The organism is Bradyrhizobium sp. CCBAU 53351, from assembly GCF_015291745.1.
Taxonomy (GTDB): Bacteria; Pseudomonadota; Alphaproteobacteria; order Rhizobiales; family Xanthobacteraceae; genus Bradyrhizobium.
Genome location: NZ_CP030059.1, coordinates 3,575,278 through 3,687,643, shown reverse-complemented (window position 1 = coordinate 3,687,643; position 112,366 = coordinate 3,575,278). Strand labels below are relative to the sequence as shown.

Sequence of the window (112,366 nt, the reverse complement as noted above, 5' to 3'; positions counted from 1 at the left end):
GTTTGAGCGCTCGTCACGAGATGGCAGGCCACCTGCCTGTCACCGCCGACGGCAGACAGCGCCGGCACCTCGCTTGCGCAGCGTGCGATGGCGCGCGGGCAGCGCGGATGGAAAGCGCAGCCTTGCGGCCGCGCCGCCGGATTCGGCGGATCGCCTGAAAGCACGATGCGGCCGGCGCTGCGGCGGCCCGGCGCCGGCGATGCCGAGACGAGGGCCTGCGTGTAGGGATGCTCCGGACGGGCAAAGAGATCATCGGCGCTGCCGATCTCGACGATGCGGCCGAGATACATCACGGCGACGACATCGCTGATTTGCCTGACGACGCGCAGATCGTGGCTGATGAACAGCAGCGTCAGCGACAGCTCGGCCTGGAGATCGCAGAGCAGGTTCACCACCTGGGCCTGGATCGAGACGTCGAGCGCGCTGACCGGCTCGTCGCAGACCAAGAAATCGGGCTTCGTGGCGAGCGCCCGCGCCAGCACGATGCGCTGACGCTGGCCGCCGGAGAGCGCGCCGGGATAACGTGCGCCATGCGCGGGCGTCAGCTCGACCGCGCGCAGGAGCTCGCGGACACGCTCGTCGCGCATCGCCGGCGTGCCGACGCCGTGAATGTCGAGGGGCTCGCGGATCTGCGCCGCGACCGGCAGGCGCCGGTCGAGCGCGCCGAGCGGGTCCTGAAAGATCATCTGCATGCGTGCCCGCTGCGCACGCCACGCGGCCGTTCCCTGCACGGCCATCGGCTTGCCGTCGAAGTGCACCTCGCCGCGATCGGGCGGCTCGAGGCCGAGCACGATGCGGCCGGTGGTCGACTTGCCCGAGCCGGACTCGCCCACGAGACCGAGCGTCTCGCCCCTGGCAATCGTCAGCGATACGCCGTCGACGGCGTGCACGGCCGTAGCGCGGCCGAACATGCCGGAGCGCATCGCGTAGCTGCGCGAGATCGCAGACACCTCAACGAGCGGCGCGCTCATTCGGCAGCGATCCCGAGCAGCGCGTGGCGCGAGGCCTCGGCGCGGATGCAGGCAACGCTGCGGTCATTCGCGATCGGTGCAAGGGTTGGTGCCGCAAGCCCGCACGACTCTGCGGCCAACGTGCAACGCGGCGCAAAGGCGCAACCGGACGGCATCTTCGCGGGATCAGGCACCGTGCCTGGAATGGCGGTGAGGCGCCGGCGGGGTCCGTCGAGCGGCGGCAGCGCGCCGATCAGGCCCTGCGCATAGGGATGCACGGGATCGGCGAAGAGCTGGTTGCTGGGGGCCTGCTCGACGATGCGGCCGGCATACATCACCGCGACGCGGTCGCAGTTCTCCGCAACGACGCCGAGATCGTGGCTAATCAGGACCATTGCCATGCCGAACTCGCGGCGAACGGTGGAGAGCAGCTCCAGGATTTGCGCCTGGATGGTGGCATCGAGCGCGGTGGTCGGCTCGTCCGCTATCAGGAGATCCGGATTTCCGGCGAGCGCCATCGCGATCATGATGCGCTGGACCTGGCCGCCGGAGAATTCGTGCGGATAGGCTTCCAGCCGCCGGCCTGCATCGGGGATGCCGACAAGATCGAGCAACCGCCGCGCTTCCGCCTTCACGGCATTGCCTTGGAGATCGCGATGCAGCGCCAATGCTTCGCAGAGCTGCCTGCGGATGGTCAGCACCGGGTTGAGCGCGCTCGCCGGATCCTGGAAGATCATGGCAATGCGCCCGCCCCTGACCTGGTCAAGCGCAGCCGCGGGCGCGCCGAGGATCTCGCGCCCCTCGAGCCGCACCGAGCCGGAGACCTGCGCATGCCGTGGCAGAAGCCCGAGGGCGGCAAGCCAAGTGACCGACTTGCCGGAGCCGGACTCGCCGACGAGGCCGACGGCCTCGCCCTTGCCGAGCGCAAGATCGATCCCGCGCAGGACCGGCACGCTGGCAAAGGCGACGCGCAGATCCTGAATGCTGACCAGCGGTGTCACGGCCTAGGCCTCGAAATTGCCGGCGCGGAAATCCATCGCGAAGGCCGGCGATGCCTTCCACTTGATCGATTTCGGCTTGGCCGTGAAGGTCGCGTTCTGGTGCAGCACCGTGTAGGCGGGGTCCTCGCGCTCGGCGATCTCCAGCATGCGACGGAACGCCTTCTTGCGCGCCGCGCGGTCGGTCGAGGTCTCCAGGAACTCCGAGAGCTTGTTCAGCTCGGCATTGGTCCATTCGCCGATCTGCTGCTGCTGGCCGTTCGGGCCGTGCTGGGCGACCAGCGAGGAGACCGGATCGTTGAAGGCCGCCGAGTTCGACCAGTCGCGCACGGCGCGTGTCGGCGCACGCTCCATGATCTGCGACCAGTTCTCCTTGGTCTCGATCTGGACGTTGAGGCCGACCGATTTCCACATCTCGACCAGCACCTGCGCGGTCGCGACCTGATTGGTGTAGTAGTTGTTGAGCAGGCGATACGGAATCGGATCTCCCTTGTAATTGGCCTGCTTCAACAGATCCTGCGCGAGCTTCGGATCGTAAGCCGGCACGCTCCAGTCGGCGTTGAACATGTCGCCGTAGAACTCCCACTGCAGGCCTTTCGGCACGCGGGTGCGGCCGGCCCACAGGCTGTCCACGATGGCCTGGCGGTCGATCGCGTGGGTGAAGGCGCGCCTGACGAGCGGATTGGCGAGTACGGCGTGGTTCTTGTCGAACACGGTCAGGCGGTGATTGAGGATGGTGCCGCCCTGCACTTCGAACGCGGCATTCTTCTCAATGCCGGCGATCTGGTCCGGCGGGATGTCGCAGGCGAACTGGTATTCGCCCGACAAGAGCCCGTTGATGCGGCTCGCGACCTCAGGCACTTCGAGGAAGCGGATGCGCTTGAGCGGCGGACGGCCACCCCAATATTCGTCGTGCGCTTCCAGGGTCAGCGACACGTCGGGCTTGAGCTCGACGACCTTGTAGGGGCCGGTCGTGACCGGCTTGCGCGCCCAGTCGAGATAGCTCGCGGACTCGTCCCAGGCGCGGCGGTTCATGATGTCGGAGCCGTAGCGCGACAGCCGCCCTTCGATCGTGACGTCGGGCGTCGCGTTGTAGAAGCGCACGGTGTATTTATCGACGGCATCGACGCGCACGAGGTCCGGCCAGATGCGGCGCGCGACGGCGGGCACGTCAGGCGGCAGCTCCTTGCCGGGCCGCGGCGTCGGAATCTTCTCGAAGGCCTGGATGGTGGAGCGGCTCTTGGCCTCGGTCTCGCCGAACATGCGCTCGCGGCTGAAGGTGAAGACGACGTCTTCGGCCGTGAGCTCATCGCCATTGTGGAACTTGACGCCCTGGCGCAGCTTCACCTCGACGGTCTGGTCGTCGATGCGGCGCCATTCGGTGGCAAGGCCCGGCACGGCTTCGAGGTTGCCGCGCCAGTTCTTCGAGATCAGGCCTTCCCAGATCGAGGAAAAGAACACGCGCTCGCCGACATTGGACTGCTCGCGCAGCACGTCGAGCACATTCGCGTTGGTGACCTTCTGCACGGCGATCGTCACCGCCGGACGGTTGTCTCCTTGCGCGATGGCAAAGCGCGGCAGCAGCAATGTACTGGCGGCCGCGCCGCCGGATTTCAGGATGGTACGACGGGTAAATCTGCTCATTGCGGTGACCCCTGCCTGGATGGTGCGGTTATTCAGCGAGGCCGAGCGCGGCGAGATGGGCTGCGCCGGCGCGGACGTCGTCGTGATTGCGAAGCTCGAGGATCAGGCGCGGGTTCGACGTCAGCCGTCCCAGCGCGCGGAATACGGCGACCCAGGGGATGTTGCCTTCGCCCGGCGCCCAGTGCCGGTCAGCAAAGCCGTCAGTGTCCTGCAGATGCACGTGGGTCAGCATGTCGCCGGCTGTCTCCACGTAATAGTCGACAGGCGGAGCGCCGGTGGAAATGTGGGCGTAATTGGCGTGACCCGTATCGAGCGAGACGCGGACCTTGGCGCTTTCGAGCGCCTTGGCGAGACGCACGCGGTCGCTCGGATCCTTGTCCTCGATGTTCTCGATGACGATTTCGCAGCCGATGGTTTCGGCGCGTGCGATCACCTCCGCCAGCGTCGCCTTGACGCGTTCCACGATGTTGGCGCGGTTATCGGGATAGAGATCGAGATTGTTGTGATCCCAGGTCGTGAACGGCGAATGCATCACCATCTGGGTCGCGCCAAGGAATTCTGCGGCATCCAGGCCCTGAAGCAGGCGCTTGGTCACCGCCTGGCGGATCATGGGATCGTGGCTGTCGATCTTGAAGCCCCAGAACGGGCCGTGGATGCCGAGCCGTCCGGTATGGCCCGACAGCATCTGCTTGATCTCCCCGACCGTGCTGCGCCAGTCGCCGTCCAGAAGATCCGCACGGAAGAAGTCCTGGATTTCGAGATCGCGCTGCCGCTCCAGAAGCCAGTCACGATGCGCAGGGATCGATTTGATGGACAATGCGGCGCCCAGCACCGGCTTCGACATGGCTTGCTCCTTGGCCGTCAGCAATGACGGGAGCAGCGCTAGACCAGTTCAATGACAGGCCGGTGAAACCTGGGTTCCGGTAGCGCCAGGAGATGTGGACATCCTGCCGGTCGCGCGCTCCGGATTCAGACGACCGCGATCGCGATGCCGATGTCGAAAGACATGGCAATCGGTATTCGTGTCCGTAGTGATCCGGAATGGAATCCTAATCAGCCTTCGCGTACATCGCGGGACATCGATCGGCGGCCACTTCCACGGGCATCACCCTCTGATCGCGCTACATGGGGTTGGGGGACCACATGGGGCGGGGGATTGAAGGCTGGGGCAAGGTGACGAGGTCCGGACTCCTAGGCACTCCGGACCTCGAAACTTTCTAATCGAACGCAGCAACGCGCCGTCCGGTGGGGCATCCGGGCGGCGCGTTGTCGTTTCGGCGTGGTTGTTCGATCAGCGCGTCTGCGGCTCGAGCGTCACGGTGCAGTCGCCCTGCCCTTGCGTCGCGACGACGATGTTGCCTGCGGGGGCACCGAGGGCGATCGGGGCCGACGAGCCGCCGCCGGGCATCTGGACAATCACGCTCAGCGAATCCGTGCGCGCGGTCGAGCCGACGGTCGACGGTTCTGCCTGGGCGACATTGCCCGACGGGTCACGCCGCATGACCTGACAGTTCACGTTGTTGCCCGTCGCGCTGCCGGCGGCGGCCACACTCGACGAGGCAGCGCCGCCGCTCATCTGCGCCCGGGCCCGCGACGGATCGCGCGGCACCTGGCTGACGATGCGATGCGTGCGCGGCTCCACGATGACGACCTCATCCTCCGTGGCGAAATATTCATAGTCCCGATATTCCGGTTCGATCGAGACGATCTCGGGCGGAACCCGGTAGAGACGGACGCGTGGCGGGATCGTCTCGCCGATCCGGATCGAAATGTTCAGGTTGCGCTCCGGCTGCGCCAGGCGTGTACGACTCACCGTTTCGGAGATCCGCACCTGCTTCTCGGACGTCACCTGGGTCTGCTGATTGACCTGCGTGTTGGTCTGCGTGGTCTGATTGGCTTGATTGGTCTGCGTGCCCGAGGTGCCGGGGGCGGTCTGCGCATTGTTGGTCGGAGCCGTCCGGTTGGTGTCGGTCGCGGTCGCCGGCCGGTTGTTCTGCTGCGCCGGCTGTTGCTCGGCTGCATTGCGCGGCGGCTGGTTCTGCTCTTTCTGGTTGGCAGCAGCGCCAGTCCGCTCGTTCTGCTGAGCAGCAGGACCGGTCTTGGATTTCTCGGACTCGGCCGTCGATTTCTGCGGCGAAGACTTGTCCTGCTTGGTCTCGGCGCTGCTCTTGCCGCTGTCGCGTCCCGGCTTCGTGCTCTCCGCTTCACGGTTGCGATCGCGCGCGGGCTCGCGGGATTCTTGTGCCTGATCCTTCGTCTTGGGTTGGTTACGATCGGCGGAATTGGCCGGCTGGCGCTTGTCGTCGGCCGCTTCCTGCTTGGCAGCGCCGCCCTTCTCTTCGCGGCCCGCGCCCTGCAATCGCTCCTGGGCGCCTTGTGCGCGCTCCGGGACTCGTTCCTGAACGCGTTCTTGAACTCGTTCTTGGGCGCCGCCGCGCTGGGCAGCGCCCTTCGCCGGTTCTTCGGTTCGGCGCGGCTCATCTCGGCGCTCACCGGGGGCCTGGGCATAGGCCAAGCCGGACGCGAGCATAAGCCCGACGGCCGCAGTCGATAACATCAAGTGTTTACGCATGATCCCTCTCCTCGACAATGTCGCAGCAACAGACGCGAACGCTCCGTCGCGACGAAGGTTCCTCAGAAGGAATGAAGGAGGATGGGGATTACATCGCGTCCTTGAGTGTGAGGCGGGCCGTGAATGTCACGCTGGTCTTGCCGACCAGCGCCATGCCTTCGACCTCGGCGCCGCCGGCGGAATAGTCGCCCGAGAAACCGCAGGTGACCTCCCGGCCGCCGAATGCGAGTGTCCTGCCGACGGCTTCGGTATGCTGATTGACGATCATGTCGCCGCGCCACTTGCCGTTCCGGAACGTGTAGCTGCCGGTGTAGTAGAAGAAGCTGTCGCCGCCCATGATGCGCCCGTCGCAGAGCACGACGACGCCCCTCGCCTGCCCGCGTTTGCCGTCGCGCATCTCGATGTCGAAGATGTAGAGGCCGTTGACGACGCGGGCCTCTTCCTCCGCTTGTGCTCTGTCCCCCGCCGCCATCCGATTATCTCCCCCACCGCTCCGCCGCCTCGATCAGTTCGGCACGTTCCGCTCGAGATCTTCTAGCCATGCCGCCGCGCTCGAATCCGACGGCGCGCGCCAATCGCCGCGGGGCGACAGCGAACCGCCCGCCGAGACCTTGGGGCCGTTCGGCATCGCCGAGCGCTTGAACTGGCTGAAGGCGAAGAAGCGGCGCAGGAACACCTCGAGCCAGCGCCTGATATCCTTGAGGTCATAGGCCTTGCGCCGGTCGTTCGGGAACGCCGGCGGCCATTCGCCCTTGGCCACGTCCTTCCAGGCGTGCTGAGCCATGAAGGCGATCTTGGACGGCCGCATGCCGAAGCGTAGCGTGTAGAACAGGTTGAAATCCTGCAGCTCGTACGGCCCGACCGACGCTTCCGTGCTCTGCGGCTTCTGGCCGGGCTCCACCGGCACGAGCTCCGGCGAGATCTCGGCGACGAGGATCGCGCCGAGCGTGCGGTTGACGTCGTCGCTGAACTGCTTCGAGGAGATCACCCAGCGGATCAAATGCTGGATCAGCGTCTTCGGCACGCCGGCATTGACGTTGTAATGCGCCATCTGGTCGCCGACGCCATAGGTGCACCAGCCGAGCGCGAGCTCTGAGAGGTCACCCGTTCCGATCACGATGCCGCCGTGATGGTTGGCGAGCCGGAACAGATAGTCCGTGCGCAGGCCCGCCTGCACGTTCTCGAAGGTGACGTCGTAGACCTTCTCGCCCTTGCCGAAGGGATGGCCGATGTCCTTCAGCATCTGCGTCGCGGTGGTGCGGATGTCGAGCTCCTGCCAGCTCGTCTGCAACGCCTGCATCAGCGCCAGCGCATGGGTCTTGCTCTCGCTGCCGGTGGCAAAGCCCGGCATGGTGTAGGCCAGGATGTTCTCGCGCGGCAGGCCCAGCAGATCGACCGCCTTTGCGGCGACGATCAGGGCGTGGGTGGAATCGAGCCCGCCCGAGACGCCGATCACCACGCGCTTGGTGCCGGTGGCGCGCATGCGCTGCACGAGGCCGGCGACCTGGATGTTGTAGGCCTCGTAGCAATCCTGCTCGAGCAGGCTTTCGTCGCTCGGCACGAATGGAAAGCGCTCGATCTTGCGCAGGAAGCCGATGTCGGCGGCCGGCGGCTTCAGCGCGAACGTCACCTTGCGGTAGAACGACTCGCGCTGCCTGCGGTTGTCGTCGAACGTGCCCATCAGCACACGTTCCTGCCTGAGCAGATCGAGATCGACATCGGCAGTGGTGATCTGGCCGCCCTGGCGGAACCGCTCGCCCTCGGCCAGCAGCACGCCGTTCTCGTAGATCGAGGTCTGACCGTCCCACGACAGATCCGTGGTCGATTCCCCGGCGCCAGCGGCCGCGTAGACGTAAGCCGCGAGACAGCGCGCCGATGTCGACTGGCACAGCAGTGCGCGCGAGCGCGCCCGGCCGATCGTGATCGGGCTGCCCGAAAGATTGATCAGCACGCTCGCGCCCGCAAGCGCGAGCTCGGCGGACGGCGTCACCGGGATCCACATGTCCTCGCAGATCTCGACGCCGATGGTGAGGCCCGGGACGTCCTCGGCCGAAAACAGCAAGTCGACGCCGAACGGCGCATGCAGCCCGCCAAATGAGATCGTCTCTCCGACCATGCCGGCCCCGGAGGCGAAATGCCGGCCCTCGTAGAATTCGCGGTAGGTCGGCAGGTAAGACTTCGGCACCACGCCGAGAACGTTGCCGCGATGGACGACGACAGCGCAATTGTAGATGCGATGGCCAAAGCGCAGCGGCGCGCCGACGACCAGGACCGGCAGCAGACCCGCGGAGGCCTCGACGAGGCCCGCGAGGCCGCGCTCGACCGCATCGAGCAGCGGATCCTGTTTGACCAGATCCTCGATCGCATAACCGGACAGGCACAGCTCGGGAAACACGGCGACCGCCACCGACTGCTCGTGGCAGGCATTGGCCGCCGCCAGCACGGCCTTGGCGTTGGCCGAGGGGTCGGCGACGTGGGAGGTGGTGACACAGGCGGCCACGCGCGCAAATCCGTGGGCGTAGATCGAGTGGAAAGTCATCGAGCGCAGTACCTTTGATCTCTTCGCTGCCGAAGCCGTCAGCTCCGGATCATATGTAGCCCATTGGCCGGGTCCCGTGCAGGCCATCCGCCGTCATGCATAACGGACTTGCAGGGCCGCCGGTTCAGCGCCCGCCGAGCTCAGGCGCTGCGTGCCAGCACGCCCGACAGGTCGTCGCGCAGCCATTCGGCGATCCGCGGCCAGGCATGCGCGTGGGTGCGCGCGCCCATGAACAGGCCGAGGTGATTGCTCGGCTCGGAAGCCGCAGCAATGAAGGCCGGCGGTGTGCCGAGGAGACCGGCTGTGGCGAGCGCCTGCGCAGCCGGCACGACGTCGTCGTCGAGCCCGGCAAGCAGGAACACCGGCGCCTTGACATCCTTCAGATCGACCGTGCGGCCAAGAGCCTTGAAGCTGCCGCGGGCGATCTGGTTCTCCCGGAAGATCCGGTTGACGATCTCCAGATAATAGGTGCCCGGCAGATCGAGCGTCTCCGCGTTCCAGCGCTCGAAGCGCGCGAGCAGCGCCGCGCCCTCCTCGTCCAACAGGTCTCTCTGCAACGCTGCCACGATATCATCGCGGTTCGGCGGCTTGGACCACAAGCGAAGCATCTCCCCGCCGCTGACATTGCCGCCGCCGCGCGCGACGAGCTGGTCGTAGACCACGCCCGGCGCGTTACGGGTGAGCCGGGAGAGCGAGGACTCGATCGAGAGGTCGACGGGCGCGCCGACCAGCACCAGCCGCCGCACCTTGGCCGGGAAGCGCGCCGCATAGAGCAGCGACAGCCAGCCGCCCTGGCACAGGCCGACCAGATCGACCGGCGCGCCGATCTCGTCGACGGCGACGTTGAGATCGCCGAGATAGCTGTCGATCGAGAGATAGCGCATGTCACGTTTGGCTGACCGCCAATCGGTGAGGTAGATCCGGCCGATGCCGCCGTCCTGCAGGGACCCCACCACACTGTGGCCCGGCGCGAAATCGGCGATCAAGGCCCGATGCAGCGCATAGGGCGCACAGACCAGTACTGGCTGACCGGAGCGCTCTCGCGAGCAATCGCGCAGGTGCATCGTCGCGAGCTCCAGCGCAACGCGGTTGGGCGTCGTCCACGGCAGGTTGCTCTCATCCTGCTCGGCCCGGCCGCGCTCGACCCACCAGAAGCAAGCGTCCATGGCGAGCCGGGCTGCCGTGAACGGCCAGAGCAGCGGCTCATCAGGAGCATGATCCGGTCTGCCCGGCTGTTTGCCGATCTTGTCCACCATGACGTTCTCAAGATCCTTATAGAAACGCCTCGAGGCTGACGACGGAGATGCCGAGGTCGCGAAAGCTGCGATGGGCCGCGGCCACCGAGCCGTCGAGATCGATGCCGCGGCAGGCATCCTCGATCACCGCCACCTGTAACCCCGCCTTGCGCGCATCCTCCGCCGAGAAGCGGACGCAGAAATCCAGCGCGAGACCGGCGAGGAAGACGGTCTTCAGCTCACGTTCGCGCAAATAGCCGAGCAGGCCCGTCGGCGTCTGATGGTCGTTCTCGAACAATGCCGAATAGGAATCGATGCCGCGGCGAAATCCCTTGCGCACCACCAGGCTCGCCCTGACGACGTCGAGATCGCGATGGAATTCGGCGCCCGAAGTGCCCTGCACGCAATGCGCCGGCCAGAGCACCTGGGTGCCGTAGTCGAGCTCGATGGTCTGGAACGGCTGCTTGCCCGCATGGTTCGGCGCGAACGAAACGTGGTCGCGCGGATGCCAGTCCTGGGTCAGCACCACATTGGCGAATTTTTGGGCGATCCGGTTGATGGCGGGGACGACCTTCTCACCGCCGGGAACGGCGAGCGCTCCGCCGGAGCAGAAGTCGTTCTGCACGTCGATCGCCAGCAGCACGTCGCAGTCGGAAATCTTCATCGCCTGTCTCATTCGATGTGCCCGGCGCGCCGGCGCCAGGACAAGCTGCCTGAGTGTCGGTCTTCCCGCGCAGCTTCGCAACCGCCGGCACCGTGCAAAGCTTGCGCGAATTGGTCACCGGAGGACTGCCGGGATGCAACGCTTTGGCCTCGTCCGTGTTGACTAGGTGCACCCGAGGGCGGATTCTCGCACTGTTCGCGCAGGCGGATCGGGTCGAAAAGTGGAGGACAGGGGTGCCGCGGCCGCGAGGCGGCGGCAGCCACGAGGGCGGCATGAATATCGGCAAGACAGGACAGATTCTTCTCGCCGATATCGGCGGCACCAATGCACGCTTCGCGCTGAGCCGGAGCGAATTGGCTCAAGGCGATCAAGACGGACCGATCGAGTATGTGAAGGTCGCCGACTTCCCGACCGTCCGGGAGGCCATCGCGGACGTCCTGGCGCGCCGGGCCGGTGGCGAGCAGCCCCGCAGGGCCGTGCTGGCCGTGGCGGGTCCCGTCACCAACAACCGCTGCGTCATGACCAACAGTCCCTGGGTCATCGACGGCAACGAGCTGCAACCGGCCCTGGGCTTCGAGAGCGTCCACGTGCTCAACGATTTCGAGGTCGTCGCCTGGTCCCTGCCCGCCTTGCAGCCTGCCGATTTGATCTCGCTCGGCGGTCAGGAGGGCCTGCCCGGAGAGCCCTTGCTGGTGGTCGGACCTGGAACCGGCTTTGGCGTCTCCTGTCTGGTCGAACGCCATGGCGCGCGCCTTGCCGTTGTCACCGAAGCCGGACACGCGACCCTGCCGGCGGAGAACGAGCGCGAGGAACGCGTGATCGCGTGCTTGCGCCGACGTCTCGGCCATGTCTCGATCGAGCGTGGCGCGCTCTCGGGTTCCGGACTACAGAATCTCTACGAAGCCTTGGCGGAGGTCGACGGCGCTCAGGTGCCGCATCGCGACGCTGCGGCCATCACCAAAGCCGCCCTCGAAGGCAGTTGTCCCGTCAGCCGCGCCACGCTCGATATGTTTTGCGCCATCCTCGGCTCGGTCGCCGGCAATCTCGCGGTGACGTTCGGCGCCCGCGGTGGCGTCTATATCGCCGGGGGAATTGTCCCGCGCTTTCCCGAGTTTCTGATGGACTCCCCGTTCCGGGCACGTTTCGAAGCCAAGGGCCGGTTCCAGGACTATTTGCGCAACATCCCGACCAGGCTGGTGACCAAGCCCGATGCCAGCTTCGTCGGCCTGAAGATGTTTGCGGAGTCCAATCTGGATTAAGATCAGGTTATCAGTCCTGCTTCCGGTTCCAGCAATTCACAGCTGAATGCGGCGCACGCGTGGTTCCCCACAGGATCCTGCTTGTGTGCGTGTTCCAGATGAGAAACAATCCTGCCTTGTATGTGGGGTGGCTGCGGGGGCGTAACATGCGTAAGCAGGATCTCGGTTTTGACTATCACCGCTATCATCGCCTGCTGAGCGAGGCGGATGACGAAAACAAGCGGCTGGCCCTCATCGACCTCCTGATCGAGGAAAAGGCGCGAGACCGGCTGGCCGCCCAGCGCGCTTCGGACCGCGCGGCCATGACGGCCCACACCATTGCGACGGTGCTGAAGAACGGCCGCAACTGAGACTTGCAATCCGGCCGGGGCCGATGAGAACGCGGGATTGGATTGCGACTCCGTTAACGACGCCTCGCAATCTCATGTCAAACTTTTTGCTCTAGAAGTTCCCTCACCTGATGCAATTCAGGATCAACAAGGGGGCAATGAACATGAGCATGATTTCGATCGCCGCGATGCCGGCCGTCGTCGAAACGCGTTTCGCCAATTCGTCCTTCAAGACCATCTTGCTGTTCTGCTGCACGGGCCTGGTCGCCTCGTTCGGCCTGATGGCACATGGCATCGACCTCGGTGCCGGCCTGATGTGAGATTGCGACAAGATCCGTCGCCAAATGGCCGCCCCAAAAGGGCGGCCATTTTCGTTGGCGGCGTTCTCGCCGTCACGTGGCCGGCGCCCTTGCCGTAACTTAATGCGGCGCGTTGACCGGAGCTCCCGGAAACATCGAATCGATCATCGCCTTCAGCTGATCCATCGCGATCGGCTTGCGCAGGATCGGCCGGCGCCGGAGCAAGGACGGCAGCAATTCAGGTCCGTAGCCGGTGGCGAACAGAAACGGCTTTCCGCGACGTTCGATCAGATCGGCGACGGGATCGACGTAGACGCCCATGAGATTGATGTCGAGGATCGCCAGATCGTATTGCGCGGTCATGGCGAACGCGCTCGCGTCCCGTACATTGTCCGCTTCCGCGACGACGTGATGGCCGAGTTCCACCACCATGTCGGCCATCATCATCCGGATCAACGCCTCGTCTTCGACCAGGAAAACGGAGAGTCCGTCCGCCATATCAACCCCGCAGTCAGCCTTGCGAAGCTAACCATACATCAATTGCGGAAAGGATTCACGAAATCGTGGCGGGCGCCGTTAATTCAGACGCGCCCGATCCGATTCAACTTGATTAATCCAATCCGCGCTCGTGGCTCAGGCGCACCATCTCCTGAATGAAGACCTGCTTCTGCTTGTCGTCGAGGCTCGAAAACAGCGGCTCGGCGGCATCCGCGACATTGCGCTGATCGGCGGCCCGGTCGATCAAGAATTGCGACTCGTTGCGCATCTGCTCGATGATGTCGTCGGGCGGATCCCGCTTGGCGCGCGCAACCCGCAAGTTGAGCCGCTCCGCGCCATTATGCCCCAGGTAGTGCATAGCGCTCGAAAAGCCGTACCAGTGCTTCTCCTGATCGGGCGTGAGATTCAGCTCGGTCTTGATCCGCTCGATATAGGCATCGCTGTTGGCGACGATCTGTTCGGCGGTCTGCTGCGGCGCGCCAGGCTGGGTGAGGACTGTAACGTCCTTATTATTGTCTTTGCCTTGCGGTGCGTTCTTCGCCTCCTTGCTCGCCTTGGAGCCCTTGCCCGCTTTGGCCCCCTTGGCATCCTTGTCCTTGGCGGCGCCCTGCTGCTTGGCGTCCTTGCCCGCATCCTTGCCAGCGTCCTTGGCGGCCGGGGCCTGATTGCCATTGTTGTTGCCGACGCCGAGCACACCGGTGAAAACGCCAACCACGCCGCCAATTGCGCCGCCCAGCACGCCACCGACCGGACCTGCCGCCTTGTTGCCGGCCGCCGCACCATCCTGAACGCCCTTGACCAAACCTTGGGCATTGGACACCGCGGAGGCACCGAGCAGCAGCGCGAGCACGGCCCCCAGCGCGAAGCATCGCCGCATGTGAAGCCGCGCTGACGGCGCCGGGTTGATCATTCTCGTCTCCATCCTCGATCTGACTCGCCTGTTGGGCAGCCGGGGCGCCCGCCGCAACTCTATCGTTTCCGCCGCTTCGCGGTCCAGCCGCAGCCAATTGCTGTCCACGCGGGAAAAGTCTTTCGCGCGAAGCGTTTATGCAGGCTTATTCGAAACTGCGGCGTAATTGCGCACGGCGCGGTCCTGGCCGGTTCATGCCAAGTGTGCGTCGCAAAAACATGCGCGCGCAGCTCACGACCGGCACAATACGCCGACCTTCCGGGACACAACGTTAGTTCTATGTGCAGGCCGTTCGGCTTTCTCGACAGACGCAGTCAATCATGATCTGATCGCGCTACCAATTTGCCGCGGCTTCATGCATTGCCATGTGGCCGACGGCATCAATAAGAAAATCGAACAACAAGAACTTGAAAAAGAAGTCTTAGAGGAAACTCCAACAACAACACCCAGGCGAGGAAACGAGATGTCACGCAAGAAACTGACGCGACGTCAATTTGTGGCTGCCACTGCAATGTCCTCCGCGGCGCTGATCACGGCGCCCTATGTCCGGGGCGCCTACGCCGCCGGCAAACTCTCGATCGGCTTCTGGGATCATTGGGTGCCAGGCGCCAACAAGGCCTCGACCGATCTGGTCAATGAATGGGCCGCGAAGGAGAAGGTCGAGGTCTCCATCGACTACATCACCAGCAACAACAAGAAGATCGAGCTCACCGCCGCGGCGGAAGCCCAGGCCAAGTCCGGTCACGACATCCTTCAGATGCCGAGCTGGTGGCCGCAGGCCTATTCCGAAAATCTTGAACCGCTCAACGACGTCATGGAGCCGCTGCTCAAGCAGAATGGCGAGGTCAACGGCACCGTCAAATATCTCGGGCAATCGGGCGGCAAATGGCTCGCAGTGCCCGCGACACCCGGCAGCCAAATCAAGGGCCCCTGCTCGCGCATCGATCTGATGAAGAAGCATGCCGGCATCGACGTGCAGGAGATGTATCCGGCCGGCGGCCCCCCCAAGGTCGAGAACTGGACCATGGAGACCTTCCTGAAGGCCGCCGAGGCCTGCCACAAGGCCGGCGTTCCCTTCGGCATCGGTCTCGGCGAGACCACCGACAGCGTCGACACCGCCGGCGCGATCTTCCAGTCGTTCGGCGCCGAGCTCGTCAACGCCAAGGGCGATATCACGGTGAAGACCGATCAGGTTCGCCAGGCCATGGAGTTCTACAAGAAGCTGATCGCCTTCCTGCCGTCGGATGCGCCGTCCTGGGACGACGCCTCCAACAACAAATGGCTGATCTCCGGCCGCGGCGCGATGATCCTGAACCCGCCGAGCGCATGGGCCGTTGCCAAGCGCGACGCACCGCAGGTCGCCGAGCAATGCTGGACACACGGCTTCCCGTCCGGGCCGAAGGGACGGTTCGCGCCATACCTGCCCTACTTCTGGGGCGTCTGGAGTTTTGGCAAGAACAAGGAGGCGGCCAAGAGCCTGCTGGTTCACATGTCATCGCCCTCGTCGATCGCCAAGTTCGTCGCGGTGAGCGGCGGCTACGATCTGCCGGCCTATGCGAACATGACCAAGCTCAAGACCTGGGAGGAGGAAGGGCCGCCGAAGGGAACGCTCTTCCATTATCCGGACCCCTACAAGCACCAGACGCTGTCGATCGCAGCGTCGCCGGCGCCGCCCAAAATCGCGCAGCAGATCTACTTCCAGGCGACGCTGACCAAGATGGCGCTGCGTTTTGCGCGCGGCGAAACCATGGATCAGGCGCTCGCCTGGGCCGAGGGCGAGTGCGAAGGCTTCATGCGGAGCTAGGTGGGGCTTGACCGGGCGGGTTCACGCCATGTGCGTGCGCCCGCCCGCATCCCGTTCTCCGATCCGCATGACCGCGAAGCCGACCCTCTGCCGGCTTCGCGGCTGGAGAGTTGCAAGAATGCTGACTTAAGGAAGCTGAGATGGCTGATGTCGTCGTCGAGCAAGGTCGCGTTGTCCGTGCGACGGGCGCGCGAAAGGGATCGAGCCTGCGCAACGTGCTTGGGCGAAAATCGACGGTTGCGTTCTTCCTGACGCTGCCGCTGATCCTCCTGATCCTGCTGCTCGTGCTCTATCCCGCCCTCTACTCGATTCACCTCGCGACGCTGAACAAGGCGATGACGAAGTTCGTCGGCCTCAGCAACTTCACCTTCCTGTTCAAGCGCGAGACGTTCTGGATGGTGGTGCGGCAATCCTGCATCTTCGCGGTCACCGCCGTGATCTTCAAGGCGCTGATTGGCTTCATCGTCGCGCATTTCGTCCACAACATACCGGGCAAGAAACAACGCAAATGGCGTGGCATGTTGCTTGTGCCCTGGGTGATCCCGCCGGCGATGAGCACGTTGGCATGGCTGTGGCTGTTCGATCCCTCCTACAGCGCCTTCAACTACACGCTTTCCTTCTTCGGTGTCGGGCCCATCCCCTGGCTCGGCGACACCTTCTGGGCGCGTTTCTCCGTCATCCTCGTCAACGTCTGGTACGGCGCGCCGTTCTTCCTGATCATGTATCTGGCCGCGCTGAAATCCGTGCCCGACCAGCTGTACGAAGCCGCGGAAATCGACGGCGCCAACTGGTGGCAGAAGATCTGGCACATCACCTTGCCGATGATGCGTAATATCATCGCGATCACCACCTTGTTCTCGCTGATCGTCACCTTCGCCAATTTCGACATCGTGCGCATCCTGACATCGGGCGGCCCGCTGGATACGACGCATCTGTTCGCCACCTGGGCGTTCCAGGTCGGCATCCAGAGCAGCGACATTCCGCTCGGCGCCTGCGTCTCGCTGTTCATGGTGCCGATCCTGGCGGTCGCTGCGATCTTCATCCTGCGCGATGTCAACAAACGCGGAAACGAAGCCTGATGAGCACACTCGCAATCGACAAGGCCGGACCGTCCCGCAAGGTCAAATACGGCAGCATGAGCCGCGACCGCATCTGGGCGCTGCGCTGGTCCTATTTCTTCCTGGTGCTGTTCGCGATCTTCTTCCTGACGCCGCCGGTCTACATGCTGATCACCTCGCTCAAGAGCAGTGCGGAGATCTCGGCGGCAACCAACCCGTGGTGGGTATTTCACCCAACGCTCTCGAACTATGTCGAGCTGTTGAGCTCGAACCAGTTTCTGCGCTTCTTCTGGAATTCGTCGATCATCTCGATCATCGTGGTGATCGTGACCATGATGATCAGCATCCCCGCGGCCTTCGCATTGGCCCGGATGAAGTTCTGGGGCTCGGCGACACTCGCGACCGGTGTGTTCCTCACCTACCTGATTCCGGACAGCCTTCTGTTCATTCCCTTGTTCAAGGTGCTCGGGATGGTTCAGGACCTGACCGGCATCACGCTGCTCAACCGATGGTACGTGCTGGTGTTCATCTATCCGACGCTGACCGTGCCGTTCTGCACCTGGATCATGATCGGCTACTTCGCCTCGATCCCGAAGGAGCTGGATGAGGCCGCCCTCATCGACGGTGCCTCCTGGCTCCAGACCCTGACGCGCATCTTCATCCCCGTCGCGCTGCCCGGACTGATCGCCGCAACCATCTTCGCTTTTACGGTGTCCTGGGCCCAGTTCCTCTATCCCCTGGTGTTCACGACGTCGGTGGATCAGCTCGTGCTGCCGGTCGGCATCACCACCACGCTGATCAAGGGCGACGTCTTCAACTGGGGACAGATCATGACCGGCGCACTGCTTGGCGCCGCGCCGCCGTTGATCATCTACGCTTTCCTGATGGACTACTACATTGCCGGCCTGACCGCCGGTGCGACAAAGGGTTGATATCTCATGGCTGACGTTGCTTTGCGGAAGGTAGTTAAGCGTTACGACGACGTCGAAGCCGTGCGCGGCATCGATCTCGACATCGCAGACCATGAGTTCATCGTGCTGGTCGGTCCCTCCGGCTGCGGCAAGTCGACGACGCTGCGCATGATCGCGGGGCTCGAGGACATCAGCGACGGCGACATCATGATCGGCGGCGACGTCGTCAACGACGTGCCGCCGAAGGACCGCGACATCGCGATGGTGTTCCAGAACTACGCACTCTATCCGCACATGACGGTCGCGGAGAACATGTCCTTCGGGCTGCGCCTGAAGCATTATCCCAAGGCCGAGATCACGGCGCGGGTTACGGAAGCCGCTCGCCTCCTCGACATCACCGACCTGATCGACCGCAAGCCGAAGCAGCTCTCCGGCGGCCAGCGCCAGCGCGTCGCGATGGGCCGGGCCATCGTGCGCAACCCAAAAGTCTTCTTATTCGACGAGCCGCTGTCCAATCTCGACGCCAAGCTCCGCGTGCAGATGCGGATCGAGATCAAGAAAGTGCATCAGAAGGTGCGCACCACCACCGTCTACGTCACCCACGACCAGGTCGAGGCGATGACGCTGGCCGACCGCGTCGTCGTGATGAACAAGGGACGGATCGAGCAGATCGGCACGCCTAACGAGCTCTATCACAAGCCAGCCACACGCTTCGTCGCCGGCTTCATCGGCTCGCCCGCGATGAACTTCATCCCGTGCCGGCTCGAGGATGTCGGCGGCACGCTGCAGATCCGCATCACCGACCGCATCGCCTTCGCGCTGCCGCCGGCCCGGGCCGCGCGCTATAACGCGCTGCCGCGCACCGAGAAGCTGCTCCTCGGCCTCCGGCCCGAGCATCTCACCGAGGCGCACGCGCATCTCGAGCCCGGCGTCGAGACCTTCGACACCGTGCTCGACGTCACCGAGCCGATGGGAATGGAGACGCTGGTCTATTTCGGGCTCGAGGGCACGCCGGTTTGCGGACGTGTCAATCCCAATGCCGGCGCCAAGGACGGGGCACCCATGCGTTTGGCGATGGACCTCAACAATATGCACCTGCTAAACGAGGCGACCGGCGTCGTGTTGTGACGCCGGTTCAAGAAACTCGCGCAGGCAGGGGACGATGGCGACCAACAAGAAGAAGATTTTCGTTACGCAAACTTTGTCGCAAGGGGCACGCGCCCTCCTCACCCAGCGCGACGATATCGAGCTCGTCGAGTTTCCGAACCTGATCTCGGCGAAAGACTTCGAGGCCTTGCTGAAGAGCCACGCGCCGGTCCACGGTGTCGCCCTCGGCGCCACCGCCTTCGGCGAGACCGAGCTCGAAGCGTCGAAAGACATGAAGGTGGTGACCCGCATCGGTGTCGGCTACGACGCCGTCGACGTGCCCGCCCTTTCCCGCCGCAAGGTGCCGCTGATGGTCGCGGGCAGCGCAAACTCGCCTTCGGTCGCGGAGGCGGCGCTGTTCATGATGCTGACGCTGTCCAAGCGCGCACAGGAGCTGCATGCCTGCGTCAAGGACGGCAAATGGGCCGACCGGCTCGGCATGCTGCCATTCGATCTCTACGGCAAGACCCTGCTGGTCATCGGCTTCGGCCGCATCGGCAGCCGTACCGCCAAGCGCTGCCTGGCATTGGAAATGAAGGTGCAGGTCTACGATCCCTACAAGCCTGCCGCGGAGATCAAGGCCGCGGGCTGCGAGCCCGTCGCCGACCTTGATGCCGCGCTGCCTCATGCCGATTTCGTCACCATCCACTGCCCGAAGACGCCGGAGACGATCGGCCTGTTCGATACTGACAGGATCGGCCGGATGAAGCCGAGATCCTATCTCATCAACACCGCGCGCGGCGGTATCGTGAAGGAAGCGGCGCTCTACGACGCCCTGGTTTCCGGCAAGCTCGCCGGCGCCGGCATCGACGTGTTCGAGGTGGAGCCGCCGCCGGTCAGCAACGCGCTGTTCGCCCTGCCCAACGTCATCATCGCCCCGCATGTCGCGGGCGTCACGGTCGAGGCGGTCCAGCGCATGAGCGAGCAGACCGCGCGCAACATCCTGAGTGTGCTGGACGGCGATCCGATCCGGCAGAACGTGATCAATCAGGACGTGCTGGGCTGAGCGAGCTCCGGGCGGGCGACGCAAGCGCCCGCCTTCGGAACGCCAGAAAGCGTCCCATTTTGGTGCAGATCGAGCCCCAACTCAGCCTTAATCAAACGCGCGTAATAAGCGAGGCCGCGGCGGCAGTGGGACAGAACTAGCCGGCCGCGTCGAGCTGGAGGATGGACCCTTGTCAGATATCGACCCGACCGACCACGCGCTGGCGACCATCGCCAGCATTTTGGAGAACCCCGAGCCCGTCCTCGTGGTCCGCCAGACCGAGACCGAAGTGGTCCGTCACACCGAGACCGAAATCGTGGTCGCTGGAGACCGTGGGCATCTGGCTTCCGATGAGCAGGCAGTGATCGACGAGCAGCCGGCTCTCGAACAACATCCTGTTGTCGAGGAGCAGCCGCTGGTGCCGGAGCACACCGATGCCGACGGCTACAGCAAGGTGGGGCCCGGCCCGATGGTGGCGATCCGTCTCAAATGGACGGTCCATCGCGGCGATGACGGACAGTATTACGTCCACGAGACCATCGGCGAACAATCCGCGCCCGTGGTCAGCGGCCCCATGACGAGCGAGGCCGCGGTGCATTTCGTCGACACCCAGGAAGACGAGGCGCAGCGGCGCTTCGAGCTACTGCGCAGCGAGATCGCCGGCCGCAGCTCACTTGCCGATTACGAGCGCAAGGGCGAAGCCTAGCGCTGCCGCCTTTCTCCGTGCACCTCTCCCCGCTGGGAGAGTGCACGCCAAGCCTCTATTTTCTTCCGAGATAATCCTTCTTCACGAGCTCGACGCCGGCGTGCCGCAACAGGTCGTAGGCGGTCGTGACGTGAAAGAAGAACTGCGGGACGCTGAACGTCAGCAGCAGCGTCCGCCCTGTGAAGGGCAGCTCGGTCCCGTTCTTCAGCTTGAAGAAGACATTGCGCTCCGCCGCCGCCTCGATCTCCGCGCGGGGCAGGCTTCCAATGAACTCGAGCGAGGTCGCGATGCGCGCCTGAAGCCCGGCCATGTCGTGCTCCAGTGCCGGCAGCGCCACCGGCTCGCACTCTGCCAGCAAGGCCGGCGCGACAGTGGCGTGGCGGCAGGCCTCGCCGACCTGCTGCGCCAAATCGTACATGTTCGGCGCAAGGCGCATGCCGAGCAGGACCGCCGGATTGAACTTGCGGGCCTCCGCATAGGCGACACCCTTGTCGAGCAGGACCGACAGGTTACGCAAATACGGCACGAAGAGGCCGACCGAGGCCTCGTACATCGAGATTGTCACGTCGAGATTCCTTTCAATTCCGCCTCGCCAGAAGCTCCCATCTGGTCTAAATCCACGCCGTAATGAGCTGCACAATGACAGCTTGCGCTGGGGTGGAGAAGAGATGATCGTTCGAATCGCATTGGCTATGGCCGTCGCACTGCTGGCAACCCTTTCGGCCCATGCGCAGCAGGCGCCCTCGCGCCTGGATGAGATCGTCAAGCGCGGCACCTTGCGCGTCGGCATGACCGGCGACTACAAGCCCTTCACCTATCTGGACAAGGCGACGCAGAAATTCGGCGGCTTCGACGTCGACATGGCGGAGGCGCTAGGCAAGGCGCTCGGGGTCAAGGTCGAGTTCGTGCCGACCGCCTGGCCGAAGCTGATGAAGGATTTCGAGGCCGACCAGTTCGACATCGCGATGGGCGGCGTCTCGGTCACGCTCGACCGGCAGAAGAAGGGCTTCTTCTCGACGCCGATCATGCGCGAGGGCAAGACGCCGATCGCCCGCTGCGCCGACGTCGGCAAATACCAGAGCATCGCCGACATCGACAAGAAGGGCACTCGCGTCATCGTCAATCCCGGCGGCACCAACGAGCGCTTCGCACGCGCCAACATCAAGGATGCCGACATCACCGTCTTCCCCGACAACACCGTGATTTTCGACGAGATCGCCAAGGGCAATGCCGATCTCATGATGACGGACGCCTCGGAGACGCGCTACCAGCAGAAGCAGCACCAGGGCGTGCTGTGCGCCGTGCATCCGGAAAAACCCTTCGATTTTTCCGAGAAGGCCTACTGGCTTCAGCGCGACATGGCGCTGAAGGCCTTCGTCGACCAGTGGCTGCACATTTCCATGGAGGACGGCAGCTACTGGAAGATCTACGCCGCCTGGTTCGATTAGAGCGATCTCAAGGACCGGTCGCGTCAGGACAGACGCCGTGACGCGATGAGCCGGAATCCCGTTCCGATTGCATTGGAACGGCGCTTCCGGCCGCGTCCTCCTGTCGCTTGCCCCGGCCAAACTTTGGACGGGCCCTTGGCCTATTGAACCCGACACCGCAGGACGACGACTCATACCGTGACAGTGATCTAGATCACGTTTTGGAATGCCGCCGGTGCGTAAGCCGTCGGTACGGGGACCACCTGTTCAGGAGATGGAAATGAGGAAGCTGTTGGCCACGGCCGCATTCCTTTTGGCGAGCACCGCTGCGCAGGCGCAGTACACTTTCGAATATGGCGGGCGCACCATTCGCATCGACCCGGACCGCGGCACGGTGCAAATCCCCGGCGTGTACGACAACACCCCCCAGCCCAAGGCCAAGAAGGCTAAGAAGAACGAGGCGTCTCCGGGCCAGCAGCCGCCGCAGCAAGCCACGGTCGAGCCGCAAGCGCCGGCCGCGCCAGCCCCCGCGCCCGTCACCACACCGCCCGCCGCCGCCGTGCAGGCGCCCGCACCCGCTGCCGCAGCCCCACCGCCGGCTCCGCCTGCGGCGGCAACGGCCAGCAACGCGCCGGCCGAGACGGCAGTGTTGCCGCCGGCCGCGCCTCCTCCGGCACCTGCGCCAGTCGAGCAGCAGGCAGCGCCCGCCGCAGCACCGCCGCCGGCCCCCGCAGTGGCTGCGGCGCCACCGGCTCCGCCTCCGCCTCCCGCGCCGGCCCCTGCTCCCGTTCAGGCCGCTGCCGTCGCCCCGCCCGCTCCAGCAGCCGCCCCCACGCGCGATCTCAATTCACCGCTCGGCGTCTGGCTCACCGAGGAGAAGGAAGGCAAGGTCCGCATCGAGCAATGCGGCACCAATCTGTGCGGCTATTCGGTCGACGGCAAATCGAACCAGAACGGCGAGCAGGTTCTGATCAACATGAAGCCCGGCAAGGACCAGAAGTGGTCCGGGCGCATCCTCGATCCGAACTCCGGCTCGACTTACGATTCGACGATCGCGATGAAAGGCACCGATCGCCTGCGCGTGCAGGGCTGCGCCTTCGGCGGCATGTTCTGCGGCGGCCAGACATGGACACGGGTCAACTAGGCAGCGCCGAAGCCAACATGGCACAGCTCGGCTGACCTTCTTTCGATTCTCGCTGCAATGGATGACGCGACTGTCAGATGTCAGTCGCGATCTCACGCCGATGAGCCGGAGCCTCATGTGGTGCGCTTGCTCGATTCAAGGGCTCCATTGTGAACCATTTCATACTCCGCACGCGATCGTTGCTTCTAGTCTGGATTGATCGCCAGACTATTTGCGACTTTCATACTACGCAGTAGGCACCGTTTCGCCGAGATGAGTAGACCGAAAAGAGCCGCTTCTCGACGCTCTGTCGGCGCCGGTATGCGTAAGCGAGCGAGGTTGTTATGGAGGAACTCCGTGCGACACCATCGCTAGTCTCAGGTGACTGGGGCCCTCGCTCGTTGACGTCGGAGGAAGTCGTCAGGCGCCACGTCATCGGCGCGCTCCGAAATCGGCAGACCAGCCTGACCACCGCGCTGCAGCCTCTGGTCAACGAGCAAGCGCGGATGCTCGTCTCGGAATTCGGCTTCGACGCTCACACCGTCGGCAAAATCCTGCAATCGCAAAATACCGTGCTGAACGTATTGTCGGAGCGGTATGACGCGCTTGATGAAGCCGCGCATTACAGCGAGATTCCCTTCGTCGAACTGGCGAATGACGGTCGCATCGTCTATTCCAATGCGGCATTCGACAAGCTCATTCCCGGCAAACGCGGCGCTCCCTTCTCCGGCTTGTTCGGATCCCGTGCGGCCGATGTGTACATGGCGCTCCGGGCAAATCACAACACGAGCTTGCGGGCCGACATCCAGACCGGCGAAACGGTTCGTCAGGTCAGAGTCGAGATCGGCCCGTTGCGCGACGAAGACGGCAAACCGGGCAATTACGCCCTCCTGCTCGATCAGAGCGCGGAACAGAGCCGCCTCGATGCCTTGCAGGATGGCGTGCTCCGCACCGACCTGACCGGCAAGATCCGGTTCGCGAACGAGCGAGCCGCGCAGGTCCTGGGGTTCTCGGAATCAGAGCTCAAGGAGATGTCGCTCTCTCACGTGTTCGGGCCAGACGACGACGGAACGACGAACCTGTTCGCCGAATGGATCACCAAGCAGACCGGCTTCTCCAGCTTCGTCCGGCTCCGTCCAAAAGACGGTCGGTCCGTTCTGGCAAGGGTCAGCGGAACGCCCTACATGGAAGCACCGAACAGCTCGGCAGGGTTGTTGGTGCTGTTCGCTCCTCTTGCCGAGGATCGCGCGCGTCACGAGCTCAAGACGATTCTCGCCGGGCACGATGATCCGCAAGAGATCATCGAGGCGACGCTTCAGGCGATCGGCAAGGTTATCCCATTCGAAATGAGCACGTTCGGGGTCTACAACGATCTCAACGATTATTGGCGAGCCGTCACTATCTCTCCACGACCCAGCTGGGAGTGGAGCACACGTTGGTTCAAGGTGCCGCCTGGCGTGATCGAGTGGCTCGAGCAGGGCAAGACGTGGGACAACGATCTGGCCGGGTTCGTCGAGAGCCGCAATCCGGAGGAAAAAGACAATCCGGTGAGCAAGGCCATCATCGACGACAAGTTCGAGTCGATGCTCGTGCTGCCGATACGCAAGGCGGGAGGCCGGTTCGGAAGCTCGCTGGCTCTGCTGTCCCGCAAGCACAAATACACCGCCGCTGACCTGCGCACGCTGCAAAATCTCGGCGTCGAGGAGATCTTGCAGGCCGCAAACGCTGCCATGGAACATGCTCAGGCGCACGCCTTGCGCAAGCTCAAGGATGACTTGAACAAGGCGCCGAGTGCGCGCGCCATCGCCGAACTGCTGGCCACCGGCACCACAAAATGCCTGGGCTGGGAGTATGTCGGCGTGTTCCGGGTCGATCGCCTGCGCAGCAGGTTCGTGCTGGTTTCCGAGCACGTCAAGAACGACAGAAACCTTTTGGTGAAATCGGCCGACCGCAAGGCCGAATACACTCAGGAACTGTCCAGCGGCATGCTCGGCAGCTGCCTGACCGCGCGGGACATTCTCGTCGTTCCTGATATCAGCGACACCGAGCGGAATTACGGCTTCATCCAGACCGCCCCCGATCAACGATCTGCCATGACCGTGCCTCTGTTCGTGAATGGCAAGATCGAGCTCATTCTGGACATGGAATCGTCGGAGCTGAACGCGTTCCGCGGACCTGATCGGGACGCGGCAAGCGGGCTTGCCGCCGACTGCGAACAGATCTTTGCGGCTCGCTGGCACGAAGCGATCGAGTATGCGCTCATGAACAGGATCGAGCAGGCAGCCGTCATCGTGGATGCCGTCGGCACGATCTGCCACATGAATGGTGCCGCGGCCAACATCTTCGGCCAGGCACGTGACAAGAAGCTCTCGTCATTTGGCGCTCGGGACGAAGACTCCGTGCAACTGGCGGAAACCGGCATCCAGCACCGGCTGCGGGTCCATTTGGCGATCGGAGATGCGCCGCGCACCGAGCTGACGGTTCTCGCCAATCGCGAGCCGTTGAACGACGACTATGGTCATCAGCTCTGGCTGTTCACCAGCCTCGCCGACCAAAGCCGGGAGAGCGACTGGGGCTATCTGGAGGAAACCGTCACGGCTGTCGCGCGCGAGACCCGCGCTCCGCTGTTGATGGCCGATGGCCTGCTGCGCAGCGCCGCCTCGCTCCTCGGCAAGCCGGACCTTATGAGAAACTGCTCCGGTCTGCTCGAGCAGGCGGCCAACCATTTGCTTCGGGCCGATCTGACCTTCGAGCGCCTGGCCGAGCGTCTTGTCGTTCAGCAGACCCCGCAGGAAGCGCCCGAACAGTTCGACGTCCTGGAACTTCTCTATCAGGAGGTCGAGGGCCTTCCCGTCGAGGATCGTGAGGCCATCCACCTCGTCGACGAGATTGCGATCCGACGTACCCTATTGGTCAGGGGCTGGACGAAGCGGTTGAGCTTTGCGTTTCGCTCCGCCCTCAGCTCCCTCTTGTCGTTGCGCATCACGCCGAACGACAAGCTGACCGTGACGATCTCAGAACGGCAGCCGCATCGCCTCTCGGTATCCATGCGCTTGCCCGCGACGATTGCCGACACCATCGCTCCGTCGGCTGTGGACCCGATCGAGCAGAGCCAGCACCGGGCACGGCAGATGGCCAGCATCGCGGTCGAGGCGATACGCAAGACCGTCGAGCAGCACGACGGTACCCTGGCCGAGCTGGACGGCACGGGATTCGAGTTCGAACTGCCATTGTGCGCGCAGGAGGCACCGGCATGACAGCCAAGATTGCGATCGCCACCGCCGAGCCAAACATGTTCGAAACCCTGCGGGGACATCTGCTCGCGGCAGGCGTGGCCCCGGAGCACTTGTACGACAAGCCCCTGATGACCCCGGCGCAGACGAGCGAGTGGCTCATCGCGAACGAGACCGAACTGCTCGTGCTCGATGCCCGGTTGCCGATCGATCCGAGCGCAGGCTACGACACACGCACGACTCTCGGTGCAAAGCACTTGCTCAACACCGTGGTTTTGGCACAGGACCCGCACACCTCCGTGCTGATGGTCGCCCCCTCGTTCGGGACCTGCGCGGACCTGGAGGAAGAGTGCAGAGCCGCCGGCAATGCGCTGATCCTGCCGATGGACGCCCTGCAGCTGCACCGCCACCGGATCCTGCGCCCGTTCATTGCGATGCTCACCGGTCGCCCCGACGAGACGAACGCCATTCCGGGCGCATTCCGGGTGGTTGAGATCGAAATCCACAGCGCCAGGGTGGAATGCCGGCTCGGAACGGGTGAAGACGGCTGCTCGATGCTTCGCTGGAACACCATCAGCGATCTCGATGACCTCAAGTCTGCAGCTCTGGCCTATGCGCGCGATGAGATGCCGCCGAACAATTGGCTCGGCCAGACGCGCGACGTCGGAACACGCCTGTTCAAGAGCTTCGTCGTCAAAGCGATCGGCGAACATCTGTTCTCGCAGATCGAGAAGTCCGCGGGTGGACTGGTGGGATTGTCGTTCCGATTTGTCATCAGCGACGCAGGCTTCTACCCGGTGCCCTTCGAGGCGAGCGTCCGATATCTTTCGGAGGAAAACGGACCATTCGTGCTTCTCTATGCGCCGATTGTCCGGCGCATTCCCTCGTTCGTCCGTGGAAGGGCCAGCGAGCGAGCGCGGATCAAGCCGGGCGCAAAACTGATGTTCGTGCGTTCGCAGATCGGCGAGCATCCCGATATGAAACTCGACAGCGCGATTTGCGCCGGCAAGAGATTCGACAAGCTCGGCAATATCGACATCGAGCTGAAGCACGTGGAAGAGCTGGGCGCCGCGGGCTGCTTCGATTTGAAGGTCGTCAACCTGTCGGATGCCCCTCCGGGCGAGGCGGCCGCCTATTTGCTGAAGCAGCTCGACGCATTCCGGCCGACCATTCTGCACTATGCCGGTCACGCCTTCAGCGATGGCCAGCAGACCGCGACCCTGGTCCTTCCCGGGATGCAGCCGGAGCAGGCGATCGGCCTGAAACTCGATAGGGTGGCGGCCTCCGACGGCCTGTCAGCAACGACGCTGGTCTACCTCTCGGCCTGCCGTGGCATCTCGAAGGGCTGCGTTCAGCAATTGGTGATGAACGGAATCCCCTATGCGTTGGGCTTCCGATGGAACGTGGAGGACGAACGCGCGCCGCAGTTCGCCAAGGAGTTCTATGACGAACTCCACAAGACGCGGTCGGTTTGCGTCGCGTTCCGGAAGGCGTGCCGCGCATCGTGGGAAAGCCTGAACTACGACGAGGAAAGCCCGATCTGGCTCTCGCCGATCCTGCTGGCGCAGTCGACCGATTGGGCAGCACGCTGCCTGTGAACCGCTCGTAGTGGATGATTGTCATGACCGTCTGGACCACACTCAAGAACGTCGTGGAGCATTGGGCGAGCCGCGAGCTGCGGCGCCCCTATGTCGGCTACGTCGCTTCGGGCGGCGGCAATGCAATGACGGCTGGACAGACCTTCGTGCCCGAAGCGAGCTACTTCGGGGTGCGCATGGTCGAAATGGGCTTGCGGGAAGGCGGCAAGTTCTTCAGCTCGTTCCTTCCGCTCGGCGTCGTGCTCACCGAGTTCAGCTTCGGCGACGGGCGCCAGCGCCGGCCCACGATCTTGAGCAATGACGAGATCGCCGCCCAGCTGAAGGCGGCCGGCGCCGCTCCAGGCTATGTCGATTTCAAGAATATCTACGCCGTCAGGCGCGCGCCCATGAAGCAGGACAATCTGTCACTGTTCGTCGGCCTGTTCCGCCTTCCCTTTCACGACGTCGCGCAGCAGGTCCTGCAATTGGCCGCCGACCTGACCACGCAGACCGGGCTCGCGCCGGGTGTTTCCGAGGGGTTGCGCGTGGCTGAAAAGATCTACGACCGGGTCGCCGGCCTGTTCGCGCTCAACATCGTCACGCCCTTGTTCTCGTATGCCGACGGCAATGCGCTCGGCCGCAGCGGCTATCTCCTGGTTGCCGGCTCCGATCTCGACGAGGCGGTTGCCAAGCGGCTGGTGGTGACCGACGACAGATTGCTGCTCGACGGCCAACGTGTCTCCGGATTGGACTATTGCCTCCTGGCCATCGAGTTCACGGCCAGCCTGCTGCCCGAGGGGCCTGATACGATCAATCCCCTCACCCAGCTCGGATTTCATCGACACTGGCAGGGTGTTGCAAGCAGCATCATGAAGCGTGAGTTGGAGCATGCGGACGAGCAGATGCTGGCTCTGCGGTCCGAGGTGATCACATCGCCGGAACTTGCCGAGAACGATCGTCTCGTCGCCATTGGCGCCTACCAGACCAGCTACGACAAGCTCGTGGAGCGCGTGACGCCGAAGAATGCCCACCGCGGCTGGCAGGAGGCTCTTCTGGCCGACGCCGCCGACAAGGCGACCGCCAAACCGGCCGTGACGGAGCTTCTGAAGGGCATGCAGGTCCGCCTGCTCACCGGTATCAAGGACGCCCCGGAGGACCCGGACAGGCTGTTTGCGTCCGAGGCCTTCGCACTGCGAAAGACGATCGGCAAGGCCGCCCCGGTCGGTACGGACTCCGCCGTCTCACTGGCGCGCGTGATCAATCGTGCCGTGACAGCAAGACAGTGAGGTGAACGAGCCTTTCGAGGCTCTGCCTGGCTGATGAGACGGCGTCCGGACGCGGGCGCTGGCACCGCATGCGTGACACCCCTCACATCGGTCCCTTCCGTGTCGTGACACGATGCCCGGCAGGTTCAGCCAATGGGGCGTGTCATGAGACATCTCTACAAAGGTATCTTCGCCACGATCTGCGCCGTCACCCTGCTCTGCGGCCAGGCGAATGCGGCATCGACCAGCTTCGACGGCGCCTGGAATGTGCGGATCTCGTCCTCGAGCGAGACCTGCGGCAACGGCGCCACCGTCGCGATCGGTATCAACAACGGGCAGATCGCATCGACGAGCGCGGCGGTGACGGCATCGGGCCGCGTGGCCGACGCCGGCAGCATCAACGTCACCTTGAGCACGGGCATCAAGCGCGCCGTCGGCTTCGGCCGCCTCAGCGGGACCTCGGGCTCCGGTACGTGGCGCGGCGCGCTGTGCACGGGCACGTGGACGGCGGAGAGGATGTAGTCGCTGCGTCCCGGACGCGCTGAGCGCGTTGGCGCTGCTGCGCAGAGCCGGGACCCAGCATCTTTTGGTCGCTAAAATCTCTGGGCCCGGCTCAGCGAAGCATCGCCTTCAGGTGATGCGTCTTGTCCGGGGCCCGCGAATTAGCCCAGCGCGGCGCCGTACTCTGCGTCCGTGACGGGCTCGAGCCACGTCGAGTAGACTCCGTCGAGCGCTTCCTGCATGGCAATGTGGCACATGCCGTTGGTCGGCGAGGCGCCGTGCCAGTGCAATTCGCCCGGCGGAATCCAGACGGTGTCGCCGGGGCGGATCTCCCTGACCGGACCGCCCTTGGTCTGGACGCGGCCGACGCCCGAAATCACGTAGAGCGTCTGTCCCAGCGGATGATGGTGCCAATTGGTGCGGGCACCCGGCTCGAAGGCGACGCGCGAGCAGTTCAGCCGTGCCGGCGCGGGCGCCATGATCACGGGGTCCTGCCATACGGTGCCGGTGAAGTTTTCCTTGGGCGCGCGGCGGGTCGGCCGCGTGCCTGCAACAGTGATCTCCATGGGATTACCTCGCTTGCTTCCCGGTTACTTCTTGCTGGCGGCGTAGCGCGCCTTGGTCTCGGCGTTCATGGGATAGAGGCCCGGCAGCACCGCGCCGTTGTTCACCTCGTTGACGATCCAGGCTTCCATGCGCTCCTGCTCGACGCCCTCGTTGAGCACGTGGTCGAGCATTGCCTGCGGGATCAGCACGCAGCCGTCCTGGTCGGCGACCACGATGTCGTTGGGAAACACGGCAACGCCGCCGCAGCCGATCGGCTCGCCCCAGCCGACGAAAGTCAGGCCCGCAACTGACGGCGGCGCGGCATAGCCGTCGCACCACACCGGCAGATTGGTGCCGAGCACGCCCTCGACGTCACGCACCACGCCGTCGGTGACAAGCGCGGTGACGCCGCGCTTGACCATGCGGGCGCAGAGGATGTCGCCGAAGATGCCGGCATCGGTGATGCCCATGGCGTCGACCACGGCGATGCAGCCGTCGGGCATCGCCTCGATCGCGGTGCGGGTGGAGATCGGCGAGGACCAGGATTCCGGCGTCGCCAGGTCCTCGCGCGCCGGCACGAAGCGCAGTGTGAAGGCCGGTCCCACCAGCCGCGGCAGCCCGGGGCGCAGCGGCCGCGCTCCGCGCATCCACACATTGCGCAGGCCCTTCTTCAGCAGGACCGTGGTGATGGTGGCAGTGGTGATGCCGGCGAGGGTCTTGCGGGCTTCGGGGGACAGCGACATGGAAACAGCAGAGCTCCGGAGGTGCGGGAAAGAACGCGCGCATCTTGCGAGCCGCAGCCCTTGCGTCAAGGGCCAAGAGGCTAGCAATTACGCAGGGCCGATGGGCCTTTATGCGACGCGATAACAAGGCTTTATCGCCTCCCCCTGCATTAATTTATTGGACTTGCGGGCGCATTTACGCGAAGCAGGGGTGACGCGGAACTCAAGGTCGAGCCCGCGCTTTCCAGCCCGATTTCGACAGCTCTTCGACAGCCCAATGGCCGCGACGCTTCCCCCGCCCCGCCTTCTGCCCAGTGGCGACAGCGCCGTCACGGTCGAGTTCAGCCGCACCATCGACGAGGATGCGAACCAGCGCGTGCTGGCGCTGGACAAGGCGCTGGCTGCAAGCCCCATCGACGGCATCACCGAGACCGTGCCGACCTATCGCTCGCTGCTGGTGCATTACGACCCCTGCAAGATCGGCTTCGACGCGCTTGGCGAGAAGCTGCTGCCAATTGCAATCCAGCCGCCGCCGCCGGTGACCAAGGCGCGCCGCTGGCGCATTCCCGTCGCCTATGGCGGCGAGTACGGCATCGACCTCGAGGATGTCGCCAAGGCGCTGAGCACCACGCCTGATGACATCGTCGCCCGGCATGCCGGCGGCGACTACAAGGTGGCCATGATCGGCTTCACGCCGGGCTGGTCCTATCTCAGCGGCCTCGACAAATCGCTGCACATGTCGCGGCGGCAAAATCCGCGGCTGCTGACGCCTGCCGGCACGATCTCGATCGGCGGCGTCCAGGCCGGCATCCAGTGCCTCGCCGCCCCCAGTGGCTGGCATCTGCTCGGCCGCACACCGGTGCGAACCTATCAGCTCCATCGCAACCCGACGTTCCTGACCGAACCCGGTGATCGCGTGACGTTCTTCGCCATCGACCACAAGACCTTCGAGGAGCTGGATCGCGCCGCGGAGGCCGGCGAGCTCGTCGCCGAGCAGGTGGTCGCATGAGCCGGCTCGTCGTCGCCAGCATCGGCCCGGCAAGCTCCGTCCAGGACGGCGGCCGCTTCGGCGCGCAGCGCTATGGCTTGACAGTCAGCGGCGCGATGGATCGGCTGTCGCTGGCTGCGGCGAACACGCTCGTCGGCAACGAACCGTTCGCGGCTGCCGTCGAGATCGGACCGTTCGGCGCCGCCTTCACCGCCCGCGACGGCGCCGTGCGCGTCGCCATTTCAGGCGCGCCGCGCAACGCGGATGTCGCCGGAAACCCCGTTGCCATGGACAGTTCGGTGACGCTGAAGGACGGCGAGACGCTGACGCTGGGCTTTGCCCGCGGCGGCGCCTTCACTTATCTGGCGATCGAAGGCGCCATCACGGGCGAACTGGTGTTCGGCAGTCTCGCGGTGAATGCCCGCGCCGGCCTCGGCAGCCCCTACCCGCGCCCGCTCCAGGCCGGCGACGAATTCAGCGTCCATGCCGCGAGCGGCGCGGGCGAGATGCGCATCGAATTGCCGAAGCCCGTGAGCGGCCCGATCCGTATTCTGCTGGGGCCGCAGGACGACGAGTTCGACGATGCCAACAAGGCGCTGTTCCTGGACAGCGAGTGGAAGATATCGGCGACCTCCGATCGCATGGGTTACCGACTGGAAGGCCCCGCCATCAAGCATCTGCACGGCCACAACATCGTCTCCGACGGCACCGTCAACGGCAGCATCCAGGTCCCCGGCAACGGCGCGCCGATCGCGCTGATGATGGACCGCGGCACCTCCGGCGGCTATCCGAAGATCGCCACCATCATCACGGCCGATGTCGGCCGCCTCGCACAGACCTCGGCAGGAACGGCGTTTCGCTTCAAGGCCGTCAGCATGATCGAAGCACAGGACGAGGCGAAGAAGTTCGCGCAATTGATCCGCACCCTGCCCGATCGCCTGCGCTCCTCCGACAGCGTCGCGCTGAATATCGAGGCGCTCAGCGATGCCAACGTTGCCGGCCATGCGGTGAACGCGATCGATGCCGGCACCTGGCAGGTCACCGCGGAGCCTTAAGCGTAACATCAAGACCGGAAGGCGGAGAGCACCCATGAAGACGATCGATCTCAATTGCGACCTCGGCGAAGGTTTTGGCGCGTGGGAGATGGGCAACGACGCCGCGATGATCGAGCTCGCAAGCTCGGTCAACGTCGCCTGCGGCTTCCACGCCGGCGATCCCGACATCATGCGGCGGACGGTTGAGCTTGCGAAGGCGCGGGGCGTCTCGGTCGGCGCGCATCCCGGCTATCGCGACCTGCATGGGTTCGGCCGGCATCCGATCGCGGGCCTCAAAGCCTCCGAGATCGAGAACCTCGTCGCCTACCAGATCGGCGCGCTGCAGGCGATCGCGACCGCGGCCGGGCACAAGGTCACGCATGTCAAGGCGCATGGCGCGCTCTCCAACGTCGCCTGCGAGGACGACATGACCGCGAAGGCGATCGCCGCGGGGATCAAAGCGGTCGACCCCAGCCTGATCTTCGTCGTGCTCGCCAATTCCAAGCTGTTGAAGGCCGGCGAGGACGCCAATTTGCCGATGGTGCACGAGGTGTTCGCCGACCGCGCCTATGAGGACGACGGCAACCTCGTCTCGCGCAAGAAGCCCGGCGCGGTGCTGCATGATGCCAAGGCGATTGCCGAGCGCGTGGTGCGCATGGTGCAGGACGGCGCAGTGGTCTCGGTGACGGGCAAGGTCATCAAGATGCGCACGGACACGGTATGCATCCATGGCGACACCCACGGCGCCGTCGAGATCGCGCGGACCTTGCGTCAGGCGTTGAAGGATGCGGGGATCGAGGTCGCGCCGTTCAAGCGCGGGGCGTGATGATGGTCATCCCGGGATGATCCGCAGCATCAGACCCGGAATCTCGAGGTTCGGCTTCGCCGCCCCGGAACGACATCCTAAAACGGGTGCACCGACAACGACCCGAGCACGATGGCCGCGATAACCGCAAACGCGCTGTAGAGCGCCAGATGATGGGCGCTCGCTCTGGTCTGCCGCGAGAGCGAGCGCGCGTAAAAGTGCAACCTGGCTTCCGCCGATAGTTCGCGCATGGTCGATCTCCAACGCCCCATTTGCGGGATTATGAGGGATCAACCGGGGTATCAGGCAAGACTTCCGAGCAAATAGCGATGAGGGTTCTCTCCAAAAGCCCTCTTGCAGGTGCAAATTCTTTCCAAGCGCCGGTTCCAAGAATCTTTTTCGTTAAGATCCGACCGAGCTGGAACCGAGATCGATGGCGGCGGGATGACAGCTTTCGGTGGGAGGATCAGCCGAAGGCGTCATCCGCCACTTCTGCATCGGCCGTGACAGAAGAGGTGGGTTACGCCTTCGGCTCACCCCACCCCCACGAAGTCGTCCCTAGTAGACATCCGCCTGGAAACGACCCGTCTTCTTCAGCTCGGCGACGAAGCTGACGGCCTCGTCGGTCGAACGTGCGCCGAACTGGGCGACGATGTCGACCAGTGCACGCTCGACGTCCTTGGCCATGCGCTTGGCATCGCCGCAGATGTAGAGATGCGCGCCTTCGGCGAGCCAGGTCCACACCTCGCGGCCGACCTCGCGCATGCGATCCTGAACGTAGAACTTCTTTTCGCCGTCGCGCGACCAGGCCAGCGACATGCGCGTCAGCAGACCCGAAGTCTTCATCGCATTGAGCTCCTCCTGGTAGAAGAAGTCGCAATCGCTGCGCTGGTGGCCGAAGAACAGCCAGTTCTTGCCGGGCGCGCCGGTCGCCTTGCGGTCGAGCAGGAAGGCGCGGAACGGGGCGATGCCGGTGCCCGGGCCGACCATGATGATCGGCGTCTTCGGATCCTGCGGCAGGCCGAAGCCGTGCGCCTTCTGCACATAGACCTTGAGCTCTTCGCCCTCATTGATGCGCTCGCCGAGGAAGGTCGAGGCAACGCCGAGTCGCTTGCGCTTGCCGACGACGTAGCGCACGGAATCGACGGTCAATGACAGCTTTCCGGGTGTCGCATTGTGCGAGGACGAGATCGAATAGAGCCGCGGCTGCAGCGGCTCCAGCGCCTCGACGAAGGCCTCCGGATGCGGCCGCGTGCCGGAGAACTTCTGCAGCGCCGCCATCACGTCGAGCGTCGCGGCATCGCCATCGGGATCCTCACCCTGTGCCAGCGCACGCGCCTTCTCGCGCGCCGCGCCGCCGGTGATGAAGGAGATCAGCTCGAACAGCGTGTCGGGTGCCGGCGACAGCGAGACGTCGTCGATCAAGACCTCGCGCAGCGTCTTGCCGTTGACCTTGGTGGTGTGGGAGGCGCCAAGCAGCGCGATGATCTGGTCGACGAGGCCGACATCGTTGCGCGCAAACACGCCGAAACTGTCGCCGACGATGTAGTCGAGCTTGCTCGCGGAGAGATCGAACTCGATGTGATAGGTTTCCTTCTCCGACTTACCCTTGTTGAGCAAGCGGCGCGACAGGAAGGTCGCGGCCACAGGGTTGTCGCGCGAGCGGCCGGGTTCAGCGATCGTGACCGTCACGGCCGGCGCCGGAGCGTCAGGCTTGTCCGCCGCTTTGGCTGCCGGGGCCTTGTCGAGCTCCTCGTACAGCGACTTCAGCATCCGCGCGGTTTCCTTGCCGCCGGGGACGCAGAGATTGAGCCGTGCTTCGCTGCGACTGGCGATCGCTTCCGAATAGTCGTGGCAATTGTAGCCGCACTGGCCGCAATCCTGCTGCGCCATCGCCGCCATCATCTTGCGGCGGACGGGGCGCCCTTCCGCAAGCTTCATGCGGTCGGCGATCGGCATGGTCTGGTCGTGCCAGGGCGCTTCGCCGTCGTCGCCGTCACCGGCTGCGCCCTGCATGACGGCTGCGCCCTGCTCCGCCGACAGCGGCGCGGCGACGTCAGGCGACAGCAGCCCGGCAAAGAAGCCGTTCAGCCAGGAGCGCTGCGCATCGGAGAACGGTGCGCTGGCGGGAATGATATCGAGCCTGGGCGGAGGCGTGATCTGGTTCATGAGGACACCTCGGCATCAGCAAGCTTGCGCAGCGTTTCGCCGTCATGGCGGCGCGCAAAGGAGAGGAAGGTTTCGTCAGGCGACGAGCGATGGGCGATATAGGCCTTGAGCAGTTTTTCGACCGTCTTCGGTGCGTCCTCGGCCTTGAGGTCGTGATAGACCTCCTGCCCGACGTCGGCGTCGGGGCCGAACCCGCCGCCGGTGAACAGGTGATAACCCTCGACCGTGTCGTCCTCATTCACCGGCACGCGCGCACCGATCAGGCCGATGTCGCTGATGTAATGCTGCGCGCAGGAATGGTGGCAGCCGGTGACGTGGATGTTGAGCGGCTTGTCCATCGCAACGCGCGGCTCGCACCAGTCGCCGATCTCGGCGGCATGGCGCTTGGTGTTGGCGGCAGCGAAGCGGCAGCCGGCATTGCCGGTGCAGGCGATCAGGCCGGCGCGGATGTGCGAGGCTTCGACCGCGAGCCCGATCTGCTTGATCGCTGCAATGGCGAGCTCGACGTTCTCATCGCGCACTCCTGAAATCAGCAGGTTCTGCCAGACGGTCAGGCGGATCTCGCCGTCGCCGAGGTCGTGCGAAATCTTGGCGAGGCCCCGCATCTGGTCGCAGCTGAGCTTGCCGAGCGTCAGCGACACGCCGATCCAGTTGAGGCCATCCTGCTTCTGCTTGTGCACGCCGACATGGGCCATGCGGTCGGCGGCCGGTCGCGGCGCAAATGCCTCCTCCGGCACGCGCGTGAACGGCGTCTTCAGCCGCTCCTCGACCAGCCCAAGGAATCCGTCATGGCCCATGGCGTCGAGCACGTATTTCAGCCGCGCCTTGTTGCGGTTGGTGCGGTCGCCATGGTCGATGAACACGCGCACGATGGCGTCGGCAACGGCGGTCGCCTGCTCCGGCTTGACGATAATGCCGGAATATTTCGCAAAATCCTTGTGCCCGGTGATGCCGCCGAGGCCGAGGCGGAACCAGACGCCCGGCTCGACGCCGAAACCGTCCTTCACCTCATAGGCGGTGAAGGCGATGTCGTTGGTCTCCTCCAGCACCGCGATCCTGCCGGCCCCGTCGAAAGCGACGTTGAACTTGCGCGGCAGGCCGTACAGCGAACGGTCGTTGAGGATGTGGTGGTGCCACTCGCGCGCATAGGGGCGCGTGTCGATGATTTCCTGCGGATCGACGCCGGCCGTCGGCGTCCCCGTAACGTTGCGAATGTTGTCGGCGCCGGAGCCACGCGAGCACAGGCCGAGCTCCTGGATGCCCTCGAGCAGCCTGATCGCATGCTTCGGCGGGATCTCGCGCAGCTGGAGGTTGGCGCGCGTCGTGACGTGGCTATAGGGGCCGCACAGCTCGTCGGCGAGATCGGCAAGGCCCGACAGCTGCCAGTGCTTCATGATGCCGTTCGGAATCCGCAGCCGGCTCATGTAGGAGTCCTGCGTCGGCGCGACGTAGAAGATGCCGTAATAGCGCCAGCGGAAATTGTCCGCCGGGCTCGGCGGCGCATTGTCGAGTGCCTGCTGGCGCAGCCGCGGATAGGCATCGAAGGGATGCTCGTCGCGCTTGAACTTCTCTTGGTCGGCGAGCTTCTTGCCCGACGCGATCACCTTGTCCTGCGCCTTGATGTGCACGGCATCGGGGCCAACAGGCTCGGCATTCGCTTTGCCGCCGCCTCCACCCAGGCCGCGCCCGACCCGGCTGATCTGCAGACCGGTCGTGAAACCTTCGAGATAGCGTTTCTGCTCGTCGGTAAAGTCGACTGCGAGCGTATCGATTTTCATGGTCGGTAACGAAGCTCCTGCGGCCACCTCGGTGGCATCGACGGACATTGCGCGACCCGCGAGGACCTAGGCTGGCTCCAAGAGCCGGCTTCGCCACCCCAGCGGTCCGATCAGCTTCGTTGCTGCGGGACTTGGCTCAGCAGGCACCTGTGACAAGCTGGCCGCACTGCAACATTCAAGTTGCGTGCCAGCTTGGAGCAAAACGGAAGCTCAGTAATTTCAGATGATTACGCGGGGGTCGGGAACATCCCGGTGGCCGCGCGGCTAACGAAATTCGAGCACGCGGCTCAAAATTTAGCCGATGCGCTCATCAGCACAAAAAATAGGCAACTGCGAATCAGGCCTTCCAACGCCCGACCTCGAACGCCTCGAGATGCCCCCGGATGTTGCCGGGATCAAAGACCGGGCCGGCGAATGCGCCGAACGCCGCGGGAGCCTGCTCGGGCGGCCGGCGACCGAGGGCAGCATCGTACAGGTCGGGCCTGAACACGGCCATGGCCGTCTTGACGCCCTCCGGCGTGAGCGCCGTCTGCCCCCACCGCACCATCTGTGCATAGAGCCAGGCGGCCTGAACCGGATCGGGGCGCCCCGCCTGCTCCCGCCCCACCAGGAGGTAGCGACCGCTCTCGCGGAAGGTACCGTCAGGGGAAATCTTCAGGCGTCCAGTCAGTGTGCGCTGGACCACTTCGGCATCGACGCCAATCCGCTCGGGCTGCGCCAGGATATGCGCCGCCTCGGCGAGGTTCGCAGGATTCTCGATGAACTCGGCCCCCTTCACCGCCGCACGCACCAGGCGCGCGACCACGTCCGGATGCTTGTCGGCCCAGACCTGGCGGACTGCCAAGACCTTCTCCGCTGCACGGTCGAGGATGTCGGAGACGAAATGCAGGATATGCCCGATGCCGAGATCGACGGCGATCGAATTCCAGGGCGCACCGACGCAGAACGCATCGACATGGCCGCTCTTGAGGCTGTCGACCATGTAGGGCGGCGGCAGCACCACGAGGCGCACGTCCTCGTCGGGATCGACGCCGGCCGCGGCCATCCAGAACCGCAATTGGTAATTGTGGGTCGAGAACGGGAAGGTCATGCCGAAGGTCAGCGGCTCGGCACCTGCCTTGCGCCGCTCGGCCACGACCTTTGCGAGCGCTTTCGCCGTAGCCATCGGATCGAAACGGTCTCCGTCGATCTCCTCCATCAGCGCGGCGTGGAGCGCCGGCGACACCGTGATCGCATTGCCATTGATACCGAGATTGAAGGGCGCGGCGATCGGCACCTTCACGTGGCCGAGCCCGAGCGAGGACGCGATCGCCACGGGCGCCAGGAGATGCGCGGCGTCGAACAGGCCGATATTGAGCTTGTCGCGGACGTTGGACCAGGAGACCTCGCGGACCAGCTCGACGTCGAGCCCTTCGGCAACGGCAAATCCCTTGTCGACGGCGACAATCAGCGCGGCGGCATCGACCAGCGGAATGAACCCGATGCGCAGGGGGGCGGTCATTTCAGCATCTCCGACGCGGTGATGATCGACTGGGCGATCTCGCCGATTTTCTTCTTCTCGCGCATCGCGGTGGAGCGCAGCAGCACGTAGGCCTCGTCCTCGGTCAGTCCCTTCACCTTCATCAGGATGCCCTTGGCCTTCTCGATGATCTTGCGATCCTCGAGTTGCGACTTGGTGCGCTCCAGCTCCTCCTGCAGCTTGGCGAAGGCATTGAAGCGGGACACGCAGAGGTCGAGGATCGGCTTGATGCGCTCCTTCTTCAACCCGTCGACAATGTAGGCGGATACCCCCGCCTCGACCGAGGCCTGGATCGAGGCGGAATCGCTCTGGTCGACGAACATCGCGATCGGCCGCTTCACGGCGCGGCTGACCTGGAACATCGCCTCCAGCACGTCGCGGCTGGGGTTCTCCAGATCGATCAGGATGATGTCGGGATCCACCGCATAAATACGGGCCAGCAGGCTCTGCATCTCGCGGATATGGACGACCTCAGTGAATCCGGCCTCCCGCAACCCGTCCTCCAGGATCGCGGCCCGGATCGGGCTTTCGTCGACGATCACGATTTTGGGCGACTGGTCGGCGCTCATGGCTCACTCACGGCAGGTGATTCATCCATAGCACGCCGGAACGCCCTGCAAAGGGTTGTAATTGTGGGCAATTGGGACTAGCTCAGGCCGGTCAATCAGGCAGATTTGGATATGGATCAGACGGCTGCGCCCAAGGTCAGCTTCGTGTCGCTCGGGTGTCCCAAGGCATTGGTGGATTCCGAGCGCATCATCACGCGCCTGCGCGCGGAGGGCTATGAGCTCGCCCGCAAGCATGACGGGGCCGACATCGTCATCGTCAATACCTGCGGCTTCCTCGACAGCGCGAAGCAGGAATCGCTCTCGGCGATCGGCGAGGCCATGGCCGAGAACGGCAAGGTGATCGTGACCGGCTGCATGGGCGCCGAGCCCGAGCAAATCGAGCAGGCCTATCCCGGCGTGCTCTCTATCACCGGGCCGCAGCAGTACGAGAGCGTGCTGGACGCCGTGCATCGCGCGCTGCCCCCGGCGCACAATCCTCACGTCGATCTGGTGCCGCCGCAGGGCATCAAGCTGACGCCGCGCCACTACGCCTATTTGAAGATCTCCGAAGGCTGCAACAACCGCTGCACGTTCTGCATCATTCCGAAGCTGCGCGGCGATCTGGTCTCGCGCCCCGCCAACGACGTGCTGCGCGAGGCCGAGCGCCTCGTCGGCGCAGGCGTCAAGGAGCTCTTGGTGATCTCGCAGGACACCTCGGCCTATGGTGTCGATCTCAAATATGCCGAGAGCCCGTGGAAGGATCGCCAGGTCCGCGCCAGATTTTTGGACCTTGCGCGCGAGCTCGGCGAACTCGGCGCCTGGGTCCGCCTGCAATATGTCTACCCCTACCCGCATGTCGACGAGGTCATCGCGCTGATGAACGAGGGCAAGGTGCTGCCCTATCTCGACATCCCGTTCCAGCATGCGAGCCCCGACGTGCTAAAGGCGATGAAGCGCCCGGCCGCGCAGGACAAGACGCTGGCGCGGATCAAGCGCTGGCGCGAGGAATGCCCCGATCTCGCACTTCGCTCGACCTTCATCGTCGGCTTCCCCGGCGAGACCGATGCCGACTTCGCCTATCTGCTCGACTGGCTCGATGAGGCCGAGATCGATCGCCTCGGCTGCTTCAAATACGAGCCCGTTGCCGGCGCGACCTCGAATGCGATCGAGAACCCGGTGCCGGAAGAGGTCAAGCAGGAGCGCTACAACGCGCTGATGGCCCGCCAGCAGAAGATCTCCGTCCGCCGGCTGAAGCGCAAGGTCGGCACGCGCCAGCAGATCATCATCGACGAGGTCGGACCGACTGTCGCCAAGGGCCGCTCCAAGGCCGATGCGCCGGAGATCGACGGCGCGGTGTACCTCACGAGCCGCCGCCCCTTGCGCGTCGGCGAGATCGTCACCGCCAAGATCGAGCGCGCCGATCAATACGATCTGCACGGCAGCGTCGCGGGATTCTGACGCACTCCGTCACGCCAGCCATTTCGGCACCCAGCGCTCCGGGCGCGGGGCGCGGGCGAGATCGGCCTTGGCTTCAGCAAGCAGCGCCGGTTCGCCCTCGATCGTCGGGCGGACATCGTATTCGAAGCTGGGCATGACGCGGCCGTCCGCATAGAGGCCGAAATTCATCGCGTACCACAGCCCAAGCTCGGGCTGCGCGCGGCGCATCTCCTCGCGCAGATCGCGCAGCAGAGATTCGATTGAATCGGCTTCCGCGAACGGCTGGGGCCCGCGCGACAGCACGCGCGCCTGGTACTGCTTGCCGACGATCGCGACCTCGAAACGGGTCTTGTCCCAGGGGTTCTTGCCTTTCGGCAAATGGGCGGCCAGCCGCCAGCCGAGCTCGGCCATCAGCCGATGATTGGCCCAATAGTCTTCGCGATCCCGGCTCCACTTCTCCACGAAGCCGCGGAAATCGGGCAGCTCCGATGCCGTCTCCTCGGGCGTTGTCGGCTCGCCATGCGGCCGTCCGGCGAGCCACTGTGCGAGCTCGACCGTCTGGCACTCGACCTCGTCATGCGGCTTGAGATCGCTCCAGGCATTGTCGAATTGTTGCGACGTCAGTTTGGCGAGCAGACCATCGAGACTCGGCGCCAGCAGTTCGTAATCGCCCTCCGACCCCAGCCCCACGATCGGCGGGTTGTCGCGGTCGAGACCTGCGCCGTACCAGCCGCCGACGGCCGAACCATCCGGCAGCCGCATGAACAGCGAAAACCGATCGCGCAACGGACTTCCGTCGACGATCGGCGCATGATCGGAGAACTGGCCCTGCAGCGCAAAGCAGCCGACGCTGCCCCACGGGCGTCCGTCGAGCCACGTGGCAAAGTCGACCAGCAGCGGGGGCGCTTCGATGCCCGGCGGAAATGCGCCGCGAATGCTGTCGAGGTCGATTGGATAAGGCGTATCGGACAAGGCTGAAACTGTCTCGTTGGTCCCGCCAATCTTGGTCTGAGCCGAGTTGCGTTCGGTTCGAACCAAGTCGCATCCTTCGATCACAAACGCGCCAGCGACGGGATGGTTTCTCGCCGCCATCGACGAACTGCGCGCGAAATCCCCTCGCATGACCGCGTGCAACCGCACTCGCTCGGCGAGCATCCGCAAAACGCCCGCTTGACAAGCCCTGCCCTCCGCATGTATTGCCGCGCCCCATGATCAACGCCCGGACCAACCTGCGCACCGAGATGCTCCGCCGTCGCTCCCGCGACGACGAGAGGGTGCGCCATGTCCGAGGACGCCGCTGAACCACTGAATTCAGCCGAGTTTTTCGAGAAGGCCGCACCCGCAAGGTGCGGCCTTTCTGCTTTTTGCGCCCCTTTTCCACCCGCCTCCAGAGGAGTTCGACATGACGACGCATCCGTATGACGCGCTGATGGACATCACCGCACGGCCGAAGGCCGTGTTCGTCCGCGGCGCCGGCTCCTACCTCTGGGACGACAGCCGCAAGCGCTATCTCGACTTCGTGCAGGGCTGGGCCGTCAATTGCCTCGGCCATTCTCCGGCGGTGGTCGCCGACGCGCTTGGCGCCCAGGCGAGGCGGCTCCTAACGCCGAGCCCGGCCTTCTACAACGAGCCGAGCCTGAAGCTGGCGCAGGCGCTGGTCGCCGGCAGCGTCTTCGACCAGGTGTTCTTCGCCAATTCCGGCGCGGAAGCCAACGAAGGCGCGATCAAGCTCGCGCGCAAATACGGCAGCCTGCACAAGGGCGGCGCGTTCGAGATCATCAGTTTCGAAGGCGGCTTCCACGGCCGGACGCTGGCGACGATGTCGGCCTCGGGCAAGAAGGCGTTCGAGCCGCTGTTCGAGCCGAAGGTCGCGGGCTTCAAGAAGGCCAAGCTCAACGACATCGCCTCGGTCGAAGCGCTGATCAACGACAACACCGTTGCCGTGATGCTCGAGCCGATCCAGGGTGAATCAGGCGTGTGGCCCGCCACCGATGCGTTCCTGCAGCAGCTCCGCGCGCTGACTGAGGCGCACGGCCTGCTGCTCATTTTCGACGAGATCCAGACCGGCATGGGCCGCACCGGGAAACTCTTCCACTATGAGCACACGGGCATCTCGCCCGACATCATGACGCTCGGCAAGGGCATCGGCGGCGGCGTCCCGCTCGCAGCCCTGCTCGCGACCGAGCGCGCCTCCTGCTTCGAGCATGGCGATCAGGGCGGCACGTTCAACGGCAATCCGATCATGTGCGCCGCGGGCCTTGCGGTGCTCGAGGAGGTCAGCCAGCCGGACTTTCTGAAACAGGTCACCGAGACCGGCCTCCTGCTGGAAAGCGAGCTGCAGAAGGTCTCGGCCCGGCACGGCCTCGGCGGCGTGCGGGGACGTGGCCTGTTGCTCGCGCTCGACCTCAAGCTGCCGATCGCACCCGGCATCGTCGCGCAGGCCTTCGAGCAAGGCGTGCTGCTCAACGCCCCGCAGGTCGACACCCTGCGCTTCATGCCGGCGCTGAACGTCGCGAAGGCGGAGATCGCCGAGATGATCGATTGTCTCGACGGGATCTTGACCAAGGCCGGCGCGGCACGGCGGGTGGCGTAGAGCCGCTTGTGCCCCGGACGCAGCGCAGCGCCTCTTGGGCGGTGCGCTGCTGAGCCGGGACGCGACACTAAGGCTTCAAGATCGACGCGCCCGTGGTCTTGCGGCTTTCCAGATCGATATGCGCTTTCGCTGCGTCCTTGAGGGCGTAGGCATGGTTGATCGGCACGTGCAGCTTGCCGTTGATGACGGCGGCGAACAGCGTGTCGGCGCCTTCCAGGAGCTCCTTGCGCGTGCCGACATAGTCGTTGAGCTTCGGCCGTGTCGCGAACAGCGAGCCGTGATTGTTGAGCTCGGCGATCGAGAACGGCGGCACCGGACCCGAGGCATTGCCGAAGGAAACGAACATCCCGCGCGGCTTCAGGCAGGACAGCGAGCCCGGGAAGGTCGCCTTGCCGACGCCGTCATAAACGACGTCGCAGCCCTCGTTGCGGCTGATCTGCTTGACGCGGGCGACGAAGTCCTCCTCGTTGTAGAGGATGACGTGGTCGCAGCCATTGGCTTCGGCGAGCTCGGCCTTCTCGCGCGAGCCGACGGTGCCGATGACGTGCGCCCCGAGCGCCCTCGCCCATTGGCAGGCCAGAAGGCCGATGCCGCCGGCCGCGGCATGGATCAGCACGCGGTGGTGCGGCTCGACCTTGAAGGTCTTGTGCAGCAGATACCAAACGGTCAGCCCCTTCAGCATCAGCACGGCACCCTGCTCGTGGGTGATGTGGTCGGGCAGCTTGACCAGCTTCTCCCAAGGGATGTTGCGCTCGCCGGTATAGGCCCCGAGATTGTGGTAGTAGGCGACGCGATCGCCGGGATGGAAATGCGTCACACCGGGCCCGACCGCGACCACCTCGCCCGAGGCCTCGTTGCCGGCGATGAAGGGCAGTCCCGGGGCCTTGTAGAGACCGGTGCGGTAATAGACGTCGATGAAATTCAGGCCGACCGCATGCTGGCGGATCCGCACCTCGCCGGGACCAGGCGCTGGCACGTCGACGCTCTCATAGACCAGGGCTTCGGGGCCTCCGACCTTGTGCACACGGACCGCTTTGGTCATCACCTGACCTCCTCTTCTCCAGGGCCAGCGAAAGACATCGCGCCCGCCTTGTCAACTCGATGGCACTGGAACGGCTACGCGGACGGCTCGCCGGTTTTCTTGCCGGTCTTCCTGCGATTGCGCTTGGCCAGCACGTTGAAGAATTCGACCGCCGCCGAGAACGCAATGGCGAAATAGACGTAGCCGCGCGGAATATGGAATTGGAATCCGTCCGCGACCAGCGCGACGCCGATCAGCACCAGGAAGGCCAGCGCGAGCATTTTCGTGGTCGGATGCTCTGCGACGAATCGCGCCACCGGACCCGACGAGATGTACATGATCAGGCAGGCGATCACGACCGCCGCGATCATGATCTCGATGTCCTGCGCCATGCCGATCGCGGTGATGATCGAGTCCAGCGAGAACACGATGTCGATGATGATGATCTGGACGATCACCCAGAAGAACGCGCTGCCGCCGGATTTCTGGTCGCTACTGTCGTCATCGGCCTCGACCTCGGCGTGGATCTCGTGCGTCGCCTTGGCGATCAGGAACAGGCCGCCGCCGATCAGGATGAGGTCACGCCAGGAGAAGTCCTGATTGGCAACCGAGAACACCGGCGCGGTCAGGCCGATCAGCCAGACCAGCAGGCTGAGCAGGATGAGCCGAAACACCAGCGCCAGCGTCAGCCCGATCTGGCGGGCGCGATGCGCCTGCTTCTCCGGGATGCGCGAGACGATCACCGAGATGAAAATGACGTTGTCGATGCCGAGCACGATCTCGAGCGCGGTCAATGTCAGCAGCGCGGCCCAGGCCTCGGGGCTGGTGATGAGGTGCATCATGCGAAGGATCTGACGAGGCGGATCAAGGCGTCGCTGAAGCTGATCCAGAGCGCGATGGCGCAAAGCACGATGGTGACGCCGGCGCCGACCCGAAAATCCATCTCCAGCACGTAGAGGCCGAGCACCGCCCAGATCGCGATCAGCGACATCGTCAGCCAGCGCAGCCGCACGACACGAACCGGATGCAGCACGTGGAACGGTACGAAGGTCAGCACGACGAGCGCGGTCACCAGCAGCGTCGACCATAGCGGCGGCCAGTGCAGCAGGAACAGATAGAACGCTGCCGCATTCCACAGCGCCGGGAAGCCGCGGAAGTGATTGTCGTCCGCCTTCATGCGCAGGTCGGCGAAGTATAATGCGCTGGTGACGATGATGGCGACGCCGAGCAAGGGCGCTGCGACCGGCAGCAGCAAACCGCTGGCCACGATCGCATAGGCCGGCACGAAAACATAGGTGACGAAGTCGACCACGAGATCGAGCACGTCGCCCGACCAGTTCGGCTGCACGTTCTTGACGTCGAGCCGGCGCGCGATCGGACCGTCGATCGCGTCGATGATCAGGGCGACGCCCAGCCATTGAAACATCGCCGCCCAGTGCTCGCGCACGGCTTCCAGCATCGCGAGCAGCGCGATTGCCGCGCCGAACGCGGTGAAGATGTGCACCGAGAAAGCCGCGGCGCGGATCGCGGGCGTGGGCTTCAGGGAATCCTCTTGGCTATCCATGGCTCCTGCTATCAGAATGAGGCCGATTTGCACATGCGCCAGGGCGCCGCCCGGTGACACAATTCGTCGAAAAATCAGGCAAAATCGTCGGGCTTGAATTTGCCGCCGGGCGTGTCAATTGTCGTTCCATGACAGACGCATCGACACTCCATGACGCCGCCGTGATCGGCGGCGGGCCGGCGGGACTTGCCGCGGCGATCGCCCTGGCGCAGGCGGGTGCCCGGACCGCATTGGTGGCGCGGCGCGTTCCCTATGCCGACAACCGCACTACAGCGTTACTGGGTGCCTCCGTCGACTTCCTGGAGACGCTCGACGTCTGGTCGCGCTGCAGGGACAAGGCGGCCGCGCTCGAGGTCATGCGCCTCGTCGACGACACCGGCCGGCTGTTCCGCAGCCCCGAGGTCCGGTTCTCCTGTCACGAAATCGCGCTCGACGCCTTCGGCTACAACATCGACAACCGCTCGCTGATGCTGGCGTTGGAAGAGCGCGCGGCGGAGCTGCCAAATCTCGTCCGGTTCGACGACGAGGCCGAAAGCGTCGTGATCGAAGCCGACGACGTCGCAATCCGCACGGCCTCCGCGCAGTTTCTCGTCGCCCGCCTCGTGGTCGGCGCCGACGGCCGGCATTCGCTGTGCCGCGAGGCTGCCGGCATCGCGGTGACGCGGCGCGAGCTGTCCCAGACCGCGCTGACCTTCAACGTCGGCCACATCAGGCCGCATCGCAACGTCTCGACCGAGTTCCACACGCCGTACGGTCCCTGCGTGTTCGTTCCCCTGCCCGGCGACCGCTCCAGCGTCGTCTGGGTCTCGGCTCCTGCCGAGGCCGAGCGGCTGCGGAGCCTCGATGATGCGGAGCTATCCGCCGCGATCGAGAAGCAGTCGCATTCGATCCTGGGACGCATGAGTGTGGAGCCCGGGCGCAACCTGTTCCCGCTGGCGATCGAACGCCCCAAATCCTTTGGCCGCGACCGCATCGCGCTGGTCGGCGAAGCCGCCCATGTGGTTCCCCCGATCGGCGCCCAGGGCCTCAATCTCGGCCTGCGCGACGCCGCCGACATCGCCCGGCTCGCCGGCGAAGCCGTCATTGCGGGACAGGATCCCGGCGCGGACGAGGTGCTCAAGCGTTACGACCGCGCACGGCGCCCGGACATTCTGAGCCGGACCTTTGCGATCGACATCGCCAACCGCTCCCTGCTCAACGATTTCCTGCCGCTGCAGCCGGTCCGTGCCGTCGGCATGCACCTGCTCGGCGCCATTGGCCCGCTCCGCCGTCTTGCGATGCGCGAGGGCCTGACGCCGACCTGGCGAAGGTAGTTCTGGCGCCGCTAAGCCCGCTCACGGAAACGCCAGCCGTCCTGTCTGGAGCAGCCACATCACGCTGGTCAGCGTGACCACGGATGCGAAGGTGCCGAGGAGCACCGCGACGGAGGCGGACTCGATCCAGGCGTCGTTCTGCCGGGCGATCACGAACACGTTCAGCGCCGGTGGCAGCGAGGCCATCAGCACGGCGGTCGCGGCCCAGGGCTGCGCGAACGGCCCGAACGCGAGCATCAGGCCGAATGCCGCGAGCGGGTGGAACAGCAACTTGATCGCGATCACGCCCGGCACCTCCCAGGGCACGCGGTCGAATGGGCGCAGCGCCACGGTCACGCCGAGCACGAACAGCGCGGTCGGGGCCGCCGCGTTCTGCAGGAAGGTGATCGTGCGATCGAGCGCGACCGGCATCTCGAGATGCAGCGATGCGAAGGCCGCGCCGAAACAGGCCGACATGATCAGCGGGTTGAGCACGATCTGCTTCAGCACGACGCCGAAGGCGTGCACCATCGAGGGATGGTCGCGGTCGGAGAGCTCGATCAGCAGCGGCACGATGGTGAACAGGAAGATGCTGTCGCAGCAGAAGATCAGCGCGGTCGGCGCCGCGGCCTTGGTCCCCAGCACGGCGAGCGCCAGCCCCGGCCCCATATAGCCGATATTGCCGTAGCCGCCGGACAAACCCGCAAGCGTCGCCTCGCGCAATGTCAGCCGGCCGAAAACCTTGCCCACGACCAGCGCCAGGGTGAAGGCGGCGACGGTGGACAGCGTGGTCGCGACCAGGAACGGAGGGTTGTTCAATTCCGAGAACGGCGTCTTGGACATGATCGCAAACAGCAACGCCGGCAGCGACACGTAGAGCAGGAAGAAGTTCATCCAGGCGAGGCCTGATTCCGGCAGGGATTTGACCTTGCCGCAGGCGAAACCGACGAAGATCAGGCCGAAATAAGGTAGCGCGAGATTGAGGATATCGACCATTGATGAAGTGTTTTCTGAAGATTTGGGGGCTATCCGCCCCTTTAGTGAACGCTAATTCCAGATGAGGCCACTAGCATCGGCCACAATCCTGGTCTATCGACGGGGAATGATTAAAGCGCGGACCGCCAAATTCCAGATCGGACAGGTCGTGCGCCACCGGATCTTCTCGTTCCGGGGCGTCATCTTCGACATCGATCCGGAATTCAACAACACCGAGGAGTGGTGGCTGTCGATCCCCGAGGAGGTGCGGCCCCATAAGGACCAGCCGTTCTACCACCTGCTCGCGGAGAACGCGGAGTCCGAATACGTCGCCTACGTGTCCGAGCAGAACCTGTTGCCGGACGAGTCTGGCGAGCCGGTCCGGCATTCCCAGGTGGCCGAGATCTTCATCAAGAACAAGGATGGCGGCTATCGCCCGCGTAATCCCTCGCTGAACTAGGATTTCTCCGCCGACAGCGGCCAGCAAAAAGGCGCTCGAAACGAGCGCCTTTTTCATGTCCGGGATTGGGTCCGATTACTTCTGACCCGCGGGCGGTGCGCCCGGAGGCGTGCCCTGCTGCTCGAGCTTCTTGCGCTGCTCGTCAGCCTTCTTCTGCAGCTCTTCCTGCAGCTTCTTCTGGGTTTCCTCGAACACCTTCGGGTCGGTCGGCGGACCGTCATAGGCCTTCTGGAATTCGCCGGCGAGCGGCAGCGGCAGGGTCAGCGGCGCGCCGTTGGCATTGATCGCCTGGACAACGAGATTCTGGCCCTTCTTCATGTTGTTGATGAGCTCGGGCGTTGCTTCGTAGTCCGACATGCAGCCGTTCTGGAAGCAGATCACATAGGGCTGCTGCAGCGGCGCGTTGCTGTCCACGATGATGCGGGTGCCGTGCACGAGCTGCATGCCGAGCGGCAGCGTCACGCGCAGGATCTTCTTGGGCTCGCCTTCCGGCTCGATGATGACGGCGGCGATGACCGGCTGGCCCGACTCGATGCGGCCGTCCTTGCCGGTGAAGCAGACCTGCTTGGCATTGGCGTCCTGACCCTTCAGGCAGAACTTGGTCCAGGGAGCGTAGATCAGCTGGATCTGCTGGTCGGCCGGCTGGGCCGCGCCCTGCTGCGCCGGAGCGCCCTGGGCCGGAGCCTGCTGGGCCGGGGCCTGAGCGGCCGGCGCCGGAGCCTTGGGGGCAGCCTTGGGAGCCGCTTTCGGGGCCGGAGTCGCCTTGGGCGCGCCGGGGGCCGGTGCCGGGGTTTGGGCCTCGGCGGCAAACGGGACGGCCAACGCCGTCGCCGTCAACAAGGCGAGAAGTCGCCCGCGCGGCCGGACGGACGCGGCCAAGTAACGGAAATTCATTGCGGAAAACCCTTTCTGAACGGGAAGTGCCCGAACCGCTCCGAAGCGCCGAACCTGGCCGCCTTGGGCGCGGCTCTCTCCCCGTCAATTGAGGCGGATAAGTGACGGGCTCGACGCTCTTGCGCGATTGGGTGCCTTCTTAACGTGGCCGACGAAAAGATCAATGCCGACAAGCGCCTTTGGCCACGCCGCAAGCTGAGCCCAGTGAATTCCCTGTGATAGGATTCAGACCCGCGGGTCTTCGAATCAACGTGTGCTGATGTTCATGTTCCAACGCCGCTTCGAGGGCCCCGGTGTCCGCCTTTGCGTCCTGGCCCTGGTGATGGCCTCGGTCCTTGGCTTGGCGCTTGTCAGTGGACCGTCGACAGGCGCCGCACGCGCCGACGAGACCCATGCCATCGCCATGCACGGCAAGCCGGCGATGCCTGCCGATTTCAGCCATATGCCCTACGCCAACCCCGATGCTCCCAAGGGCGGCCGCCTGACCTGGGGCGTTCTCGGCACCTTCGACAGCCTCAATCCCTTCATCGTCAAGGGATTGGCCGTGCAGCAGATGCGGAGCTACGTGGTCGAAAGCCTGCTGGCCCGCGGCAATGACGAGCCGTTCACGCTTTACGGCCTGCTCGCCAGGAGCATCGAGACCGACGATGAGCGCAGCTTCGTCACGTTCCGTCTCGATCCGCGCGCCCGCTTCTCCGACGGCAAGCCTGTGCTTGCGGAAGACGTGCTGTTCTCCTGGCAGCTGCTGCGCGACCACGGCCGGCCGAACCACCGGCAGTATTACGCCAAGGTCGCCAAGGCCGAGGCGACCGATCCACTCACCGTCCGCTTCGACCTCACCGGCGCCAATGATCGCGAGCTACCGCTGATCCTCGGCCTGATGCCGATCCTGCCCAAGCACGCGGTCGACGTCGCGACCTTCGAGGAAACGACGCTGACGAGCCCGATTGGCTCCGGCCCCTATCGCGTCACGGCCGTGAGACCCGGCGCCAGCGTGACGCTCACTCGCAATCCCGACTATTGGGGCCGCGACCTCGCAATCAACCGCGGGCTCTTCAATTTCGACGAGATCCGGCTGGACTATTTTCGCGAGGCCAACGGTCAGTTCGAAGCTTTCAAGCGCGGCCTCTACGATTTCCGCGTCGAGCACGAGCCGCTGCGCTGGCACGACGGCTATGATTTTCCCGCCGCAAAAAGCGGCGAAGTGATCCGCGACACCGTCAGGCCGGGCCTGCCGCAGCCCTCCGAATTCCTGGTGTTCAACACGCGCAGGCCGATCTTCGCCGACATCCGCGTGCGCCAGGCGCTGACGCTGCTGTTCGATTTCGAGCTGGTCAACCGCAACTACTTTTTCGGGCTCTATTCGCGCGTGGCCGGCTATTTCGCCGGATCCGACCTGTCGGCCTATGGCCGGCCAGCGGACCCGCGCGAGCGTGAGCTTCTCAAGCCGTTCGCCGCTCGAATTCCACCCGACATCATGGACGGCAGCTACCGCCTTCCCGTGACCGACGGATCGGGACGCGACCGCACCACGTTGCGCGCGGCGCTGAAACTGTTGTCCGAGGCCGGCTACGATCTCGACGGCACGGTGCTGCGCAACCGCGCGACCAAGGCGCCCTTCAGCTTCGAGATACTGGTCACGACCCGCGACCAGGAGCGCATCGCGCTCGCGTTCCAGCGCGACCTCAGGCGCGCAGGCATCGAGCCGAGCGTGCGGTCGGTCGACCCCGTGCAGTTCGACCAGCGCCGTTTGGCTTACGAATTCGACATGATCCAGAACCGCTGGGACCAGTCGCTTTCGCCCGGCAACGAGCAATCTTTCTACTGGGGCAGCGCGGCCGCGGACAATCCAGGGACCCGCAACTACATGGGCGCCAGGGATCCGGCGGTCGATGCCATGATCGCCGCCCTGCTCGAGGCCCGTGAACATACGGAGTTCGTCTCGTCTGTGCGAGCGCTCGACCGGGCTCTGATCGCGGGCTTCTACACAATCCCCCTGTTTAACGTATCCGAGCAATGGATCGCGCGCTGGAATCGGATAGAACGGCCCAAGGCCACCTCGCTCTCCGGCTATTTGCCGGAGACCTGGTGGTCGAAGGGGCAGCCGCAAGCCACTCAAGCAAAGTGACGCCGTGAACCAGCCAGCCGCATCGCCGACGCTCGACACGCTGTTTCAGCGCACGCTGACCCGGCAGCCGCACGCGGCCGCTTTGCTCGATCCCCTCAACAAGGCACGTGTGACCGGGCACCAGCCGCGACGAATGAGCTACGCCGAGGCCGACACGGCCATCGAGGCGCTGTCAGCCCATTTCGTCGAATCGGGGCTGCCGGCCAATTCCGTCATCGCGATCCAGCTGCCCAACACGGTCGAGTTCGTGCTGACGGTGCTCGCCGCCCATCGTGCCGGCCTCGTCGTCGCCGTGCTGCCGTTGCTGTGGCGCCATGCGGAACTGACCGCCGCGCTCAACCGGACGGCGGCTCGCGCCATCGTCACCATGAGCAAGGTCGACGGCGTCAGCTATGCCGACCTCGCGATGCATGCGGCGGCCGAGGCCTTCTCGATCCGCTACGTCTGCGGCTTCGGGACCGATCTGCCCGAAGGCATGGCGTCGCTCGACGACGTGCTGGCACGCCCGCCTGGCACCACGCGCACCGTGATCCAGGACGGCCGCAAGGCGGCGATGATCTCCTTCGACGTCACCACGGAAGGCTTTCGTCCGGTCCCGCGGCCGCATTTCAGCCTGATCGCCGGCGGGCTCGCGATGTCGCTCGGAGCCGACATCAAGCAGGGCGCGACGGTGATGGCGGCCTTCGCGCCGATGTCGTTCGCCGGCCTCGCCTCCTCGCTCGCGGTGTGGCTGCTCTCGGGCGGCGCGCTGGCGCTGCATCATCCCTTCGAGAACGAGGTGCTGGAGCAGCAGATCAACGAGCATGAATGCGAGGTGCTGATCGCGCCGGCGCAGCTAGCGCTGCGGCTCGGCGATTCCGACCTGGCGGCGCGGATGCCCTCCTTGCGCAACGTCATTGGCCTGTGGCGCGCGCCCGAGCAAGTGGCGGCGAGCGAAGCATGGATCGCGCCCCATTCGCCGCTGACCGACGTCTATCTGTTCGGTGAAGCCGGCCTGTTCGGTGCCCGCCGCGGCGAGGACGGCATGCCGGTCGCGGTGATGCCCGGACCGCACGGCGCTCCGCGCGAGCAGTCGGGCTCGTCCATCGCCGGCGAGATCCTGCTGACGCCGAAGGGCACACTCGGCCTGCGCGGCCCGATGGTGCCGATCGCCGCCTACGCCCCACCGCAGCCGGTCGGTGACACCCTGATCGCGCAGCCGCCGCGCGACTTTGTCGACACCGGTTATGCGGCGCGGCTCGACCGTCCGAGCGGCGCGATCTGCATCACCGCGCCGCCCTCCGGCATCATGGCCGTCGGCGGCTACCGCTTCCTCTCGAACGATTTGCAGGAATGGGCACGCCGGCTCGGCCAGGGCGCGCTGCTCACCGCACTGCCCGACCGGTTGTCCGGGCACAGGCTGGCCGGGCGCGCCCAGGACAATGCGCGCGCCCGCGAGGCGCTCAGCGAGCTCGGGCTTAACCCTTTGATGGTCGAAGCTTTTCGCGACCGCTCCGGGCCGATCTAGGCGCAGTTTCGCCTGGAACGTTGACGCCGCATTAAGGCGGCCAAACTACATTGCGCGGCATCTGTCGCGTGATCAGAGTTTGTCGAATGTCCCAGGCGGGCCCGATCCTCTTTGTGTCCAATGCCGATCGGCCGCCCTTCGTCGGGGCGCTGGACGAGGCCCGGCTGTTTCCCGTGGTCGATATCGATTGGGCCAGCGCGGCACGCGCGGTCGAAGAGGTGCAGCCGGCCGCGATTCTCGCCATGATGTCGGGCGGACACGAGCCGCATATGGCATCGCTCGCAAGGAAGATCGCCGAGCAATCGCCCTACCTTCCTTTTGTCGCCGTGGATGCGGCGGGCACGCTGCCTCACAACGCCCTGCCCTTTTCCTCGCGCGGCGGCCATCCCGACCGCCTGATCGCACGGCTTCGCGCCGCGCTACGCGTGCGCACGTTGCACGCCACGGTGCTGCGCCGTCTGCCCGAAGTGAAAGTCGCGCTGCCGGAGGGTGACCCCGCACGCGATGCCACCGTGCTGCTGATCGGCCGTGGCGCGGCCTACCCCGCACTCTCCGTCGCGCTCGGCGAACGCGTCGGCGTCGTCGGCGCGCTCTCGATCGAGGCCGCCGCGAAACACCTCAACACCCGCGATCTCGACGGCGTCGTCCTTGCCGAGGGCTTTACCGCGCGCGTCACCGACGCCTTTCTGACGGTGCTTGCCGAGGACACCCGCTTTCGCAGCCTGCCCGTGGTCGTCACCGCGCACCAGCTGACGCAGACCTACGACCTGCCCAATCTCGAACTGATCCCCGGCGAGCCGGCCAGGGTCGCGGCCAATGCGCTGCCGCTGATCCGCCAGCACGCGATGGAAGCCCAATTGAGCCGCACGCTGCGCTCGATCGATGCCGGCGGCTGGCTCGATCCGCGCAGCGGCCTGCTGACGGCGGAAGCCTTCGCCCGCGATTTCGCCAAGGCGGTCGAGCAGACACTGGCGCGCGGCGGCGGCCTCTCGGTCGCACGCTTCGCCTTCGACCCCGGCAATTCCCGCGCCCAACTCGACGCCGCGCGTATTTTGAGCCGCCTGATGCGGCAGATGGATTTCGGCGTGGCGCAGAAGGACGGCTCGGTGATCGTCGTGTTCGCGGAGACCGACTTCCGCACCGCGCATATGATCGCGCGGCGCTTGTCGGCGGTGATGCGCCACACCTCCAACGGCAAGCATGAGATGCGCAGCGAGCCCGTGGTCAGCGTGGACTCGCTGTCGCCGTCGGACACGGCACGGTCGCTGCTGGCCCGGCTGTCGGCGGACGCGTCACGGGCGGCGTCGTAACGGCTCTCGTGCCCCGGGCGCAGCGCAGCGCTCTTCGCGGTGCGCTGCATAACCGGGGCCCACCATTGCCTCCAAAAACCCGGTCCCGGCTCTGCGCTCCGCTTCGCTGCGCTTGTCCGGGACACAAAGAGCCTCACGCCGCCTTCTTGCTCTCCGCGAGCTGCGCCAGCTGCCGCATGATCTCCGTCGTGCCGGCAAGTCGCTCCTCCGGTGTCTCCCAGTCCTGCAAAAACACCACCTTCATGTCGGGGCGCACCTTGGCGGCCTGTCCGTAGCTGCGGATGAAGCTCACCAGGCGATCGGGATGGGCGAAGGAATTGTCGCGGAAGACGATCACGGCGCCCTTCGGGCCGGCGTCGATCTTCTCGACATTGGCCCTGCGGCAGAACGCCTTGATCGCGGCGACTTTGAACAGATAGCGCACCTCGTCGGGCAGAACGCCGAAGCGATCGCGCATCTCGGCGCCAAAGTTCTCGATCTCCTCCTCGGTGTCGAGATCTGCGAGCCGCCGGTACAGCGACAGCCGCACCGAGAGATCGCCGACATAGTCCTCGGGAATGAGCACGGGCATCCCGATGGTGATCGACGGCGACCAGCGGTCGGCGGCGGGCTCGGACACGCCGGCCTTGAGGTTGACGATCGCCTCCTCCAGCATCGATTGGTAAAGCTCGAAGCCGACCTCCTTGATGTGGCCGGACTGCTCCTCGCCGAGCAGATTGCCGGCGCCGCGGATGTCGAGGTCGTGGGAAGCGAGCTGGAAGCCGGCGCCGAGGGTCTCCAGCGATTGCAGCACGGTGAGCCGGCGCTCGGCCTGCGCGGTGATCTTCTGCTGCGCCGGCAGCGTGAACAGCGCATAGGCGCGCAGCTTGGAGCGGCCGACGCGGCCGCGCAGCTGATAGAGCTGGGCGAGGCCGAACATGTCGGCGCGGTGTACGATCAGCGTGTTGGCGTTCGGGATGTCGAGGCCGGACTCGACGATCGTGGTCGACAGCAGGATGTCGAACTTGCCGTCGTAGAACGCGGTCATGATGTCCTCGATCACGGCGGGCGGCATCTGCCCGTGTGCGACCGCGACCTTCATCTCGGGCACGTTCTTGTCGAGGAAGTCCTTGACCTCGGCGAGGTCGTCGATGCGCGGCACCACGTAGAACGCCTGGCCGCCGCGATAGCGCTCACGCAGCAATGCCTCGCGGATCATCAGCGGGTCGTGCGGAGCGACGAAGGTGCGCACCGCAAGGCGGTCCACGGGCGGAGAAGCGATGATCGAGAGCTCGCGGACGCCGGTCAGCGCGAGTTGCAGCGTGCGCGGGATCGGCGTTGCCGACAGTGTCAGCACGTGCACCTCGGAGCGCAGCGCCTTCAGACGCTCCTTGTGAGTGACGCCGAAATGCTGCTCCTCGTCGACGATCACGAGGCCGAGATCGCGGAATTTGATGGCCTTGCCGAGCAGCGCGTGAGTACCGACGACGATATCGACCGAGCCGTCGGCGATACCCTTCTTGACGAGGTTGAGCTCCTTGGTCGCGATCAGGCGCGAAGCCTGCGCCACGTTCACGGGAAAGCCCTTGAAGCGCTCGGTGAAGGTCTTTGCGTGCTGGCGCGCGAGCAGCGTGGTCGGCACCACGACCGCGACCTGCTTGCCCTCGAGCGCCACGGCAAACGCTGCGCGCAGGGCCACCTCGGTCTTGCCGAAACCGACGTCGCCGCAGATCAGCCGGTCCATTGGGCGGCCGAGCTCGAGGTCTTTCAGTGTGGATTCGATGGCCCCCAGCTGGTCCTCGGTCTCGTCATAGGGGAAGCGTGCGCAGAATTCGTCGTAGAGGCCGGGCTGCACCGGCAGCTTCGGCGCCTCGTGCAAATGGCGCGCGGCCGCGATCTTGATCAGTTCGCCGGCGATCTCGCGAATGCGGTTCTTGAGCTTCGCCTTGCGGGTCTGCCAGCCGCCACCGCCCAGGCGATCCAGCTCGACCGAGGTCTGGTCGGAGCCGTAGCGCGACAGCAGCTCGATGTTCTCGACCGGCAAAAACAGTTTTGTCTCGGCGGCATAATGCAGCTCGAGGCAGTCGTGCGGCGCGCCGGCGACGTCCAGCGTCTGCAGGCCGACGAAGCGGCCGATGCCGTGATCGACGTGGACGACGATGTCGCCGGCGGCAAGGCTCGTCACCTCCGAGATGAAATTGTCGAGCTTGCGGCTGGCCTTGCGCGGCCGCACCAGGCGGTCGCCGAGGATGTCCTGCTCGCTGATGAGGGCGATCTCGTCGGTTTCGAAACCGCTCTCGAGACCGAGCACGGCGAGCATGGTCTCGTTGCGCGGGGTCGCCTGCACCGTGCGCCAGGAGTTGACGCTGGTGGTATGGGTCAGCTTGTGGTCGCGCAGCATCGAGGTCATGCGGTCGCGCGAGCCTTCGCTCCACAGTGCGATCACGACCTTCTTGCGCTGCGCCTGCAGCGCCATGACGTGGCTGACGACGGCCTCGAACACGTTGACCGTTGTGTCGTTGCGCTCCGGCGCGAAGTCGCGGCCCTTGCGCGCACCGGCGTCGACGACGCCAGTCCCATCGGCGGGAACCGAGAACTGCGTCAGCCGCACCAGCGGCATCTCGCTCTCGCGCTTGGTCCATTCCTCGCCGGTGAGATAGAGCCGATCGGGCGGCAGCGGCTTGTAGATCGCGCCGCCGCCGGGATGCTCCATCGCCTCGCGGCGGGCCTCGTAATAGTCCTGGATCTGCTTGAAGCGCTCGCGGACGGCGTCCTCGGCCTGCGGCTCGATCGCGATCGGAGCGCCTTGCAGATAGTCGAACAGCGTGTCCATCCGGTCCTGGAACAGCGGCAGCCAGTGCTCCATGCCGGGATGGCGGCGGCCCTCGCTGACGGCCTCGTACAGCGCATCGTCGCGCTCGGGTGCGCCGAACTCGGCGACATAGCCCATGCGGAAACGGCGGATGGTGTCGGTGACGAGCTGGAATTCGGAGACCGGCACGAGGTCGAGCGAGCGCATGTCGAGCAGCGTGCGCTGGGTCTCGGCATCGAAGCTGCGGATCGATTCCAGGCTGTCGCCGAAAAAGTCGAAGCGCACGGGCTGGTCGAGGCCGGCCGGAAACAGATCCAGGATGCCGCCGCGCACGGCATATTCGCCGGGCTCGCGCACGGTCGAGGAGCGGTTGTAGCCGTTGTGCTCCAGCCAGGCCACGATGGTGTCCATCGGCACGACATTGCCGGGGGCAACCGACAGCGCCTGCGCCGCGACGAGTTCGCGCGCAGGCACGCGCTGCACGACGGCGTTCACCGTGGTCAACACGATCAGCGGCTTTTCGCTGCCGGTCAGGGACGCAAGCCGCGCCAGCGTCGTCAGGCGTTGCGCCAGGATGCCGCCATGCGGCGAGACACGGTCATAGGGCTGGCAGTCCCAGGCCGGAAAGGTCAGCACCGGCAGATCGGGCGCGAAGAATTGCAGCGCGCGTTCGAGCTGCTGCATGCGCGGGCCGTCGCGGCAGACCACCGCCATGCTGACGGCCGGCTTCTTCGGCCGCGCCGCGATGGCCCGCGCGAGATCGGAGACGACGAGCCCCTCGGCGCCTTCCGCGACATTGGCAAGCGTCAGCGCCCGGCCGGGCGCAAGCAGCTCGGCCGGCGATTTCATGCCCTGTTTCATACGCCGCCGTCCGCGATCGGATAGGCCTTGATGCGGGCGAACAATGCGCCGGTGACGTCAGCCGGCAGCACCTTGTCGCCGGTGATGGCGGCATAGAGATCGGGATCGTTGACCTCGAGCAGCGCCTCGAGCTGGGTCAACTCGTCATCCGACAGATGGCCGATCTCGGCATCGGCGAAGCGGCCAAGGATCAGATCCATCTCGCGCGTGCCGCGGTGCCAACAGCGGAACAAAAGCCGCTTGCGGCGATCGTCCAGCCCGCTGCTCGATCGTGTCGTTCCCGTCATGTCTCAAATCCAGTCAAACGCAGAAAGCCCGGACGTGCCGGGCGGGGTCGATATAGCCATTCGACCGGGCCGTGTCAGCCCTCGATTTGGCATGGCCCAGCGGCGAGCGCAGGGTACGAAAAAAGACGTGGATGCCCAGCACAAAGCCGGGCAAGACGGGCCGAAACGATCCTAGATTCGCATCCATGCGCCCAAGCCTGCTCAATCCGCTGTTTGCTGCCGTGACCAGCCTGCCCGGCGTCGGTCCGAAGCAGGACAAGCTGCTGCAGTACCTGCTCAGCCGCAGCGAGACGCCGCGGCTCGTCGATCTCCTGCTGCATCTGCCGAGCCAGGTGATCGACCGCCGGGCACGGCCGAAGATCCGCGACGCAGTGCAGGGAACCATGGTGACGCTGGAGGTCACCGTCGACCGCCACCGCCCGCCCCCGCCGCGCAATTCGCGCGCACCGTATCTGGTCTACGCCAGCGACGACACCGGCGACGTCGTGCTGACCTTCTTTCGCGCCAAGCCGGGCTATGTCGAGAAGCTGCTGCCGGTCGGCGAGAAGCGCTACGTCTCCGGCACGCTTCAGATGTACGACGGCATCCCGCAGATCGTGCATCCCGACCGCGTGCTGGACGAGGAAGCGATCTCGAAACTCTCCGGCATCGATCCGGTCTATCCGCTGACGGAAGGCCTCGCGCTCGGCTCGCTGCGCCGCGCGATCGCGCAGGCCCTGCAGAAGCTGCCGGCGCTGCCGGAATGGATCAGCCCGGAGGTGATGCGACGCTGTAATTTTCCGCCGATCGCCGAAGCGCTCAATCGGGTGCATCAGCCTGTCGAGCTCACGGACATCCTGCCCGACCAGCCATTCTGGTCGCGCCTCGCCTTCGACGAGCTCCTGGCCGGGCAGCTCGCGCTGGCCCTCATCCGCGCGCAACTGCGCCGCCCCGCCGGCATGCGCAATGCCGGCGACGGTCACCTCCGCAACAAGATCATCGACGCCCTGCCCTATGCACTGACGCCCTCCCAGCGCAGCGCTGCGGCGGCGATCGCCGAGGACCTGCAGCAGCCGGTGCGCATGCTGCGCCTGCTGCAGGGCGATGTCGGCTCGGGCAAGACCGTGGTCGCGCTGCTCGCGGCCGCCGCCGTCGCCGAGGTCGGCAAGCAGGCCGCACTGATGGCGCCGACCGAAATTTTGGCGCGCCAGCACATCAAGACCATCGCCCCGCTCGCCGAGCGGGCCGGCATGCGCGTCGCGATCCTCACCGGCCGCGAGAAAGGCAAGGAGCGGCGCGAGATCATCACGCAGCTCGAAGCAGGCGAGATCGATCTGCTCGTCGGCACCCACGCCCTGATCCAGGACGACGTGATCTTCCACGACCTCGCGCTCGCAATCGTCGACGAGCAGCACCGTTTTGGCGTGCGCGAGCGCCTGGCGCTAACGTCGAAGGGGGAAGCCGTCGACGTGCTGGTGCTCAGCGCCACACCGATTCCGCGCACGCTGGTGCTGACCTATTTCGGCGACATGGACATATCCGAGCTGCGCGAGAAGCCTGCCGGCCGGCAGCCGATCGACACCCGCGCCGTCGCCATGAGCCGGCTCGGCGAGGTTCTGGACGGCGTCGGCCGCGCGCTCGACGTCGGCAAGCTGGTCTACTGGATCTGCCCGCTGGTGGAGGAATCCGAGGCCGAGGGCACCGAGCACCTCACCAACGCGACCAAGCGTTTCGAGAGCCTGCAAAAGCGTTTTGGTGATCGTGTCGGCCTCGTCCACGGCCAGATGAAGGGCACCGACAAAGACCGCGTGATGGGCCAGTTCGCCGCTCACGAGATTGGCCTTCTGGTTGCCACCACCGTGGTCGAGGTCGGCGTCGACGTGCCGGCGGCGACCATCATGGTGATCGAGAACGCGGAGCGTTTCGGCCTCGCCCAGCTGCACCAGTTGCGCGGCCGCATCGGCCGCGGCTCGGAGGCCTCGACCTGCATCCTGCTCTATAGCGAACCGCTCGGCGAGATGTCCAAGGCCCGACTCAAGGTGATCCGCGAGACCACCGACGGTTTTCGAATCGCCGAGGAGGACCTGAAGCTGCGCGGCGAAGGCGACGTGCTGGGCGTGCGCCAGAGCGGCCTGCCCGGCTACCGCATCGCGCGCTCGGAGGTCCACGGCCAGCTCATCACCCAGGCGAGAGACGAGGCGCTGCGCATCCTAAAAGACGATCCGAAGCTGAAGGGCGAGCGCGGGGAGGCGTTGCGCTGCCTGCTGTATCTCTACGAACGGGACGAGGCGATCCCGCTCATCGGGGCGGGTTAACCTGCCGTTCTTCGTCGTCCAACCTCATAGGCTGCCACGTGCGCGCGGGCCAGATCCAGCAGCGGCGTGTCGATGCCAAGCTCTCGGGCGCGATTGGCCATATCGCCGAGGATGTGCTCGGATTCGGTGACCGAACCGCGCTCGATATCGCGCAGCATCGATGCCTTCAGCGGCGAATCCAGCGCCGTGAAGAGCTTGCGGTCGAACTCGATGAAGGGAGCGCGCGGCTCGAAACCCGACGCCGTCGCAACGGCACAACAATCGGCGAACAAGCGGAAAATGGACTGCTCGCCGTTCGGCACGGCCAGGATGTCGCCGATGCTGGCGCGCATCAGGCAAGTGATGCCGGCGAGCGTCGAGAGCTGAACGAACTTCTCCCACATGTCCTGCATGATCGCTTCGCTGGCACGCACGTCGATGCCGGGAACGTCGAGCAGCCCCTCCAATGCGAGCGCGCGCTCGCTCAGCGCGCCCTCGACCTCGCCGAAGACGATGGTCTGGTTGGCCATGAACTGAACCACCCCGCCATCCGCATCCAGCCCGGCGCTGACGTTCGCGAGACCACCGAGGACGCGCGCGGCGCCGAACCGTGCGGCGAGAGCGTCGACATGTTTCAGCCCGTTCAGGATCGGCAAGATCAGCGTGCTCGGGCCGACCGCGGGCGCAAACTGGGTCATCGCGTCATCAAGCGAGTAGGCCTTCACCCCGACGAGCACGACGTCAAATGGCTCCTTGAGGTCCTTCGCCAGAACGATCCTCGGCTGCACGGCAAAATCGCCGTGTGGACTCACGACCTGTAGTCCGTTCAGGCGCAATTGTTCGGCCCGCGTCCCGCGCACCAGGAAGGTCACGTCGCGGCCTGCTCGAACCAAGCAAGCTCCATAATAGCCGCCGAGCGCGCCAGCGCCGATCACCAGCACTCTCATTCGAACTCCCGTTGCAGAGGAACCGCAAAGACAATAGCAGATGCGCTCCGCAGCGTCTCCTCCGTGACGGCTTGGATAAAGCTGTTGTAGCAGACCGCCCCTTCCGCCGCGGCCGCTTTCGTGAAACCTTCTCGCGATGCGCCGGATCATTGTCGTTGGCTCCCAGGGCAGCGGAAAGACGAGCCTCGCCCTGAGTCTCGGGCGCAAGCTCGGCCTGCCCGTGGTGCATCTCGACGTGCTCTATTGGCGGCCGGGCTGGAAGCCATCGGACAAGGCGAGCTTTCGGGCACGTGTCACTGAAGCCATCGCCGGCGACGCCTGGGTCGTCGACGGCAGCTTCTCGGATCTGGCCTTCGATCTCACGATCGCACGCGCCGATATTCTCGTTGTCATCGACCGTCCGCGCTGGCTCTGCCTGTGGCGCATTCTCTGGCGCTCGGCGTTCGATCGCGATACGAGGCGGCCCGATCTGCCGGAGGGATGCCCGGAACAGTTCGACTGGAAGCTGATGCAGGAGGCATGGCGCTACGACACCGAGCGCGTGCCCGTCATCGAGGCCGAACGTCTTCAGTACGGCCCCGATGTCCCCGTCCTGCGCCTGAGGCGCGACCGGGACATTCAGGGCTTTCTGGACTCGGTCTCAGCAAACGGCGAGTGAACGCAATCCGGATCAGGATTTGGTCCGCGCGATCCCCGCGGCGAATGTCTTCATCAGCTCGGCATCCACCGCCTCGCCCTTCGCGTCTTCCGCCAGATGCTCGAACCAGCGTGCAAAGCCCTCGTAGATCTGGCTGGCCGGATGGTCGGGCCCGAGGAAACCGGAAATCTCCCGCATCTCCGCGACCCAGCGATAGGCTTTCGGAATCATGTCCGGCAGCGCGACCTCCAGCCGGGCCAGGATCGCGGGTTGGCTCAGTGCCAGCTCGTCGCGCAGCGCATCGGCCGCGCCCGCTTTCGTGGCCGCGACCACCATGGCTGAGCCGATGCCGGCGAGGCCCTTGACGATGCCGGCATAGGACATTTTCAGAGCGGACGCCGCGCCGACCGGGCCCTCGACGATCCGCACGTCGAGCCCGAAATCCTTGAGTACCGCGACGTCTTTGGCGTGCTCGCCGGACACGTAGAACGCAGGACTTTTACCGCCCGGCTGCGGCGGAAAGCCGATGATCCCGCCATCGACGAACGGCGCCTGCGCCGAGCCGATGATCTCCTCGATCCCACGTACGGTGTCGACGTTGACGGCGTTGCAATCCACGACGATGGGCTTGTTCTCACGCCTGACGATCAGCGCCGCCAGCCGCTCGGCCAGCGCGACGGCTTCACCCGGCGGCACGATCGAAAGAATGATGTCGGCGTCCGCAATCGCCTCGTCCTCGGCGCCGATCATGCCGGCGTCTGCTGCGCGCTTTTTCGTCGCCTCGCTCCGCCCTTTCAAGGACGTCAACACCCGCGCGCCATGCTCGCTGAGACGGCGGGCGACGGCGCTGCCCATGGCGCCGGGCGCGAGGATCGCGATGGTTTTGGACATCATGCACTCCAGATCGAATTCCGAGCGAGGCGCTCAGGTCACCGGAGAATAGCAGAGGATGCGAACGCAGCGTGACCGGCGGCCATCCCGCGCGGGAATGGCCCTACTCCACCTTCGCAGGCTCGGGCCGAATCGTCGACGCATTGGCGATGCGCGCGGCATTCGCCATGCCGGCAAGCGCCGCGGCCTTCTTCGGATCTGGTGCCGAGCCGGGCTGCACCACGCCGGCCGACATGATCAGCGTCGCGGCATCCTCCGTGCTCATATCGACCTCGACGATCTTGCTCTTGGGCACATAGAAGAAGAACCCGGTGGTCGGGTTCGGCGAGCACGGCAGGAACACCGAGACGTGCTCCTCCTGCCCCGGCAGGCTACGCGCGACCTCTTCATTCGGCGATTGCGAGATCAGCACGATCGACCACATGCCCGGCGAGGGAAACTCGACCAGGCCCACTTTCCGGAAGCTCGAGCCCTTGCCCGAGAACAGCGTCTCGAACACCTGTTTCAGGCCACGGTAGATGGCGCGCACGGCCGGGATCCGGCCAAGAAACGTTTCGCCGACGTCAACGAGCGTGCGGCCGATCAGGTTAGCCGCGAGGAAGCCGACCAGTGTGAGCGTGAAGAATGCGACAACCAGTCCCCAGCCGGGAATGACGTAGGGCAAATACGTCTCCGGCCGGTAGGCCAGCGGCACGAACGGCCGCACCACGCCGTCGACCCAGGTGACGAACCACCACACCAGATACAGCGTGATGGCGATCGGCCCTGTGACGACGAGGCCGGTCAGAAAGTAATTGCGGAAGCGGCCCATCAGGCCGGTATGCGGTTCCGGCAGGGGATCAAGAGGCGCAGGCGCGTCGTCGCGGGGGTTCATTCGGGTTCCAGGTCGGTCGCAGCATACAAGCTAGGGTCTTCTAGCAGGTTTTGGAAGACCGCGACCGCCTGATATCCCGTCTGCCTATTCCACAGTCACCGATTTCGCGAGATTACGCGGCTGGTCGACATCGGTGCCCATCACGACAGCCGTGTGATAGGCGAGCAGCTGCACGGGGACGGCGTAGACCATCGGCGTGAAAGCCGCCGCCATGTCTGGCATGACGATGGTGACGAGGGACTCGACCGTCGCCTCTTCCGCGCCCTTGGCGTCCGTCATCAGGATGATGTTGCCGCCGCGGGCGGCGACCTCCTGCATGTTGGAGACCGTCTTTTCGAATACCCGATCGTAGGGCGCGATGACGACGACGGGCATGGTCTCGTCGATCAGCGCGATCGGTCCATGCTTGAGCTCGCCGGCGGCATAGCCCTCGGCGTGGATGTAGGAGATCTCCTTCAGCTTCAGCGCGCCTTCCAGCGCCAGCGGGAAGCTGGTGCCGCGGCCGAGATAGAGCACGTCACGCGACTTGGCGATCCGGTGCGCGAGCTTCTCGATCTGGAGCTCGGTGGTGAGCGCGTCCGCCATCAGGCGCGGGACCTCGACGAGACCGTGGACCAGCTTGGTCTCGTCCTCGTCGGAGAGTTCGCCGCGCGCCTTGCCTGCGGCGATCGCAAGATTGGCCAGCACCATGAGCTGACAGGTGAAGGCCTTGGTCGATGCGACGCCGATCTCGGGACCGGCCAGCGTTTGCAGCACGGTCTCGCTCTCGCGAGCGATGGTCGAGGTGGGCACGTTGACGACGGCGACCGTGTGCACGCCCTCGGCCTTGGCGTAGCGCAGTGCCGCCAGCGTGTCGGCGGTCTCGCCCGACTGCGAGATGAAGATGGCGAGATCGCCCTTGCGCAGCGGCGCTTCGCGGTAGCGGAATTCGGAGGCGACATCGACCTCGACCGGCAGGCGCGCAAAGCGCTCGAACCAGTATTTTGCGACGAAGCCGGCATAGCTCGCGGTGCCGCACGCCGTGATGTTGATGCGCTGGATGGTCTTGAAGTCGAAGGGCAGCTTGACCGGCAGCGAGACCCGCTCCGTCGCCATGTCGACGTAGCGCGCCAGCGTGTGGCCGACCACTTCCGGCTGCTCGTGGATTTCCTTGGCCATGAAGTGACGGTAATTGGCCTTGTCGACCAGCGACGTAGAGGCGGCGTGCTTGATCTTGTCGCGCTGGACGGCGTTGCCGTCCTTGTCAAAGATATCAGCGCTCTTGCGGGTCAGCACGACCCAGTCGCCATCCTCGAGATAGCTGATCGTGTCGGTGAACGGGCCGAGCGCGATGGCGTCGGAGCCGAGATACATCTCGCCGTCGCCATAGCCGATCGCAAGCGGCGGACCATTGCGGGCGCCGATCATGAGATCGTCGTCGCCGGCGAAGATGAAGCCGAGCGCGAAGGCGCCGCGCAGGCGCCCCAGCGCCAGCTTCACCGCCTCCACCGGCTTGTTGCCGCGCGCGAGCAGATCGTCGACGAGGTGCAGCACGATCTCGGTGTCGGTCTCGGTGTGGAACACCGTGCCCTTCTTCTCGAGCTCCTCGCGCAGCTCGCGGAAATTCTCGATGATGCCGTTGTGGACCACGGCGACGCGCTCGGTCGCGTGCGGATGGGCGTTGTTGACGGTCGGCTTGCCGTGGGTGGCCCAGCGGGTGTGGCCGATGCCGGTCGTGCCCTTGAGCGGCTCGGCTTCCAGCCGCTTCTCCAGGTTCTTCAGCTTGCCCTCGGCGCGGCGGCGCTCCAGATGCTTGCCTTCGAGCGTGGCGACGCCCGCCGAATCGTAACCGCGATATTCGAGACGTTTGAGCGAATCCACCAGTTGCTCTGCAACCGGCTCGCGCCCGAGAATGCCGACAATCCCGCACATGCGGATCACTATCCCCCAAATCGTCGAAAAATCGCCTAAACGACGCGCCCGGTTTTTAGCGAAATTCCCAAGGAACCATATACTCAATAATTATTGCGGATTGAGACAGCCTGGACCGCGACCTGAGCTTCGCCTGCGTCGAATTGGCCGGCGTTAAACCGCGCGCGTTAACTTGTTGTCAACATGTTTGACCAACGATTCCGGTGCAGGAGAGCAAAGCCATGAAAGGCTCGTCCGACCGCAAAGGTCTGTCATCGATGTCCGTGCGCGCCAGCGAGACCACGGGCACGCACCTTGCGCATTGGCCGCCGCCCCAGCGCGGCAAGGAAAGCAAGCCGGTCTTCCTGAAGCATCCGGAAGGCGAGCCGGTCAAGCGCGCCAAGCCGCGCGGCTGGCGCCTGACCCGCGCGATCTTCTCCGAATTCGCCGACGACGAATAGCGGACGCCTCACCACCCGAGAACCAGGGCGAACACGAGGAAAACGACGGACGCCCAGAACGTCAGCCCGGTGACCAGGGATGCGATCTCGGTCGGGTCGCGCTCGCCGAACTGTTCCAACACCCATCGTCCGGGCGGCATGACGACGTGCTTGACGAGGAATGCGATCGGATCGTCGACGAAGTCCTCATCCATGAGCGCGTCGCCTTGGCAACACCGAACAGCAATCGGCACGCGGCCGCCTACTTCTCCGGCTTCTTGCCGCCCGTCTTCATCTCGCGGTAGCGCGCCGCGCCGCCTTCCCGGATGGTCTGCTGGTTGCGCTCCAGCGCCATGGCGTCGTCGGGCACATCGCGCGTGATCACCGAGCCCGAGCCGATATAGGCGCCGTTGCCGATCTTCACCGGCGCGACCAGCGAGGAATTGGTGCCGACGAAGGCGCCCTGCCCGATCACCGTCTTGTGCTTCTTGAAGCCGTCGTAGTTGCAGGTGATGGTGCCGGCGCCGATGTTGGAATTGGCGCCCACGGTGGCATCGCCGATATAGGAGAGATGATTGACCTTGACGCCCGCCTCCAGCGTCGCCGCCTTGGTCTCCACGAAATTGCCGATCCGCGCACCGTCGCCGAGCGAGGTGCCGGGCCGCAGCCGCGCATAGGGACCGATCGAGACGTTCTTGCCGAGCGTCGTCTGCACGATGTGCGAGAAGGAATGGATCACGGTGCCGTCGGCGATCGACACGCCGGGGCCGATCACCACGAACGGCTCGATGGTGACGTCCTTGCCGAACACGGTGTCGGCGGCGAGATAAACCGTCTCCGGCGCGATCAGCGTGACGCCGGCTTCCATCGCCGCCTTGCGCAGCCGCGCCTGCATCACGCCCTCCGCTTCCGCAAGCTGCGCCTTGGTATTGATGCCCCGCACCTCGTCCTCGCTGGTCTCGATCACCACGGACTCCCATCCCTGCTTGCGGACGATTTCGACCGCGTCCGTCAGATAATATTCGCCCTTGGAATTGGCGTTGCCGATTTGCCCAAGGATTTGGAGCGCCCGGCGGCCGTCGATCGCCATCACGCCGGCATTGCACAGATCGATCTTGCGTTCGGCTTCGCTGGCGTCGGCCTGCTCGCGGATCGCGACGAGGCGGTCGCCTTCGACGATGAAGCGGCCGTAACCCGTGGGATCGGCAGCGCGAAAACCGAGCGCGGCGATCGCAGCGCCCTTGGCGAGCGGCGCGCGCAGCCGCGCAAAGGTCTCGGCCGAAATCAGCGGCGTATCGCCGAAGGCGATCAGAAGATCGTCCGCGCCTCGCGCGATCGCCTCGCGCGCCGCCAGCACCGCATGCGCGGTGCCGAGCCGCTCGGCCTGCACGAAGGTGAGTGCGTCGGGCCTGACGCGCTTGGCCTCGTCCGCGACCGCCTGGTGGTCGGGACCGATCACGACCGCGAGCGAGCTACCGGTTCCCTTGGGAGCGGCGCCGAGCACATGGGCCAGCAGCGTCTGGTGAGCGACCGGATGCAGCACTTTCGGCAGGCTCGATCGCATGCGCGTGCCTTCGCCGGCGGCGAGCACGATCGTGAGGCTGGAACGGGCGGTCATCGAAATCCTGTCAGATACGGCCGAATCATTTGGCGCGACGGGCGGGCCACCCGCAAAGGGTCTCGCCTTGCTACCCCCGCAAACGCCCGGAATTCAAGTGCGACGGGGTTTTCCTGTTAATGTTCCCTGATTGATTCGGGGAAGCTTCGGGGCTGGGCACTTAACGTTCATGGCAAAGGATTCCGACCCATTGGCGGATGCCTTCGGCACCAAGGAGACCGGCGGGCTATTCTCCGGACTTGTGGCTGAGGAAGGCGCGTTCGATCGCCGCATGATGTGGCGGCTCGGCTCGTGGGGCGTGGCGGCCGTTGCCGCCGTCACCATCGCGGTCATGGCCAATCAGGCTCAGCTCGGCTGGCGGCGCGACCAGGTTGCGTCCGCCGATCTGGCGCGTCAGGCCGACCGGCTCCAGCTGCTCACCAGGGAGAGCCAGAACGAGGCTCGCCGGCTCACTGCAGCCATCGAGACGCTGAATACCGATCGCGACCGACTGTATTCGCGCGTCACCGTGCTGGAGCAAGGGCTCGATTCCGTCACCGGCGCCATCGCCAAGCAGACCACTGCGGCACCGCAGGCCGGTAAGGCACAGGATGCCGGGCCCGCAGCCCCGAGCGTCGCACCGGTAGCCTCGACGCCAGCTGCCGCCGCCGACAAGCCTCGGACCGAGGCCGCCAAGGAGCCGTCCAAGGACACCTCCAAGGACACGTCCAAGGACACGTCCAGAGATACTTCCAAGGAAGCATCCAGGGACACGCTGAAGGAAGTTGCAAAGGACCCGTCGAGCCCGCCGCCGCAGACTGCCGCTGCCGCCTCGCTGGTGCAGCAGTCGCCTTCCATGACTTCAGCTTTGCCGGCCGTCTCGCTGGTACCGTCCAAGTCGATCATGGCGCCGCCCGATCCGGCCGCATCGAAATTGATGCAGCCGGAGACCAACGAGAAGGCTGCCGAGAAGAAGATCGAGCCGACACCCGGTCCGACCGAAGCCGTCGTGGCAGCCGCCAAGCCAGCGGAAGCAACCGAGAGCGACTCCCCCGCGATCGCGGTTCAGCAGACGCGCTTCGCGATCGATCTCGGCGGTGCCAATTCGGTGGACGGCCTGCGCGCGCTCTGGCGCGGCGTGAGCAAATCCAATCCGGAAATCGCGGCGCTGCGACCGATCATCATGATCAAGGAAGGCAATACCGGGCTCGGCATGCAGCTCCGCCTCGGCGCCGGCCCCCTGGTCAACGCCGCCGCCGCCGCGAAATTCTGCGCGAGCCTCGCCGAGAGCAACCGTCATTGCGAGACCACCGTGTTCGACGGCCAGCGCCTGTCGATGCGCGGCTCGGAAAAGGCGGAGAAGGGACAGGAAAAGTCTCAGGACAGGGTTCAAGAGAAGAACACGGAGAAAAACCAGGACGCGGCCCCGCAAGCCGAAACTGCGCCCGCGCCCAGCGCCAAGCCCGAGAAGCCGCAGCGCCGCCGCAGCTATTCCTCAAAGCGATCGTCGAAGCGCGAGGAGCCCGCGCCACCGCCCGCAGCGCCGCCAGCACCGGCCAAGCCGGAGACGGCGTCGGCGGCATCGACACTGACATCCTTCTTCAGGCGGTAGGACGCCGCCCATCTCGACGGCAACCGCTTGCATGCGGCGATCGGACGCTGCGACCTGCGCTGCCCATTTGCCGCGGATTTGCGTTCATTCACGGCGCGCTCCACGCGTTGCGCCTCCTTCCGACACTCGCGGAATCCCATGAACGAACTTGACGATGTGCTGAGACTTCTCGTTGCGGCGGGTACGGGCCTGCTGATCGGCATCGACCGCGACATGAACGACAAGCCGGTGGGAATGCGGACCCTCGCGCTCGTGGCGCTCGGCTCCGCGCTCGTGTCGATCTCCGTGATCGAGTTTCAGAATCTGCGCGACCATCCGGATGCGATCTCCCGGGTCATTCAGGGCGTCGTCGCCGGGGTGCTGACCGGCGTCGGCTTCATTGGCGCAGGCGTCATCCTGCACGATGCCAAGGCGAAGACCGTTCACGGCCTCACGACGGCGGCGACCGTCTGGATCGCGGCGGGGCTCGGAATTGCATGCGCGCTGGGAGCCTGGCTCCTCGTCGGCGCCGCGATCACGGTCACGTTGCTCGTGCTGTTCGTTCTCGGCTGGATCGAGCGCCGGTTGGGATTGAAATAGCCTGGCCGCCGGCGCGCGCCGGTCGGGCGAGCGTACCAAATGATACGAACGAAGCCGATGTAACCCGGCATGATCCGCGACGGATTTGATTCGGAGCGGAGATGACGGCGGACGCGAATTTCCTGCGGGAGCAGCTGGCGTTGATCCGCGAACTGGCGGACCGGGCGGATCCCCATATCCGGAAGCGACTGCTCGCATTGGCTGAAAAATACGAGCGCCGGCTGGCGGAACAGAGCCGGACGCAAAGCCGGCTTTGACGGCTCATCGCACACGTCCTAAGCCAGCCGGACAAGAAACGTCACCTGCCCTGTTGCCTGCCCCCGCCATCCCGACCATATTGCCGCCATGACAAAAAAGCCCTTCCGCCTCACGCCCTACCAGGTGCAGTTCCTGATCGTCGTCGGCTTCGCGTCCGTCGGCTATGCACTTTATCTGCGTTACCTCGCGATCGAGCTTTCGCAGGTCGCACTCGCCTGCGACGCCGGGCTTCAGACGCTGATCTGCAAGGGGCGCTCGGTCTCGACCGTGCTGTTCAAGAATTCGGTGTTCGGCATCGTCGCGCTGGTGGTTGCGACGCTGAACCTGATGCGGCCGTCGATCGTGCTGCTGACGGTCGGCATCATCGCGGCCGGCCTCGGCATCGTGCTCTACAATGTCGTGCCGTCGGGCCTTGCGATCGGCCTGTTCATTCTTGGGTTTGCTCGGCCCGCGCCCGCCACAGCGTGAGCGCGAACAGCAGATAGATCGAGCAGGTCCACAGCGACTGCCAATTGTCGCGGCCTTCGTTGAACAGCACGAAGACCGCCGACAGCGCCAGCACACCCGCAAACACCGATTCCGCGATCGGACGCTGGCCGGTCTGCGGCCGGTTCAGCATCAGAAGCGCAAACGGCACCACCGCCATCGTCAGCGCGGCGTAGGGAAAATCCTTGTAGCGCGGGTCGAAAACGAAGCCGAGCGCGGTCGCGGCCGCGATCACCGCCGCCACCGCGAGCGTCAGGCCCAGCACGGCGGTGAGCTTCGACCATTTCCGCCCCTCGCGCGGACCGAGCAGGTCGAGGAAGGTCGGCAGGCTGCGGCCGATCACCATGGCCTGCGCGCAGAAGATCGGCGACAGGATGCCGGCGAGCAGCAGCGCGCCCCAGAGCAGCCAGCCACCAATGCCGTAGCTCTCGTAATACATCTTGTCGGCGCCGATCCCGAGCAGGCTCCCCGCCGTCGTCGCCGAGATCGCGACCCCGAGCCAGGCCGAGAAGCGCGGCGTCCACGGCCGCCGGCGCAGCGTGATAAGGGCGACCGCGAACACCAGCACGGACAGGCCCATGCCCAAGCCCATGTACCATTTCCAGTAGGGGAAATTGCTGATCGGCTCGCCCGGCGGATATTTCAGGCTCCGGCGCACCGAGTCGTACAGGCCCCAATAGCCGCCGACGGTGCCTTCCAGCTTGCGCTTCCACGGCTGGTCGTAGGACTCGATCAGATTGACGCGGAACTTCTGCGCCTTCGCCAGGGCCAGGATTTCCGAGACCACCCGCGCCTGGTTGGCGCGTGACGGCAGCGCGCCGTCGCGCATGCGACCCTCGCTCGGCCAGCCGGTCTCGCCGATCAGGATTTCCTTGCCGGGAAACGCCACCGCCATCCGCTCACGGATCTGTTCGACATGGGCCGAGGCGAATTTCGCCTTGATCGGGAAATCTTCCCAATAGGGCAGGATGTGAATCGTGACGAAGTCGACGGCGTCATAGACCTCGCGGTTCTTCAGCCAGTACTCCCAGACGTCGGCATAGGTGACGGGCACGCTAACCTGCGTCTTCACCAGACGGATGATGGAGACGAGGTCCGCCATCGTCATCTCGCCGCGTAGCAGCACCTCGTTGCCGACGATGACCGCCGTGATGATGCCGGGGAATTCCTTGGTGAGGCGGATGGCGAGCCCGGCCTGCTCATAATTCTTGGTGCGGTTGCTGGAGAGCCAGATGCCCTGCAGCACCTTCAGCCCGCCGACCTTGGCGGCGATGGCCGGCACCTGGTCGAGCCCGTTCTCCATCGAATAGGTGCGGACGCAGTCGGTGATCTCCTTGAGCTGGCGCAAGTCCTGCTCGATCTGCTCGGCGTCGATATGGGTCCACGCGTTCAGCGGCGTCTGCTCGCCGCGGAACGGCGCGTAGGAGACGCATTGGACCTTGTCGGCGGGATCGATCGGGGCGCGCGCGAGCGTGATCGGCGTCGCCAACCACCACCACACGGCAGCAATCGCACCCAGTGAAACGAGCAGAAGTGCCAGTGGCGTACGAAGAGAAATCGGTTCCGTCCTCCGCGAAGGGTCCGTCGATTACCTGCTTGCACGCCGTCTGCCAAGGGGGGTCCAAGCGGGTGCCCAGATGCCAATCCATTCGAGCGTTCCGCTTCTCCTCCAAGGATTCGGGCTGCGGCCGTTCGACCAAGGCCTAGCATCGTGACTTTGCTGGACAAAATGCCAAATACAGGTCATGGACTCCGAAAGACTTTTCCGCCGCATTGGAGACCCATTTGGACGCCATCACCGACGCGTCCGCGGGATCCTGACGCGGACGGCCAGCGCATACATTGGGGATTTCATGCGGCAACGGGTGTTCGAGTCACGAAATGCGGTCCTGCGGCAGTTCGCCGCCACCTTGGCCGTCTCCTGCCTTCTCGTTCTCGCCGGTCTCGGTGGCGCCTCCGCCCAGAGCGGCACGCCGGCCCCGGATCAGGGCAAGGCCGCCGCCCAGCCTGCCGACGCCGCCAAGGATGCCGCCCAGAACCAGCGCCGCACCGACGAGTTCGCGGAAGCCGCCCAGGTCATCAACGGTCCGGGCGGCAATCCTGAATGCGTCTGGCTCGGCCGGCGCGTGGTGCGGCTGATGTGGCGGGACGACCTCGATACCGCGTTCCGCCATCTCGACCTCTACGACCGCTTCGGCTGCCCCGGCGGCCACATCCAGGCCGCGTTCCGCTGCCTGACCCGGTTCGGCGGCCAGATCGACCCCAAGGTCGCCGAGACCCTGGACAGCCGCGTGCACGCCTGCTGGATCAACCCGGCGGCCCAGCCGCAGCAGGCGGCGGCCTCGGCCGCCCAGCCGGCGGCTCCGGCCGCCAACAATGCGCAGCCACAGCCGGCCGCGAGCCCCTCGCCTGCGGCAAGCCCGTCACCGGCGCCCCCGAAATAGCCCAAGATCTCAAACAGACTTGGATCTTAAACAGACTTGGTCGTTTCAGCTCTCGTTCAGGAACGATCGGCCATAGACGCGGTTGGCACTGCCGCGCGACGTTCGAAAAAGGCCATGCCCTCATAAGGACATGAGGCCATGACAGTTGTGAAACCGCGCGGCGGAGATATGCTCCCTTTGCCGCGGACTTGGTCGGATCTCGGGGTCGGATCCGCTTCCCTGCCCCCTCAGCCCCTTTTGGTTTAGCCGCGATGCGCGTTGTCGCCGCCGTTTTGTTGCTTGTGTCTGCGCTTCACGCTGGACTATGGGGGGTCCTGCGCGACAAGGAACCCGCGCCCGATTTCAAGGGCCTGCTGCCGAGCGTGTCCTACGCGCCGTTCGAGGGCTCGGCCCACCCCGACATCGACAACATCCCGACCGTCGAGAAAATCCGCGCCGACCTCAAGACGCTGTCGACCATGACGCGCGCGATCCGTCTTTATTCGTCCACGGGCGGTGTGGAACTGGTGCCGCCGATCGCGGCCGAGTTCGGCCTCAAGGTCACCGTCGGCGCCTGGATCGACAAGGACAAGGATCGCAACAAGCGCGAGATCGAGGCCGCGATCGCCCTCGCCCGCAAGAACAGCAACGTCAACGGCGTCGTCGTCGGCAACGAGGTGATCTATCGCGGCGAGCAGAAAGTCGAAGACCTCATCGAGATGATCAAGCAGGTCAAGGCCGCGGTCCGCGTGCCCGTGACCACCGGTGAGATCTGGAACATCTGGCGCGACAATCCCGAGCTCGGCTCCAACGTCGATTTCATCGCCGCGCACGTCCTGCCCTATTGGGAAAATTTCCGCTCGGACCAGGCGGTCGACCAGGCTGTGGATCGCTACAATCTTTTGCGCAATCAGTTTCCGGGCAAGCGCATCGTCATCGCCGAATTCGGCTGGCCGAGCGCGGGTTATAATTTGCGCAACGCGGACCCTGGTCCGTTCCAGCAGGCCCTGACACTGCGCAACTTCGTCAGCCGCGCCGACGCGCTTGGCATGGACTACAACATCGTCGAAGCCATCGATCAGCCCTGGAAGTATTTCGAAGGCGGCGTCGGTCCGTATTGGGGCATCCTCAACGCCAGCCGCGAGCCGAAATTCGCCTGGACCGGCCCGGTCGAGAACCCCGACTATTGGAAGCTGATGGGCATCGCGCTGCTGGTCGGCATCCTCTTGTCGCTGCCGATCCTGCGGATTGAAAAGCCGACCGCGAAACAGGCGTTCTTGCTGTCGGCGACCGCCAACGGCGTCGGCGCCTGGGCGGCGACCGTGTTCGCGTTCTGGAACGGGCATTATTTCATCTTCGGCTCGGCCTTCGCGCTGACGCTCGGCATGATCCTGCTTGTTCCTCTCGTCCTCATCGCGATGGCGCGCATCGACGAGATCGCCGCGGTCGCCTTCGGCCGGCCGCCGCAGCGGCTGATCACCAGGGACAAGCCGGTCGAGAACGTGCCCGAAGGATATTGCCCGAAAGTCTCGATCCACATCCCGGCCTATTACGAGCCTGTCGATATGCTGAAGCAGACGCTGGATGCACTGTCGCGGCTGAACTATCCGAACTACGAATGCGTCGTCATCATCAACAACACGCCGGATCCCGCGTTCTGGCAGCCGATCCAGGATCACTGCCGCGCGCTCGGTGAACGCTTCAAGTTCATCAACGCCGAGAAAGTGCAGGGCTTCAAGGCGGGCGCGCTGCGCATCGCGATGGAGCGCACTGCCGCGGATGCCGAGATCATCGGCATTCTCGATGCCGACTATGTCGTCGAGCCCGACTGGTTGAAGGACCTCGTGCCCGCGTTCGCCGATCCACGCGTTGGCCTCGTGCAGGCGCCGCAGGAGCACCGCGACGGCGATCTGTCGATCATGCACTACATCATGAACGGCGAATATGCCGGCTTCTTCGACATCGGCATGGTCCAGCGCAACGAGCTCAACGCCGTCATCGTGCACGGCACGATGTGCCTGATCCGCCGCGCCGCGATGGACATGGCGGGCGGCTGGTCGTCCGACACGATCTGCGAGGACAGCGATCTTGGCCTGGCGATCCAGGAGCTCGGCTGGACCACCCACTACACCAACACCCGTTACGGCGCGGGCCTCCTGCCGGACACCTACGAGGCCTTCAAGAAGCAGCGCCACCGCTGGGCTTATGGCGGCCTGCAGATCGTCAAGAAGCACTGGCGCCGCTTCCTGCCCGGCGCGAGCCGGCTGACCTCCGACCAGAAGCGCGAATACGGCCTTGGTTGGCTGAACTGGCTGGGTGCCGAGAGCCTCGGCGTCGTGGTGGCCCTGCTCAATCTCGTCTGGGTGCCGATCGTCGCCTTCGCCGACATCGCCATTCCCGACAAGATCCTGACGCTGCCGATCATCGGCGCGTTCATCGTCTCGCTGGTGCACTTCCTGTCGATGTACCGCGCCCGCGTCGCCATCAAGCCCGGCCAGATGCTGGGCGCCATGATCGCGGCGATGAGCGTGCAGTGGACGGTGTCGCGCGCGGTGGCGCAGGGCCTCATCACCGAGCACATCGCTTTCGCCCGCACCTCCAAGGGCGGTCTCAGCCGCATGTCGATCGAGTTCCAGGCGTTCTGGGAGGCCGTGATAGGCACCCTGCTCCTGGTCGGCGCCGGCGTCCTGATCGCCTCCAACAGTTTTCGGCAGATCACCGAGATCTACATCTTCGCCGGCGTGCTGGTGCTGCAGAGCCTGCCGTTCCTGGCCGCCGTTGCGATCGCCATCCTAGAGCTCAGCCGCATCAACTCGTTCCAGTTCTGGCGCGACAGCGCGATCCGCACCGCCGAGCTGATCGGCCTCCGCCCCGTCGCACTGCCCCCCGTCGGCGCGCCGCAGGCAGTGCCGAACGAAGTGCGGCGGGAGACCAACTGACGGGCGTCCCGGCCGGTTGACACCTCGTGATTAAAAGTCACGAGCTCTTCGACGTGGATGGTGGCCCGCCAATCGGGTTGAGAATTCCGGCCTAAGCTGCGGAGACCGCGAGCAAATCCCCGCTGCTGCCATGAGTTTCGGCAGCGCCCCGGACTATTGACCTGCGCAGCCACTCCCCCTACACAGCGCAGGCCGAAAGCATGATCCGGAAACAGCCGGTTTTTCCCCGCGACGCAAATCGCGCGTAGCGGCAAGACATGCTTCTCGAATGTCCGAACACGATGGCGACCTTCGTCGAAGCCATCAGCGGCCATGGGAGCGCGTAGCTCAGCCGGTAGAGCACGTGACTTTTAATCACGGGGTCCTGGGTTCGAGCCCCAGCGCGCTCACCAAATTCCCCTTCTCCGCCAGTGCCTTGTTCGTATCGCCGAAGAAGCACCTGTTTTTCACTGGCGGGTAACTGCCTCGTAGAAGCTTTGGATGGCAGCACAGATCTCTGCGAGGAATCCGGGTCAGCTTCGCAGCTTCGCTGACATTGATGGGCTTCCCCATGGGGTCCTGCTCGTCGACCGGAAGCATGGTGAACGGCGGCATCGAAGCAAGCTCGTGCTTGCTCCACGCCAAACGGGATGAGGCTCTCCCTGCAGCGATAACCTTGCTCACCGAGGAGGCTGATAAGCCACGCTGCAGCAAAGATGCTTTAAACTCTTTCTGCGCCTCGTAGGCGGTAGCCTGGGAGACCGTCTTGTCCCCGAAGTGGTCGATCCAGTAGTTCTTCTGGAATTTGATGTTGTCCTTCGAAACCGCCTTTGAGCCAACCTCGTCCCAGTACTTGATCACCAGAGATTTCATGGTGACCTTGGATATGGTCATTGCCTGGGCGAATGCCGACCTTGCCCTTATCGCGGCACTAACGCGGGTAACGAACGCCAACAATCTCCATCAGATGCAGCGCGCCTACTACCACATGCCCACGCTCGATACTCGCGTGAGATTTATACGAGCGCTTATTCTGGAGTGGAACGCTGGTCCGTTCGACCGGGATGCAATCGATAAATGCATCGAGAAACTTGGCAAACTCGCCAGCGCGCGAAATCATTGGGTTCACGGCGACTGGTGCGAAGACACTGAGGCAAAACTCCCCATCATCTTCAATTTCCGATACGATGATATGGAGAAGCGGCGAAAGCCGGTCCGAGCAACGGACATCACCAATCACGTGAGTGCCGTTCTAATGCGGACGCGCGAGCTGCAAGATCTCGTCAAATTCGACGAGCTGATCGAAATCGCCGGCTAGCTGAAGAACCCCGTCACATCCCTACAGGTCTAGAGACACGCAGATTTTTACCTACCATCCCGTCGCCAACAATCAAGAAGGCGTAAGCCTCACCAAAATTACCCTTGGTACCGATGTGGCTTTTACGCCTGATGGCACCGCAAAGCTGGGGCTATTTGCTTGGATACCGCGCGACAAGTTGAAGCCACCCCAGCCACCCCAGCCGGGGGAATGTCCCATGACAAAAATCAGAAAGCCGAATGCGGCAACTGACCAAGAGGCCGATTATTGGCTAAGGCGTCACGCTTGCTACGAGGTAGGCATGCTTCGACATTCACTCCGGGCTTTGAGTGAAGGCGCGACTTCTAGGTTCGAGGGCAATATGCGCATCGAATGCTTCCATCTTCATGCGCGTAACCTTATCGAATTTTTCAAAAACAAAGACCCTTGTGACATCGACCCACGGCGCTTTACCAAGCCGGGTTATGAGCCAAATGGAAACTTCATCGCCAACGATTTAGAGGCGAGAATGAATCAGCAGATTTCTCATCTGACCGCGAAGAGAACCGACGACCCTACCAAACAACTAGGTCCCAAGGAGCGACAAGAAATAAGTAAGGCGATCGAGGCAGAGATTACGCGCTTCGAGAAAGCTTTAACACCACAGTCAGAGGCACTATGGCGCCTCGGACTTCGGGACATGGGTTTTTAGTTCGTAGGATGGGTCGAGCTCTTGCGAAACCCATCGTTGGTGCGAGCAGCGCCGCTGCGTCTCCTCTACAAAATCATCATCGAGCCGCTGACGGAGGAAGACCGCGGCGGATTTGTTGCGACCGTGCCCGACCTTCCCAGCTGCATGTCTGACGGAGCGACCGAATTCGAGGCGGTGCAAAATGTGCAGGATGGAATAGCCTGTTGGATCGAGGCTGCCGAGGAAGACCATCGTCCTGTCCCCGGGCCTTCGCATCTCTGACCCGCCGCGGCCCGTTAGCAGTGAGCCCTTCGAAACGCATCACCCGTTTCGATCAGCGCCACTGCGATTCACGATCAATTTTCGGAGCAATCCTCAGCGGCCCCTTGTCGCGAAAGAGCCTGCCAATTTCCGATAGACTCCAGTAGTCACCCCGAGATGAACTCCCCGCAGCATGCGCCTAATGTGCCCTCCTTCCTTGGGCATTTTGGCGATGATCTGCGTAGCGAAAGACAGTCCGCCCGTTCTGATCTGTTCCAAGTGCAGACGGCCGATGACGTTCTTGGCGACACTGCCGTCCATCTTCACGCTTCCCGCTGTGCACGCCTACCAGTGTCGTCCCTGCCTGCGGGTGGACACCATCCCGCTCGATTGAGGCCGGGATAGCTGAGCTGGCGCGCTTAACGGCCGCGCCGCCAGCGCCTCCCGTCTGCACCCACGCCAGCTCCCCCGCCCCAAAAACCCGCTGACAACCCGCCCGAAACGTGTAGGATTCGCACCCAAACCGGAGGAGCGGCATGTTTGAAATCAACGGTTTCGACACGGCGGGTATCGTCAGCCTCAAGCGGCCTTCACTCGCCGCCGCCCTCAAGAAGGCCAGGGAGCTGGTCGAGGACGGTTGCTGGGACGTTCAGGTCGTCGATCCCGCCGGCCGGGTCTACACCTCGTTCGAAGAGCAGGCCGCCTGATCCCAAGCGATCTCCTGCCGTTATCCGGCTCGGCCGACATTCGACCAGGCATTGTTGAACCAGCGCTGGGTTGTTTCGCGGCTTAACGGCTTAGCAGTCAGGTTAGGCGCGCACTTCGCAAGGTAGTGGCCGACCCTCACCGGACGCGCCGTGCCATTGCCAGTTCACCGGTTTGAGCGCAGGCTCTCTCCAGGCGCTTCAGACGCCGTACGGGAGAGACCCATGAAGGAACCGGGGCTGGACGGCCGCCATCGCGACAAGGACGGCTCGATCAGCAAGAAGCACGGCAACACGCTGGTCGGCACGTTGCGCAAGATCTACGGAAAGAGTTTTGCGGCGGGGTATCCCGATGCGACGCAGCTCAGCGAAATCCTGACCCAGTTGAACGAGACGTCGCTGAGCCAGCTGCGCCGCGATCACGACACCGGGCATTTGGCGCACAAGATCGATCACGCCCTGAAGTGACGGCGCCGATCCGCCGCGGACGTCGTCCGTAGCCGATCAGCTTGACGTTGGCTTCAGCTCTCAGGCGTCGCGGCCGGCACACTCAGCGGAGCGCCTCCGACCGAGACCGGCCCCACGGGCCCCAGAGGCGCTACAGGCCCTACAGGCCCTACAGGTTTGGGCTCCCGAACCATTCGCTTGCGCATCGCAGCGGACAGTCCGTAGCGCGCATGCGCTTTTCGAATGGAGGATGTGACGTCCGACATCGTCATCGTGCTTTGCAGTGTATCGATCTTCGCCATCAGCATGGACAGCTGCGACGATATCTTCCTCACATCGACCCGTTCGTCCGTGATGCTCTGGCGCAGCGACAGCAGCAGCATTGAATCCTGTTGCAGCATCACCGAGTTCTGATCCGCGGCCTGATTGTTCTGCTGCAGCAACGCGGTGTGTTGCTGCTGGGCCGACTGAATGTCCTTCAGGGCCGCGACGACGGGATCCGGCTTTGGCTCGGACGCTTCGCGGCGCGGGAACAGTTCGGCCAACCGGCTGACGTTCAGCGATGAAAAGTCAGTTGGCGAGGTATAGATGGCCGCCGCGCCGTTGATGGCGAGGGCACATACCGAGAAGGCCAGGATCGATTTGCGGCTGGATCGCTTGACCGGCGCCGGAGCTTCGGGAGTTTCGGATTCATGCGTTGACGCCGCGTCGGCCAAGGCGACAGCGTCGAGCTCTTCGACGAAGCTTGCCGTTTCGAATGTCGTGGTCACGTGCGTGGACCCCAATGAGCGAGCAACAGGCAGCCGCCCTTGGAACGCCCTTACGACGAGTCCTTGTACGCAGCACCCTTACACAACTGCCTAAAATTGTGAGCATTTTGAATTAATTCCACGTTAGCGGCTGGGCCGGCCGACGTGCGCGGCGTCCCCGTTCGAGTACGGGGCCTGGCGAGCATCCTGTTTTGCCCGACGGGGCAAACGCCCCCTTCCCGCCCGATTCAAAAAGCCTTGTGCCAGCGCCACTTAGCTACTGTGCATGGGGTTGTTTTCGCAATTTTGCCTGGCGTCTAGCCTTCGTCCAGCAGCTCGAGCAGCTCCTCCACCCGCTCGAACGGCGCGTCCTGCATCTTGGCGTGATAGACGACGCGATCGCCGTCGCGCTGTAGCGACTTGCCTCGGGACTTCCGCAGGCGTCCGGGCAGGAACGTTGCGGCCGCAGCTTCAGGGCCGACGTCGAGGCGGATGATGCCTCTGCGCTTGCATTCGATCCTGAGCCTTCCTGCAGCAAAGAAGTCGCGCGCGACCTTCGGCAAGGGTCCGAAGCGGCGGGCGGTTTCCTCCTCGAGGTCTTCGAGGTCGTCCTCATCCGTGCAGCGTGCGGCGCGCGCATAGAGCTCGAGCCGCACCGGTTCGGACTGCACATAGGTCTCCGGCAGCATGTCCGCGACCGGCAGGTTCAGGTCCGGAACCCACACCGCCTGCCCTTCGTCGAGCTTCTCCGAGGCCATCTTCAGCAAGTGGCTGTAGAGCACCGGCCCGAACACCTGGACGTGGCCGGATTGCTGCTCCGAAAACAAATCGCCCGCGCCTCTGAGATCGAGGTCGCGCTCGCTGATGGCAAAGCCCGCGCCGGGGCGGCTGAACTCCTCGAGCACGGCCAGCCGCTTCTCGGATTGTCCGGACGCCGTCTCGGTCAGGAGATGGGCGAAGGCGCGGATGCCGCTTCGGCCGACGCGCCCGCGCAGCTGATGCAGCTGGGCGAGGCCGAACTTCTCCGGCCAGCAGACCACGATGGTGTTCGCACGGGGGATGTCGAGGCCGCTCTCGACGATGTTGGTCGCGAGCAGCACGTCGGCCCTGCCCTCGACGAAGCTCATCATGCGGTCGTCGATCTCGTCCGCCGCCAATCTGCCGTGCAGGCAGACGATGCGCAGGTCGGGCGCCACCGCCTGCACCCGCGCCAGCATCGGATCGAGATCCTGGATGCGCGGGCAGATCAGGAAGCTCTGGCCATGGCGCCGCTGCTCGCGCAGCAGCGCCGAGGCGATGGCGGCATCCGACAGCGGCGCGATCCGGGTCGCGACCGGCAGCCGGTGCACCGGCGGCGAGGCGATCACGCTGAGGTCGCGGAAGCCGGCAATGCCCGCGGCAAGCGTGCGCGGGATCGGCGTCGCGCTCATCATCAGCACATGGACGTTCTTGGCGAGGCGGGCGAGCTTGGCCTTCTCCGCCGCGCCAAAGTGCTGCTCCTCGTCGATGATGACGAGGCCGAGATCGCTGAACTTGACGTCCTTGCCGGTGAGCGCCTGGGTGCCGATCACGACCTTAATCCGGCCGCTGCGCAGGCCCTCCCGGGTCTCCCGCAGCTGCGCGCCCGAGGTTGCCCGAGACAGATTGCCGACCTCGATCCCGAACGGCGCAAAGCGCTTCTGGAAGGTTGCGACATGCTGGCGGGCCAGCACCGTCGTCGGCACGGCGATCGCGACCTGCTTGCCTGACAGCACCACGGCCGCCGCCGCCCGCAGCGCCACCTCGGTCTTGCCGAAGCCGACGTCGCCGCAGATCACCCGGTCCATGGGATGACCGGAGGCGAGATCGTCCAGCACGTCGGCGATCGCCTTGGCCTGGTCGGTCGTCGTGAAGTAAGGGAAACGCGCGACGAACTTCTCATAGGCCGATCCCGGCGGGACCAGCTTTTCGCCGCGCCGCCGGCGGCGCTGGCTGATGTGCTTGGCGAGCGCCTTGCCGGCGACCTGGATTTCGCGCTCGGCCGCGGTGCGGCGGGCCCACCATGTGCTGCCGTCCGCCTTGTCGAGTGCCAGCTTGCCGAGCTCGGCCGCGTAGGGCCACATTAGGGCAAGATCGGGCGGCGGCACGAGCACCGCATTGTCGCCGGCGAACTTCAGGCGGATCATCTCGCGCAGCGCGCCACCGCCGGTGTTCACGGTCTGCAGGCCGTCGAGCACGCCGAGGCCGCGCTGCAGATGGATGACCACCGTGCCCTGCTCGGGCACATCGGCATGGTCGAAGGCCGTGCTCCAGGCGCGCGCCATCGGCTGCGGATGATGCGCCCGGCTGCCGAGCACGTCGGAGGCCGTCACGACGACGAGAGGCTTCTTGCCCGGCACGATGAAGCCCGCATCGAGATCGGCCAGCAGGGCCGCCTCGCCGCTCCGTCCGCTCGCCGCCTCCTCCCAATCGTCGCAGCGCGGCGCCTTGAGGCCGCTCATGCGCTCCATCACGCGCAGATCGTCCTCCTGCGCAGCGACGAGGAGAAGGCGAGAACCTGCCCGCCGCGTCTCCTCGACGAACGCACGCAGCGCCTTCCTGGCGGATGTCAGCTTCGAAAACTCCGGGATGGTCTGGAAGGACGCTGCGCGCGGCAGCACCTTCATGCCCCTGGAGAGCTGCTTCCAATCGCGCCGTCCAAGATATTCGCGCTCACGCTCGGCGCGCGGCGCGGCCTCCTCGATGGTATCGAGCCAAACGTCGGCATGCGCGGGAACCCCGGCGTCGGCGATCCATTTGGCACGCCCGCAATAGTCGAAGAGCGTCGCGCGCTTGCCGCGTTTGCCGGCAAGGCCGAGCCGCTCCGACATGGGATCGACGAGAAGCTCCTTGGTCTCGAAAATGATCCTGTGCTCGTTCGGATCGAACGCCACGATGCGCTTGATCGCGCGATCGGAATGCTCGATCCGGAACGGCCCCAGCGCGCCCGCGGGGAATATCTCGAAGGTCTGGCCGTGGAACAGCGCGCCGCCCGGATAATCCGGCTCGTCGTCGAGATCGTATCCGAGGGATTCGAGACGCGTCTCGAGCTCGCGCTCGGAGAAGGTGCCGCCCACCTTCAAGCTCACGCTGAGGCGCGACAGGCTCGCCGGCGGCGGCAGGCGCTCCATCACGGCTTCCGCCGTCGAGACCAGAAACAGCGGCTTCTTGGATTTCGCGAGGCGCCCCAGGACGGAGGCTCTGCGCCCCGCGAGCTCGTGCGAAGGCTCGAGCTGGTCGAACGGCAAGGTGTTCAAGCGCGGAAACACCAGGACTTCGCAGGAGGGGTCGAGGGCGTGAATGACGCTGCCCAGCCGCTCCGCCCTGTTCTCGTTTTCGGCGAGAAAAACGATGCCGCTGCGTCCGGACTGCTTCCATTGGGCAAGCAGATGCAGAGCCAGCACCCCGAGCGGCGACGACGACGAGATCGAGGCGCGCTGCACCGCCTTGCTCGTCCTTGGCGACGTCCTGATTGGCTGCGCCTTGCTTGTCGACGTCCTGTTCGGCAACGTCTTCTTCGGCGACCTCTTGTTCGGCGACTTCTTGGCCACCCGCGCCTTCTTGGTAAGCCTCACTTGAATCCGTTTCTGGTCGTAAACCGTCGTCAACTGAACGCCAGCCGCCTTCGTTTTCGATTCGGCGACTTCGCGCCATGCATATGAGATTTGCCCCGTGAACGCACCCCTGGCGGCAACGTTCGGCACGGCACAACGATCCCCGGCACAAGGGCTGGTCGATCGAGCTCTTGGAACGGAACTAGCGCGGTGCGGGAGCTGCGTCTGTCGATGCGACGCTTGGCGCGATTGTAAACAATCTGCCCCCGGAGAGAAACGAAAAACCCCAGCGCTTGGAGCCACGCTGGGGCGTTTCGAGCAAAATGAACTGGTCAAGCAATGACGTCTTCATAGCAGCGATTTCACCGCGCGCGTGTGAACTGGTTCACACACCTTGCAGCAAAAACAAACGACCTCAGCGCGGGGGCCCTGAGGTCGCCAACCTTTGTGGGGAAGGTTTTCTCGCGGCCCGGGGCTTTAGGGGGGCTTGGGGCTGGGCCGAGAGCGAGGATTCGACGCCTGTCACGCCAAGTCGTTCCAAAGCCGGCGAAAGGCTCTTCGGACCGCCGGCCCGCTCGACCCGGGCAATCGGGCCGGAGCGGGATACCGCGCCGCTGATTTGAGCGCGCCCGCGCGGCGCGCTACCATGCCGCTTTTACGGAGGTTCATTTGAAACAATTCCTTTTCATCGCCGCCATCGCAGTCCTTGCGACGGCACCGGCCCGCTCGCAGGCGCTGGTCGATCCCAACAAAGTCGCTCCCGAATATCGCGAGGCCGCCGAGAAGCGCCGGGCCGAGCAGCTGCGCCAGCGCGAATGCGCGCTGAAGGCGGATCTCGAGAAGGTGCTGCCGAGGGATCGCACCGCCTTTCTCAACCACTGCCTGGAGATGATAGCGGCCAAGCAATAACAGCCGGCGGGCCCGTCGAATCGGATTCTTCCGATGCCGGCTGCGGCCGGCCGACGGCGCTTGGCCGCGCGCGCTCCGCGACATCCAGCCCCGCGGCATTCAAGCTTTCTTCAGACATTTGGGATCAGCTGAATATCCATTTTCAGAAGTCATTGTTGTCCGCGCATGAGTTCGGTCCAGATTCAGTGCACGCGGTGCAAGAACGTGTTTCGCGATCGCGCGGGGCGGTTGCAGGACGGCTATTCCAGGCAATGTCCGAGTTGCGAAGTGGTGCTGTTCTTCGCCGAGGATTCCCAGCATCCCTTCATCAAGCGCGCGATGCGCAATGCACGCAGAGCCCGCAAGGAGATGCGAGAGCTCGAGGCCGCAAAGCTTGCTGCACCGGAACCGAGCGCGACGCAGTCGAGGAGGTTCGCCGGACGGACGCGATCGGCGGGACGCGAGGACTAGCTCACCTCCGCCTCTGTTTCCTCGGAAACAGGCGGTCGCGGATGTAGCGCGAGGTCGCGGTCAGGCGGATGCCGCGCGGCTTCTGCCAGGCGGCGCGGTCGATCTCCTTCTTGTCGCCGATCGCCAGCCTGCCTTTGGCCGTCTTGGCAATGAATATCGCGTCGCTCATCTTGCGGCCGGAGCGCTTGTTCCTGGCTTTCACTTCTTTCCAGAGACTGATCCTGCCGAGCTTCAGCTTGGGAAGCTCCTCCCTGATCTCCCGTCGCAGGCAATCCTTCGCTGACTCGCGCGCACGCTTGCGGCCGCCCGGAAACATCCACAGGCCGTCCGACCGGCGTCGGACCAACAAGACCTTGCCGCGCCTCGCGGCAACCAGCTTGGAAGACTTCGCCATTGCTGCCGTCGTTGAAACAGAATCGTCCCGATCGTAACTTGTCTAGTCGAACAGACAAGTTCGCGGCACGCTTTGATCACAGGCTGCGATGCCTCGGTACCGCGGGCAGATTGCGTCGATGGCGGAAAGATCAGTCCTTGCCCGCCCCTGCCCGGTCCTCGGTCCTGATCCAGGCCATCATCATTTCCCACGCCACCGACAGGATGATCGGTCCGATGAACAGGCCGACGATGCCGTGGGCGAGCGTGCCGCCGATCACGCCGACGAAGATCACGATGGTCGGAGTGGTCAGCCCGCGCCCCATGACGAGCGGCTTCAACATGGTGTCGATGAAACCGACGAGGACGAGAAACACGGTGAGCAGCAGCGCCGTGGTGACGTCCTTGGCGGTCCAGATCCAGATGATGACCGGCAGCAGCACGAGGAACGCGCCGATCTGCACGATCGAGAGCAGCAGCACGATGAAGGCGAGCAGGCCGGCGCTCGGCACGGCGGCGAGCTTGAATCCGATGCCGGCGAGCAGCGCCTGCACGATCGCCACGCCGATCACGCCCTGCGCCACGGCGCGGATGGTCGCGCCCGCGAGCGACAGGAAATGCTCGCTCTGCTCGGGGACGATACGGAACAGGAAGCCGCGTCCGGCCGCGACCAGCCGCGGCCCATGCGGAAACAGGAAGCCGGCCACGAACACCGAGACCAGGAACTGGAGCGTGCCGACGCCGGCATCGCCGGCAAGCGAAAGCAACGGGCCCGCCAGCGGCTGGAGATACGGCGCCACCTCGCGCACCACCGCGCGGACGTTGGTGTAGGCCTGGTCCCAGAGCTCGTAGAGCCAGGGGCCGACGAGCGGCCAAGTCTTGAGCTGCTCGGGCGCGGCCTGAAGCGCCAGGTCGCCGGTGCCAAGCTGATGCGCCAGCTCGCGCACCCCGTCCACCGCGCTGATGCCGAGCCAGGTCGCCGGACCGATGACGATGCCGAGCGTGATCAGCGTCAAGATCAGTGCTGCTGTCCTGGGCCGGCCGCCCAGGGCCTTGGCGACCCAGCTGAAGGCCGGATAGAACGCAACCGCGAGCACCCCGCTCCAGGCCAGGATTGGCACGAACGGGCGGATGATCAGGAAGGTCCAGATGATCAGCAGGGCGAGCAGGCCGAGCCGGATCACGAGCTGGATGACGTCCTCTCCCGTCAGGAGCTGACGGAGACTTTTCACGGGCACAGCTTTCCTTGCGGCATGAACGCAACTTCCGGTGCTTGCGAGGCCCAGCCGTTATTGCCAGCATCGCATCCGGCGTCAAGCCGACGGGAACCGGCCGGGCCCACGATTAGGAACGCATCGGGCCATTCCGCATTCGAAAGACGATGACACGCCCTCCCGGACAGTCCGATGCATGCACGGGCATGCACCGCGGTATCCGCTATTCGCTGAGGCCGAATGCCGCGCCCGGCTATTGGCGCTATGCCTATGCGATCGGCGGCAAGGTCCGCTCCGGGCGGGTGCAAGGAAGGCTGGCGCTGCTCGCGATCAGGCGCGTGCAAATGCGCATCGACCGGGACATGCGAAGCGGCGACTGATCCGGGTGAAGGCCGCGCCGATCCCGCAGGCCCCGCGACTGCGGCTGCATCCGACGTCACGCGGCCTTGGCTAACGCCTATTAACCGGATTTTCCCGCGCCGGTTTACGCCGCTGCAAACGCCCGTGACTACCGTGCCATCGGGGTCACCAAAAGCATTGCGTGCAATGGCCAACAGCATCTGGACGATCGAAGAATTCACCTGTGCGGGTTGCGGCATGAACTACACCGCGACCAGGGAAGAACACAGCGAAGCCCATACCGGCAGTTTCAAGTGCAGCATCTGCAGCGGCGTGGTGCACGCCTGGTCCGGCAAGCATCATTTCTTCGGCTGGCAAGCCGTGAAGACGCGGCCACCCGTGTTCGGGAGGCGCTGGGCTGACGTCGAATGGTAGGCTGTCCGTCGCGCGCGCATCTCGGATTGCCCCGCACGGTCGTCCGAGACGGACCGCAGGATGGGCCCAATTGCACCGGCGCCGTTTGGATTCCGTTCACCGATCGCCGCTAGATCAGAACGGATCCTCGCGCTGAACCCGCAATCATGGCCGACCTCAACGCCGTCCTTACCAGGCTCAATGACCGCCTGCTTCGCCTCGAAGGTGAGCTGTTCGTGCTGCGCTCGCTGGCGCGCGCGACGCTGACGGCGGGCGACGACCATGCGGCGCGCATGCGCAAGCTGGTCGAAGCCGCAAAGATCGCGCTCGACGACGAGGCCAGGCGCCCGCTCGACAAGCCGACACGCAAATATGTCGACGCGGCAACCGCGCTGGTGGAGGAATTGCTGGTCGAGCCGACCCCGGCGCGGCCGCTGTTCACTGTGATCGACGGCGACCGGCGCGATTGAGCGACATGCGCGCCGACCCGGGCGATCAGTAGCGTTGGTACATGCCGGGCGCGCGTGCGCGGTTTGGATAGCACTGTCCCTGCGAATAATTGTAATCGTAGCCATGCGGGCACAGGCCGCCGCGGCTTCCGTAGTATTCGGGGCGCGCGTAAGCGCCGGGCCCATGCGCACGGTTCGGATAGCATTCGCCGGTCGAGTAATTGTAGTCGTAGCCGTGCGGGCATTGTCCGCTGCGACGTCCATAGCCTTGTCCAGGCCCGCCGGTGTAGACGCCCGGCGCATGATAATCGTTGGGGTAGCAGCGGGCGTTCGAGTGGTTGAAATCATAGCCGTCCGGACATTGTCCGCCCGGACCACCCCTGAACTGAACTTGCTCCACCATGGGCTCCGGCGGTGGTGCGGGCACGGTTGCAAACGCAATCAGGCCAGCCAGCGCGAGCTCGATCATGACGTCTCCTCCAAATCACGGGGACCAGCCTAGCAGGATTCGTGTCCCACGAAATGACTTGAGCATTGAGACACGGCCGGCCTGAACCATGCATGAACCGGCCGCCGCACTGCGACGATGCGTCCCCCTACTCTCGCGAGAGCCTGCCTCGCAGGCTGCGCTAGATCTCCGTGGAATTCTCGGACTTGAGCCGGCTGAGGCCTGCCTCGATGATCGCGATCTCCTCGTCGATCTGGCCGATCGGCAGGCTGAAATCGTAGCCGGATTTGCTCTTCAGTTCCACCGCGAGCCGCTGCCTGTGCATCATCAACTCATCGAGGCCGCGCCGGTTCTTCAGCCGGACATAGCTGTCGACGATCTGCTCAATCGCGCGCGGCATGAAATTTTTCCCGACGAAAAGGCCCGCGCGGCGCACCCACGCCGGCGGGACATTTTCGATGTCGCGGTACGCAATACAAATCCGCGACGGATTCGTCGATACGCCGGGCTGATTGAGATCGCGTTACCATTCGATGATTTCACGGTTTGCGGCATGAAAAGGCCGCTGACGATTGCGTCAGCGGCCCAAGCCGGGTTCGAAAACGAATGCGGGTTGAAATGTCGCCAGCCCCGGTGGACGCACCCTTATCAGCCCGCCCAGCTCGGCTCGGTTAAAAACGAAACACAGGAACCGACTTATCGGCCGCTTTCCGCCGACCGGGACCGCGCGGCACCGCTAATCGGTGACGCAGAAGTAAGTGCGCGGCAATCTGCGGTAGGCGCTGTAGCGGTAGTACGGCCGGTACGCGTACCCGCGATAGAGCGCCGGCGGCTCCTCGCCGTAATAGGCGCGATGATAGAAATTGGTCACGGGACCTCTCGCGCAACGATAGCTGTCCCAAGTCGGCCCCACGAATGGCGCGATCCCGGTCTCCGGCGGCACGGCCGGGTACGGCCCGCCTGCATGGGCGGGCATGATTGAGAGCAATGCCGCGAGAAGAAAAAACCAGGCGCTTCGCATGAGCTCGCTCCTAACCCGGTGCTATGCCCGCCATGGAAGCACCGGAACGGCTCGCTGCGCAATCATGGTGTTCGTCGCAGCCCGCGCCCCGGCGCATTGTTGATAACCCCTGCAAACGCTGCGCGGGTGGTGACAGGGCGTCCGGACGTGTTATCGGGGGACGACGCAGTTGCGAGACCGGATCGGAAACCCATGCGCATTACCCTCGTCGGCTCCCGCCATTTCGGCGTGACCACCCTGAACATGCTCCGGGAGCACGGCGTCTCGATCGTTCGGGTCGTGGTGGCCGATGCCGAGGATCGCCTCGCCGCGACCGCCAGTGCGGCCGGCATCGAGGTCGTGGTACAGGCCAATCCGAAGCTGGTGGTCGCCTCCGAGATTGCCCCCGATACCGACCTGATCATCACGGCGCACAGCCACGCTCGAATCGGCAAGGACGCGCTCGCCGCCGCCAAGCTCGGCGGGATCGGCTATCACCCGTCGCTGCTGCCACGGCATCGCGGCAAGGCTGCGGTGGAATGGACCATCAAGGAAGGCGATCCAATCGCCGGCGGCACGATCTACCATCTCGCCGACCGCATGGACGCCGGTGCCATCGCCGCCCAGGATTGGTGCTTCGTCAAGAAGGGCGAGACGGCGCGGGAGCTCTGGGAGCGCGCGCTGGCGCCGCTCGGCCTCAAGCTGCTGGCCGATGTGATCGATTACGCCAAGGTCCACAAGGCGCTGCCCGCCAAGACTCAGGACGAGCAGTTCGCGACCTCCGCGCCAAGCCTTTCGTGAAGCCTTTCGAATCCTGTCCTGAAGCTCTCTGTCCGACGTTTACCCTTAACGTGAAGCCGCGTTGATTCTGCTTGGAAAATCGAACCCAGAAACGCAAATAAACCATTGTTTCCGTAGGAACAATTTTCGATTTGGCATTGCAACAAATTTCCGTCACATTTGGTCCAGATAAGCGGCAGCATATCAGACACATTGAAGGACGGAATTTATGCGTTTTGCTCGCATTGCGGTGTTCTGTGCCGCTTCAGTTTTCACCGGCTCCCTCGCCGCTTCCGCCTTTGCCCAGACCCCCTATGACGGCAATTGGCAGGTCACGATCGTGACCAAGAGCGGCTCCTGCGAGCCGACTGCGAGCTCCATGCTGACGGTTGCGGACGGCAGGATCACTGCCCCCGGCGCTAACGTTTCCGGCACCATCGGCAGTGGGGGACTTGTGAAGGTTTCGATCAATGGTGCATATGCTAACGGTCAACTCAGCGGCAACGCCGGATCGGGGAAGTGGAATGGAGCATCTGCAGGCATACCGTGCAGCGGGCGATGGGAAGCGTCGCGCCAATAAACCAATCGAGGCTCACGGCCGGAACCGGCGGCTGCTGATGGCGGCCGCCGTTTTGTTTGCGGCGGGAATTGTCACCTCCGAAAGCAAGGCCCAGTCCGGCCCGTTCGCCCCGATGGCAGGCAGCTGGAGCGGCGCCGGCACCGTGACCTTGGACGACGGTTCGACCGAACGAATCCGCTGCCGGGCCAAATACGCCCCGATCGGTCCGACCATGGAGATGTCGCTGACCTGCGCCAGCGACGCTTACAAGTTCAACCTCGCAGCCAGCGTCAAGGCTGAAGGCAGCGCCATCACCGGCAGCTGGTCCGAGGCCAGCCGCAATATCTCCGGCTCGCTCCAGGGCCGCGGCGGCGGCGGGAACTTCGAGGTGGTCGCCTCGGCCGCCGGCTTCAATGCCAATATCGGGCTGAAGACGAGCGGCAACAGGCAGACCGTCACCATGCGCGCAGACAGCCAGTTCCGCGGCGCCAATATCTCGCTGTCGAAATAGCACGGCAGTTGATCTGACAATCGATCCGGCCCCTGCGCCGGATCGATTTTTTTATGCGTCCGGCACGAACGCCGTGACCTCGATCTCGACCTTGGCCCGCTCGTCCACGAGACCGCCGATATAGAGCAGCGTCGACGGCGGGAAATTGCGCCCGAGCGTTTCCTTCCAGGCAGCGCCAATGCCGGCACCGGCTGCTTCATATTCGCTGCGGCTGGTCAGGTACCAGGTCAGGCGGACGATGTGCTCGGGTCCTGCGCCGGCCTCACCCAGAAGCTTGATGATCCGCCTCAGCGAACCTTCGACCTGCGCCGCCATGTCGGGCGCATAATTGCCGGTGTCGTCGCCGCCGGTCTGGCCCGCCAGGACCACCCAGCGACCCGGCCCCTCGACCACGACGCCATGGGAAAAGCCACGCGGTTTCTTCCATTCGGCCGGCTGCAAGATGCGCATGAGCGAAGCTCTCCCGATTTTGTCGTTGTTCGATGATGCCTAGCACGACCTCCTGCATCGCTGCATCTGCAGATTTGGACGTTGCAAACGGCAGCGATGTCGCCGATACCGGCCGTCCTTTCACATTCCATTCTCCTGCAATCAGCGCGATGAGCACGACACCGTCCAAAACGATGGCTGCACTGTGGATGGCCGGCTGGCTGTCGCTGATGCTGGTCATGGCGGTTGCCGGGCGCGAGACCACGCGCGAGCTGAACGTCTTCCAGATCATGGAAGTGCGCTCGGTGATCGGGTTCACGCTCCTCCTCCCGATCATCTACCGCGCCGGTGGCTTCAAGGCGGTCGCGACCAAACGCCTGCCGCAGCACCTCGCGCGCAATGGGGTCCACTACTTTGCCCAGCTCGGCTGGTTCTACGCACTGACGCTGATCGGAATCGGACAGGTCGTCGCGATTGAATTCACCATGCCGATCTGGACCGCAGTGCTGGCCGCGACGTTCCTGTCTGAACGCATGACGCTCTGGAAGATCGCCGCCGTCGCGCTCGGCATCGTCGGCGTCGTCATGATCGTTCGGCCCGCCACCAGCGAGATCAATCCGGGTCAATTGATCGCGCTCGGGGCTGCGATCGGCTTCAGCATTTCCATGATCTTGGCGAAGTCGCTGACCCGGACCGAAACCGCATTGTCGATCCTGTTCTGGATGATCGTGGTGCAGGCCGTCGTGGGCTTGCTGCCGACGCTTGCCGTGTGGATCTGGCCGTCGCCTCGTTTGTGGGGTTGGTTGTTCGTCATTGGAGTCTGCGGCACTTTCTCGCACTATTGCCTCGCCAGTGCGCTCCGGTACGCGGATGCGACGATCGTGGTTCCCATGGACTTCCTGCGGGTTCCACTGACTGCGACGGCCGGCTGGCTGCTCTATTCGGAGCGGCTCGACGGCTGGACCGTGCTCGGCGCCGCGTTGATCCTGTGCGGCAACCTCCTGAATTTGAAGCCGGTGCCGGCGGTTTCCACCCGCGCGCAGTGAACCTCGCGCCGCCTCGTGCGACAAAATCAAGTGGCCATGTGATTTGGATCACGTTGGAGCGGCGCTCCACCGTGCACATTCGGCCACACAGCAGCGGGTTGAACAGAACGTCCCTGCCCTTTGGGTGGCGCGAGGTCGGGCACTTCGTGTAGGTTCGTTGCCAATTCGTTGCTGCCTGCAATTCGATTCTGGGGATTTCAGAATGCGCTATCTCACCCTCCTCGCTTCGCTGATGTGCATGGCGTTGTCGGTCAGTGCCGCGAAGGCTGACCGCCGCGTTGCCTTCGTCGTCGGCAACGGCTCCTACAAGAACGTCGCGCAATTGCCGAACCCGCCGATCGACGCCAAGGCGATGGCATCGACGCTGCGCAATGTCGGCTTCGAGGTGATCGAAGGCTCCAATCTCAGCCGCGACCAGATGACGGAAAAGCTGCTCGATTTCGGACGCAAGGCGCAGGGCTCCGACATCGCGCTGTTCTATTATGCCGGCCACGGCATCGCCGTGAGCGGCACGAATTACCTGCTGCCCGTCGACGCCGACATCAAGTCGGAGATGGACGTCAAGCTGGGCGCTGCCATCAACATCGACCTGACGCTCGAGCAGACCATGGGCGATGCCAAGGTCAAGCTCGTCTTCCTCGACGCCTGCCGCGACAATCCGTTCGCCGCCAAGATCAAGTCGAACTCCGCGACCCGCAGCGTCAACGTGCAGAGCGGTCTCGCCGAGATGAAATCCGGTGAAGGCACCCTGATCGCATTCGCCACCGGCCCGGGGCAGACCGCGCTCGACGGTCAGGAGGGCAACAACAGCCCGTTCACCCGTGCGCTGATCGACAACATCACCAAGCCCGGGGTCGAGATCCAGCAGGCGATGACGTCGGTGCGCGCCCAGGTCAATGAAGAGACCCGCAAGGGTCAGCTGCCCTGGGGCCACACCAACCTGACCGGCTCGGTCTATCTCAACCAGGCCCCGACCACGCAGGTCGCCAATGCGGCCCCGACCGCTTCCGGCATGGTGCCGGCTGCGGCTGGCGGCTCGGACGGCGTCGAGCTCGAATATTGGCGCTCGGTGAAGGAGTCCAACAAACCTGAGGAGCTCAACGCCTACCTCTCCGCCTATCCGAACGGTCAGTTCAAGGCGCTGGCGCTGGCACGCCTCGCCGCCATCAAGAGCGGCCCCTCGACCGCGACGCGCACGCTCAACGCCGGCGTCGATCCCGCAACCTTCACCGATGAGGCCACGCAGGTCACGGAGGATCAGGCCGGCCTCGACAAGAACAAGCGCCGCGACGTGCAGCGTCGACTGACGGCGCTCGGCTTCGACACCAAGCCGACCGGCGTGTTTGATGACGAGACGCGATCCGTGCTCAAGCGCTGGCAGACGGCGCGCGGCTATCCCGCATCGGGCTACCTCAACAAGCTCCAGCACAAGGCCCTGCTCTCGGAGATCGTGGCTGCCCCGGCGACCGCGAGCGACACCAGCCAGAAGCCCGCCCGGCGCGCCGCCAGTGCCCCGGCCCAGAGCAGCGCGCCGGCACCGGCGCCCCATCGCAGCAATCCCGGCGATGCCGCCGGAGCGGCCTTCGTCGGCGGCGTCGTCGGCGGCATGATGGGCGGCATGTTCCGCCGCTGAGGCGAGATGCCGATCTAAGAACCACAGAAGCCCGGCTCGCGCCGGGCTTTTTTCGTTGACCGTTCTCGCAGGCGAGAGCTGTCGCTACTTCCCCGCGGCCTTTCGCAGCGCCTCGTTGATGCGGTCCTGCCAGCCGGGGCCGCCTTCCTGGAAGAACTCCAGCACGTCCTGGTCGATGCGCAGCGTGACCTGCTCCTTGATGCCGGGAGCGACGTTCTGCTTGGGCGGCGCCGCGGCGACCTTGGCCGTCACCTTCTTGAACGCTGCCTCAGCTTCAGTCCTGGCATCGCCGAGCGTGCGCGGCCGCCGCGGTGGTTGGTCCGCCATGTCCTAGATCCCCTCAAACAAGGCTGTCGAAAGATACCGCTCGGAGAAGGACGGCACGATCGCCAGGATGGTCTTGCCGGCGGCTTCCGGCCGCTTGCCAATCTCAAGCGCGGCCGCAATCGCAGCTCCAGAGGAGATGCCGCCCGGAATGCCTTCATGCCGCGCCAGCGCGCGGGCGGTCTCGATCGCCGTCGTCGAGTTGATCTTCACGATCTCGTCGATCACCGCGCGGTCGAGGATGTCAGGGACGAACCCGGCGCCGATGCCCTGGATCTTGTGCGGCGTATGCTGCCCCCCTGACAGCACCGGGCTCTCCTCCGGCTCGACCGCGACGACGCGAAGTGAGGCCTTGCGCGGTTTGAGCACCTGGCCGACGCCGGTGATCGTGCCGCCGGTACCGACACCGGCGACGAAGAAGTCGATATCGCCGGCGGTGTCGTTCCAGATCTCCTCCGCGGTGGTGCGGCGGTGCACCTCGGGATTGGCGAGGTTCTTGAACTGCTGCGGCATCACCGAGTTCGGCGTCGTCTTCAACAGCTCCTCGGCGGCGGCGATCGCGCCCTTCATGCCTTGCGCGGCCGGCGTCAACACCAGTTCGGCCCCGAGAAAGGCCAGCATCTTGCGCCGCTCGATCGACATCGATTCCGGCATCACCAGCTTGAGGCGGTAGCCGCGCGACGCCGCCACGAAGGCCAGCGCAATGCCGGTATTGCCGGAAGTCGGCTCGATCAGCACGGTGTCGGGCTTGACGATGCCGGCCTTCTCCATCGCGATGATCATGGCCGCGCCGATGCGGTCCTTCACGCTTGCGGCCGGATTGAAATATTCAAGTTTTGCCAAAATCGTCGCATTCACGCCGTGCATTCCGGGCAGCCGACGCAAGCGCACGATCGGCGTGTTGCCGAAGGCCTCGACGATCGAGTCATAGATCCGGCCACGGCCGGGTTGGTGCGCTGCACCCGTGTTGGACGATGCGTCCATGATGAACTCCTATGGCGACGATTTGCAGTTCTATCGCGCTCTTGCGCAGTTACAGACAGCTTGCGGCGACGCGCAAGCGGCAATGCGGCACATGTTAAATACGCTGCATCGCAAAATCGCGTGAGCTGCAAACATCAGAAAACCAACGCATTTGTGTTGCGACCTCGTCAACAGCTTCTGCTTATGTTAGACTTATGTCTCAAAGCAGGGAGGTCACCACGATGTCAGCAGTTGCTGAAGTGTTGTCGACCGTCGCGCCGAACCGCGATCCGCGTTGCAGCGAGTTGCCCACCTGTCCCGTCTGCGCCGATTCCATGGTCGCCGCCGAAGCATCCGCCTACGTCTCGGACCAAATGATCAGCTATCTCTGGACCTGCGATAATTGCGGCTATGGCTTCGTCACCAAGCATGCCGTCAAGACCCGGTTCGTGTGCAATTAGCGTCATTACCTGAGCATGATCTCGTCGGAAAACCGCTTCACACTTTTCCGGATCATGCTTTGCTCTAGCGCGGGGCGATGTCGCCCTTCGCCCAGTCCTCGCGCGTACGCTGATAGAACTCCTCGAATTTTCCCTGTGCGATCGCGTCCCTGATGCCCAGCATCAGGAACTGGTAGTAAGCGATATTGATTTCGGACAACAGCATCGCCCCGAGCGTCTCGCCCGCCTTGACGAGATGGTGCAGATAGGCGCGCGCGCAGTTGCGCGCCGACGGCCATGAGCTCTCCTCATCCAGCGGGCGCGGATCGTCGGCGTGGCGCGCGTTGCGGAGGTTCACCTGACCGAAGCGGGTGAAGGCGACGCCGTGCCGGCCATTGCGCGTCGGCATCACGCAATCGAACATGTCGATGCCGCGCTTCACGGCTTCGAGGATGTCGTCGGGCGTGCCGACGCCCATCAGATAGCGCGGGCGCTCTTTCGGCAGCACCGGCGCGGTCTCGTCGATCATCGCCAGCATCACCGCCTGCGGCTCGCCGACGGCAAGGCCGCCGATCGCATAGCCATGGAAGCCGATTGCGACCAGGCCTTGCGCACTCACGTGCCGCAGTTGCGGCACGTCGCCGCCCTGCACGATGCCGAACAGCATGTAGCCGTCGGGAGCGTTCTCGAAGGCGCGCTTCGAGCGCTCGGCCCAGCGCAGCGACAATTGCATGGCGCGCTCGATGTCGGCGTGCTCGGCCGGCAGCCGCACGCACTCGTCCATCTGCATGGCGATGTCCGAGCCGAGCAGGCGCTGCACCTCGATCGAGCGCTCCGGCGACAGCTCGACCTTGGCACCGTCGATATGCGAGCGGAAGGTGACGGCGTGCTCGCTGATCTTGCGCAGGTCCGCCAGCGACATCACCTGGAAGCCGCCGGAATCCGTCAGCATCGGCCCGTTCCAGCCGGTGAACCGCTGCAAGCCGCCGAGTGCCGCGATCCGCTCGGCGCTCGGACGCAGCATCAAATGATAGGTGTTGCCGAGCACAATGTCGGCGCCGGCATCGCGTACCTCGCGCCAGTGCATGCCCTTCATGGCACCCGCGGTACCGACCGGCATGAAGGCCGGCGTCCGCACCACGCCGTGCGGCGTGGTCAGGCGTCCGGTGCGCGCGGCGCCATCGGTGGCGAGCAACTCAAAGTGATTGGGGAGGTCATTGTCGGGATTCATGGCCGTGCTTATTGCGTGTCGGAGGAAGCCGATCAACCCGCATAGACCTGCGCAGCGGCCAGTCGGTGCCTCAGACTGGGACACAATCGCCGCGAATATTCACCCCGCCAGTCTTGTTAAACAAAACGATACCGTGTAGTTTTACTACGGGGCTGGACGAGATGCTGCGGCGAAATGCGCCGGCGGCGTCAAATGTGTGATCGCCAGCCGCCGACAATGCCCCTTCCTTCGTGTTCGACTGATGTCCCCGGCCGTTCCCGTGACCGGATCAGGCAGGCAGGCCGCAGCCTGATCGGAGTCCTGGTCCTGACGTGCGGCCTGGCGCTCGCCGCCTGCACCTCCCTGCCCCGCACGCCCTATACGGCTGCAGAAGCCAGCACCTCGCGCGTGCTCGATATCGACGGCCTCAGGCGCTACGCCGACGACCCCGTCACGAAATTCAGCTTCGAGAAAGACACCAGCTACGCGACGAAGTCCTATCTGGCGCTGTCCGGCGGCGGCGCCGATGGCGCCTACGGCGTCGGCGTGCTCAACGGCTGGACCGCGGCGAGAACCCGCCCCACTTTCTCCGTCGTCTCGGGCGTGAGCACCGGCGGCCTGATCGCGCCGTTCGCGTTTCTGGGTTCGCAATACGACGACACGCTGAAAGAGGTCTACACCACCGGCATCGCGGAAAGCCTGCTCAGCGATCCCAGCATCATGCGCGTGCTGTTCGGATCCGGCCTGTTCGGCAACACGCGGCTGCGCGAGCTCGTGGCGCGCTATGTCGGGCCGGAGATCGTGGCGCAAGTCGCGCGCGAAAACGCCAAGGGCCGGAAGCTGTTGGTGGTGACGACCGATCTCGACACCCAGCGCACCGCGATCTGGGACATGGGCAAGATCGCCGCGGTCGGCACGCCCGAAGCGGTCAAGCTGTTTCGCGACGTGATGGCGGCCTCCGCCAGCATTCCCCTGGTGTTTCCGCCCATCATGATCGACGCCGAGGGCCAGGGCCGCAAGTTTCAGGAGATGCACGTCGACGGTGGCGTGACCGCGCCGGTGCTGACGCTGCCGGAAGCCCTGCTATTCCAGGGCAACCGACTGCCGGGCAGCGCGAGGATGGACATCTACATCCTCGTCAACAAGAAGATCGAACGCAATTTCGAGCTCGTCTCCAACGGCACCATCGATGTCGCCTCGCGCAGCCTGTCGGCGATCACCCAGTCACAGACGCGCTCGATCATCTTCTCGACTTATGATTTCGCCAAGCGCAACCGTCTCGGCTTTCATCTCTCCTACATCGCGCGCGACTATCCGCCGCCGCCGTCGCAAGGCTTCGACACCGCCTATATGCGGGCGCTCTATCAATACGGATATGACAAGGCCGCCTCGGGTCAGGCCTGGAGCTCGACGGTGCCGTGAGACGGAACGCAGCCCCGCCGAAACCGTTGACGATATGGCCAATTCGGCCAGATTCGCGATGACGCATCGACTCCTGCACGATATAGAGCGAATGACGACTGTCAGAAACGCGCAGGAATCATTGGGCATGGGATTGACTGCGACCAGGACGAGAGCGGCTGCGCCGCGGCGCGAGGTGCCGAAGTCGCGCGGCGGCCGGCCGACGAAGACCGCCGCGATCGAGCGCGACCAGCGGCTGATCGAGGTCGCCACCCGTCTGTTCCTGGATCGCGGCTTCGACGCAACCTCGCTCGATGCGGTCGCGGAAGCGGCCCGGGTGAGCAAGCCCACCGTCTATTCCCGCTACGGCGACAAGCGCGGCCTGTTCGCCGCCGTGCTGAGGCGCGAGATCGCGCGCTGGCTCGCGCCGTTGTCGGCAGCCGCCGAGACGCAGCTCTCCAGCGCCTCGGACATCCCGGTCGAGCAACGGCTGATCGAGATCGGACGCGAGATGCTGACGTTCACCTGCGGTCCGGACGCCGTCGCCTTCAGCCGCATGATGACGTCGCAGGCGATCAATTTCCCTGATGTCGCCAAGCTCGGCAAGGAGGAAGGCTGGCTCAAGGCGGTCGCCACCACCGCGCGCTTCTTCGACAATCTGGTGGCGCAAGGCGCGCTCGATGTCGAGGATACCACCATTGCGGCCGAGGTATTCCTCGATGTGGTCGTCGGTCACACCCACCGCTTGGCGACCTTCGGAACGGCCCTCGAGATGAAGGCCGCCGAGAAGCGGATGCGCGTCGCGATCAAGCTGTTCCTGGCCGGCGCGCTCGGACCTGCGGACCGCGTCCAGACCACCAAAGCCGCGCCACGCCGCCGCCCCTCACGCTGACATTTCCGTGAACGCACGATCTATCCCCATGGGGATACGGGAGGAGCCGTTGACCCAAATAAAACGATACGGTATGGTTTAGTTATAAGCGATACGGACCGCTTTTTTCACCAGCCCCAAAGGTGGCCCGTACCGCTGAGATCGCCGTGCCGGGTACAGCCCGGTGCGTCGCTCCGCGGCCGGCCGACGCCCAAGGCCGGCCGCGAATTCTTTACGATCATCCGGCACACTCGCTGGTCGAGGGTTTCGAGCATGACGACAGCCAAACGATGGACTTCAGGACTGCTGGCGATCGGCCTGTCCGCCCTGCTCCTCGCCGCGCCCGCCCGGGCGATCGTGACCGCGGGCACGCCGACTGCCCTTCACAGCGATGCAGATGGTGATGCCGAGGCCGACCGCCAAGCCGTCAGCCGCGAGATCGAGCGTTTCCGCAGCTCGTCGATCTCGATCAGCCAGGCCATGGCGATCGCCGAAGCCCGTCACGCCGGCGCCACCACGGCGGATGTGAGTTTTGACGGAGCCGCCGGCGTGCCGGTGTATCGCGTGAAGACCCTGCACAACGACCGGATCTGGCGCCACACCATCAATGCAGCGACGGGCGAACTCGTCGGCGGAGAAGCTGCCCTCCCCCTCGCCGAGCTCGACAACGACGATCGCAGCAACCTTGCGGCCCTCGGTGCGATCAGGCACCGTCTCGCGGATGCCGTGCGTGTTGCCGAGCGCGCAGCCTCGGGCAAGGCGATCAGCGGTGGCCTCGTGCGCGAACGCGGCCGGCTCAATTTCGCGATCGTCGTGATCAGCGGCGACGACCTCAAGGAGGTCATCCTGGAGCCCCCGGGCGCCAGGAAATAGCGGCTGCTAGATAGCGGCAGGCTTCGCCCCCGGCATCGGCCGGGAACGAAAAGCCATTGACGGCCGCAAGACTCTCCCGCATAAGTCGCCGCCATGTTCACGACCACCAAACGCACGACCAAAACCACCACGGCCTCAGGGGCCCGGGGAGGCGTGCGCACGTAAGTCATCGACTTAAACGCATCAGCTCTACGGCAAGCCCCGCCCTCGATGGACCGGGGCTTTTTTGTTGTCTTGTTCGCAAATCTCAATGGAGGACAAAGTGAGTAACGATCCTGTCGTCGCGATTGTCGGCGTCACCGGTGCGGTGGGCGCCGAATTCATCGCCACCATGGACAAGCGCGGCTTTCGCGTCGGCAAGCTCAAGGCGCTCGCCAGCGCCCGCTCGGCCGGCAAGACGGTGTCGTTCCGCGGTCAGCCGATCGTGATCGAGGAGCTGACCGAGCGGTCCTTCGAGGGTGTCGACATCGCCCTGTTCTCCGCCGGCGGGAGCATTTCGAAGAAGTATGCGCCGATCGCCGTCAAGTCCGGCGCGGTCGTGGTCGACAACTCCTCCGCTTTCCGCATGGACCCGAACGTGCCGCTGGTGATCCCCGAGATCAACGCGAACCGCATCAGGGATCACAAGGGCATCATCGCCAACCCGAACTGCGCGGCGATCACCGCGCTGGTGCCATTGTGGCCGATCCACCAGAAGAACCGCATCAAGCGCGTGATCATCTCGACCTATCAGGCCGCAAGCGGCGCTGGCGCCGCCGCGATGGAGGAGCTGGTCGAATCCACCCGCGCCAATCTCAACGGGCAGGTCTATACGCCGAAGGTGATGCCGCACCCCTACGCCTTCAACCTCTTCAACCACAACACGGCGATCGACCCCGACACCGGCTATAACGACGAAGAGACCAAGGTCATCAAGGAGACCCGCAAGATCTTCGAAGACGAGACAATCGCGATCGGCGTCACCTGCGTGCGCGTACCGGTGCTGCGCGCACATTGCGAGGCCATCACCTTCGAATGCGAGAAGCCGATCAGCGAGGACCAGGTCCGCGCCATCATGGCGCAGGCGCCGGGCGTCAAGGTCGTCGACGACCGCGCCAGGAACTACTTCCCGATGCCGATCGACGCCTCGGGCCAGGACGACGTCCTGGTCGGCCGCATCCGCAAGGATCTCAGCGACCCCAGCGGCCATTCGATCTCGATGTTCGTCGCGGCCGATCAGCTGCTCAAGGGCGCAGCGCTGAACGCGGTGCAGATCGCCGAGCTGCTGCCGCAGCGCGTGATGGCATAGTCGATGTCGTGGTAACCGGTATCGTAGGGTAGGCGCAGCGCAGCGTGCCCACCAACTGTCTCGATCATGAAAAGATGGTGGGCATGGTGCTTATGCCCGCCATCGCTCTCCGCATTCAGAAAAGACGTGGGCACGCTTCGCTTTGCCCTCCCTGCGGCGTAACGTCAGTCGTTCGCTCGAAACAGCAAACACGCATCCCCGTACGAATAAAACCGATACCCATTCGCGATGGCGTGCGCATACGCCGCCTTCATCGTCTCGAGCCCCGAGAAGGCTGACACCAGCATGAACAGCGTCGACTTCGGCAAATGGAAATTGGTCATCAGGATATCGACGGCGCGGAAGCGATAGCCGGGGGTGATGAAGATCGACGTCTCGGCGGCGAAGGGCTGGATGGTGCCATCCTCGCGTGCGGCGCTCTCCAGCAGCCGCAATGACGTGGTGCCGACCGCGATGATACGGCCGCCATTCTTTCGCGCCGTGTTGAGACGCTCTGCCGTCTCGGCCGAGATCGTGCCCCACTCGGCGTGCATCTTGTGGGCTTCGGTGTCCTCGACCTTCACCGGCAGGAACGTCCCTGCCCCGACATGCAGCGTGACCCTGTTGACGCCCACGTCGCGCGCGCGCAGCGCCTGCTCCAGTGCCGGGGTGAAATGCAGGCCGGCCGTCGGCGCGGCGACGGCGCCTTCGTTCGCCGCAAACATGGTCTGGTAGTCGGCGAGGTCCTGATCGTCGGGCGTGCGCTTGGAAGCGATGTAGGGCGGCAGCGGCGGGCTGCCGAGATCGGCGATGGCCTGGTCCAGCGCCGGGCCGTGGAACGAGAACGACAGCGTCACCTCGCCCTCGAGGCCCTTGGCCTCGACCTCGGCGTCGAGATGGCCGAGCAGGCAGACCTTGCCTTCATTGCCGAAGCGGACCCGGTCGCCGGCGACGAGCTTCTTGGCGGGCTTCACCAGCGCCTGCCAGCGCGAGCCGTCGAGCCGCTTGATCAGCGTCGCCTCAATCCTGGGCTCGGTCTCGCGGCCGATGCGCCGGCCCTTCAGTTGCGCCGCGATCACCTTGGTGTCGTTGACGACGAGCTGGTCGCCGGCCCTCAGCCATCGTGCGAGGTCGGCGATGGTCTGGTCGCGCAGCGCGCCGTTCTCCACGACCAGCATCTTGGCGGAGTCGCGCGGGCTCGCCGGGCGCAACGCGATGCGCTCGGGCGGCAGTTCGAAATCGAAGAGGTCGGTGCGCATCCATTTCAATCCGGAGGATCAAGCCCGCGCAGCTTCAATAGCATGTATGAAATTCGCTGCGCTGTACCCCGCACTGACTGCCGCCAGATATAGGCCAAGGTCTGCAGAGAGAATATGAACGCCCGCCTTGCCCGCCTCCAGGGTGGCTGAATCCGTCAATCCCAAGCGTCGGAACTCCGCTCGTTCAGTGGCACTCAAACTCGGGATATAGATCTCTCTCGTTGTAGAAACGAATTGAAGAAATCGACGCGATATTTTCTCCGGAAGACCGTTTCCTTCAAATTCTAGGAGATTGGACGCTTCTGAGAGGGCGTTTGGCAGCACCGCAAGCTCTCGATACTCGGAGATTACGTCGAGCAACAAGCGGAAGTCGTTGATGGTGTAAGCACGCGTGCGCTTGTGTTTTGGAACGGCGCGCTCATCTGCCAATCCAACAACAAGTAAGACGATCAAATTGGCATCTAAGATCAGAGTTTGACGTGTCATCAATCGTCAACGCTTACCTTCCGCACCATCCCCTTGACTCGCCCATTCTTGTCATCAACGAGGACCGTACGATATGCCCGCCTCAATGCGGCATCCCCGGTCAGGGTTGAAAGAGCGCTCTTGGCGGAATTCCAGGGACGAGAGAAACCAAGGGTGATCTTCCACACTTGGCTTAGTTCGTCGAACTCCACCTCCTCAAGCCCAAGATTAATGGGGTCTTCGTCCTTCATGACGTCGAGCACCCAATCCTTCGCCAACCTTACGGCCTGCTGTACATCCATCTTCGCCTCGCGTGATCTTCCTTCCAAACCCTTCGGCGAGAATAGCACTTTCGGGCCCAACCGTCGCTCGCCTCATGTCGTTCCAAGCTTGACCCCAAAGCCGGCAGTGCCCCTCAATTCCAATCGCCGCGCAGCCAGCGCGGCGATTGCACTCCTGAGGTCGGCGCGAGATTCCCGAGCCGTCCCAGAATGAGGGTGCGTGCTTATTCCTTGTCCGCCGCCATCCGCGCCTTGACGATCTTGTCGGGATTCTGCACGGGCTCGCCGCGCTTGATCTTGTCGACGTTCTCCATGCCCTCGGTGACCTTGCCCCACACCGTGTACTGGTTGTCGAGGAAGCGGGCGTCGTCGAAGCAGATGAAGAACTGGCTGTCGCCGGAATCGGGATTGGCGGCGCGCGCCATCGAGGTGGTGCCGCGCACATGCGGCTCCTTGTTGAACTCGGCCTTCAGCTTCTTGCCGGAGCCGCCGGTGCCGGTGCCCTGCGGGCAGCCGGTCTGCGCCATGAAGCCGTCGATCACGCGGTGGAACACGATGCCGTCGTAGAAGCCTTCGCGGACCAGTTCCTTGATACGCGCGACGTGGCCGGGCGCCAGATCAGGCCGCATCTCGATGGTGACGGGGCCCTGCGTGGTCTCGAGGATCAGGGTGTTTTCGGTGACGCTCATGCTCGTCTCTCTTGCGTTGGGGGTGAAGGCTTGTCAGGCGACGTTTTGCGGTTACGGAACTGGATTGCGAATGGACGTCCCGCGGCAGCGCCGGCCATTGCATCGGTAAATGGCATCGGTGTGCAGCGTTGCAACGCCTCCATCACCGCGATCCGGTATTGCAGCCGGTCGTTGTCGGAGGCCTCCGCGGATTCATAGGTAATCCTCGGATGGCCCAGAATGTTTCCGGCCCGGTTAAAGCTCACGACGACGGTGATGTCGAGTGGGCGGGCCCTGGCGGGCGGCGGCGGTTTCCAGCAGGTGCGCAGATGCCGGAAGACGTCCTGGATGGTGTTGACCTGCACGTCCTCGGCGGCCGCGCCGGAGAGGCCAAGCAGGAGCGCCGCGGCAGCTACGATGAGCTTTTTGCCACGGCGCGCCATCGCCACCTCTTATTTGATGTCGGAGGCGACCTGCACCTTCACCATCTTGTCGGGATCGGTTACGGCGCCGCCGGGGGAGCCGGGCGGCGCCTTCTTCAGCTTGTCGACGACGTCCATGCCCTGCACGACCTCGCCGACCACGGTGTACTGGTTGTCGAGGCTGCCGCCGTCGGCGAACATGATGAAGAATTGCGAGTTGGCGCTGTCGACGCTGTCGCCGCGCCGGGCCATGCCGACGATGCCGCGGGCAAAATGCACCTTGGAGAATTCCTGCTTCAGGTTCGGATATTTCGATCCACCGGTGCCGTTGAACTTCTCGCCGTCGCCGGTCTGCGCCATGAAGCCGTCCATGACACGATGGAACGGCACGTTGTTGTAATAGCCCTCGCGCGCGAGCTGCTTGATGCGCTCGGCATGCTGGGGCGCGATGTCGGTGCGCAGCTTGATGACGATGCGGCCCTTGGTGCTGTCGATGACGATGGCGTTGGCCTTGTCGAGGTTGGCCGGCAATTGCTGCGCCACCGCGGGCACCGCGAACACGAGCGCGGCAAGAACTGCGAGAATTCGGATCATGACAACTCCGGATCAGAGAAAGAGGAAGCGCGCCGTTATCCGGCGAATTTTACCTTGAGCTGGGCCGCAACGATCGGCGGGACGAAGGTCGAGACGTCCCCGCCCATGCCGGCGATCTGGCGCACCAAAGTGGCGGTGATCGGGCGAACCATGGGAGAGGCCGGCAGGAAGACGGTATGCACTTCCGGCGCCATCGCCTCGTTCATGCCGGCGAGCTGCATCTCGTAATCGAGGTCGCTGCCGTCGCGCAGGCCCCGAATCATGATGGTCGCACCGTGCTTGCGCGCCGCGGTCACCGACAGGTCGTCGAACGTCACGGCTTCGAGCACGCAGCCGGCCTTGGCCGCCACCGGCCCGCAGACGTCATGGAGCATCTTGAGCCGCTCCTCGGTCGAGAATAGCGGCTTCTTGCCGGGGTGGACCCCGATCGCGACGACGAGCCTGTCGCACAGCGATACGCTGTGCCGGACCACGTCCAGATGGCCGTTGGTGATGGGGTCGAAGGAACCGGGATAGAAGGCGATACGCGGCATGGCCCCCTCCTACCGCGCCCGGCCCGGGCCGGCAAGCCGGGCGGGTTCCTCGGCCTTGGCCGTTTCCGGCAGAATATCCCGCCGGCCGTGTCGGCGACGGCCGGTTTGTTTCGTCCTGAGAGCGGCCACGAAACAAACCGGCGGGGGCACGAAACCATTTCCCGCGCCGGCGAAGACGTCCGGAAACTGGCCATGGTTACTAATCCGGCCAACGAATGACGGGTCGCACACTGGGCGTAGGCGGCCGCATCACAGGGGACTGTCAAATGATCAAGGCTCTTTCAGCGATCGCTCTCTCTGCATGTGTTGCCGCAGCCCTCACCCTGCTGCCCGGCTTTGCCCCGACCGTCGAAGCCAGCGTGCCGCAGCCGCTGGCCAAGAGCGACCGGCTCGATATCCGCACCGTCGGAAAGGACTGCTCCCAGCAGGCCTGGCCGAACTTCGAGGTGTCCTGCCTGCGCCGTGCCGGCACCAAGGCGACCATCCGCGAGGCCCGCCTCGTGACCGCCAACCGGACCCCGTAGTCGGGTCTGTCAGCTTCGCGTCATATAATCCTGATGGAATTTTGCGACGCCCCATCGCAGACTGCGTGATGCTCGCGCCCGGCGGAATGGCCCGTCGGGCGCGATCCCATTGGGGGCCGCCCTTGTCCAGTACGCCCGCAGTCGCTTCCGGCCACCATCCTGACCCGCTGCCGCTCGCCATGACCATGGGCGCCCTCGGCGTCGTCTATGGCGATATCGGCACCAGCCCCCTCTACGCCCTGAAGGAAGCCGCCAAGGCGGCCGCCCATGGCGGCACGCTCAGTCACGACGCTGTCCTCGGCGTCGCCTCGCTGATCCTCTGGGCGCTGCTGCTGATCATCTCGCTCAAATATGCGCTGTTGATCCTGCGTGCGGACAACCGCGGCGAAGGCGGCATCGTCGCGCTTCTGGCGCTGCTGCATGCCCGCCACGCCCAGCCCGGCACCTGGCGTGCCCATCTCCTGGTGGTCGGCCTGATCGGAGCCGCCCTGCTCTATGGCGATGGCGCGATCACGCCGGCCATCTCGGTGCTCAGCGCCATCGAGGGCCTCAAGGTCGATGCCCCCTCGCTCGCGCCCGCCGTCGTGCCCGTCACCGTCGTCATCCTGATCGGCCTGTTCATGATGCAGAAGCAGGGCACCGGCTTCATCGGCCGCATCTTCGGGCCGGTGATGCTGGCCTGGTTCGTCGTACTCGCCGCGCTCGGCATCCACGGCATCGTCAAGGCGCCGGCGGTGCTGGCGGCGCTCAGCCCGTTCTATGCGTTCAATTTCCTGATCCACCAGGACTTCCACATCTCGTTCGGAATCCTCGGCGCGGCTTTTCTCGCGGTGACCGGCGGCGAGGCCATGTATGCCGACATGGGACATTTCGGTCGCCTGCCGATCCGGCTGGCCTGGTTCGCGATCTGCCTGCCCGCCCTGGTGCTGAACTATTTCGGCCAGGCCGCGCTGCTGATCACCGATCCCACGATGATCGAGAACCCGTTCTTCCAGCTCTGCCCCGACGCCCTGCACTACCTGCTCGTCGCATTCTCCGCGATCGCGACCGTGATCGCCTCGCAAGCGATCATCTCCGGCGTGTTCTCGCTGACGCAGCAATCGATCCAGCTCGGCTTCCTGCCGCGCATGCAGATCCGCCATACCACGAGCGATGCGATCGGCCAGATCTACGTGCCGCTGGTGAACTGGCTGCTTGCGGCTGCAACGCTGGGCGCCGTCCTGAGCTTCGGCTCCTCGGACGCCCTCGCCGGCGCCTATGGCATTGCGGTCTCGCTGCTGATGGCGATCACCACGCTGCTCGCCGCGCTGGTCGCGATCCAGTGGGGCTTTTCGCCCTGGCTGGTCGTTGCCGTGAACGGCTTCTTCTTCGTCATCGATCTGATCTTCTTCTCGGCCAACTCGATCAAGCTGTTCGAGGGCGGCTGGTTTCCGTTGCTGCTCGCCGGCCTCGTCGCCTTCCTGATGCTGACCTGGCGGGCCGGCGTGAGGCTGGTCGAGGCGGCCCGCGCCCGGCTGCGCCAGCCCGAGGAGGACCTGATCGAGACTGCGGTCAACAAATGCCATGCGCGACTGCCCGGGACCGCCGTGTACCTGGCCTCCGCGCCGCGCGGCGTGCCGCTCGCGCTCACTCAGTTCGTCAGGCACAACCGCGTGCTGCACGAGCGCGTGCTGCTGGTCACCGTACTGATCGAGGAATTGCCGCACATCGCGGACGAGGAACGCGCCGAGGTGATCGAGATCATCCCCGGCATCACCCGCGTGGTCTTACATTACGGCTTCATGCAGAATCCGACGATCTATGAAGGGCTGAAGCTGGTCTGCCGCCAGGGCAAGCTGGCCGGCATCGATCTCTCCGAGATCACCTATTACGTCGGCCGCGAGACCATCATCCCGCGCGAGGACGTGCCGGGCATGTGGGTCTGGCGCGAAAGCGTGTTCGCCTTCCTGCAGCGCAACGCCGAACGCTCGGCCGCGTTCTTCGGCGTGCCGACCAAGCAGGTCGTGGAGTTCGGCACGGAGCTGGAGATTTGACTGCGCGAATGGTGGGTGGCGAATAGCGAATAGGGAAGCCCCCCTATTCGCCACTCGCTATTCGCCATTCGCCCCGTTGCCGCTCTCCGCCTCTTCCGTGATGTGCTCGACTGAGACCACGTGCTCGTCCTCGGCCGTGTCGAACACGATCACGCCTTGTGTCGAGCGGCCGGCGACGCGGATGCCTTCGACCGGGCAGCGGATCAACTGGCCCTTGTCGGTGACCAGCATGATCTGATCTGCATCCTCGACCGGGAACGAGGCAACCAGATTACCGTTGCGGTTGTTGACGCTCATGGCGACGATGCCTTTGCCGCCGCGGCCCGTCGTGCGGTACTCGTAGGACGAGGTCCGCTTGCCATAGCCGTTCACGGACACGGTGAGCACGACCTGCTCCTGCGCCGACATCTCGGCATAACGCTCCTGCGCGAGCTGGAAGCTGCCGGATGTCTCCTCGGCCTCGGCGTCCACTTGTGCCTCTTCGGCCCCGGATTCGCCGGCGACCGCGCGGCGCATCTTCAGATACGCCGAGCGCTCGTCCGAGGTGGTCTCGACGTGGCGCAGGATCGCCAGTGAAATCACCTTGTCGCCCTCGCCGAGCGCGATGCCACGCACGCCCATCGAGGTGCGCCCGGTGAACACGCGCACGTCGGTGACGGGGAAGCGGATGCACTGGCCGCCGGCGGCGGTCAGCAGCACGTCGTCGCGCTCGGTGCAGATCTGCACGTCGACGATCGCTTCATTGTCGTCGAGCTTCATCGCGATGATGCCGGAGCGGCGGACGTCGACGAAGTCCGACAGCTTGTTGCGCCGGACGTTGCCGCCCGTGGTCGCGAACATCACGTCGAGGTTGCCCCAGGTGGACTCGTCCTCCGGCAGCGGCATGATGGTGGTGATGCGCTCACCCTGCTCGAGCGGCAGGATGTTGATCAGCGCCTTGCCGCGCGCGTTCGGCGCGGCCATCGGCAGGCGCCAGACCTTCTCCTTGTAGACCTGGCCGCGCGAGGAGAAGAACAGCACCGGCGTGTGCGTGGAGGCCACGAACAGACGGCTGACGAAATCCTCGTCGCGGGTCTGCATGCCGGCGCGGCCCTTGCCGCCACGGCGCTGCGCCCGATAGGCCGACAGCGGCACGCGCTTGACGTAGCCGGCGTGGGAGACGGTGACGACCATGTCCTCGCGCTGGATCAGGTCCTCGTCCTCGACCTCGCCTTCCTGCTCGATGATGACGGTGCGGCGGGGCGTTGCGAACTCGGCCTTCACCTCGGCGAGCTCGGTCTTGATGATCTCGAGCACGCGGGCGCGCGAGCGCAGGATGTCGAGATAATCGGCGATCTCGCCCGCGAGCTTGTCGAGCTCGTCGCGGATCTCGTCACGGCCGAGGGCGGTCAGGCGCTGAAGGCGCAGGTCGAGAATGGCCCTCGCCTGCTCCATCGACAGCCGGATCGTGCCATCCGCGCTGATGCGATGGCGCGGATCGTCGATCAGCGTCAGCATGTCCTCGACGTCCCGGGCCGGCCAGTCACGCGACATCAGGGTGTCGCGGGCGGTGGTCGGGTCGGGCGAGGTCCGGATCACGCGGATCATCTCGTCGATATTGGCGACCGCGATCGCGAGGCCAACGAGGATATGGGCGCGATCACGCGCCTTGGCCAGCAGGTACTTGGTGCGCCGTGTGACGACCCGCTCGCGGAAGTCGACGAAGATGGCCAGCAGGTCCTTCAGATGCATGATCCGCGGACGGCCGCTGTCGAGCGCCACCATGTTGACGCCGAAGCTGGTCTGCAGCGGCGTGAACCTGTACAGCTGGTTCAGCACGACGTCTGGCACGGCGTCGCGCTTCAACTCGATGACCACGCGGTAGCCTTCGCGGTCTGATTCGTCGCGCAGGTCGCCGATGCCCTCGATCTTCTTTTCCTTGACCAGTTCGGCGATGCGCTCGACCATCGTCGCCTTGTTCACCTGGTAGGGAATCTCGGTGACGATGATCGCCTCGCGCTCCTTGCGGATGGTCTCGATCGCGACCTTGCCACGCATCACGATCGAGCCGCGGCCGAGGTGATAGGCCGAGCGGATGCCTTGCCGCCCAAGGATGACGCCGCCGGTCGGAAAATCCGGTCCCGGCACGATGTTGATCAGTTCGTCGATGGTCAGCGCGGGGTTGTCGATCAGCGCGATGCAGGCGTCGATGACCTCGCCGAGATTGTGCGGCGGGATGTTGGTCGCCATGCCGACCGCGATGCCGCCGGCGCCGTTGACGAGGAGGTTCGGGAACTTGGCCGGCAAGACCGACGGTTCGGTCTCGTTGTTGTCGTAGTTCGGCTGGAAGTCGACGGTGTCCTTGTCGATGTCGGCCAGCAGGGCCAGCGCCGCCTTGGTCAGGCGCGCTTCGGTGTAACGATAGGCGGCCGCGGGATCGCCGTCGACCGAGCCGAAATTGCCCTGGCCGTCGATCAGCGGCACGCGCATCGAGAAGTCCTGCGCCATGCGGACCATGGCGTCGTAGATCGACTGGTCGCCGTGCGGGTGATACTTACCGATGACGTCACCGACCACGCGGGCGGATTTGACGTACTTCTTGTCGGGTGTGTGCCCCTGCTCGTTCATCGAGTACAGGATGCGGCGGTGCACCGGCTTCAGGCCGTCGCGGGCGTCAGGCAACGCCCGCGCCACGATCACGCTCATGGCGTAGTCGAGATAGGACTTCTTCATCTCCTCGAAGATGGAGACGGGGCGAATATCCGAGGGTTGCGCCGGCTGGTCGCCGGGCTTGTCGTCGTCGTCAGCCAAGGGGAAATCCGGTGAGGTTTTATCTGGGAATCATATAGCGCATCGAGGCCCTGATAACCACCCTTGCGGGGTCGAGGGAAGCGCTTTTTCCGCTTATTTTTCCAATAGCTTACGGCCTTGCAACGAGGGTCTCGGATGGGCATGGAACAGGCTCTTCGAAATCGCCTCGGCCACCTCAATGATCGCGCGGTGGCGCGCACCTCTTCGGCCTGCTTGCCCGGCGCGGTCAGAGTTCAACCCAAACATGAAGCGGGCCCGGAAATCCCGAGCCCGCTCTGTCGATTAGTAAGGTTTGCTGACACGACGTGGCAGGCGCGGCCCAACCTGCCGGCGCCCCCTTATCGTCAGACCGTCCTCAGAACGGGATATCGTCGTCCATGTCACTGTTGCGGCCACCGCCGCCGGCGGCCACGGGACGGCGTGGCGCGCTGTTGACGGGTCCTGACGAGCCGAAATCACCACCCGGCTCATCGCCGAAGCTGCCGCC

At 64.8% G+C, this 112,366-nt stretch carries 112 protein-coding genes, 1 tRNA gene and 1 pseudogene (2 of these 114 running past the window's edge); 60 read left to right on the top strand and 54 right to left on the bottom strand.

Going from position 1 to position 112,366, the window contains the following annotated elements; all coding sequences use genetic code 11:
* The 9 genes from XH83_RS17290 to pncA all read right to left on the bottom strand — a co-directional run.
* On the bottom strand, positions 1–971 hold the 5' portion of the coding sequence (locus XH83_RS17290) for an ABC transporter ATP-binding protein (protein WP_194402038.1). It extends 16 nt beyond the left edge of the window; the window shows 971 of its 987 coding nt (coding positions 1–971); its start codon is at positions 969–971; its stop codon lies off the left edge, out of view.
* Complete coding sequence (locus XH83_RS17285) at positions 968–1,951, bottom strand: ABC transporter ATP-binding protein (RefSeq protein WP_194402037.1); 984 nt, start codon at positions 1,949–1,951, stop codon at positions 968–970. Before XH83_RS17285 ends, XH83_RS17290 begins: the two co-directional genes overlap by 4 nt.
* Before the next feature lie 3 nt (positions 1,952–1,954).
* Positions 1,955–3,592: an ABC transporter substrate-binding protein gene (locus XH83_RS17280; RefSeq protein ID WP_194402036.1), complete on the bottom strand. Its 1,638-nt coding sequence runs from the start codon at positions 3,590–3,592 to the stop codon at positions 1,955–1,957.
* 28 nt (positions 3,593–3,620) lie between these two features.
* A complete protein-coding gene (locus tag XH83_RS17275) occupies positions 3,621–4,436 on the bottom strand; it encodes a sugar phosphate isomerase/epimerase (RefSeq protein ID WP_194402035.1) in 816 nt (271 codons plus the stop codon).
* Positions 4,437–4,883: 447 nt separating this feature from the next.
* Positions 4,884–6,107 (bottom strand): DUF1236 domain-containing protein, encoded by a 1,224-nt coding sequence (locus tag XH83_RS17270; protein ID WP_246776482.1) that lies wholly within the window; start codon positions 6,105–6,107, stop codon positions 4,884–4,886.
* Between the two features lie 145 nt (positions 6,108–6,252).
* Complete coding sequence (locus XH83_RS17265; protein ID WP_194408110.1) at positions 6,253–6,636, bottom strand: GrlR family regulatory protein; 384 nt, start codon at positions 6,634–6,636, stop codon at positions 6,253–6,255.
* Between the two features lie 33 nt (positions 6,637–6,669).
* A complete protein-coding gene (locus XH83_RS17260; RefSeq protein ID WP_194408109.1) occupies positions 6,670–8,703 on the bottom strand; it encodes an NAD(+) synthase in 2,034 nt (677 codons plus the stop codon).
* Between the two features lie 140 nt (positions 8,704–8,843).
* Entirely contained in the window at positions 8,844–9,959 is a 1,116-nt protein-coding gene (locus tag XH83_RS17255; protein ID WP_194408108.1) for an alpha/beta fold hydrolase, read from the bottom strand.
* Positions 9,960–9,975: 16 nt separating this feature from the next.
* Positions 9,976–10,614: a bifunctional nicotinamidase/pyrazinamidase gene (gene pncA / locus XH83_RS17250; RefSeq protein WP_194408107.1), complete on the bottom strand. Its 639-nt coding sequence runs from the start codon at positions 10,612–10,614 to the stop codon at positions 9,976–9,978.
* Between the two features lie 260 nt (positions 10,615–10,874).
* Between pncA and glk the strand changes: the two genes are divergently transcribed.
* The 3 genes from glk (at position 10,875) to XH83_RS17235 (ending at position 12,510) form a co-directional block, all read left to right on the top strand.
* On the top strand, positions 10,875–11,861 hold the full coding sequence (glk, locus tag XH83_RS17245; protein WP_194408296.1) for a glucokinase: 987 nt from the start codon (positions 10,875–10,877) through the stop codon (positions 11,859–11,861).
* 146 nt (positions 11,862–12,007) lie between these two features.
* Positions 12,008–12,211 (top strand): hypothetical protein, encoded by a 204-nt coding sequence (locus XH83_RS17240; protein WP_194408106.1) that lies wholly within the window; start codon positions 12,008–12,010, stop codon positions 12,209–12,211.
* A 143-nt stretch (positions 12,212–12,354) separates the two neighbouring features.
* Positions 12,355–12,510, top strand: a complete 156-nt coding sequence (locus XH83_RS17235) for a hypothetical protein (RefSeq protein ID WP_194408105.1) — start codon at positions 12,355–12,357, stop codon at positions 12,508–12,510.
* Between the two features lie 99 nt (positions 12,511–12,609).
* Here XH83_RS17235 and XH83_RS17230 read toward each other — a convergent pair whose 3' ends face one another.
* On the bottom strand, positions 12,610–12,987 hold the full coding sequence (locus XH83_RS17230) for a response regulator (RefSeq protein ID WP_194408104.1): 378 nt from the start codon (positions 12,985–12,987) through the stop codon (positions 12,610–12,612).
* Positions 12,988–13,099: 112 nt separating this feature from the next.
* A complete protein-coding gene (locus XH83_RS17225) occupies positions 13,100–13,897 on the bottom strand; it encodes a Spy/CpxP family protein refolding chaperone (protein ID WP_194408103.1) in 798 nt (265 codons plus the stop codon).
* 463 nt (positions 13,898–14,360) lie between these two features.
* Here XH83_RS17225 and XH83_RS17220 point away from each other — a divergent pair, with 463 nt between their 5' ends.
* From XH83_RS17220 to XH83_RS17195, 6 genes are all read left to right on the top strand, one after another.
* Complete coding sequence (locus XH83_RS17220; RefSeq protein WP_194408102.1) at positions 14,361–15,701, top strand: ABC transporter substrate-binding protein; 1,341 nt, start codon at positions 14,361–14,363, stop codon at positions 15,699–15,701.
* A gap of 140 nt (positions 15,702–15,841) precedes the next feature.
* Positions 15,842–16,780, top strand: a complete 939-nt coding sequence (locus tag XH83_RS17215; RefSeq protein WP_194408101.1) for a carbohydrate ABC transporter permease — start codon at positions 15,842–15,844, stop codon at positions 16,778–16,780.
* Positions 16,780–17,691, top strand: coding sequence for a carbohydrate ABC transporter permease (locus XH83_RS17210; protein ID WP_194408100.1), 912 nt, complete (start codon positions 16,780–16,782; stop codon positions 17,689–17,691). The genes XH83_RS17215 and XH83_RS17210 overlap by 1 nt, the downstream gene beginning before the upstream one ends.
* A gap of 6 nt (positions 17,692–17,697) precedes the next feature.
* Entirely contained in the window at positions 17,698–18,798 is a 1,101-nt protein-coding gene (locus XH83_RS17205) for an ABC transporter ATP-binding protein (RefSeq protein WP_194408099.1), read from the top strand.
* Between the two features lie 34 nt (positions 18,799–18,832).
* Positions 18,833–19,822, top strand: a complete 990-nt coding sequence (locus XH83_RS17200; protein ID WP_194408098.1) for a hydroxyacid dehydrogenase — start codon at positions 18,833–18,835, stop codon at positions 19,820–19,822.
* 169 nt (positions 19,823–19,991) lie between these two features.
* Positions 19,992–20,507 (top strand): hypothetical protein, encoded by a 516-nt coding sequence (locus tag XH83_RS17195; RefSeq protein WP_194408097.1) that lies wholly within the window; start codon positions 19,992–19,994, stop codon positions 20,505–20,507.
* Between the two features lie 55 nt (positions 20,508–20,562).
* Here the strand turns inward: XH83_RS17195 and XH83_RS17190 are convergent, their stop codons facing one another.
* Positions 20,563–21,060, bottom strand: a complete 498-nt coding sequence (locus tag XH83_RS17190; RefSeq protein ID WP_194408295.1) for a DUF1993 family protein — start codon at positions 21,058–21,060, stop codon at positions 20,563–20,565.
* A gap of 115 nt (positions 21,061–21,175) precedes the next feature.
* Here XH83_RS17190 and XH83_RS17185 point away from each other — a divergent pair, with 115 nt between their 5' ends.
* The 6 genes from XH83_RS17185 to XH83_RS17160 all read left to right on the top strand — a co-directional run bounded on the left by XH83_RS17185 (position 21,176) and on the right by XH83_RS17160 (position 29,654).
* Positions 21,176–21,955, top strand: coding sequence for a transporter substrate-binding domain-containing protein (locus tag XH83_RS17185; RefSeq protein WP_194408096.1), 780 nt, complete (start codon positions 21,176–21,178; stop codon positions 21,953–21,955).
* A 259-nt stretch (positions 21,956–22,214) separates the two neighbouring features.
* Positions 22,215–23,078 carry a DUF2147 domain-containing protein gene (locus tag XH83_RS17180; RefSeq protein ID WP_194408095.1) on the top strand — a complete coding sequence of 288 codons (864 nt, stop codon included), beginning with the start codon at positions 22,215–22,217 and terminating at the stop codon, positions 23,076–23,078.
* 380 nt (positions 23,079–23,458) lie between these two features.
* Positions 23,459–26,314 carry a PAS domain-containing protein gene (locus tag XH83_RS17175; protein ID WP_194408094.1) on the top strand — a complete coding sequence of 952 codons (2,856 nt, stop codon included), beginning with the start codon at positions 23,459–23,461 and terminating at the stop codon, positions 26,312–26,314.
* A complete protein-coding gene (locus XH83_RS17170; RefSeq protein ID WP_194408093.1) occupies positions 26,311–27,888 on the top strand; it encodes a CHAT domain-containing protein in 1,578 nt (525 codons plus the stop codon). Before XH83_RS17175 ends, XH83_RS17170 begins: the two co-directional genes overlap by 4 nt.
* 23 nt (positions 27,889–27,911) lie before the next feature.
* On the top strand, positions 27,912–29,153 hold the full coding sequence (locus tag XH83_RS17165) for a hypothetical protein (protein ID WP_194408092.1): 1,242 nt from the start codon (positions 27,912–27,914) through the stop codon (positions 29,151–29,153).
* 144 nt (positions 29,154–29,297) lie between these two features.
* A complete protein-coding gene (locus tag XH83_RS17160; RefSeq protein WP_194408091.1) occupies positions 29,298–29,654 on the top strand; it encodes a hypothetical protein in 357 nt (118 codons plus the stop codon).
* A 140-nt stretch (positions 29,655–29,794) separates the two neighbouring features.
* Here XH83_RS17160 and XH83_RS17155 read toward each other — a convergent pair whose 3' ends face one another.
* Both XH83_RS17155 and XH83_RS17150 read right to left on the bottom strand, forming a co-directional pair.
* Entirely contained in the window at positions 29,795–30,199 is a 405-nt protein-coding gene (locus XH83_RS17155) for a cupin domain-containing protein (protein WP_028144578.1), read from the bottom strand.
* A gap of 24 nt (positions 30,200–30,223) precedes the next feature.
* The gene (locus tag XH83_RS17150; RefSeq protein WP_008564879.1) at positions 30,224–30,922 is read right to left on the bottom strand and encodes a ribonuclease activity regulator RraA; all 699 of its coding nucleotides are present in this window, start codon (positions 30,920–30,922) and stop codon (positions 30,224–30,226) included.
* Positions 30,923–31,178: 256 nt separating this feature from the next.
* Between XH83_RS17150 and pxpB the strand changes: the two genes are divergently transcribed.
* The 3 genes from pxpB to XH83_RS17135 are packed head-to-tail and all read left to right on the top strand — an operon-like array spanning position 31,179 to position 33,749.
* On the top strand, positions 31,179–31,910 hold the full coding sequence (pxpB, locus tag XH83_RS17145; RefSeq protein WP_194408090.1) for a 5-oxoprolinase subunit PxpB: 732 nt from the start codon (positions 31,179–31,181) through the stop codon (positions 31,908–31,910).
* Positions 31,907–32,944 (top strand): biotin-dependent carboxyltransferase family protein, encoded by a 1,038-nt coding sequence (locus tag XH83_RS17140; RefSeq protein ID WP_194408089.1) that lies wholly within the window; start codon positions 31,907–31,909, stop codon positions 32,942–32,944. The genes pxpB and XH83_RS17140 overlap by 4 nt, the downstream gene beginning before the upstream one ends.
* 34 nt (positions 32,945–32,978) lie before the next feature.
* Entirely contained in the window at positions 32,979–33,749 is a 771-nt protein-coding gene (locus XH83_RS17135; protein ID WP_194408088.1) for a LamB/YcsF family protein, read from the top strand.
* 77 nt (positions 33,750–33,826) lie between these two features.
* Here the strand turns inward: XH83_RS17135 and XH83_RS17130 are convergent, their stop codons facing one another.
* The 5 genes from XH83_RS17130 to XH83_RS17110 all read right to left on the bottom strand — a co-directional run bounded on the left by XH83_RS17130 (position 33,827) and on the right by XH83_RS17110 (position 39,763).
* Positions 33,827–33,979 carry a hypothetical protein gene (locus tag XH83_RS17130; protein WP_194408087.1) on the bottom strand — a complete coding sequence of 51 codons (153 nt, stop codon included), beginning with the start codon at positions 33,977–33,979 and terminating at the stop codon, positions 33,827–33,829.
* A gap of 307 nt (positions 33,980–34,286) precedes the next feature.
* Positions 34,287–35,897, bottom strand: coding sequence for a sulfite reductase subunit alpha (locus tag XH83_RS17125; protein ID WP_194408086.1), 1,611 nt, complete (start codon positions 35,895–35,897; stop codon positions 34,287–34,289).
* Entirely contained in the window at positions 35,894–37,675 is a 1,782-nt protein-coding gene (locus tag XH83_RS17120) for a NirA family protein (RefSeq protein WP_194408085.1), read from the bottom strand. The genes XH83_RS17125 and XH83_RS17120 overlap by 4 nt, the downstream gene beginning before the upstream one ends.
* 337 nt (positions 37,676–38,012) lie before the next feature.
* Positions 38,013–39,176 (bottom strand): CmpA/NrtA family ABC transporter substrate-binding protein, encoded by a 1,164-nt coding sequence (locus tag XH83_RS17115; protein WP_194408084.1) that lies wholly within the window; start codon positions 39,174–39,176, stop codon positions 38,013–38,015.
* Positions 39,173–39,763, bottom strand: a complete 591-nt coding sequence (locus tag XH83_RS17110; protein WP_194408083.1) for an ANTAR domain-containing response regulator — start codon at positions 39,761–39,763, stop codon at positions 39,173–39,175. The genes XH83_RS17115 and XH83_RS17110 overlap by 4 nt, the downstream gene beginning before the upstream one ends.
* Positions 39,764–39,874: 111 nt before the next feature.
* Between XH83_RS17110 and rimO the strand changes: the two genes are divergently transcribed.
* Positions 39,875–41,200 (top strand): 30S ribosomal protein S12 methylthiotransferase RimO, encoded by a 1,326-nt coding sequence (rimO, locus tag XH83_RS17105; RefSeq protein WP_194408082.1) that lies wholly within the window; start codon positions 39,875–39,877, stop codon positions 41,198–41,200.
* 9 nt (positions 41,201–41,209) lie between these two features.
* Here rimO and XH83_RS17100 read toward each other — a convergent pair whose 3' ends face one another.
* Positions 41,210–42,151 (bottom strand): hypothetical protein, encoded by a 942-nt coding sequence (locus XH83_RS17100; protein ID WP_194408081.1) that lies wholly within the window; start codon positions 42,149–42,151, stop codon positions 41,210–41,212.
* A 430-nt stretch (positions 42,152–42,581) separates the two neighbouring features.
* Between XH83_RS17100 and XH83_RS17095 the strand changes: the two genes are divergently transcribed.
* On the top strand, positions 42,582–43,772 hold the full coding sequence (locus tag XH83_RS17095) for an acetylornithine transaminase (RefSeq protein ID WP_194408080.1): 1,191 nt from the start codon (positions 42,582–42,584) through the stop codon (positions 43,770–43,772).
* Positions 43,773–43,839: 67 nt separating this feature from the next.
* On the opposite strand, the gene XH83_RS17090 is transcribed toward XH83_RS17095, so the two are convergent.
* The 3 genes from XH83_RS17090 to pcsA form a co-directional block, all read right to left on the bottom strand.
* Complete coding sequence (locus tag XH83_RS17090) at positions 43,840–44,814, bottom strand: quinone oxidoreductase (RefSeq protein WP_194408079.1); 975 nt, start codon at positions 44,812–44,814, stop codon at positions 43,840–43,842.
* A gap of 74 nt (positions 44,815–44,888) precedes the next feature.
* The gene (locus XH83_RS17085; protein ID WP_194408078.1) at positions 44,889–45,635 is read right to left on the bottom strand and encodes a TerC family protein; all 747 of its coding nucleotides are present in this window, start codon (positions 45,633–45,635) and stop codon (positions 44,889–44,891) included.
* On the bottom strand, positions 45,632–46,357 hold the full coding sequence (gene pcsA, locus XH83_RS17080; protein WP_194408077.1) for a phosphatidylcholine synthase: 726 nt from the start codon (positions 46,355–46,357) through the stop codon (positions 45,632–45,634). The genes XH83_RS17085 and pcsA overlap by 4 nt, the downstream gene beginning before the upstream one ends.
* Positions 46,358–46,485: 128 nt before the next feature.
* On the opposite strand from pcsA, the gene XH83_RS17075 reads away from it, so the two are divergent.
* Complete coding sequence (locus tag XH83_RS17075; RefSeq protein WP_194408076.1) at positions 46,486–47,670, top strand: UbiH/UbiF family hydroxylase; 1,185 nt, start codon at positions 46,486–46,488, stop codon at positions 47,668–47,670.
* Between the two features lie 21 nt (positions 47,671–47,691).
* On the opposite strand, the gene XH83_RS17070 is transcribed toward XH83_RS17075, so the two are convergent.
* Positions 47,692–48,645 carry an AEC family transporter gene (locus XH83_RS17070; protein WP_194408075.1) on the bottom strand — a complete coding sequence of 318 codons (954 nt, stop codon included), beginning with the start codon at positions 48,643–48,645 and terminating at the stop codon, positions 47,692–47,694.
* Positions 48,646–48,751: 106 nt separating this feature from the next.
* Between XH83_RS17070 and hspQ the strand changes: the two genes are divergently transcribed.
* Positions 48,752–49,084 carry a heat shock protein HspQ gene (gene hspQ, locus XH83_RS17065; protein ID WP_028136346.1) on the top strand — a complete coding sequence of 111 codons (333 nt, stop codon included), beginning with the start codon at positions 48,752–48,754 and terminating at the stop codon, positions 49,082–49,084.
* 75 nt (positions 49,085–49,159) lie between these two features.
* Here hspQ and XH83_RS17060 read toward each other — a convergent pair whose 3' ends face one another.
* Entirely contained in the window at positions 49,160–49,978 is an 819-nt protein-coding gene (locus XH83_RS17060; RefSeq protein WP_194408074.1) for an invasion associated locus B family protein, read from the bottom strand.
* 259 nt (positions 49,979–50,237) lie between these two features.
* On the opposite strand from XH83_RS17060, the gene XH83_RS17055 reads away from it, so the two are divergent.
* The 3 genes from XH83_RS17055 to XH83_RS17045 all read left to right on the top strand — a co-directional run bounded on the left by XH83_RS17055 (position 50,238) and on the right by XH83_RS17045 (position 54,923).
* The gene (locus XH83_RS17055; RefSeq protein WP_194408073.1) at positions 50,238–52,106 is read left to right on the top strand and encodes an extracellular solute-binding protein; all 1,869 of its coding nucleotides are present in this window, start codon (positions 50,238–50,240) and stop codon (positions 52,104–52,106) included.
* Positions 52,107–52,110: 4 nt separating this feature from the next.
* Positions 52,111–53,613, top strand: a complete 1,503-nt coding sequence (locus tag XH83_RS17050; RefSeq protein WP_194408072.1) for a class I adenylate-forming enzyme family protein — start codon at positions 52,111–52,113, stop codon at positions 53,611–53,613.
* A gap of 86 nt (positions 53,614–53,699) precedes the next feature.
* Positions 53,700–54,923: a GGDEF domain-containing protein gene (locus XH83_RS17045; protein WP_194408071.1), complete on the top strand. Its 1,224-nt coding sequence runs from the start codon at positions 53,700–53,702 to the stop codon at positions 54,921–54,923.
* A 133-nt stretch (positions 54,924–55,056) separates the two neighbouring features.
* Here the strand turns inward: XH83_RS17045 and mfd are convergent, their stop codons facing one another.
* Both mfd and XH83_RS17035 read right to left on the bottom strand, forming a co-directional pair.
* Positions 55,057–58,575, bottom strand: coding sequence for a transcription-repair coupling factor (gene mfd / locus XH83_RS17040; RefSeq protein ID WP_194408070.1), 3,519 nt, complete (start codon positions 58,573–58,575; stop codon positions 55,057–55,059).
* Positions 58,572–58,862, bottom strand: a complete 291-nt coding sequence (locus XH83_RS17035; RefSeq protein ID WP_194408069.1) for a succinate dehydrogenase assembly factor 2 — start codon at positions 58,860–58,862, stop codon at positions 58,572–58,574. Before XH83_RS17035 ends, mfd begins: the two co-directional genes overlap by 4 nt.
* Positions 58,863–59,047: 185 nt before the next feature.
* On the opposite strand from XH83_RS17035, the gene recG reads away from it, so the two are divergent.
* On the top strand, positions 59,048–61,156 hold the full coding sequence (gene recG / locus XH83_RS17030; protein ID WP_194408068.1) for an ATP-dependent DNA helicase RecG: 2,109 nt from the start codon (positions 59,048–59,050) through the stop codon (positions 61,154–61,156).
* Here recG and panE read toward each other — a convergent pair.
* Entirely contained in the window at positions 61,153–62,082 is a 930-nt protein-coding gene (gene panE, locus XH83_RS17025; protein ID WP_194408294.1) for a 2-dehydropantoate 2-reductase, read from the bottom strand. The genes recG and panE overlap by 4 nt on opposite strands.
* 136 nt (positions 62,083–62,218) lie before the next feature.
* On the opposite strand from panE, the gene XH83_RS17020 reads away from it, so the two are divergent.
* Positions 62,219–62,740 (top strand): AAA family ATPase, encoded by a 522-nt coding sequence (locus XH83_RS17020; RefSeq protein ID WP_194408067.1) that lies wholly within the window; start codon positions 62,219–62,221, stop codon positions 62,738–62,740.
* A gap of 12 nt (positions 62,741–62,752) precedes the next feature.
* Here the strand turns inward: XH83_RS17020 and XH83_RS17015 are convergent, their stop codons facing one another.
* From XH83_RS17015 to glmS, 3 genes are all read right to left on the bottom strand, one after another.
* On the bottom strand, positions 62,753–63,610 hold the full coding sequence (locus XH83_RS17015; RefSeq protein ID WP_194408066.1) for an NAD(P)-dependent oxidoreductase: 858 nt from the start codon (positions 63,608–63,610) through the stop codon (positions 62,753–62,755).
* 103 nt (positions 63,611–63,713) lie between these two features.
* Positions 63,714–64,484, bottom strand: coding sequence for a DUF502 domain-containing protein (locus XH83_RS17010; protein ID WP_194408065.1), 771 nt, complete (start codon positions 64,482–64,484; stop codon positions 63,714–63,716).
* Positions 64,485–64,568: 84 nt separating this feature from the next.
* Entirely contained in the window at positions 64,569–66,395 is a 1,827-nt protein-coding gene (gene glmS / locus XH83_RS17005; protein WP_194408064.1) for a glutamine--fructose-6-phosphate transaminase (isomerizing), read from the bottom strand.
* A gap of 221 nt (positions 66,396–66,616) precedes the next feature.
* Between glmS and XH83_RS17000 the strand changes: the two genes are divergently transcribed.
* Entirely contained in the window at positions 66,617–66,835 is a 219-nt protein-coding gene (locus XH83_RS17000) for a hypothetical protein (protein ID WP_194408063.1), read from the top strand.
* 8 nt (positions 66,836–66,843) lie between these two features.
* Here the strand turns inward: XH83_RS17000 and XH83_RS16995 are convergent, their stop codons facing one another.
* Both XH83_RS16995 and glmU read right to left on the bottom strand, forming a co-directional pair.
* The gene (locus XH83_RS16995) at positions 66,844–67,029 is read right to left on the bottom strand and encodes a hypothetical protein (RefSeq protein ID WP_194408062.1); all 186 of its coding nucleotides are present in this window, start codon (positions 67,027–67,029) and stop codon (positions 66,844–66,846) included.
* 47 nt (positions 67,030–67,076) lie between these two features.
* On the bottom strand, positions 67,077–68,432 hold the full coding sequence (gene glmU, locus XH83_RS16990; RefSeq protein WP_194408061.1) for a bifunctional UDP-N-acetylglucosamine diphosphorylase/glucosamine-1-phosphate N-acetyltransferase GlmU: 1,356 nt from the start codon (positions 68,430–68,432) through the stop codon (positions 67,077–67,079).
* A 169-nt stretch (positions 68,433–68,601) separates the two neighbouring features.
* On the opposite strand from glmU, the gene XH83_RS16985 reads away from it, so the two are divergent.
* The 4 genes from XH83_RS16985 (at position 68,602) to XH83_RS16970 (ending at position 71,328) form a co-directional block, all read left to right on the top strand.
* The gene (locus XH83_RS16985) at positions 68,602–70,023 is read left to right on the top strand and encodes a hypothetical protein (RefSeq protein WP_194408060.1); all 1,422 of its coding nucleotides are present in this window, start codon (positions 68,602–68,604) and stop codon (positions 70,021–70,023) included.
* A gap of 138 nt (positions 70,024–70,161) precedes the next feature.
* Positions 70,162–70,602, top strand: a complete 441-nt coding sequence (locus tag XH83_RS16980) for an MgtC/SapB family protein (protein WP_194408059.1) — start codon at positions 70,162–70,164, stop codon at positions 70,600–70,602.
* A gap of 101 nt (positions 70,603–70,703) precedes the next feature.
* Positions 70,704–70,859: a hypothetical protein gene (locus tag XH83_RS16975; protein WP_194408058.1), complete on the top strand. Its 156-nt coding sequence runs from the start codon at positions 70,704–70,706 to the stop codon at positions 70,857–70,859.
* A gap of 88 nt (positions 70,860–70,947) precedes the next feature.
* Positions 70,948–71,328, top strand: a complete 381-nt coding sequence (locus tag XH83_RS16970) for a hypothetical protein (protein ID WP_194408057.1) — start codon at positions 70,948–70,950, stop codon at positions 71,326–71,328.
* On the opposite strand, the gene XH83_RS16965 is transcribed toward XH83_RS16970, so the two are convergent.
* Positions 71,288–72,847 carry a beta-(1-6) glucans synthase gene (locus XH83_RS16965; protein WP_194408056.1) on the bottom strand — a complete coding sequence of 520 codons (1,560 nt, stop codon included), beginning with the start codon at positions 72,845–72,847 and terminating at the stop codon, positions 71,288–71,290. The two genes, XH83_RS16970 and XH83_RS16965, sit on opposite strands and share 41 nt — an antisense overlap.
* Positions 72,848–73,199: 352 nt before the next feature.
* Here XH83_RS16965 and XH83_RS16960 point away from each other — a divergent pair, with 352 nt between their 5' ends.
* The 9 genes and pseudogenes from XH83_RS16960 (at position 73,200) to XH83_RS16925 (ending at position 80,108) form a co-directional block, all read left to right on the top strand.
* A complete protein-coding gene (locus tag XH83_RS16960; RefSeq protein WP_194408055.1) occupies positions 73,200–73,790 on the top strand; it encodes a beta-1-3, beta-1-6-glucan biosynthesis protein in 591 nt (196 codons plus the stop codon).
* A gap of 251 nt (positions 73,791–74,041) precedes the next feature.
* A complete protein-coding gene (locus XH83_RS16955) occupies positions 74,042–76,708 on the top strand; it encodes a glycosyltransferase (RefSeq protein WP_194408054.1) in 2,667 nt (888 codons plus the stop codon).
* 316 nt (positions 76,709–77,024) lie between these two features.
* Positions 77,025–77,100: transfer RNA gene (locus XH83_RS16950), tRNA-Lys, on the top strand.
* A 395-nt stretch (positions 77,101–77,495) separates the two neighbouring features.
* Complete coding sequence (locus tag XH83_RS16945) at positions 77,496–78,005, top strand: hypothetical protein (protein ID WP_210347004.1); 510 nt, start codon at positions 77,496–77,498, stop codon at positions 78,003–78,005.
* 217 nt (positions 78,006–78,222) lie between these two features.
* Positions 78,223–78,696 (top strand): hypothetical protein, encoded by a 474-nt coding sequence (locus XH83_RS16940; protein WP_194408052.1) that lies wholly within the window; start codon positions 78,223–78,225, stop codon positions 78,694–78,696.
* A gap of 39 nt (positions 78,697–78,735) precedes the next feature.
* Positions 78,736–78,957 (top strand): type II toxin-antitoxin system HicB family antitoxin, encoded by a 222-nt coding sequence (locus XH83_RS16935; RefSeq protein ID WP_371746361.1) that lies wholly within the window; start codon positions 78,736–78,738, stop codon positions 78,955–78,957.
* A gap of 515 nt (positions 78,958–79,472) precedes the next feature.
* Positions 79,473–79,643 (top strand): hypothetical protein, encoded by a 171-nt coding sequence (locus tag XH83_RS16930; RefSeq protein WP_194408051.1) that lies wholly within the window; start codon positions 79,473–79,475, stop codon positions 79,641–79,643.
* Between the two features lie 122 nt (positions 79,644–79,765).
* Positions 79,766–79,819 (top strand): annotated as a pseudogene (locus XH83_RS40375) (hypothetical protein); the annotation flags it as partial.
* Between the two features lie 46 nt (positions 79,820–79,865).
* Positions 79,866–80,108, top strand: a complete 243-nt coding sequence (locus XH83_RS16925) for a hypothetical protein (protein WP_194408050.1) — start codon at positions 79,866–79,868, stop codon at positions 80,106–80,108.
* Between the two features lie 53 nt (positions 80,109–80,161).
* On the opposite strand, the gene XH83_RS16920 is transcribed toward XH83_RS16925, so the two are convergent.
* Both XH83_RS16920 and XH83_RS16915 read right to left on the bottom strand, forming a co-directional pair.
* Positions 80,162–80,857 (bottom strand): hypothetical protein, encoded by a 696-nt coding sequence (locus XH83_RS16920; protein WP_194408049.1) that lies wholly within the window; start codon positions 80,855–80,857, stop codon positions 80,162–80,164.
* Positions 80,858–81,153: 296 nt separating this feature from the next.
* Positions 81,154–84,258 carry a DEAD/DEAH box helicase gene (locus XH83_RS16915; protein WP_194408292.1) on the bottom strand — a complete coding sequence of 1,035 codons (3,105 nt, stop codon included), beginning with the start codon at positions 84,256–84,258 and terminating at the stop codon, positions 81,154–81,156.
* Between XH83_RS16915 and XH83_RS16910 the strand changes: the two genes are divergently transcribed.
* The 3 genes from XH83_RS16910 to XH83_RS16900 all read left to right on the top strand — a co-directional run bounded on the left by XH83_RS16910 (position 84,155) and on the right by XH83_RS16900 (position 85,767).
* Positions 84,155–84,433, top strand: a complete 279-nt coding sequence (locus tag XH83_RS16910; protein ID WP_194408518.1) for a hypothetical protein — start codon at positions 84,155–84,157, stop codon at positions 84,431–84,433. The genes XH83_RS16915 and XH83_RS16910 overlap by 104 nt on opposite strands.
* Before the next feature lie 644 nt (positions 84,434–85,077).
* Complete coding sequence (locus XH83_RS16905) at positions 85,078–85,317, top strand: hypothetical protein (RefSeq protein ID WP_194408048.1); 240 nt, start codon at positions 85,078–85,080, stop codon at positions 85,315–85,317.
* Between the two features lie 204 nt (positions 85,318–85,521).
* Positions 85,522–85,767: a hypothetical protein gene (locus XH83_RS16900; protein ID WP_371746352.1), complete on the top strand. Its 246-nt coding sequence runs from the start codon at positions 85,522–85,524 to the stop codon at positions 85,765–85,767.
* Between the two features lies 1 nt (position 85,768).
* Here XH83_RS16900 and XH83_RS16895 read toward each other — a convergent pair whose 3' ends face one another.
* Together XH83_RS16895 and XH83_RS16890 are read right to left on the bottom strand one after the other, a co-directional pair.
* Complete coding sequence (locus tag XH83_RS16895) at positions 85,769–86,161, bottom strand: NUDIX hydrolase (RefSeq protein WP_194408046.1); 393 nt, start codon at positions 86,159–86,161, stop codon at positions 85,769–85,771.
* Positions 86,162–86,291: 130 nt separating this feature from the next.
* Positions 86,292–87,377, bottom strand: a complete 1,086-nt coding sequence (locus tag XH83_RS16890; protein ID WP_194408045.1) for an AI-2E family transporter — start codon at positions 87,375–87,377, stop codon at positions 86,292–86,294.
* A gap of 182 nt (positions 87,378–87,559) precedes the next feature.
* Here XH83_RS16890 and XH83_RS16885 point away from each other — a divergent pair, with 182 nt between their 5' ends.
* The 3 genes from XH83_RS16885 to XH83_RS16875 all read left to right on the top strand — a co-directional run bounded on the left by XH83_RS16885 (position 87,560) and on the right by XH83_RS16875 (position 88,576).
* Positions 87,560–87,733 carry a hypothetical protein gene (locus tag XH83_RS16885; RefSeq protein ID WP_194408044.1) on the top strand — a complete coding sequence of 58 codons (174 nt, stop codon included), beginning with the start codon at positions 87,560–87,562 and terminating at the stop codon, positions 87,731–87,733.
* Between the two features lie 166 nt (positions 87,734–87,899).
* The gene (locus XH83_RS16880) at positions 87,900–88,127 is read left to right on the top strand and encodes a hypothetical protein (RefSeq protein WP_028144530.1); all 228 of its coding nucleotides are present in this window, start codon (positions 87,900–87,902) and stop codon (positions 88,125–88,127) included.
* A gap of 146 nt (positions 88,128–88,273) precedes the next feature.
* Entirely contained in the window at positions 88,274–88,576 is a 303-nt protein-coding gene (locus tag XH83_RS16875) for a hypothetical protein (protein WP_194408043.1), read from the top strand.
* A gap of 25 nt (positions 88,577–88,601) precedes the next feature.
* Here the strand turns inward: XH83_RS16875 and XH83_RS16870 are convergent, their stop codons facing one another.
* The 3 genes from XH83_RS16870 to XH83_RS40210 form a co-directional block, all read right to left on the bottom strand.
* Positions 88,602–89,024 (bottom strand): hypothetical protein, encoded by a 423-nt coding sequence (locus XH83_RS16870; protein ID WP_194408042.1) that lies wholly within the window; start codon positions 89,022–89,024, stop codon positions 88,602–88,604.
* Positions 89,025–89,184: 160 nt separating this feature from the next.
* On the bottom strand, positions 89,185–89,403 hold the full coding sequence (locus XH83_RS16865) for a hypothetical protein (protein WP_194408041.1): 219 nt from the start codon (positions 89,401–89,403) through the stop codon (positions 89,185–89,187).
* Positions 89,404–89,739: 336 nt separating this feature from the next.
* Positions 89,740–89,874, bottom strand: coding sequence for a hypothetical protein (locus XH83_RS40210; protein ID WP_256438965.1), 135 nt, complete (start codon positions 89,872–89,874; stop codon positions 89,740–89,742).
* A gap of 342 nt (positions 89,875–90,216) precedes the next feature.
* Here XH83_RS40210 and XH83_RS16855 point away from each other — a divergent pair, with 342 nt between their 5' ends.
* The 3 genes from XH83_RS16855 (at position 90,217) to XH83_RS16845 (ending at position 91,853) form a co-directional block, all read left to right on the top strand.
* Positions 90,217–90,804, top strand: a complete 588-nt coding sequence (locus XH83_RS16855; RefSeq protein WP_194408039.1) for a formyltransferase family protein — start codon at positions 90,217–90,219, stop codon at positions 90,802–90,804.
* Between the two features lie 208 nt (positions 90,805–91,012).
* Positions 91,013–91,363 (top strand): hypothetical protein, encoded by a 351-nt coding sequence (locus XH83_RS16850; RefSeq protein WP_194408038.1) that lies wholly within the window; start codon positions 91,013–91,015, stop codon positions 91,361–91,363.
* Complete coding sequence (locus XH83_RS16845; RefSeq protein WP_194408037.1) at positions 91,308–91,853, top strand: hypothetical protein; 546 nt, start codon at positions 91,308–91,310, stop codon at positions 91,851–91,853. The genes XH83_RS16850 and XH83_RS16845 overlap by 56 nt, the downstream gene beginning before the upstream one ends.
* A gap of 51 nt (positions 91,854–91,904) precedes the next feature.
* On the opposite strand, the gene XH83_RS16840 is transcribed toward XH83_RS16845, so the two are convergent.
* Complete coding sequence (locus tag XH83_RS16840; RefSeq protein WP_194408036.1) at positions 91,905–92,303, bottom strand: RidA family protein; 399 nt, start codon at positions 92,301–92,303, stop codon at positions 91,905–91,907.
* A 149-nt stretch (positions 92,304–92,452) separates the two neighbouring features.
* Here XH83_RS16840 and XH83_RS16835 point away from each other — a divergent pair, with 149 nt between their 5' ends.
* Both XH83_RS16835 and XH83_RS16830 read left to right on the top strand, forming a co-directional pair.
* Entirely contained in the window at positions 92,453–93,328 is an 876-nt protein-coding gene (locus tag XH83_RS16835; RefSeq protein ID WP_194408035.1) for a DMT family transporter, read from the top strand.
* Positions 93,329–93,530: 202 nt separating this feature from the next.
* On the top strand, positions 93,531–94,961 hold the full coding sequence (locus XH83_RS16830; protein WP_194408034.1) for a caspase family protein: 1,431 nt from the start codon (positions 93,531–93,533) through the stop codon (positions 94,959–94,961).
* Positions 94,962–95,045: 84 nt separating this feature from the next.
* On the opposite strand, the gene XH83_RS16825 is transcribed toward XH83_RS16830, so the two are convergent.
* Complete coding sequence (locus XH83_RS16825; RefSeq protein WP_100174824.1) at positions 95,046–95,288, bottom strand: BrnA antitoxin family protein; 243 nt, start codon at positions 95,286–95,288, stop codon at positions 95,046–95,048.
* A 3-nt stretch (positions 95,289–95,291) separates the two neighbouring features.
* On the bottom strand, positions 95,292–96,269 hold the full coding sequence (cysK, locus tag XH83_RS16820) for a cysteine synthase A (RefSeq protein ID WP_194408033.1): 978 nt from the start codon (positions 96,267–96,269) through the stop codon (positions 95,292–95,294).
* Between cysK and XH83_RS40205 the strand changes: the two genes are divergently transcribed.
* Complete coding sequence (locus XH83_RS40205; protein WP_256438964.1) at positions 96,268–96,393, top strand: hypothetical protein; 126 nt, start codon at positions 96,268–96,270, stop codon at positions 96,391–96,393. The two genes, cysK and XH83_RS40205, sit on opposite strands and share 2 nt — an antisense overlap.
* A 97-nt stretch (positions 96,394–96,490) precedes the next feature.
* The gene (locus XH83_RS16815; protein ID WP_194408032.1) at positions 96,491–96,709 is read left to right on the top strand and encodes a hypothetical protein; all 219 of its coding nucleotides are present in this window, start codon (positions 96,491–96,493) and stop codon (positions 96,707–96,709) included.
* Between the two features lie 64 nt (positions 96,710–96,773).
* On the opposite strand, the gene tgt is transcribed toward XH83_RS16815, so the two are convergent.
* Positions 96,774–97,919, bottom strand: coding sequence for a tRNA guanosine(34) transglycosylase Tgt (tgt, locus tag XH83_RS16810; protein WP_194408031.1), 1,146 nt, complete (start codon positions 97,917–97,919; stop codon positions 96,774–96,776).
* 192 nt (positions 97,920–98,111) lie between these two features.
* Here tgt and XH83_RS16805 point away from each other — a divergent pair, with 192 nt between their 5' ends.
* From XH83_RS16805 to XH83_RS16790, 4 genes are all read left to right on the top strand, one after another.
* Positions 98,112–99,320: a patatin-like phospholipase family protein gene (locus XH83_RS16805; RefSeq protein ID WP_194408030.1), complete on the top strand. Its 1,209-nt coding sequence runs from the start codon at positions 98,112–98,114 to the stop codon at positions 99,318–99,320.
* A gap of 127 nt (positions 99,321–99,447) precedes the next feature.
* Positions 99,448–100,191 (top strand): TetR/AcrR family transcriptional regulator, encoded by a 744-nt coding sequence (locus XH83_RS16800; protein ID WP_194408291.1) that lies wholly within the window; start codon positions 99,448–99,450, stop codon positions 100,189–100,191.
* Positions 100,192–100,443: 252 nt separating this feature from the next.
* Positions 100,444–101,043: a PepSY domain-containing protein gene (locus XH83_RS16795; protein WP_194408029.1), complete on the top strand. Its 600-nt coding sequence runs from the start codon at positions 100,444–100,446 to the stop codon at positions 101,041–101,043.
* 250 nt (positions 101,044–101,293) lie between these two features.
* Positions 101,294–102,331: an aspartate-semialdehyde dehydrogenase gene (locus tag XH83_RS16790; RefSeq protein WP_194408028.1), complete on the top strand. Its 1,038-nt coding sequence runs from the start codon at positions 101,294–101,296 to the stop codon at positions 102,329–102,331.
* 164 nt (positions 102,332–102,495) lie between these two features.
* Here XH83_RS16790 and queA read toward each other — a convergent pair whose 3' ends face one another.
* The 7 genes from queA to coaD all read right to left on the bottom strand — a co-directional run bounded on the left by queA (position 102,496) and on the right by coaD (position 106,532).
* Complete coding sequence (gene queA / locus XH83_RS16785) at positions 102,496–103,569, bottom strand: tRNA preQ1(34) S-adenosylmethionine ribosyltransferase-isomerase QueA (protein ID WP_194408027.1); 1,074 nt, start codon at positions 103,567–103,569, stop codon at positions 102,496–102,498.
* 18 nt (positions 103,570–103,587) lie between these two features.
* Positions 103,588–104,055 (bottom strand): PIN domain-containing protein, encoded by a 468-nt coding sequence (locus XH83_RS16780; protein WP_194408026.1) that lies wholly within the window; start codon positions 104,053–104,055, stop codon positions 103,588–103,590.
* Positions 104,055–104,336 carry a hypothetical protein gene (locus tag XH83_RS16775; protein WP_194408025.1) on the bottom strand — a complete coding sequence of 94 codons (282 nt, stop codon included), beginning with the start codon at positions 104,334–104,336 and terminating at the stop codon, positions 104,055–104,057. The genes XH83_RS16780 and XH83_RS16775 overlap by 1 nt, the downstream gene beginning before the upstream one ends.
* 203 nt (positions 104,337–104,539) lie before the next feature.
* Complete coding sequence (locus XH83_RS16770) at positions 104,540–105,004, bottom strand: peptidylprolyl isomerase (RefSeq protein WP_194408024.1); 465 nt, start codon at positions 105,002–105,004, stop codon at positions 104,540–104,542.
* Positions 105,001–105,426 (bottom strand): hypothetical protein, encoded by a 426-nt coding sequence (locus tag XH83_RS16765; RefSeq protein WP_194408023.1) that lies wholly within the window; start codon positions 105,424–105,426, stop codon positions 105,001–105,003. Before XH83_RS16765 ends, XH83_RS16770 begins: the two co-directional genes overlap by 4 nt.
* A 9-nt stretch (positions 105,427–105,435) precedes the next feature.
* The gene (locus XH83_RS16760; protein WP_194408022.1) at positions 105,436–105,999 is read right to left on the bottom strand and encodes a peptidylprolyl isomerase; all 564 of its coding nucleotides are present in this window, start codon (positions 105,997–105,999) and stop codon (positions 105,436–105,438) included.
* A gap of 35 nt (positions 106,000–106,034) precedes the next feature.
* Entirely contained in the window at positions 106,035–106,532 is a 498-nt protein-coding gene (gene coaD / locus XH83_RS16755; RefSeq protein ID WP_194408021.1) for a pantetheine-phosphate adenylyltransferase, read from the bottom strand.
* Between the two features lie 266 nt (positions 106,533–106,798).
* Here coaD and XH83_RS16750 point away from each other — a divergent pair, with 266 nt between their 5' ends.
* Both XH83_RS16750 and XH83_RS16745 read left to right on the top strand, forming a co-directional pair.
* Positions 106,799–107,056, top strand: coding sequence for a hypothetical protein (locus tag XH83_RS16750; protein ID WP_194408020.1), 258 nt, complete (start codon positions 106,799–106,801; stop codon positions 107,054–107,056).
* A gap of 179 nt (positions 107,057–107,235) precedes the next feature.
* Positions 107,236–109,089: a potassium transporter Kup gene (locus XH83_RS16745; protein ID WP_194408290.1), complete on the top strand. Its 1,854-nt coding sequence runs from the start codon at positions 107,236–107,238 to the stop codon at positions 109,087–109,089.
* Positions 109,090–109,146: 57 nt separating this feature from the next.
* On the opposite strand, the gene gyrA is transcribed toward XH83_RS16745, so the two are convergent.
* Positions 109,147–111,879 carry a DNA gyrase subunit A gene (gene gyrA / locus XH83_RS16740; RefSeq protein WP_194408019.1) on the bottom strand — a complete coding sequence of 911 codons (2,733 nt, stop codon included), beginning with the start codon at positions 111,877–111,879 and terminating at the stop codon, positions 109,147–109,149.
* Between the two features lie 355 nt (positions 111,880–112,234).
* A protein-coding gene (locus XH83_RS16735) for a single-stranded DNA-binding protein (protein WP_194408018.1) crosses the window boundary here: on the bottom strand, positions 112,235–112,366 show its 3' portion. The gene runs 372 nt beyond the window's last position; only the last 132 of its 504 coding nucleotides appear in the window; its start codon lies beyond the right edge, outside the window; it ends in the stop codon at positions 112,235–112,237.

Bases quoted from the DNA above. Each gene is read 5' to 3' on its own strand.
- XH83_RS17130 (WP_194408087.1), bottom strand. From the start codon at position 33,979: ATGCGCGAACTATCGGCGGAAGCCAGGTTGCACTTTTACGCGCGCTCG.
- XH83_RS17015 (WP_194408066.1), bottom strand. From the start codon at position 63,610: ATGTCCAAAACCATCGCGATCCTCGCGCCCGGCGCCATGGGCAGCGCC.
- XH83_RS16840 (WP_194408036.1), bottom strand. From the start codon at position 92,303: ATGCGCATCTTGCAGCCGGCCGAATGGAAGAAACCGCGTGGCTTTTCC.
- glmU (WP_194408061.1), bottom strand. From the start codon at position 68,432: ATGACCGCCCGTTCCAGCCTCACGATCGTGCTCGCCGCCGGCGAAGGC.
- XH83_RS16975 (WP_194408058.1), top strand. From the start codon at position 70,704: ATGACGGCGGACGCGAATTTCCTGCGGGAGCAGCTGGCGTTGATCCGC.
- XH83_RS17060 (WP_194408074.1), bottom strand. From the start codon at position 49,978: ATGAATTTCCGTTACTTGGCCGCGTCCGTCCGGCCGCGCGGGCGACTT.
- XH83_RS17085 (WP_194408078.1), bottom strand. From the start codon at position 45,635: ATGATGCACCTCATCACCAGCCCCGAGGCCTGGGCCGCGCTGCTGACA.
- XH83_RS17020 (WP_194408067.1), top strand. From the start codon at position 62,219: ATGCGCCGGATCATTGTCGTTGGCTCCCAGGGCAGCGGAAAGACGAGC.
- XH83_RS16795 (WP_194408029.1), top strand. From the start codon at position 100,444: ATGACGACAGCCAAACGATGGACTTCAGGACTGCTGGCGATCGGCCTG.
- XH83_RS16775 (WP_194408025.1), bottom strand. From the start codon at position 104,336: ATGGATGTACAGCAGGCCGTAAGGTTGGCGAAGGATTGGGTGCTCGAC.
- XH83_RS16800 (WP_194408291.1), top strand. From the start codon at position 99,448: ATGGGATTGACTGCGACCAGGACGAGAGCGGCTGCGCCGCGGCGCGAG.
- queA (WP_194408027.1), bottom strand. From the start codon at position 103,569: ATGCGCACCGACCTCTTCGATTTCGAACTGCCGCCCGAGCGCATCGCG.
- pncA (WP_194408107.1), bottom strand. From the start codon at position 10,614: ATGAGACAGGCGATGAAGATTTCCGACTGCGACGTGCTGCTGGCGATC.
- XH83_RS40205 (WP_256438964.1), top strand. From the start codon at position 96,268: ATGATGAACTCCTATGGCGACGATTTGCAGTTCTATCGCGCTCTTGCG.
- recG (WP_194408068.1), top strand. From the start codon at position 59,048: ATGCGCCCAAGCCTGCTCAATCCGCTGTTTGCTGCCGTGACCAGCCTG.
- panE (WP_194408294.1), bottom strand. From the start codon at position 62,082: ATGAGAGTGCTGGTGATCGGCGCTGGCGCGCTCGGCGGCTATTATGGA.
- glmS (WP_194408064.1), bottom strand. From the start codon at position 66,395: ATGTGCGGGATTGTCGGCATTCTCGGGCGCGAGCCGGTTGCAGAGCAA.
- XH83_RS17230 (WP_194408104.1), bottom strand. From the start codon at position 12,987: ATGGCGGACGGACTCTCCGTTTTCCTGGTCGAAGACGAGGCGTTGATC.
- XH83_RS17240 (WP_194408106.1), top strand. From the start codon at position 12,008: ATGCGTAAGCAGGATCTCGGTTTTGACTATCACCGCTATCATCGCCTG.
- XH83_RS17035 (WP_194408069.1), bottom strand. From the start codon at position 58,862: ATGACGGGAACGACACGATCGAGCAGCGGGCTGGACGATCGCCGCAAG.
- XH83_RS16960 (WP_194408055.1), top strand. From the start codon at position 73,200: ATGCGGCAACGGGTGTTCGAGTCACGAAATGCGGTCCTGCGGCAGTTC.
- XH83_RS16850 (WP_194408038.1), top strand. From the start codon at position 91,013: ATGCGTTTTGCTCGCATTGCGGTGTTCTGTGCCGCTTCAGTTTTCACC.
- XH83_RS17210 (WP_194408100.1), top strand. From the start codon at position 16,780: ATGAGCACACTCGCAATCGACAAGGCCGGACCGTCCCGCAAGGTCAAA.
- XH83_RS16815 (WP_194408032.1), top strand. From the start codon at position 96,491: ATGTCAGCAGTTGCTGAAGTGTTGTCGACCGTCGCGCCGAACCGCGAT.
- XH83_RS16955 (WP_194408054.1), top strand. From the start codon at position 74,042: ATGCGCGTTGTCGCCGCCGTTTTGTTGCTTGTGTCTGCGCTTCACGCT.
- coaD (WP_194408021.1), bottom strand. From the start codon at position 106,532: ATGCCGCGTATCGCCTTCTATCCCGGTTCCTTCGACCCCATCACCAAC.
- XH83_RS17125 (WP_194408086.1), bottom strand. From the start codon at position 35,897: ATGAACCAGATCACGCCTCCGCCCAGGCTCGATATCATTCCCGCCAGC.
- XH83_RS17170 (WP_194408093.1), top strand. From the start codon at position 26,311: ATGACAGCCAAGATTGCGATCGCCACCGCCGAGCCAAACATGTTCGAA.
- XH83_RS16765 (WP_194408023.1), bottom strand. From the start codon at position 105,426: ATGGCGCGCCGTGGCAAAAAGCTCATCGTAGCTGCCGCGGCGCTCCTG.
- XH83_RS16805 (WP_194408030.1), top strand. From the start codon at position 98,112: ATGTGTGATCGCCAGCCGCCGACAATGCCCCTTCCTTCGTGTTCGACT.
- XH83_RS17190 (WP_194408295.1), bottom strand. From the start codon at position 21,060: ATGTACGAGGCCTCGGTCGGCCTCTTCGTGCCGTATTTGCGTAACCTG.
- XH83_RS16760 (WP_194408022.1), bottom strand. From the start codon at position 105,999: ATGATCCGAATTCTCGCAGTTCTTGCCGCGCTCGTGTTCGCGGTGCCC.
- tgt (WP_194408031.1), bottom strand. From the start codon at position 97,919: ATGAATCCCGACAATGACCTCCCCAATCACTTTGAGTTGCTCGCCACC.
- XH83_RS17090 (WP_194408079.1), bottom strand. From the start codon at position 44,814: ATGACCAAAGCGGTCCGTGTGCACAAGGTCGGAGGCCCCGAAGCCCTG.
- XH83_RS17070 (WP_194408075.1), bottom strand. From the start codon at position 48,645: ATGGTCGATATCCTCAATCTCGCGCTACCTTATTTCGGCCTGATCTTC.
- XH83_RS17265 (WP_194408110.1), bottom strand. From the start codon at position 6,636: ATGGCGGCGGGGGACAGAGCACAAGCGGAGGAAGAGGCCCGCGTCGTC.
- XH83_RS16830 (WP_194408034.1), top strand. From the start codon at position 93,531: ATGCGCTATCTCACCCTCCTCGCTTCGCTGATGTGCATGGCGTTGTCG.
- XH83_RS17260 (WP_194408109.1), bottom strand. From the start codon at position 8,703: ATGACTTTCCACTCGATCTACGCCCACGGATTTGCGCGCGTGGCCGCC.
- XH83_RS17225 (WP_194408103.1), bottom strand. From the start codon at position 13,897: ATGATCAACCCGGCGCCGTCAGCGCGGCTTCACATGCGGCGATGCTTC.
- XH83_RS17045 (WP_194408071.1), top strand. From the start codon at position 53,700: ATGTCCCAGGCGGGCCCGATCCTCTTTGTGTCCAATGCCGATCGGCCG.
- XH83_RS17135 (WP_194408088.1), top strand. From the start codon at position 32,979: ATGAAGACGATCGATCTCAATTGCGACCTCGGCGAAGGTTTTGGCGCG.
- XH83_RS16930 (WP_194408051.1), top strand. From the start codon at position 79,473: ATGTTTGAAATCAACGGTTTCGACACGGCGGGTATCGTCAGCCTCAAG.
- XH83_RS17205 (WP_194408099.1), top strand. From the start codon at position 17,698: ATGGCTGACGTTGCTTTGCGGAAGGTAGTTAAGCGTTACGACGACGTC.
- rimO (WP_194408082.1), top strand. From the start codon at position 39,875: ATGGATCAGACGGCTGCGCCCAAGGTCAGCTTCGTGTCGCTCGGGTGT.
- mfd (WP_194408070.1), bottom strand. From the start codon at position 58,575: ATGAAACAGGGCATGAAATCGCCGGCCGAGCTGCTTGCGCCCGGCCGG.
- XH83_RS17120 (WP_194408085.1), bottom strand. From the start codon at position 37,675: ATGAAAATCGATACGCTCGCAGTCGACTTTACCGACGAGCAGAAACGC.
- XH83_RS17115 (WP_194408084.1), bottom strand. From the start codon at position 39,176: ATGACCGCCCCCCTGCGCATCGGGTTCATTCCGCTGGTCGATGCCGCC.
- XH83_RS16910 (WP_194408518.1), top strand. From the start codon at position 84,155: ATGACGCTGCCCAGCCGCTCCGCCCTGTTCTCGTTTTCGGCGAGAAAA.
- XH83_RS17155 (WP_028144578.1), bottom strand. From the start codon at position 30,199: ATGGAGATCACTGTTGCAGGCACGCGGCCGACCCGCCGCGCGCCCAAG.
- XH83_RS16770 (WP_194408024.1), bottom strand. From the start codon at position 105,004: ATGAGCGTCACCGAAAACACCCTGATCCTCGAGACCACGCAGGGCCCC.
- XH83_RS17220 (WP_194408102.1), top strand. From the start codon at position 14,361: ATGTCACGCAAGAAACTGACGCGACGTCAATTTGTGGCTGCCACTGCA.
- XH83_RS17275 (WP_194402035.1), bottom strand. From the start codon at position 4,436: ATGTCGAAGCCGGTGCTGGGCGCCGCATTGTCCATCAAATCGATCCCT.
- XH83_RS17215 (WP_194408101.1), top strand. From the start codon at position 15,842: ATGGCTGATGTCGTCGTCGAGCAAGGTCGCGTTGTCCGTGCGACGGGC.
- XH83_RS17280 (WP_194402036.1), bottom strand. From the start codon at position 3,592: ATGAGCAGATTTACCCGTCGTACCATCCTGAAATCCGGCGGCGCGGCC.
- XH83_RS17160 (WP_194408091.1), top strand. From the start codon at position 29,298: ATGAGACATCTCTACAAAGGTATCTTCGCCACGATCTGCGCCGTCACC.
- XH83_RS16870 (WP_194408042.1), bottom strand. From the start codon at position 89,024: ATGATCGAGCTCGCGCTGGCTGGCCTGATTGCGTTTGCAACCGTGCCC.
- pxpB (WP_194408090.1), top strand. From the start codon at position 31,179: ATGGCCGCGACGCTTCCCCCGCCCCGCCTTCTGCCCAGTGGCGACAGC.
- XH83_RS17185 (WP_194408096.1), top strand. From the start codon at position 21,176: ATGATCGTTCGAATCGCATTGGCTATGGCCGTCGCACTGCTGGCAACC.
- XH83_RS17055 (WP_194408073.1), top strand. From the start codon at position 50,238: ATGTTCATGTTCCAACGCCGCTTCGAGGGCCCCGGTGTCCGCCTTTGC.
- XH83_RS16980 (WP_194408059.1), top strand. From the start codon at position 70,162: ATGAACGAACTTGACGATGTGCTGAGACTTCTCGTTGCGGCGGGTACG.
- XH83_RS17110 (WP_194408083.1), bottom strand. From the start codon at position 39,763: ATGAGCGCCGACCAGTCGCCCAAAATCGTGATCGTCGACGAAAGCCCG.
- XH83_RS17095 (WP_194408080.1), top strand. From the start codon at position 42,582: ATGACGACGCATCCGTATGACGCGCTGATGGACATCACCGCACGGCCG.
- XH83_RS17200 (WP_194408098.1), top strand. From the start codon at position 18,833: ATGGCGACCAACAAGAAGAAGATTTTCGTTACGCAAACTTTGTCGCAA.
- XH83_RS16745 (WP_194408290.1), top strand. From the start codon at position 107,236: ATGACCATGGGCGCCCTCGGCGTCGTCTATGGCGATATCGGCACCAGC.
- XH83_RS16970 (WP_194408057.1), top strand. From the start codon at position 70,948: ATGACAAAAAAGCCCTTCCGCCTCACGCCCTACCAGGTGCAGTTCCTG.
- XH83_RS16780 (WP_194408026.1), bottom strand. From the start codon at position 104,055: ATGACACGTCAAACTCTGATCTTAGATGCCAATTTGATCGTCTTACTT.
- glk (WP_194408296.1), top strand. From the start codon at position 10,875: ATGAATATCGGCAAGACAGGACAGATTCTTCTCGCCGATATCGGCGGC.
- XH83_RS16995 (WP_194408062.1), bottom strand. From the start codon at position 67,029: ATGGATGAGGACTTCGTCGACGATCCGATCGCATTCCTCGTCAAGCAC.
- XH83_RS17150 (WP_008564879.1), bottom strand. From the start codon at position 30,922: ATGTCGCTGTCCCCCGAAGCCCGCAAGACCCTCGCCGGCATCACCACT.
- XH83_RS16885 (WP_194408044.1), top strand. From the start codon at position 87,560: ATGCACCGCGGTATCCGCTATTCGCTGAGGCCGAATGCCGCGCCCGGC.
- XH83_RS16940 (WP_194408052.1), top strand. From the start codon at position 78,223: ATGACAAAAATCAGAAAGCCGAATGCGGCAACTGACCAAGAGGCCGAT.
- XH83_RS17075 (WP_194408076.1), top strand. From the start codon at position 46,486: ATGACAGACGCATCGACACTCCATGACGCCGCCGTGATCGGCGGCGGG.
- XH83_RS16925 (WP_194408050.1), top strand. From the start codon at position 79,866: ATGAAGGAACCGGGGCTGGACGGCCGCCATCGCGACAAGGACGGCTCG.
- XH83_RS17010 (WP_194408065.1), bottom strand. From the start codon at position 64,484: ATGAACCCCCGCGACGACGCGCCTGCGCCTCTTGATCCCCTGCCGGAA.
- XH83_RS16750 (WP_194408020.1), top strand. From the start codon at position 106,799: ATGATCAAGGCTCTTTCAGCGATCGCTCTCTCTGCATGTGTTGCCGCA.
- pcsA (WP_194408077.1), bottom strand. From the start codon at position 46,357: ATGGATAGCCAAGAGGATTCCCTGAAGCCCACGCCCGCGATCCGCGCC.
- XH83_RS16835 (WP_194408035.1), top strand. From the start codon at position 92,453: ATGAGCACGACACCGTCCAAAACGATGGCTGCACTGTGGATGGCCGGC.
- XH83_RS17000 (WP_194408063.1), top strand. From the start codon at position 66,617: ATGAAAGGCTCGTCCGACCGCAAAGGTCTGTCATCGATGTCCGTGCGC.
- XH83_RS16825 (WP_100174824.1), bottom strand. From the start codon at position 95,288: ATGGCGGACCAACCACCGCGGCGGCCGCGCACGCTCGGCGATGCCAGG.
- XH83_RS16985 (WP_194408060.1), top strand. From the start codon at position 68,602: ATGGCAAAGGATTCCGACCCATTGGCGGATGCCTTCGGCACCAAGGAG.
- XH83_RS16875 (WP_194408043.1), top strand. From the start codon at position 88,274: ATGGCCGACCTCAACGCCGTCCTTACCAGGCTCAATGACCGCCTGCTT.
- XH83_RS16845 (WP_194408037.1), top strand. From the start codon at position 91,308: ATGGAGCATCTGCAGGCATACCGTGCAGCGGGCGATGGGAAGCGTCGC.
- XH83_RS16865 (WP_194408041.1), bottom strand. From the start codon at position 89,403: ATGCCGCGCGCGATTGAGCAGATCGTCGACAGCTATGTCCGGCTGAAG.
- XH83_RS17140 (WP_194408089.1), top strand. From the start codon at position 31,907: ATGAGCCGGCTCGTCGTCGCCAGCATCGGCCCGGCAAGCTCCGTCCAG.
- XH83_RS17255 (WP_194408108.1), bottom strand. From the start codon at position 9,959: ATGGTGGACAAGATCGGCAAACAGCCGGGCAGACCGGATCATGCTCCT.
- XH83_RS17235 (WP_194408105.1), top strand. From the start codon at position 12,355: ATGAGCATGATTTCGATCGCCGCGATGCCGGCCGTCGTCGAAACGCGT.
- XH83_RS16790 (WP_194408028.1), top strand. From the start codon at position 101,294: ATGGAGGACAAAGTGAGTAACGATCCTGTCGTCGCGATTGTCGGCGTC.
- hspQ (WP_028136346.1), top strand. From the start codon at position 48,752: ATGATTAAAGCGCGGACCGCCAAATTCCAGATCGGACAGGTCGTGCGC.
- cysK (WP_194408033.1), bottom strand. From the start codon at position 96,269: ATGGACGCATCGTCCAACACGGGTGCAGCGCACCAACCCGGCCGTGGC.
- XH83_RS16945 (WP_210347004.1), top strand. From the start codon at position 77,496: ATGTTGTCCTTCGAAACCGCCTTTGAGCCAACCTCGTCCCAGTACTTG.
- XH83_RS16855 (WP_194408039.1), top strand. From the start codon at position 90,217: ATGCGCATTACCCTCGTCGGCTCCCGCCATTTCGGCGTGACCACCCTG.
- XH83_RS16895 (WP_194408046.1), bottom strand. From the start codon at position 86,161: ATGGCGAAGTCTTCCAAGCTGGTTGCCGCGAGGCGCGGCAAGGTCTTG.
- XH83_RS17180 (WP_194408095.1), top strand. From the start codon at position 22,215: ATGAGGAAGCTGTTGGCCACGGCCGCATTCCTTTTGGCGAGCACCGCT.
- XH83_RS16880 (WP_028144530.1), top strand. From the start codon at position 87,900: ATGGCCAACAGCATCTGGACGATCGAAGAATTCACCTGTGCGGGTTGC.
- XH83_RS17165 (WP_194408092.1), top strand. From the start codon at position 27,912: ATGACCGTCTGGACCACACTCAAGAACGTCGTGGAGCATTGGGCGAGC.